This is a genomic window from Variovorax sp. GW823-FHT02B07 (assembly GCF_058797695.1).
Map to the genome: position 1 here is coordinate 257505 of NZ_JBXAJX010000003.1, position 110836 is coordinate 368340.

Genomic DNA, 110836 nt, shown 5'->3' on the forward strand with positions numbered 1-110836 from the left:
ATACTGCGCCGGTCCAATGTAATCGATTACATGAACCCCGCCACGGACCCCGCACGATGAGCATCCAAGCAGTAGCCGCCCAGGCCGGGGTCTCCGTGGCCACGGTCTCGCGCGCCTTCAATTTCCCCGACAAGGTGACGCCGGCCACGCGCGAACTGGTGGAGCGCGTGGCGCGCGAGCTCAACTACCTGCCCAACGCCAGCGCCCGCACCCTGCGCACCCAGCGCAGCCGCACGCTCGGCGTGGTGCTGCCCACGCTGCTGAACCCGACCTTTGCCGAATGCCTGCAGGGCATTGCGCGCGCGGCCGTCGCAGGCGGCTACGCGATCCTGCCGGTCACCACCGGCTACCGGCTCGACGAGGAAGAGCGCGCCGTCCAGCTGCTGCTGGCGGGCAACGTCGACGGGCTGATCCTCGTGGTGTCGAACCCGTCCACCTCGGCCGCGCTGCAGCGCCTGCAGGCCGCCGGCGTGCCCTACGTGCTGGCCTACAACCGGCACGCCGACCATCCCTGCGTGTCGGTCGACAGCGAAGGCGCGGTGGCCGATGCGGTCACGCGCCTCGTGCTGCTGGGCCACCGGCGCATCGCGATGGTCAGCGGCACGCTGGCCGCGTCGGACCGCGCGCAGCAGCGCTACCGCGGCTACCAGCGCGGCATGGCCGAAGCAGGTCTCGATGCGCCGCCGCTCGTCGAAGTGCCCTTTGTCGAGACCGCCGTCGATGCGCTGTGCGCCGAGTTGCGCCCGCACAGCCGCCCCACGGCGCTGGTCTGCTCGAACGACCTGCTCGCCATCCGCAGCATCCGCGCCGCGCATTTGAGCGGCCTCGCGGTGCCCGACGACCTCAGCGTGGTCGGCTTCGACGGCATCGCGCTCGGCGAAGACCTCACGCCCGCGCTCACCACCATCGCGCAGCCCAACAGCGACATCGGCCGCCACAGCGTCGAGCTGCTGGCGCAGGCGATCGCCGGCGGCCGCGCGCTGCAGGCCGACGCGAGCCTGCTGCTGCCCCATGCCTTCCGAGACGGCGAGTCGTGCGCGAATGCGCGCGAAGACAACGACGCCGCACTGTCCTGACCTCACCCCCCCTCCCAGGAGTTCTTCCATGTCCCTTCGCTTTCACCGCCTCGCCCGCCTCGGCGTGCTGGCCGCCGCCCTCGTCGCCGCCGGCGGCGCCATGGCCCAGACCGCCATCTGCTACAACTGCCCGACCGAATGGGCCGACTGGGGCACCCAGCTCAAGGCCATCAAGGCCAAGACCGGCATCACCGTGCCGGCCGACAACAAGAACTCGGGCCAGTCGCTCGCGCAGCTGGTCGCCGAAAAAGCCAGCCCCGTGGCCGACGTCACCTACCTCGGCGTGACCTTCGCGGTGCAGGCCGCGAAAGATGGCGTGGTCGAGCCCTACAAGCCGGCCGCCTGGAAAGACATCCCCGACGGCCTGAAGGACCCGGCCGGCAACTGGTTCACCATCCACTCGGGCACGCTCGGCTTCATGGTCAACGTCGACGCGCTCAAGGGCAAGCCGGTGCCCAAGTCGTGGGCCGACCTGCTCAAGCCCGAGTACAAGGGCCTCATCGGCTACCTTGACCCCGCCTCGGCCTTCGTGGGCTACGTGGGCGCCGTGGCCGTGAACCAGGCGCGCGGCGGCACGCTCGACAACTTCAAGCCGGCCATCGACTACTTCAAGGCGCTGCAGAAGAACGAGCCCATCGTGCCCAAGCAGACCTCGTACGCGCGCGTGCTGTCGGGCGAGATCGCGATCCTGCTCGACTACGACTTCAACGCCTACCGCGCCAAGTACAAGGACAAGGCCAACGTCGCCTTCGTCATCCCCAGCGAAGGCACGCTGGCCGTGCCCTACGTGATGAGCCTGGTCGCCAAGGCGCCGCACGCAGCCGATGCGAAGAAGGTGCTCGACTTCACGCTGTCCGACGAAGGCCAGGCGATCTGGGCCAAGGCCTACCTGCGCCCGGTGCGCGCCAGCGCCATGCCCAAGGAGATCGAAGCGCAGTTCCTGCCCGCCAGCGACTACGCGCGTGCCAAGACCGTCGACTACGCCCGCATGGCCGACGCGCAGCGCGCCTTCTCCGACCAGTACCTGAAGGAAGTGCGCTGATCCGGCGCCACGCGCGATGACACGCAGCACCACCACCTCTAACTCCAACGCATGGAACCCGCGCTGGCGATTGCTGGCCTGCGTCGCGCCGGCGGCCGTCTTCTTCGCGGCCTTCTGGCTGCTGCCGGTGGTGCGCCTGCTGGCGCTGCCGGCCGACAAGGGCGCCGCCACCTACTTCGCGGTGCTGACCGATGCGCGCTACCTGCACAGCATGGCCAACACCGTCGCGCTGTCGGTGGCCGTGACGCTGGCCACGCTGGTGCTGGGCGCGGCGGTGGGCATCTACCTCGCGCGCCATGCCTTCCCGGGCAAGCGCATGCTGCTGTCGCTGCTCACGCTGCCGCTGTCGTTCCCGGGCGTGATCATCGGTTTCTTCGTGATCCTGCTCGGCGGGCGCCAGGGCGTGGTGGCCGACCTGAGCGACGCGCTGGTCGGCGAGCGCATCACCTTCGCCTACGGCCTGCTCGGCCTCTTTTTGGCGTACCTGTATTTCTCGCTGCCGCGCGCCATCGCCACCTACGCCGCGGCGGCCGAGTCGATGAACACGCAGCTCGAAGAAGCGGCGCGTTCGCTCGGCGCCTCGAAGCTGCGCGTGGCGCGCGACGTGTGGATGCCCGAGCTGGCGCCCACCACGCTGGCCTGCGGCGCCATTTTGTTCGCCACCTCGATGGGCGCCTTCGGCACGGCCTTCACGCTGGCCAGCAAGTTCGAGGTGATCCCCATCACCATCTACAACGAGTTCACCAACTACGCCAACTTCGCGCTCGCCGCGTCGCTGTCGATCTCGCTGGGCGTCGTGACCTGGCTGGTGCTCTTCGTGGCGCGCCGCTTCGGCGCCAACCCGGTCGCCCGATGATGAAGACCCCTTCGCAACCCCGCGCCCCTTTCCTGCTCGCCATCACGGTGATCGTGAGCCTCTTCATGATCGCGCCGATGCTGCTGTCGGTGATGGCCGGCCTCGTCAACAACTACAGCGCGGGCCTCAAGAGCGGCCTCACGCTGCGCTGGCTCGGCGAGGTGTGGGAGAACTACGGCGGCACCGTCGGCTGGTCGCTCGCGCTGGCCGTGGCCTGCGTCGTGTGCACCGTGCTGATTGGCGTGCCCTGCGCCTACACGCTGGCGCGCAGCCGCTCGCGCGCGGCGCGCATCTTCGAGGAACTGCTGACCTTGCCGGTCGCGGTGCCGGGCCTGGCGACGGCGCTCGCGCTCATCCTCGCCTACGGCCAGCTCACGGCCTTCCGACAGAGCTTCGCCTTCATCCTCGTGGGCCACATCGTCTTCACGCTGCCCTTCATGGTGCGCACCGTGAGCTCGGCCTTCCAGCGCGACGACCTGCTCGCGCTCGAAGAGGCCGCGCGCTCGCTGGGCGCGAACTTCCGCCAGCGCTTCATGGGCATCCTCGTGCCCGCCGTGTTCCCCGCCATCGTGGCCGGCAGCCTGATGGTGTTCACGCTGTCGGTGGGCGAGTTCAACCTCACCTGGATGCTGCACACGCCGCTCACGCGCACGCTGCCCGTGGGCCTGGCCGACAGCTACGCCTCGATGCGCATCGAGATCGGATCGGCCTACACGCTGGTCTTTTTCGCAGTGATCCTTCCCGTCCTGTGGGGCCTGCAGTACCTTGCCAACCTGATGCAGAAACGCCATGGAACTTGAACGCATCCCCGTCGACATCTCGAACTGCGCGAAGACCTATGCCGACGGCACGCGCGGCCTGCAGCCCACCAACCTCAAGGTGGAAGCTGGCGAGGTGCTCGCGCTGCTCGGCCCCTCGGGCTGCGGCAAGACCACGCTGCTGCGCCTCATCGCCGGGCTGGAAGCGCCCGACGACGGCAGCCGCATCGTCTTCGGCGACCAGGACGTCACGCAGCGCCCGGTCGAGCACCGCGGCGTGGGCATGGTGTTCCAGAGCTACGCCCTCTTTCCGCAGATGACGGTGGCGGCCAACATCGGCTACGGCCTGCGCATCCGCAGCGTGTCGCCCGAGGAAGAGAAACGCGCCGTGGGCGAGCTGGTCGACCTCGTGCGCCTGGGCGGCCTGGAGAACAAACGCCCTGCCGAACTCTCGGGCGGCCAGCGCCAGCGCGTGGCCCTGGCGCGCGCCGTGGCCGTGCGTCCGCGCGTGCTGCTGCTCGACGAGCCGCTGGCCGCGCTCGACGCCAAGCTCAAGGAATCGCTGCGCGACGAACTGGCCGAGCTGCTGCGCCGCCTGCACATCACGGCCATCCACGTCACGCACGACCAACAGGAGGCGCTGGCCATCGCCGACCGGCTCGCGGTGATGCGCGCCGGGCGCATCGTGCAGGTGGGGCGCGGCGAAGACCTGTACCGCGCGCCCGCGCACCCCTTCGTGGCCGAGTTCCTGGGCCGGGTCAACCGGCTGGAGCGCGCGGCCGACGCCATCGCTCAGGGCGTTGTCCGACTCGGAGGGTCGTCGCTGCCCTGCCCCGCGCCCTGGCAGCAGCATGCGACGCTGCTGGTGCGGCCCGAAGACATCGAGGTCGGCGCGCCCCCGCCCGGCGAGGCGCCCGGCTGGGGCCGCGCCACGGTCGAACGCCGCACCTTCCTCGGCGACCGCGTGCAGTTGCACCTGCGCCTGCAGGACCAGCCCGTGCTGGTGGCCGACGTGGGGCGCGACAACCCCTTCGGACCGGGCGACGCGGTGGGCCTGCGCATCCCGGCCGACCGCCTGATGACCTCGCAGGAAACCCGCGCATGACCACGACCACGACGACGAATCCCAACACCTTCCTGGTCCAGCTGACCGACCTGCACATCCGCGAGCCCGGCCGGCTGGCCTACGGTCGCATCGACACGGCGCCGTACCTCGCGCGCGCCGTACAGTCGGTGCTCGCGCTGCGCCAGCCGCCCGACGCGGTGGTGATCACCGGCGACCTGACCGACTTCGGCCGCGCCGCCGAGTACGAGCACCTGACCGCCCTGCTCGCGCCGCTGACGATGCCCGTCTACCTGCTGCCCGGCAACCACGACGACCGCGACCAGTTGCGCCGCAGCTTCCCGGGCCACGCCTACCTGGGCACGGGCGCCGACACGCACGGCTTCGTGCAGTACTCGGTGCGTGTGGGCGACCTGCGGCTGCTCACGCTCGACACCTGCGTGCCCGGCGCCAGCCACGGCACGCTGTGCGAGCGGCGCCTGGCCTGGCTCGAAGCCCAGCTCGACGCCTGCCGCCACGAGCCCGTGGTGGTCGCCATGCACCACCCGCCCTTCGAGACGCTGATCGGCCACATGGACGAGATCGGCCTGCTCGAAGGCGCCGACGCGCTCGAGGCCCTGCTGCGCCGCTACACGAACGTCGAGCGCGTGATCTGCGGCCACCTGCACCGCGCCATCGACGTGCGCTTCGGCGGCACCATCGCCTCGACCTCGCCGGCGCAGGCGCACCAGGTCTGCCTCGACCTGGCGCCCGACGCTGCCTCGGCCTGGACGCTGGAGCCGCCTTCGTTCCGGGTGCACGCCTGGTCCGCGGCCGGGCGCCGGCTCGTCACCCACCTGGCGGCCTCCGGCAGCTTCGAAGGGCCTTATCCTTTCCACGACAACGGAGCCCTGATCGACTGAAGCGTCTACTTGTGGAAAATGGGGCTGAAACGAATCAAAACGAAAACAAGAGAAAGGTCAGACCCCGCCCTCCATGAAGCACCTTCTGAATCTGCTTGCGGCCGTCGCCCTGCTGGTGTGGGGCACGCACCTCGTGCGCACCGGCGTGCTGCGCGTCTTCGGCGCCAACCTGCGCAAGATCCTCGTGCAGAGCATGCGCAACCGCTTCACGGCCGCGCTCTCGGGCATCGGCGTCACGGCGCTCGTGCAGTCGAGCACGGCCACCTCGCTCATGACCTCCTCGTTCGTGGGGCAGGGCCTGGTCACGCTGCCGGCCGCGCTGGCGGTGATGCGGGGCGCCGACGTGGGCACGGCGCTGATCTCGGTGCTGTTCTCGGCCGACCTCTCGTGGCTCTCGCCGATGTTCATCTTCGTGGGGGTGGTGTTGTTCATCACGCGCTCGGCCACCGTGGCGGGGCGCGTGGGGCGGGTGCTGATCGGGCTGGGGCTGATGCTGCTGGCGCTGCAGCTGGTGGTGGCGGCCACCGAGCCGCTGTTCTCGTCGCCGGCCGTGCGGGCGCTGCTGGCGTCCATCACCAGCGATGTGCTGCTGGAGATCACGCTCGGCGCCGCGCTGGCCATCGTGGCGTACTCGAGCCTGGCGGTGGTGCTGCTGGTGGCGGCCATGGCGAGCTCGAACGTGGTGCCGCTCGACGTGGCCCTGGGCCTGGTGCTCGGCGCCAACCTGGGCAGCGGCCTGCTGGCGGTGCTGACCACGGCGCGCTCGGCCGTGTCGGTGCGGCAGGTGACGGTGGGCAACCTGCTGTTCAAGGCGCTGGGCGTGGCGCTGGTCACGCCGTTCGTGGGGCTGTGGGTGCGCTACGTGCAGCCCCAGCTGCCGAACCAGACGCACGGCGTGGTGCTGTTCCACCTGGCGTTCAACATCGTGATCAGCGTCGGCTTCATCGGTCTCACGCAGTGGGTCGCCAAGCTGGTGACGCGCATGCTGCCCGTGCCGCCACAGCCGGTGGGCACGAGCCGGCCGCATCACCTCGATCCTTCGGCGCTGTCGACGCCTTCACTGGCCATTTCGAACGCGGCGCGCGAGGCGCTGCACCAGGCGGACATCGTGGAGACGATGCTCATCGGCACGCTCGACGTGATCCGCAACAACGACCTGCGGCTGGCGCAGGAGCTGCGGCAACTCGATGACACGGTGGACGAGCTGTACTCGGCGATCAAGTACTACATGACGCGCATTTCGCGCGAGGCGCTGGGCGAAGAGGAAAGCCGGCGATGGACGGACATCATCAGCTTCACGATCAACATGGAGCAGATCGGGGACATCATCGAGCGGGTGATCATCGATATCGAGGACAAGAAGATCAAGCCGCAGCGCAACTTTTCAGCTGCGGGGATGGCGGAGATCGTGGAGCTGCATGAGCGGTTGATTGCGAATCTGCGATTGAGCATGAGTGTGTTCTTGAACGGCAATGTTCGCGACGCGCAGAAGCTTCTTGAAGAGAAGGCGCGGTTTCGGGATCTGGAGCGGGCCTACGCCACTACCCATCTGGATCGGTTGTCGGATCGGACTACTTTGAGCATCGAGACGAGTTCTCTGCACATTGATCTGATCAGTGATTTGAAGCGGATCAATTCGCATATCTGTTCGATTGCTTATCCGATTCTTGAATCGGCTGGGGCTTTGGCGCCTAGCCGGCTTCGGGAGTCTCGGTTGGGGAAGATCGAGGGCTAGTCGTTTTGCTTCCCGAGGCCGGGTCTCGCCCCGGCGGGCGACTCACTTTCTTTGCTTCGCCAAAGAAAGTAAGCAAAGAAAGGCGACCCTGCTGTCTGCGTCCCTCCGCTTCGCTGCGGGCAACCTGCGGTGCTCACGTTTCGCGGGGTCTCGCCCAAACTCGCTTCGCTCAAACAAGGGCGAGCCCTGATCCGCGAAACGCTGCGCTCCTCGGCGCATACAGAAGGGGTGGGGAACCTCACAGGCCTTTGCTTCGCTCGGCCTGGGAACACCGCAAGGCTCTGCCTCGTGTACCAGAAGTCTCCTAAAAGGCCGGCAATGCTCGGGGCTTCGAAGGAGTTCGACATGACCATTGTTCTGCCGCAAAGCGCGGTCGCCGCGTCGCTCGGGGTGCAGCAGCTCGCCACCGCGTTCAGTCCGGCGTTTTCGCATCTGCGCATTCTTCGCAACCTCATCATTCCGATGCCTTCCGGTTGCGCGGTGCCCACGGCGCGCATCGATGCGGTGATCGTGTGCGAGACGGGCGTCTACCTGTTCGAGATCAAGGCCTGGCGCAATGCGTTCGTCTATCGCAAGAAATCCGACGAGGCGCCGCCGCGCTGGTTTCTTCGACTGCATGGGTGCACGCGAGCGCGTGAGGTGAAAGACCCGGCCTGGCAAGGCGGGCGCAAGACGACGCAGTTGCGCAGCCTGCTGCCGGACGACCTGCGGCTGCAGTACTTCGTGCTGCTGCCGTGCGAAGGCGTGGAGCTGGAGGGCGTGATGCCGGCGGCCGTGATCACGCAGCAGGACCTGCCGTACATCGCACGCCTGGTGCGCAACAACGGACGCACGGCGCGCACGTATCCGCTGCTCGACGCGCAAGCGGTCGATCGCACGGTGCAGCGGCTGCTGGAGATCCAGGGCGACCTGTCGCTGGAGACGCATGCGCAGAACTGCCGCGAACGGATGGAACGGCCTGCGGTGGCGTGGCCGGCGGTGAACGCGATGGGGTTGCAGTAACGACTGCTCACCCACCGGCCCTGCGCGCGGGAGGGCGTCCCACATTCCTCCGACATTGGTGAAGACCATGCGGTGATGATGATTCCTCCCAAGTCCCTCGCGGCCCTTGCCGCGCTGTGCCTCGCGATGGCAGCCTGCCCGGCACAGGCCGCCGACCCATTCGCCGTGCAGGACATCCGCCTCGAAGGCCTGCAGCGCGTCGAAGCGGGCACGGTGTTCGCGACCCTCGGCCTGAAGGCCGGCGATACCTACAGCGACGACCGCGGCAGCGCGGCGATCCGCGCGCTGTTCGACCTGGGGCTGTTCAAGGACGTGCGCATCGACGTGAACGGCCGGGTGCTCGTGGTCATCGTCGAAGAGCGCCCCACCGTCGCCGAGGTCGACTTTGCCGGCACCAAGGAGTTCGACAAGGCGGCGCTGCAGAAGGCACTGCGCGACATCGGACTGGCCGAAGGCCGTCCGTTCGACAAGGCGCTGGCCGACCGCGCGGAGCAGGAGCTCAAGCGCCAGTACATCGGCCGCAGCCTCTACAACGCGCAGGTGGTCACCACGGTCACGCCACTGGAGCGCAACCGCGTCAACCTCACCTTCAGCGTGACCGAGGGCGAGCCGGCGCGCATCACGCGGGTGCGCGTGGTGGGCCAGCAGGCTTTCGACGAACGCACGCTGCTCGACCTGTTCGACCAGGACAGCGGCGGCTGGCTGGCCTGGTACACGAAGTCGAACCAGTACGCGCGCAGCAAGTTCGACGCCGACCTGGAAACGCTGCGTTCGTTCTACCTGACGCGCGGCTACCTCGAGTTCCGCATCGAGTCGACGCAGGTCGCGATCTCGCCCGACCGGCAGACGCTCGAACTCACGGTGAACATCAGCGAGGGTGAGAAGTTCGCGGTGGCGGGCGTGAAGCTGGCGGGCAACTACCTGGGGCGCGAGGACGAGTTCAAGTCGCTCGTCACCGTGCGCCCCGGCGCGCCCTACAACGGCGAGGACGTGGCGGCCACCACCAAAGCCTTTGCCGACCACTTCGGCACCTTCGGCTACGCCTTCGCGCGCGTGAAGGCCGAGCCCGAGATCGACCGCGCCCGGCGCCGCGTCGTGATGGTACTGAACGCCGAGCCCGGGCGGCGCGCCTATGTGCGGCGGCTGAACATCGGCGGCAATGCGCGCACGCGCGACGAGGTAATCCGGCGCGAGTTCCGCCAGTACGAAGGTGCCTGGTACGACGGCACGAAGATCAAGCTCTCGCGCGACCGCGTCGACCGGCTGGGCTTCTTCACCGAGGTGAACGTCGAGACCGCCGAAGTGCCGGGCAGCAACGACCAGGTCGACCTGAACGTCACCGTGGCCGAGAAGCCCACGGGCTCGCTGCAGCTGGGCGCGGGCTACTCGTCGACCGACAAGGTCTCGCTGAGCTTCGGCATCACGCAGGAGAACGTGTTCGGCTCGGGCAACTACCTGGGGTTGCAGGTCAACACCAGCTCGTACAACCGCTCGGTGTCGCTCACCGCGACCGACCCGTACTTCACGAAGGACGGCATCTCGCGCACCTTCAACCTGTTCCACACCACCACGCGGCCCTACTACGAGGCCGACGGCAACCACAAGCTCGCGAGCGACGGCGGCTCGGTGCGCTTCGGGCTGCCGGTGAACGAGCTGGACACGGTGTACCTGGGCATCGGCGTGGAGCGTTACTCGTTCACGCCGGGCACCAACGGTTCGTACACGCTGGTCAACGGCTCGTATGTCTACACGGCCACGCCGCAGGCCTACCTCGACTACTTCCAGTGCACGGGCACCGCGCCGAGCGTGGTGTGCGCGGGCAGGAACGTGGTGGGCATCCCGGCCACCGTGGGCTGGTCGCGCGACGACCGCGACAGCGCCCTGGTGCCCACGCGCGGGCGCCTGCAGAGCGCCAACCTCGAGCTGGGCGTGGGCAGCGAGTTGCGCTACCTGAAGACCAACTACCAGTACCAGCAGTACGTGCCGCTGTCCAAGCAGTACACGCTGGCCTTCAACGGCCAGCTCGGCTATGCGAAGGCGCTGGGCGGCAGCAGCTTCCCGATCTTCAAGAACTTCTATGCGGGCGGGCTGGGCTCGATCCGCGGCTTCGAGCAGAACTCGCTGGGCCCGACCGACGCGGTCACCGGCGGTTCGCTGGGCGGCACGCGCAAGGCGATCTTCAACATGGAGCTGACCACGCCCTTCCCCGGCGCGGGCAACGACAAGTCGCTGCGCCTGTACACCTTCTTCGATGCGGGCAATGTGTTCGCCGAACGCACGGCCAGCATGACCGACGCGCAGTGGAAGGCGCAGAACCGCCTGCGCGCCTCGGCCGGCCTGGGCATCAGCTGGATCTCGCCGCTGGGGCCGCTGCGCCTGGCGTACGCGGTGCCGATCGTCTACCAGAAGGAGGACACGGCCAACGGCATCGCGGCCGACCGCACGCAGCGCTTCCAGTTCCAGATCGGCACGTCCTTCTGAACCGGCCCGCACGCCCCATGAGCCGCATCCTGCTGGTGGAAGACGGACGCGACATTGCGTCGCTGCTGCTGGGCCCGCTGCAACGCGCGGGCCACGAGGTGGAGCAGTTGGGCGACGGCGCCGCCGCGCTCGATCGCATCCTGCACGCGCCGCCGGCGCTCACGCTGCTCGACGTGGTGCTGCCGCGCATCGACGGGCTGCAGGTGATCGCGCAGGTGCGCGCGCACAGCGACCACCCGATCATCGTGCTGACGGCACGCGCGCACGAGGCCGACCGGCTGCGCGGCTTCGACCTGGGCGCCGACGACTATGTCTGCAAGCCCTTCTCGCCGAGCGAGGTGGTGGCGCGCGTGCACACGGTGCTGCGCCGGCGCGCGCCGCCCGACCTGAGCGTGGGCATGGCCTCGCCGGCGGTGGCCTTCGACAGCGCGATGGGCCATGCATGGCTGGAGGGCCGGGCCCTGGCGCTCACGCGCCGCGAGCTGCTGTTGCTGCGTGCGCTGTCGCGCGAACCGGGCCGCGTGTTCACGCGCGCCAGGCTGCTCGAAGCGGCGTTCCCCGAGGCGCTCGACGTGAACGAGCGCGCGGTCGACGGGCACATCAAGAACCTGCGGCGCAAGCTCGCGGCCGTGTCGCCCTCGCACGGCTGGATCCGTTCGGTCTACGGCGTGGGGTTCAGCTTCGCGCAGCGGCCGGGCTGAGGGCCGGCCCGGCCTTGCATGCGCCGTGGCCGCGCGGCGTGCGGCCTTCGCTGCCCCTTTGCATGATCGGCGCCAGCGTTGCCAGGCGCGAGTTGCGCACCTCGGCCTGCCGGGCCTCCGCGCAGGCGCCGCGTGCCGCGACGCCGATGCCCAGCGCCAGGCTGCACAAGGCCAGGCCGCCCGCGCAGGCGTGGGCCAGCGCGCGCGGCGTAACCCGCCCATCGGCGGGCGCAACGAACGGGAGCGGCATGCGCAGCACCGCTCAGCCTTCCGTGCGCGGCGGCACCAGCGCGCGGATGCGGGCGAGGCCCTCGGGCGTGCGCGGCCGCATCGGCCGCACGCCGCCCGCCGGCATGGGGCCGCTGCCCGGCGGCGGCGGGCGTTCGGTCACCGGGCGTGCGGCGGGGTCGACCACCAGCGTGAGCAGCGCGACGTAGCGCCGGCCCTCCTCGCGCACCGCGCCCAGCACCGTGTCACCGGCCCGCAATGCGATGCCGTCGGCGCTGTTGAGCGTGTCGCGCAGCCGCGCCCGCTGGTAGCTGGAGACCTGCGTGTAGAGGAACTCGCTGAGCGCATCGGGCAGGAAGAACTGCGTCGTGAGCACGGCGCGCTCGCGGTGGTGCACCTTGACGTGGATGTGCGTGGTGCGCCCCGCATACCAGCCCGGGTACAGCGTGGCGAACACGGCCTGGCCGTCGCGGTCGGTGCGCTGGCTGCCGCGCAGGAAAGCCTGGCCCTCGAAGCCGCGCGTGCGGTCGTCACCCTGCCCGCCGAAGCCCGAGTAGTTGCCCTGCGCGTCGCAGTGCCACAGGTCGGTGCGGAAATTCGCGAGGTCCAGGTAGTACGGGCCCTCGGTGGTCTGGGCGGTCAGCGGGAGCTTCTGCGCTGCGGCGGCCTCGGGGGCGGACGCGGCCAGCCCGGCCGCGCCGATCGCAGCCAGCAGGCCCCGGCGCCCGATCGCTTCACCGGCCATGGGCAGCCTCCTTTCTGGCAGGTGCGCGCACGCCGGAGGCCCGCGCCTCGGCCCAGACCACGAGCAGCGTCCACACATGCGCGACGCCCCAGAACAGCGCCGCCAGCAGGAACAGCAGCAGGTCGATGTCGGTGTCGCCCGGGGGCGTGGACGGCGGCGCGGCGTGCCCCGGCGGGGCCCAGGCGAGCGCGGCGGCGGCCAGTGCGCGGAAGGCGGAGGTGGGAAGGGCGCGGTGCGTGTCCGGTGTCATGCCGGGCATCGTGCGATCCGAATCGGGAGAAATGTGGGAGAGAGGTGAGAGAGGGGTGGGAAGGACGCGTCTCCCAGATTCCTCCCCAATCGGGCGCCATGATCGGCGGCTTGCCCATGCCATCCCCGCCCCCGAAACGCATGCCGCAGAATGCGGCCATGCCCCCGCCGCCGAGCCCATGCCGCGCCTGACCCTCTCCCGCAAGATCTTCCTGGCCCTGGCCGCCCTGCTGATCGTGCTGCTGCTGAGCTTCGTGGGCTTCTCGATCGTCGCGCTGCAACGGGGCCTGGGCGCCTACGTGGCCGAGATCGAGATCCGCCGCATGGACTGGCTCTCGCAGCTCCTGCTGAAGCACTACACCGCCAACGGCGACTGGAAGAAACTGCGCGACAACGACGACGCCTGGCACCGCCTGCAGCTGGGCCAGTCGGCGATGGTGATCGACGGCGCCGCCACGCCCGACGACCGGCGGCTGCCGCCCTGGTACGAGCGCCGTGCGCCCGGCACACAGGGCGACGGCGCGCCGCCGGCAGAACCGTCCAGCGGGCTCTCGCCCACCGCCTCGCCCCCGCCGCCGCAGCTCGACCTGCTGCCCCGCCGCTTCCTGATGCCGCCCCCGGGCTTCTTCCCCGGCCTGGCCGGCCCGCCCGACTCGATCTTCCGCCGCCTCGCCGTGCTCGACGCGCACGGCGCGCTCGTGGTCGGCGCGACCATCGACCCGGAGAACGCCGCACGCCGGCCGATCCGCCACGGGCGCACCGTCGTCGGCTACCTCGCGCTCGCGCCGATGCAGGGCCTGGAGAGCGAGGCCGACCGCGCCTTTCTCGCCCGGCAGTCCGGCGTGATCGCGCTCACCGGGCTGTGCGGCCTGGCCTTTGCGCTGGTGCTGTCGTGGCTGCTGGCGCGCCGCTGGTTCCAGCCGATCGACGCGCTCACGCAGGCCGCGCAGGACGTGGCGCGTGGACGGCTCTCGACGCGCGTCGCGGTCCACGGCTCGGACGAGCTCGCGCTGCTGGGCAAGACCTTCAACGACATGGCGCAGCGCCTGGACACCGCCGAGGCCTCGCGCCGCGCCTGGCTGGCCGACGCGGCGCACGAGCTGCGCACGCCGCTGGCCGCCATGCGCGCGGAGATCGAAGCGCTGCAGGACGGCGTGCGCAGCTTCGACGAACGCACCGCGCTGCGCATGCACCGCCAGGTGATCCGCCTCGGCCAGCTGGTCGACGACCTGCGCAGCAGCATGCGCGAGCCCCAGAGCGACCTGCTGAAGGCGCCGGTGTACCCGCTGTCGCTGCTGAAGGAGGCGCTCGACCACACGCGCGACCGCTTCGCGCAGCGCGGCATCGCCCTGGACCGCGACGCCCTCGACCGCATCGCCGCTTCGGCCCAGCCGGTGATCGACGGCGACGCGCACCGGCTGCACCAGGTCTTCATGAACCTGCTGGAGAACACGCTGGCCTACACCGACGCCGGCGGCCAGCTGCGCATCGGCGTGAGCGTCGAAGGCGCGTGGACGGGCCACTGCCTCACGCTCGTGTTCGACGACAGCGCACCGGGCGTGCCCGAGGAAGAGATTCCGCGCCTCTTCGACCGCCTGTTTCGCGGCGAGACCTCGCGCAGCCGCGCGCTGGGCGGCTCGGGCCTGGGCCTGTCGATCTGCCGCGCGACCCTCGAGGCGCACGGCGGCAGCATCGAGGCGGCGCCTTCGCCGCTGGGCGGGCTGCGCATGACGATCACCCTACCCTTGGCAGCTTCCGCATGACACGCATCGTGATCGTCGAGGACGAACTCGACATCGCCTCCGTGGTGCAGGACTACCTGCGCCACGCCGGCTACGACACCGAGCACTTCGCCGACGGGCAGAGCGCGCTCGAACGCATCGTCGCCGCGCCACCCGACCTGACACTGCTCGACATCATGCTGCCGCGCCTCGATGGCATCGAGGTGCTGCGCCGCGCGCGGGAGCACACGGCGCATCCCATCATCATGCTCACCGCGCGCATCGAGGAGGTCGACCGCCTGCTCGGTCTGGAGCTGGGCGCCGACGATTACGTGTGCAAGCCCTTCTCGCCGCGCGAGCTGGTGGCACGCGTGCGCGCTGTGCTGCGCCGCACCGCGCCGGCCGTGGCCGCACAGGGCGCGCCGGACGATGCGCCCGGCCTCGTGCTCGACGACGTGCACTGGCGCGCCTCGCTCGACGGTACGCCGCTGAACCTCACGCGGCGCGAGTTCGGGCTGCTGCAGGTGCTGTCGCGGCACCCGGGCCGCATCTTCTCGCGCGCCCGGCTGCTGGAGCTGGCCTACGACGACACGGTGGACGTGACGGAGCGCGCCATCGACAGCCACGTGAAGAACCTGCGCCGCAAGCTCGGCGCGGTGACGCCCGCGCACGACTGGATTCGGTCGGTGTACGGCGTGGGCTTCGCGTGGGAAGCGCCGCCGCCGGCCTGAGCGGCCAGGCTAGTTTTGTCGAGGGGCTGCCGCGCGAATTTGCGTCGCCGTCTTCGCCCAAGTCTTCTCCAGCATCCGCGAAAGGTAGGACGCCGACTCCCAGCCGACCTGCAACGCGATGGACAGCACCGAGTCCCGCGTGGTCTGCAACAGGTACACGGCCCGTTCGATGCGCTGGCGCTGCAGGAACTCCAGCGGCGAGATGCCGTGCTTCGCGCGAAAGATCCGCTCCACCTGCCGGCGCGACAGCCGGTGCTGTTGCGCGAAGGCGTCGAGCGACAGGGGCTGCGCCAGATCGCGCAGCATCGTTGCGGCCAGCAGCTCGGCGACCCACAACGCCGGCGAGACGTCGCCCTCCGACAACGGGTTGGCGCTCAGGCGCGCGGCCTCCATCACGAGCGCGCCGCACAGCACGTAGTTCTCGCTGTCGCCGGCACGGGTCGATTCGAACATCCGCTGCGACAAGGCGCCCAGCGCGGTGCTGCCCGCGCGCATGCCTTGCGGGGGCCGCACGACGCCCTGCGCCTGCAAGGCCGTGGCCCACAGCGCCGGGTCGACGTAGACCGCGACATGGCTCTGGCCGGCGGTGAGCGTGGTCGTCGAATGCGCGCTGCCCGCGGCAAACCAGACGAAGTGGCCGGGCCCGAGGCGCTGCGCCTCGCCCTGCGCATCGCCCACGCTGAAGCGGCCTGCGATGGGCACGAACAGCATGTCGCAATCGTGCACGTGCGCGTCGGTGGCGTAGTGGTCGCGGGTGTTGGCGACCATCGTCGCCTGGTGAGACAGCCGTTCGACGAACAGCGATTGGCGGGGCGGCGGGTGGCTGGAAGTCAGTGGCATGGCCATTCCTTGTCGCATTCGAAGCCGCGCATGTCGCAATCGGGCGCACGCGTTGGCGCGCGCTCCACAGAATCGGAAGGACCACTCCTGCAAGAAGACCCCATGACTACTCAACCTCTGCGCCGCGCGCTCCTGGGCCTGGCCGCCGCTGGTGCCCTGTACGGGCCGACCGCCTCGTGGTCGGCCTCCGATCCGGCCTACCCGGTGAAGCCGATCACCATCATCGTACCCTTCCCCGCCGGCGGCGGAACGGACGTGATCTTCCGTTCGGTGCAGCTGCGGCTGCAGGCTGCGCTCGGTGTGTCGGTCATCATCGACAACCGCTCGGGCGCGGGCGGCACCGTGGGCACGGGCTTCGGCGCGAAGGCGAACCCCGACGGCTACACGCTGGTGGCCAGCACCACGACCACCATCGTCTCGGCCGATGCGGTGTACCCCAAGCTCCCGTACGACCCCCTCAAGGACCTGGTGCCGATCGGCACCATCGGCACCACGCCTTTCGTGCTGGTGGTCACGCCCGCGCTGGCGGCGCGCACGGTGAAGGACTTCGTCGGCTACGCCAAGGCCAACCCGCAGACGCTCAACTACGGCAGCATCGGCAACGGCAGCCTGAGCCACCTGGCGGGCGAACTCTTCAAGCAGCGCACCGGCATCGAGATGACGCACGTGCCCTACCGCGGTGCCGCGCCCGCGCAGGCCGACCTGATGGCAGGCCAGATCCAGGCACTGTTCGACAACCCGCCCGCGCTGCTGGCGCAGGTACGCGGCGGCCGCATGCGGGCGCTGGCCATCAGTGAACCGTCGGCGGGTTTTGCCGACCTGCCGACCTTCGAGGCAGCCGGCATCAAGGACTTCAAGCCGCAGCTCTGGTATGGCCTGATGGCACCGGCCGCCACGCCGCAGCCGGTGGTGCAGCGCCTGCGCGCCGCGCTCGACACCGCGATGAAAGACCCGGCCCTGCGCACCGACATGCTGGCCAAGGGCGTGACGCCGTGGAGCGTGCGGCCCGAGGTGTTCGAGGAACAGATCCGCAACGACATCAAGCTCTGGGGCGGCATTGCGCGCTCGGTCAACGCGAGGGCTGATTGACGATGGCTGCGATTTTTTCTGCGCCCGGTTGCCGGAACATCCGCGTGTTCGTCGGCCCCGATCCATCCGTCGGCGGCAACCCCGCGCCCGTCTGGCTCGATGCCGACGCGCTCTCCACCGCACAGATGCAAGAGCACACCCGGCTCAGCGGCCATGAGTCCGTCTTCGTGCTGAAGCCGATCACACCGGCGCACCGGCTGCGCATGCGCTACTTCGTGCCCAAGCACGAGATGGAAATGTGCGGCCACGCCACGGTCGGCGCGCTGTGGCTGCTGCACCGGCGCGGCGAATGGGACGGTGCGCCCGTCGCGATCGAAACGCTCAGCGGCACCGTCACGGGCCGGCGCGTCGATGGCACGGTGCAGATCAGCCAGCCGCGTGCCACGGTGGAAGAAGTGACGCAACAGCGGCTGGTCGAAGACATCGCGCAGTGCCTGGGCATCGAGATCAGGCAGATCGTGGGGCCGGTGCTCAACGCCACCACCAGCCGGGTCAAGACACTGGTTCGCCTGGCCGACACCGCGCAGCTGCACGCCTTGCGCGTCGACTTCGCACGCGTCGAATCGCTGTGCGAACGTCTCGGGTCCACCGGGCTGTATCCCTATGCCATGTCACGGGACGAGACCGACACGGTCAGCGCACGGCAATTTCCCAAATCTTCCGGCTACCCGGAAGACGCCGCCACGGGCATCGCCGCCGCCGCGCTGGCCTGGGGCCTGCGCCACCTTGGGCTGGTCGGCCACGAGGCGCTGTCGGTGACCGTGCGGCAGGGCGAAGCGATGGGTTCACCTTCCGCGATCCACGTGGGACTGCCATCGGATGCGAACGCGCAGGAAGGCTGCTGGGTCGGCGGCGAGGCCTGCGATGCGCAGCCCGAAGATTTCTTGCTCGACCAGCTGTGCCCACCTGAAGTGGCGCGGGCCAAGCCATCGGGTACTTACGCCACATTCGCGAGGGCCGGCAGTCTGCTGCACACGAGCGGCGTGGTGGCGCGCGAGAACGGCCAAGTGATCACAGGCCGGCTCGAAGGCCCCGACGATGTGGCGCGCGGCCAGCGGGCCGCAGTGGCGGCTGTCGGCGCCCTGCTGCGCGCGGCACAGGACGAGCTCGGCAGCCTCTCGCGCGTCGTGCGCGTCGTGGCACTGAACGGCTACCTCCAGGCTTGCGGCGACTTCAAGGATCACGCCCAGGTGATGGACGCGGTCTCGGCGGCCCTTCAACGGATCTTCCCCGATGCCCCACTGCCGGTTCGCACCACCGTGGGCGTCGCGTCGCTGCCTCGCGGCGGCGTGGTCGAGGTGTCGATGGTGCTCGAGACGCGCGACTAGGCCCTGCCCTTGCCGGCTTTTTCCGCGCACGGCAGCGCGGCGTGCCCGCTCGTCACCACCGCCGAGGTGGCGGGCCGCCTCAGCCCCAGCGCGCCTTCGAGCATCCGCAGGATGGTCTCGCGGGCCAGGTCGAAGTCGGCCGGCTCCAGCGCCTGCTTGCCGAGCAGCATGCGCATCTGCCAGGCGAAGTCGGCGTAGGTCTGCGTCATGGCCCACAGCGTGAACAGCAGGTGCGGCACGGGCAGCGGCGCCACGTCGCCGTTCGCCATCCAGCGGTTCAGCACGGCGGCTTCGGCGCGGAAGGCGGGCACCAGCTTGGCCTCGATGTCGTCGGCGCATTGCGGCGCCTGCGAAATGATTTCCTGCGCGAACAGCCGCGAGCCCGAAGGGTGGTCGTACGAGAACTGCAGCTTCTGCGTGACGTAGCGCTCCAGCGCGGCATGCGGGTCGAGGTCGGCGTCGGCCAGGCTGTTGAGGTTCGACAGCCACGAGTCGAGCACGTCGTTGAACACGCGGCTGTACAGCGCCTTCTTCGAGGGGAAGTAGTACAGCAGGCTCTGCTTGGAGATGCCCGCGTCGGCCGCGATGTCGTCGACCGACACCCCGCCATAGCCGTGCAGGGCAAAGCGCTCCTGCGCCACCGCAAGGATGGCGCTCTCGAGGTTCTGGCGGCGGGCCTGGCGCTTCACGGCGGGAGGACGCGCCGCAGTTCGCAGGGGTGGCGCAGCGCTCATGGGTTCTTCATCCGCGCCAGGAAGCGCACCAGTCGCTCGTCGCCGCAGTGCGCGACGTTGAAGCGATACCAGGCAAAGGGCTGCGGCATGTCGCCGAAATCGGTCGCGGCCGCGAGCGGCAAGCCCTGCTTGCGCGCCTCCTGCAGCACCGCATCGCTCGATGGACGAGGCTCGCTGCCGGGCGGCCAGCCTGCGCAGAGAAAGGGACCGCCATCGGGCACGCACAGCGCCTGCAGGCCCGCGCCGGTCAACAGCGACAGCGTGCGCTCACCGGCGATCTTCAGCGCGGTGTTGAGCTTCTGCAGGAAGCGGGGATAGCCGGCATCGGTCAGCACCTCGCAGGCCACACGCTCTTCGAACTCGCTCGGCCCGAGCGTGGTGTGCAGACAGCGCAAGGCCGCATCGTCGACCCAGCGCTGCGGCAGCAGCACATGTGCAAGCCGCAGCTTGGCCGAGAGCGTGGTCGACACGCCACCGACCTGCGCCACGCGCTGCAGCCCGTCCATCGCGGCAAGGCTGGGCGCCTGCAGCGGCGAGAGCCCGCGCCAGGTGTCGAGCTCGATCACGCGCAGGTCGTGCCGCTCGGCCGCCTGCAGCGCCTGGTGCGCGCCCTGCGGGCTCATGCACACGCCCAGCGGATTGGAAACTGCCGTCGACAGGAACAGCAGGCGCTGGCGGCTTGCCGCAGGCAACATCGCGGCATGGCTGTCGAGCGCGGCGATGTCGAGGCAGCCGCCGCGCCGTGGCACTTCGAGCATGCGACGGCCCAGCGTGCGGATCAGGCTGCGCAGCTGGCGCGGTGCGGGCGACTCGACCAGCACCGCGTCGCCGGGTTCGGTCCAGGCCTGCAGCAAACACATCGTGGCGCCCAGGCTGCCCGCTGCCGTCATGACCTGCTGCGGGCCCAGTGCGGGCAATTCGGCGCGATGGCGCGCGGCGATCAGTTCGCGCAGGCGCGGCAGGCCGAAACCATGTCGCGTGCCGCTGTCCCATTCGGGGGCCGAGCGGGCCACGCGGCGCATGGCTTCGCGCACCAGGTCGTCGCCCCGGTATTCGGCGGGTGGCGGGCGGTCGTGGGCCGTGGCGGTGTCGGTCATGCGCGGCACCGCATCGGCGTCGTCGGTTGCCACGCGCGAAGGCCGGTGCAGCACGTAGTAGCCGCTGCCCGGCCGCGAGGCCAGCACCGAGCGTGCGCGCAAGGCGCTGTACGACTCGGTGACGGTGAAGGTGCTGATGCCCAGCTTGCCGGCCAGCGCGCGCACCGAAGGCATCTTGGTGCCGGGGGCGAGGCGCCCGTCGATGACGCGCAATTCGACGCCCACCACGAGGCGCTGCGCCAGCCCGAGGCCGGGCGCGGCTTCGTCCATGTCGCCCATCAGGCCCTGCATCCAACCGGCACCGGCCTGCGCCGGCTGGCGCAGCGCCGACGCGTTGCTTGAACTCTGCATCACCGGGTCTCCTTGAGAAACGCATGCGGCCTGTCTGGACAGGGTTTGCCCTGGGCAACTGTGCTGGGGAGTGCACCAAACAGCATGGTCGGCAGCGGCAAACACTTTCTCGTGCGCCGCGCCAACTGTGTATGGGCGGCACCCCTCGTTTGCTGAATCATCGCGACATTCGACCACTTGGTCAAACTTCATGAGGGCTCGATCTCTCATGTCGCACACGGTTACCCCACCACGACCTGGAGCTTGAAAGCCCATGAGCAGCACGATGAATCCCGTCGCGCCCAGCGCGCACATTGCCTCCGATGTGCGCGCCGGCCGTCTCGACCCCGCGCAGTACGCCAAGAATTTCTGCGACGCCCACCCGCCGCTGAATGTAGTGCAGGCCAACATCGAGGCCGAGCGCTGCTACTACTGTTTCGACGCGCCCTGCCAGACGGCCTGCCCCACGGGCATCGACATCCCGACCTTCATCCGCCGCATCGCTGACGGCAACCTGCGCGGCGCCGCACGCACCATCCTCGAAGAGAACCCGCTGGGCGGCATGTGCGCCCGCGTGTGCCCGACCGAGGTGCTGTGCGAGCAGGCCTGCGTGCGCAACAGCAACGAGAGCAAGCCCGTCGAAATCGGCCTGCTGCAGCGCCACGCGACCGACGCCTTCTTCGACGCGCCCGGCGCGCCGCTGTTCGTGCGCGCGGCCGACACCGGCAAGCGCATTGCCGTCGTCGGCGCGGGCCCGGCCGGCCTGGCCTGCGCGCACCGCCTCGCGGTGCTGGGCCACCAGGTGACGCTGTTCGACGCGCGCCCCAAGCTCGGCGGCCTGAACGAATACGGCCTGGCCAGCTACAAGACGGTGGACGGCTTCGCGCAGCGCGAGATCGAATGGCTGCTGTCGGTCGGCGGCATCGAGGTGCGCAACAACCAGGCGCTGGGCCGCGAGCTGCACCTGGATGCGCTCGCCGCCGAATACGACGCCGTGTTCCTGGGCCTGGGCCTGGCCGGCGTGAACACGCTGGGCCTGGGCGAGCAGACCGGCGTGCGCGATGCGGTGGACTTCATCGCCGAGCTGCGCCAGGCCGCCTCGCCGGCCGACGTGGCCATCGGACGCCACGTGGTGGTGATCGGCGGCGGCATGACCGCCGTGGACGCGGCCGTGCAGTCGCGCAAGCTCGGCGCGGAAGACGTGAGCATCGTCTACCGGCGCGGCGCGGAAGCCATGGGCGCCTCGGTCGACGAGCAGAGCTGGGCCAAGGAGAACGGCGTGCGCATCATCCACTGGGCCGCACCCAAGGCCCTGCGCGCCAAGGGCGGCGTGCTGCGCGGCATCGACTTCGCACGCACCGCGCTGGTCGACGGCAAGCTGATCGAGACCGGTGAAGCCCTCGCGCTGCAGGCCGACATGGTGCTGTGCGCCATCGGCCAGAGCTTTGTCGCGACCGCGCTGGAAGACAGCGGCGTGCAGCTGCAGGGCGGGCGCATCAGTACCGATGCGGAATGCCGCAGCTCGCTCCCGAAGGTCTGGGCCGGCGGCGACGCGCGCTTCGGCGGGCGCGACCTCACGGTCGAGGCGGTGGAAGACGGCAAGCAGGCCGCGCTGTCCATCGACCGCCACCTGCGCGCCGCCTGACGCGACAGCGCCCTCCCTTCCCTTCACTCCATTCATCCGTGCGCGCCGCGGCGCGACAGGAGCAATTCACATGGCAGACCTGAGCATCGACTTCGTGGGCATCCGCAGCCCCAACCCCTTCTGGCTGGCCTCGGCGCCGCCGACCGACAAGGAGATCAACGTGGTCCGCGCCTTCGAGGCCGGCTGGGGCGGCGTGGTCTGGAAGACCGTGGGCGAAGACCCGAACGTGGTCAACGTGCACGGCCCGCGCTATGCCGTGTCGTATGCGGCCGACCGCCGCGTGACGGGCTTCAACAACATCGAGCTGATTTCCGACCGCCCGCTGCGCACCAACCTGGAAGAGATGACGCGTGTCAAGCGCAACTGGCCCGACCGCGCGCTGGTGGCCTCGATCATGGTGCCCTGCACCGAAGAGGCCTGGAAGAACATCCTGCCCATGGTCGAGGACACCGGCTGCGACGGCATCGAGCTGAACTTCGGCTGCCCGCACGGCATGAGCGAACGCGGCATGGGCGCGGCCGTGGGCCAGGTGCCCGAGTACATCCAGATGGTGGCCGAATGGTGCAAGCACTACTCGAAGCTGCCGGTGATCGTGAAGCTCACGCCCAACGTGGCGGACATCCGGCCCGCCGCGCGCGCCGCGAAGAAAGGCGGCGCCGACGCGGTGAGCCTCATCAACACCATCAACTCGATCATGGGCGTGGACCTGGACGCGATGGCGATGTTTCCGCACACCGACGGCAAGGGCTCGCACGGCGGCTACTGCGGCCCCGGCGCCAAGCCCATCGCGCTGCACATGGTGGCCGAGATCGCGCGCGACCCGCAGACCGCGGGCCTGCCGATCTCGGGCATCGGCGGCGTCTCGACCTGGCGCGATGCGGCCGAGTTCATCGCGCTGGGCAGCGGCTCGGTGCAGGTGTGCACTGCCGCCATGGTCTACGGCTTCAAGATCGTGCAGGACCTGTGCGACGGCCTCTCCAACTTCATGGACCAGAAGGGCTACGCCAACCTGGAACAACTGCGCGGCCGTGCGGTCGGCAGCATCACCGACTGGCAGCAGCTCAACCTGAACCACGTCGACAAGGCGGTGATCCACCAGGACCTGTGCATCCAGTGCGGCCGCTGCCACGTGGTGTGCGAAGACACCTCGCACCAGGCCATCAGCGCCACGAAAGACGGCATGCGCTTCTTCGAGGTGAAGGAAGAAGAGTGCGTCGGCTGCAACCTGTGCGTGTCGATCTGTCCGGTGCCCGGCGCGCTGTCGATGCGCACGCTGAAGGCCGGCGAGACGGATGCGCGCACCGGCCACCCGGTGGTCGGCCACTACGCCAACTGGACCACGCACCCCAACAACCCGATGCGCACCGGCAGCCCCGCCTGAACGGGATATCGAACAAGCGAGTGAGTGAGCAAGTGAATGACCAAGCCCGGCGCAGACCGGGCGGCGGCGGGAGGGGAACGACCACACGGCCAGAAGCACGACACACGTGCAGGAGAAAACCCACATGACGACCCCACAGCACGGCGGCGCACCCGCCGCAAACCTCTGGAACGAGGACCTGGCGCCCACCACGCTGGCGCAGCGAACGTGGCGCTGGTACCACTTCGCCGCGCTCTGGGTGGGCATGGTGATGTGCATCCCCGCCTACATGCTGGCGGCCAGCCTCATCGAAGGCGGCATGTCGTGGGGGCAGGCGGTGCTGACCGTGTTCCTCGGCAACGCCATCGTGCTGGTGCCGATGCTGCTCATCGGCCACGCGGGCGCGAAGTACGGCATTCCGTATGCGGTGATGGCGCGCGCCTCGTTCGGCACGCGCGGGGCGCGGCTCCCCGCCTTGCTGCGCGCCATCGTGGCCTGCGGCTGGTACGGCATCCAGACCTGGTTCGGCGGCCAGATGATCTACACGCTGGTCGGCGTGCTCATGGGCCAGCCGCTGGGCGGCGACAAGCTGCCGATGCTCGGCATCAATGGCGCGCAGCTGGTGTGCTTCCTGATCTTCTGGGCCATACAGCTGTACTTCGTGGTGCACGGCATCGAGTCGATCCGCCGTCTCGAAACCTACACCGCGCCGCTGAAGATCATCGTGTGCATCGCCCTGCTCTACTGGGCCGTGCAGCGCGCGGGCGGCCTGGGCCCGATCTTCGACCAGCCTTCGCAGTTCGAGGCCGGCGGCAAGAAGGCCGGCATGTTCTGGGCCGTGTTCTGGCCGTCGCTCACGGCCATGGTGGGCTTCTGGGCCACGCTGGCATTGAACATTCCCGACTTCACGCGCTTCTCGCGTTCGCAGCGCGACCAGGTGGTGGGCCAGGTCATCGGCCTGCCCGCGCCCATGGGCTTGCTCGCGATGATGGCCGTGATGGTCACCTCGGCCACCGTGGTCATCTACGGCAAGGCGCTGTGGGACCCGGTGGACCTGGCCAGCCGCATGACCGGCGCCGCGGTGCTGCTCGCGCTCATCATCCTGCTGATCGACACGGTGAGCGTGAACCTGGCGGCCAACCTCGTGGGCCCGGCCTACGACTTCTCGGCGCTGAACCCGAAGAAGATCTCGTACCGCACGGGCGGCTACATCACGGCCGGCATCGCCATCGTGATGATGCCGTGGAAGGTGCTGGAGACCACGCAGGGCTACATCTTCACCTGGCTCATCGGCTACTCGGCGCTGCTGGGGCCGGTGGCGGGCATCCTGATCGCCGACTACTACCTCATCCGCCGCAAGGAGCTGGACGTCGATGCGCTCTACCGCGAGAACGGCGCGTACAGCTACGGCAATGGCTGGAACATGGCGGCCGTCATCGCCTTCGTGGTCGGCGTGCTGCCCAACATCCCGGGCTTTCTGAACGCGGCCTTTCCGTCGGCCGTGCCGTCGATGCCCGAGTTCTTCAAGACGATCTACACCTACGCCTGGTTCGTCGGCGTGGTGCTGTCGGCCGTGGTCTACATGGGGCTGATGAAGGCGCGCGCGCCGCAGCTTCAGGGCCTGGCCCCACCCCTCAAGAACCCCAGCTGAAGCAAGAAAGAAAAGGAACCCACGCCATGACCGTTCTCATTCGCGGTGGCACGGTGGTCAACGCCGATGCCGAGCACCGTGCCGACGTGCTCTGCCAGGGGGACAAGATCCTCCAGGTCGGCACCGACCTGCAGGTGCCGGCGGGCGCCGAAGTCGTCGATGCCGGCGGCGCCTACGTGATGCCCGGCGGCATCGACCCGCACACCCACATGCAGCTGCCCTTCATGGGGACGGTCGCGGCCGACGACTTCTTCAGCGGCACGGCGGCCGGTCTGGCCGGAGGCACCACCAGCATCATCGACTTCGTGATTCCCGACCCGCAGCAGTCGCTGATGGACGCGTTTCGCATGTGGCGCGGCTGGGCCGAGAAATCCGCCGGCGACTACAGCTTTCATGTGGCCGTGACCTGGTGGAACGACAGCGTGCACAAGGACATGGGCACGCTGGTGCAAGAGCACGGCGTGAACAGCTTCAAGCACTTCATGGCCTACAAGAACGCGATCATGGCCGACGACGAGATCCTGGTGAAGAGCTTCCAGCGCTCGCTGGAACTCGGCGCCATGCCCACGGTGCATGCGGAGAACGGCGAGCTGGTCGCGATGCTTCAGCAGCAGTTGCTGGCACAGGGCATTCGCGGCCCCGAGGGGCATCCGCTGTCACGCCCGCCGATGGTCGAGGCCGAGGCCGCCAACCGCGCCATTGCCATCGCCGAGGTGCTGGGCGTGCCGATCTACGTGGTGCACGTGTCGTGCGGCGAAGCGCTCGACGCCATCACCCGCGCCCGCGCGCGCGGCCAGCGCGTGTACGGCGAAGTGCTGGCTGGCCACCTCGTGGTCGACGAGAGCGCCTACCGCGACCCCGACTTTGCGCGCGCTGCCGCCCACGTGATGAGCCCGCCCTTCCGCTCGCGCGAGAACCAGGCCATGCTGTGGCGCGGCCTGCAGGGCGGCAACCTGCACACCACGGCCACCGACCACTGCACCTTCTGCGCCGAGCAGAAGGCGGCCGGCCGCAACGACTTCACGAAGATTCCCAACGGCTGCGGCGGCGTCGAAGAACGCATGGCCGTGCTGTGGGACGCGGGCGTCAACGCCGGCCGGCTCACGCCCTCTGAGTTCGTGCGCGTCACCTCCACCAACGCAGCACAGCTGTTCAACCTGTACCCGCGCAAGGGCGTGATCCAGCCCGGGGCCGACGCCGACATCGTGGTGTGGGACCCGAAGGCGACCAAGACGCTGTCGGTGAAGACGCAGCACTCCAAGAGCGACTTCAACATCTTCGAAGGCCGCCAGGTGACCGGCGTGCCCAGGCACACCGTGAGCGCAGGCCGCTGGGTCTGGCGCGACGGCGACCTGCGCGCCGAGCCAGGCACCGGCCGCTACCTCAAGCGCCCGCCCTTCGCGCCGATGTTCACCGCGCTCGAACGTTTCAAGCAGCAGCACGCGCCCACGGCCGTGGCGCGCTGAACCCCCAAGGAGTCATACATGAATGCAGCAGTGGACACGCAGGTGCTGACGATCAACGGCGAGCGCCTGTGGAACTCGCTGATGGAACTGGCGCGCATCGGCGCCACCCCCAAGGGCGGCGTCAAGCGGCTGGCGCTGACCGACCTCGACAAGCAGGGCCGCGACCTCGTGGTGTTGTGGGGCAAGGAAGCGGGGCTGAGCATCACCGTCGACAAGATCGGCAACGTCTTCATGCGCCGCGAAGGCAGCAACCCCGCGCTGCCGCCCATCGTGTCGGGCAGCCACATCGACACGCAGCCCACCGGCGGCAAGTTCGACGGCAACTACGGCGTGCTGTCGGCGCTGGAGGTGGTGCGCACGCTGAACGACCAGGGCATCCGCACCGAGGCGCCCATCGAGGTCGCGTTCTGGACGAACGAGGAAGGCTCGCGCTTCGTGCCGGTGATGATGGGCTCGGGCGTCTTCTGCGGCGCCTTCAGCCTGGAGCACGCCTACGCCGCGAAAGACACCGAGGGCAAGACGGTGCGCGAAGAGCTGGCGCGCATCGGCTACATCGGCGACCAGACGCCGGGCGACCACCCCATCGGCGCCTACTTCGAGGCGCACATCGAACAGGGGCCGGTGCTGGAAGATGCGGACAAGGTCATCGGCGTGGTGCCGGCGGTGCTCGGCCTCTCGTGGTACGACTGCGTCGTCACCGGCATGGAGGCGCATGCGGGCCCCACGCCGATGCACCTGCGCCGCGACGCACTGCAGGTGGCCACGCGGATCATGCAGGAGGTGGTGGCCATCGGGCTGCGCTACCCGCCCTACGGGCGCGGCACGGTCGGCATGGTGCAGGTGCACCCGAACAGCCGCAACGTGATTCCGGGCGAGGTGAAGTTCTCGATCGACCTGCGCAACGTGAGCGGCGAACTGCTCGACCGCATGCACGGCGAGATCCTCGCCTTCGTCGAACGCACGGGGCGCGAGACCGGGTTGGGCGTGACGATCGAGCGTGTGTCGTACTTTCCACCCTGCCCGTTTCACCCCGATTGCGTGGAGGCGGTGCGCCGCGCGACCGAACGGCTCGGCTACTCGACCATGGACGTGGTGTCGGGCGCGGGCCACGACGCGATCTATGCCGCGCGGCTCGCACCGGCCGGCATGATCTTCGTGCCCTGCAAGGACGGCATCAGCCACAACGAGATCGAGGACGCGCAGCCCGACCATCTGACGGCCGGCTGCAACGTCTTGCTGCACGCGATGCTGGAGCGCGCGAAGCGCGTCGACTGACGCCTTCGCGGCTGCGGCGCTGCCGTTACTGGTACGCCGCCAGCTCCTGCTTCGCGATCGCGTTGCGGTGCACCTCGTCGGGTCCGTCGGCCACGCGCAGGTGGCGCTCGTAGGCGTAGAAGTGCGTGAGCAGCGTGTCCTGGCTCAGGCCCATCGCGCCGAAGGCCTGCATGGCCCAGTCGATCACCTTCACGCAGTTGTTGGGCGTGAGCACCTTGATCATCGCGATTTCCTTCGCGGCGACCTTGTTGCCCACGGTGTCCATGCGGTAGGCCGCATTCAGCACCATCCAGCGCGACTGCTCGATCAGCATGCGCGACTCGGCAATGCGCTCGCGCCACACGCCCTGCTCCGACAGCGGCTTGTGGAAGGCGACACGCGATACCAGGCGCTGGCACATCATCTCCAGCGCGGCTTCGGCCATGCCGATGGCGCGCATGCAGTGGTGGATGCGGCCGGGGCCGAGGCGGCCTTGTGCAATCTCGAAGCCGCGACCCTCGCCCAGCAGGATGTTCTCGACCGGCACGCGCACGTTGTCGAACACGATCTCGGGATGGCCAAAGGGCGGGTCGTACATGCCCAGCAGCTGCATGTCGCGCACGATGGTGATGCCGGGCGTGTTCTTGGGCACGAGCACCATCGACTGCTGCTTGTGGCGGTCGGCGTTGTCGGGGTCCGTCTTGCCCATCAGCACGAAGATCTCGCAGCGCTCGTTCATGGCGCCGGTGATGTACCACTTGCGCCCGTTGATGACGTACTCGTCGCCCTCGCGGCGGATGCTGCAGCGGATGTTGGTGGCGTCGCTCGAGGCCACCTCGGGCTCGGTCATGGCAAACGACGAGCGGATCTCGCCGGCCAGCAACGGCGTGAGCCAGCGTTCCTGCTGCGCCTTCGTGCCGTAGCGCGCCAGCACTTCCATGTTGCCGGTGTCGGGCGCGGAGCAGTTGAAAATTTCCGCGCACCAGTAGCGCCGGCCCATGATCTCGCACAGCGGCGCGTACTCGACGTTGCTCAGGCCCGGGCCGTGTTCCGACTCGGGCAGGAACAGGTTCCACAGGCCGCGCTCGCGCGCCTTGGCCTTGAGGCCGGCCATCATCGGCAGCTCGGCGTAGGGCCGGCCGGCGCGGGCGTTGGCGGCCAGCTCTTCCTCGCGGCGCTTCTCGTTCGGGTAGACGTGCTCGTCCATGAACTTGAGCAGCTCGGCGCGCAGCGCGAGCACCCGGGGCGTGAATTCGAATTGCATGTCGTCTCGTCCTTCTTCCAATGTGCGGTCGAAGATACGTCGCGATGCGGATCGGGACGGTCGTTCGCGCGACAGCACGAACGCCGCCCTGGGCAGGTCAACGTGGCGTGGGCAACGCGGTCGCCAGTGCGGCCAGCGCCGCCACCACCTTCTGCACCGACTGCGCAGCGCGCGCGTCCTTCAGCGCGCCGTCGGCATCGAAGGCCTCGTTCGCGCGCCCGAGCGCGAACTGCTGCGGCGCCACCAGCATGGCGAAGGCCATCTGCAGGTACTGGCGCAGGAAGTTCATCGAGCGCAGCGCGCCCAGCGGGCCGGGCGAGGCCGACAGCAGCGCGGCCGGCTTGTTGGCCGTGGCGGCCAGCCCGCCCGCATGACCCTCGCCAGGCGGAATGCGCGAGAGCCAGCTGAAGGCGTTGATGACCAGCGGCGTGGGAAAGCCGTTGTACTCGGGCGTGACGATCAGCACGCCGTCGCTCGCCGCGATGGCGCTGCGCAGTTCGTGCGCGCCGGCCGGCACGCCCGAGGCGGCCTCGAGGTCGCCGTCGTACACGGGCAGCGCCAGCGCGCGCAGGTCCATCTCCGTCACCTGCAGGCCCGCCGCGCGCGCGGTGGCCGCGGCCACGGCCGCCAGCCGGCGGTTGAGCGAGCCGTCGCGGGCGCTGCCGGGAATGATCAGGATGCGGGGACTGTCCATGCGGGGCTCCTTGCCGTGCGTTGAAATGAGGAAAGCCGCGCCGCAGGTTTCGCGTGCGGCGCGGCGTTCGTCAGTGTCGCATCGGAGATGCGTTCAGGTGGATCAAGCGCGCTGCGAATCCAGCTGCTCGCTGTTCGTCACGACCTCCTGCGCCTTCATGTAGCTCTCGATGAGCAGCTGGTAGGGCGGGAACACGGCGCTGTAGGCCTCGGCCCATTGCGCGGCGTCGTCGCGGTGCCAGGTCTTCTGCACTTCGGAGCACACGCCCGCGGTGTCGATCGGCACCACGCCGGCCTGCACCACGCGCGCCAGCGTGATCTCCTGCGCCATCTTCGAGTAGGTGCCCGAGGCGTCGATCACCGCGAACACGCGGTAGCCCTCGTGCACCGCCGCGATGCTCGGGAAGGCCATGCACACGCTGGTGATGGTGCCGGCGATGATCAGCGTGCCGCGCCCGGTGGCCTTCACTGCCGCCACGAACTCGGGGTTGTCCCAGGCGTTGATCTCGCCCTTGCGCGCCACGTACTGCGCATGCGGCGCGTACTTGTGCACTTCCGGAATCAGCGGCCCGTTGGGACCCTGCGGCACCGAGGCGGTGGTGATGACCGGGATCTTCGCCAACGTCGCGACCTTGGCCAGCGTGGTGACGTTGGAGCGCAGCTCGGTCATCGGCATGTCCTTCACGGTCTGGAACAGCCCGCTCTGGTGGTCGATGAGCAGCATCACGGCGTCGTCGGGGTCGATGACGGGCTTGGCGCCGTTGAAGTTGGCGACGGTGTTCGGTGTGGTCATGGGGTGCTCACTTTCCCTGGGTCAGCTGCGTGTAGCTGGTGATGAGGTTGCGGTAGTCGGGGATGTGGTTGGAGAACAGCGTCCCCAGGCCCTCGATGTCGTTGCGCCAGTCGCGGTGCAGCTCGCAGGCCACGCCGAACCAGGACATCAGCTGCGCGCCGGCGGCCGACATGCGGTCCCACGCGGCCTGGCGCGTCACGTCGTTGAAGGTGCCCGACGCATCGGTGACCACGAACACCTCGAAGCCCTCGGCCAGCGCCGACAGCGCCGGGAAGGCCACGCAGACCTCGGTGACGACGCCGGCGATCAAAAGCTGCTTCTTGCCCGTGGCCTTCACGGCCTTGACGAAGTCCTCGTTGTCCCAGGCGTTGATCTGGCCGGGGCGCGGGATGTAGGGCGCGTCGGGGAACTGGGCCTTCAGCTCGGGCACCAGCGGGCCGTTGGGGCCGTTCTCGAAGCTGGTGGTCAGCACCGTGGGCAGCTTGAAATAGCTGGCGATGTCGGCCAGGGCCAGCACGTTGTTCTTGAACTTGTCGGGGTCGATGTCGCGCACCAGCGAGAGCAGGCCGGTCTGGTGGTCGACCAGCAGCACGGCGACATCGTTCTTGTCGAGACGGGTGTAAGGCTTGGACATGAGAGGCTTCCTTTGCGAGGTTGAATGCCGGGGAAAAATGGCCCCCGATGCATGTCCGTCAGCGTAAAAGCGCACCCGAAAGTCCGGTAGTCGGCGAAATTTGCCTGCAGCGTTCCACCCGATGGACGATGGCAACACCCGTGCGCGCAGGTCGGATGAATTCGCGCCCGCCGGAGCCGATCCGTGGCGGCGGGTAAAATACCCCTACATGTCCCGCTGGTTTGCCGCTACCGTCCTCGCTTTCATGCTGTCCTGCTACGGCTTCGCCGTGCTCGCGCACGGGCTGGTCGGCGGCCACCATGTGACCTCGTCGTCCGGCGAACGCCAGACCGTCGCGACGCTCGCCGCCTCGCTGGCCGATGGCGGCGACAAGGACATCGGCAAGACATCGTCCGAAGACCCGTCCGCCATGGACGAAGCGGGCTCCGAGCACGCCGAACTGGTCGATGCGCGTCCCCACGCGCGCAACCTGCTGGTGCTGTCCGCGCAACCGCCGCGGCTGGGCTCCACCTCGGTGCTCTCGCCGCTGCTCGACCGGCCCAAGCGGCCACCCCGGCCCCACGCCCTCCTCGCCGCCTGAGGCCGCGCGGCGGCGAGCGAACGCCTGAGGACTGTTGCAGTCCGGGCGTTTGCGCTCATCCGATCCGGCCCGTCGCCTGTTTAGCGCGACGCCCCTGCCCCTTCTTTTCAGCCGTTCGACGGCCCCGCCGCACGTGTCATGCGACCCGTCCGGCCCTCTCTCTTTTTTCAGGATTTTTCGATGAACTCCAGCCAATCGGCCTACCCCTCCAGCTTCGGCGCACCGTTGGCCTCGGTCCAGGAACGCAACCGCGTTCTGCGCAACACCTACTGGCTGCTCGCGCTGTCGATGGTGCCCACCGTGCTGGGCGCCTGGCTCGGCGTGGCCACCGGCCTCACGCGCGCCATGTCGCCGGGCATCGGCATCATGGTGTTCCTCGGCGGCGCCTTCGGCTTCATGTACGCCATCGAGAAGACCAAGAACTCCGCCGCCGGCGTGCCCGTGCTGCTGGCCTTCACCTTCTTCATGGGCCTGATGCTGTCGCGCCTGGTCGGCAGCGTGCTCGGCCTGGCCAACGGCGCCAGCCTGGTCATGACCGCCTTCGCCGGCACCGGCGGCATCTTCCTGGGCATGGCCATGCTCTCGACGGTCATCAAGCGCGACATCTCGGCCATGGGCAAGTGGCTCTTCGTGGGCGCCATCGGCCTGCTCGTGGTGGGCATCGCCAACGTCTTCATCCAGTCGAGCGCGCTGATGATGACGCTGTCGGTCGCCGCCATCGGCATCTTCTCGGCCTTCATCCTGCACGACCTGAAGCGCGTGAAGGACGGCCTCGAGACCAACTACATCTCGGCCACGCTGGGCGTGTACCTGAGCCTCTACAACGTGTTCCAGTCGCTGCTGGCCCTGCTGGGCATCGCCGGCGGCCGCGACGAGTAAGCGCACACAGAACGACAAGCAAGGAAGGAAACACCATGCGCCTCACCACCAAGGGCCGCTTCGCGGTCACCGCGATGATCGACATCGCCCTGCACGGCCGCTCGGGCCCCGTCACGCTGGCCTCGATCAGCCTGCGCCAGCAGGTCTCGCTGTCGTACCTGGAACTGCTGTTCGCCAAGCTGCGCCGCAACGGGCTGGTCGAATCCACCCGTGGCCCCGGCGGCGGCTACTCGCTCAGCCGCAAGGCCACGGAGATCACGGTGGCCGACATCGTGCTCACCATCGAAGACCTGGGCGCCAGCAAGATCCGCCCGCGCGCCGCCGGCTCGGCCGACGAACCCGGCCGCTGCGAGATCGACGACCTGTGGGCCTCCGTGAACCTGCGCGCCGTCGAGTTCCTGCGCTCGATCTCGCTGCAGAGCCTGGTCGACGAACAGAAGGCCAAGGGCGTGCAACCCGCCACCAGCGCGGCCGCGCGCCGCACCACGGCCGTGGTCGGCTCGCCGGTGCGCAAGCCCTTCGTGGTCGACGCGCCGAACTCGGTGTTCGCCCTGGGCCGGCGCCACAGCACGAGCAGCTGACGGCGATCGGCGCGGCCGCTGCGCCGCGCCTTGAAAGACCGGGCCCCGCGACCTAGACTTGGCAGTGAGGGCACCCGCGGTGCCGGGGGCCAAGGAGCCTGCCATGTACAAGCGTGTTCTCGTCGCAACCGACGGCTCTTCGCTGTCGGACAAGGCGGTGGCCGCGGCCATCGATCTCGCGTTGCTGACCGGCGCCGAGCTGGTGAGCGTCAACGTCGCGCACATTCAGCCCTATGGCTACTTCGAAGGCTCGATGCTGCTGAACCAGACGGATTTCGAGGCCAACCAGAAACACGTCGAGCAGGCGGCCCAGCGCGTGGCCGATGCGGTGCGCGACACCGCCCTGGCCAAGGGCGTGCGCCGCGCCGACGCGGTGGTCATGAAGTCGAACCAGGTGGCCGAAGCCATCATCCACGCTGCCAAGAACCAGGACTGCGACCTGATCGTGATGGCCTCGCACGGGCGCCGCAGCCTGGCCCGGCTGCTGCTGGGCAGCGAGACGCTGCACGTGCTGACGCATTCGCACATTCCGGTGCTGGTGCTGCGCTGAACTGAACGAATAAGGCACCGCGCGCGCGGTGCGCGGGGGTTATCGTGTGGCGGCCGACTCGACGGTCTCGACGACCGTGCGACCGGCCGGCGGGCACGACGGCCCGGCATCGCGGCCGAAGCAGCGCGCGGCCTGCGTGCGCGCCTGGGCTTCCTGCGCGTGGCGCGCCTGCGCGGCATCGACCTGGTAGTCGAGCAGCCACTTCATGAGCAACAGCATCGCGATCACCAGCCCGAGCGCCACACCCAGCAGGGTCGTGCGCCAGTTGCGCGGTCGCGCCGCCGACGGCGCGCGGGCCGGGGGGCTGCTCTCCATCGCGGTGAAGCCCGCAAGGCTGCGGGACGCACCACCGTCATGGATGCGGCGGCGGGGTGGTTCGGGGGTCGCGGAACGCGCGGACACCGAGGTCTGCGCGCGCTTCACGCGCGGCGCATGGGCAGTGTCCGAAGGCAGGTGGCGGGCAGGCATGACGGGGGCGATTATGAACGCCTTGCGCCCCCGGTCCGTGCGTCAGGCACCGACGCCGAACGCTGCGTGGTACCGCACGTCGCCAACCGGCCACGCGCCGTGGAACGACACGGCCTGAAAGTATTCCGGCGGAACGCCCGGCAACACCAGCCCGGGCCGCACGACGAAGCCGAAGCGGCCATAGAAGGCCGGGTCGCCCAGCAGCACGCAGCCCTGCGCGCCAGCGTCGCGCAGGCCCGCCAGCGCCGCGTCCATCATCAGCCGGCCGATGCCCTGCCCCTGGCGCGCGGGCGCCACCGAGATCGGCCCCAGGCCATGCCAGCCGGCCGTGCCGTCGGAAATTGCCACAGGCGACAGCGCGACATGGCCGACGATCTCGCCGCCGTCTTCGACCACGAGCGACAGCGTGAGCTGGCCGGCCGCGCGCAAAGCGTCGACGATGAGGTGTTCGGTGCCGTCGGCATGCGGTGCCTCGGCAAACGCCGCCACCGTCAGTTGCCGGATCGCGGCCTCGTCGCCCGGTTGCTCAGGGCGCACCGTCGGCCCCGCCTGCGCCCGCCGCGCGGCCTCCACCTTCTTCTGCGTGTCGGCATCCACCAGCGCCCGCATGGCGCGAAACAGCGGCCGGCTGCCGGTGTGCTTCTGGCCGTAGCCGAGGTTGAATTCGTAGTCGAAGTCCGGCGGGTTCGCGCCCTGGTTGTGCTGCAGCAGGGTCTCGAGCTTGTCGAGCGCCTTCACCGCCTGCGCTTCGGGCGTCTCGGCTTTCTCGTACTCGTCCCACAGCGCCAGGATGCCGGCGCGCAGCGGCGCGTCGAGCGTGCGCGTGAGCACCTGCAGGTCTTCGCGCTCCTGCGCGCTCTTGTCGGGATGCGCGCCCTGTTCGATGGCGGGGATGTCGCCATGGATCGCCTCGCCCAGGTCGTGCACCACGCACATCTTCAGCACCTTGAGCAGGTCCAGGTCGGCCAGCTCGTCCTCGAAGGCCATGGCCATGAGGCACAGGCGCCAGCTGTGCTCGGCCGTGCTCTCGGTGCGGCCCGAGGCCGTGTGCGCGCTGCGCAGCACGCTCTTGAGGCGCTCGGCCTCGCGAAGGAAGTCCAGCCTTCCCCTGATCTGATCGATGTCCATCTCGCCGTCTCGTTGGTCCTGAATGAGTTCAGGCCGAGCCTAAGCGATCCGGACACAGGCCGTCGTTACAGCGCCGGCCCCAGCCCGATCGGCGCGGGCACCGCGTTGACGATGCGCGTGAAGAGCGACGCATACACCTCGTCGGGCGCGGGATGGTTGGAGAACAGGTCGCGGTTCTCGCCGAAGGCCGCGTCGAGCTCGCGCCAGTCGTCGGCGCTGAGCACGCGCTCGGCCAGCGGCAGGATCTCGCGTTCCTCGTGCGCCATGTGCTCCAGGTAGAAGCTCACGTACTCGTTCATCGCCTGCTCGAAGGCCAGGCGGCGCGGCTCGCCGAGCATCTCGAAGGCGAGCAGCGCGTGCTCGACATGGCGGATCTTGCGCTCGCCCCAGGCATGGTCGTTGTCCAGCTTGTCCATCAGGTCGCGCGAGATCGGCGTGCACGCGCGCAGCCGGGGAAAGAGCAGCTCGGTCTCCTTCGGGTGGTGGCGCTTCTCGGGAAACTCGTCCACGTAGAACAGCATCGCGCGCAGCGTCGCGAAGTCGGGCATCGTGCCCTTGCGGCGGTGCTGGTCGAGCAGCATCACGATGGAACGCAGCATGGCCGCCAGTGCGGCGTGCTCCTGGCGAATGATCCGGACGGCGGCATGTGTCATGGCGGGGTCTCCTTCTTTCGAAGGCCCCAAGGGTCGCAAGTCCGACGCGGCCCAGGCTTGTTCCAGATCAAGGCCCGTGCACGCAGCCAGGCACAGACTGGCATGGCATCTCCTCTTTCTCATCAACGCACCCTGGAGGTTCCACACCATGTACCAACGCATCCTGGTTCCCGTCGACGGCAGTTCCACCTCCGCCGAAGGCCTGGCCGAAGCCATCCGCCTGGCCCGGCTCACCGGTGGCCGCCTGCGCATCGTCCACATCCTCGATGAGCTCTCGTTCGCGCTCGGCATGGACGTCTACGTCGGCCATTCGGGCGACTGGCTCGGGGCGCTGCGCGCCAACGCCGTGACGCTGCTCGAGAAGGCCCGCGCCCAGGCGCAGGAAGCGGGCGTCGAGGCCGAGGTCGTGCTGCGCGACGGCTTCAAGGCCGGCGCGGTCCACGACCAGGTGGTGACCGAAGCCGTCGATTCGAAGGCCGACCTGATCGTGCTCGGCACGCACGGGCGGCGCGGCCTGAGCCGCTGGGCCATGGGCAGCAGCGCGGAACACATCCTGCGGGTGGCGCCCGTGCCGGTGCTGCTGATCCGCGCGCCCGAAGCCGCGGCGAAGGTGGAGTCCGAGCGCTTCAGCCTGCCGGACGGGCTGGTCGCGAACCAGTAGGCCGGCCGCCCGCCGCCGGTTTGACGGGGCCCGGCACCGCGCCCAGAATGGCCTGCTCCGCTCGCGGCTTCTTTCGCGCAAGAGCCGCCCGCCCGTTCCCCGTTTCAAGGAGCAGCGTCATGAGCTCACCCCAGCACATCCGGCAGTCCATGGACACCCTCGCGAGCCACTTCGCGACGCATCCGCAGGACGCCCTGACCCAGGACAAGCCGGCCACGGCCACGCTGGTGTCGGGCCTGCACTTTCGCGTGACCGGGCCCACGGGGGAATCCATCGTGACCGACATGCCCAAGGCCATCGGAGGCCACGCTGAAGCGCCATCCCCCGGCTGGTTCATGCGCGCCGCCCTGGCCAGTTGCGAAACGACCGTGATCGCCATGCGGGCGGCGCAGCTCGGCATCGCGTTGACGACGCTCGAAGTGGTCGTCGGCAGCCAGTCGGACAGCCGCGGCCTGCTCGGCGATCCGGCCTCCGTGCCCGCCGGCCCCAGCCGCATGCACGTCGCGGTGCGGATCGCCGCGGAGGGCGTGCCGGAGCAGGCGTTGCGCGACCTGGTGCACTGGGCCGAGGTTCACTCCCCGGTGGGCAGCGCGCTGCGCCGGGCCGTGCCGCTCGATGTGGCGGTGCAGGTCGGGCCGGCCTGACGGCACCGGCGAAGGCCGTCCTCAGGCGTAGGAACGCAGTCGCACCGCAAAGGCCGCCAGCGGCGCGATGCCGCTGGCTTCGGCGCGCTCGCACCAGTCCTGCAGCCGCTTCACGAGCTGTTCGCCGGTGGCGCCCGAGCGGCTCCACAGCGCGGTCAGCTCGCGCCGCATGGCGTACATCGTTTCCAGCGCCTGCGAAGCCACCAGCGCTTGCGTGAGCTGCGCATGGCGCGTGGCGTCGAGCGCTTTTTCTTCCTTGCCGAGCCAGGGCCGCGCGGCGCGCAGCGCGCGGGCCTTGTTGGGCGCGAGCGCATGCACCCGCGCCAGCTCCTCGGTGCAGGCCTGCTTCAGCGAGCGCGAGTAGTTCGACAGCACGTCGTAGTGGTGCCGGATCACCGCCTGCACCGTGAGCAGGTCGACGGTGGCGCGCGGCGCCGTGAGGCGCGGCTTCGGCGCGAGGTGCTTCACCTTCGCCAGCCCCAGCGCCTGCAGCGCGCGGATGTAGACCCAGCCGATGTCGAACTCGAACCACTTGTTCGACAGCTTGGCCGAGGTCGGGAACGCGTGGTGGTTGTTGTGCAGCTCCTCGCCGCCGATCAGCAGGCCGATGGGGAAGATGTTCGTGCTCGCGTCCGCCGCGGGCCAGTTGCGGTAGCCCCAGAAGTGGCCGATGCCGTTGACCACGCCGGCGGCCCAGAACGGAATCCACGCGATCTGCACGAGCAGCACCAGCGCGCCCGGCAGCACGCCGAACAGCGCCATGTCGATCAGGCCCATGCAGGTGATGCCCAGCGTCTGGTAGCGCGTGTACAGGCGCCGCTCGAGCCAGTCGTCGGGCGTGCCGTGGCCGTAGCGGCTCAGCGTCTCGGGGTTGCGCGCCTCGGCCACGTACAGCAGCACGCCGCCCCACAGCACGCGCTTCAGGCCCACCACCTGCGGGCTGTGCGGGTCGTCGGGCGTGTCGCACTTGGCGTGGTGCTTGCGGTGCACCGCGGCCCATTGCTTGGTGACCATGCCCGTCGTCATCCAGAGCCAGAAGCGGAAGCAGTGGCTGGCAATGGGATGCAGGTCGAGCGCGCGGTGCGCCTGGTGGCGGTGCAGGAAGATGGTGACCGAGGCGATGGTGACGTGCGTCAGCGCCAGCGCGGCCAGCAGCACGCCCCACCACGGGAGATCGAGCGCGCCCGAGAAAAGAAAAGATGCCATTCGTTCGTACCTTCTGGACCCTGTGGACAACGGGCGCGATTCTCGGAAGCGTCCCGCCCGCGGGCCTTGCGCCAGATCAACGGCGGGCGCTGCCGCTGCCGCTGCCGCGCCTTGCGTGCTACGCTTCCCGGCTCCCTGCGCCCTTCCCCGTGGCGCCGGCGTTTTTTCTCCCAGCCCCCGCATGACTTCTGCCCCCCACATCGCGGTGCTCGACGACGAGGTCGACATCACGCTGCTGCTGGCCAACTACCTCCAGGGCCACGGCTACCGCGTCACCCAGATCCACGACGGCGCGGCGCTGCGCTCGCTCATGGCCGCCGACCCGGCCGACCTCGTGCTGCTGGACCTCGGCCTGCCCGGTGAAGACGGTTTTTCCATCGCCCGCCACATGCGCGAGAACTGGCGCTGCGGCCTCGTGATCGTCACCGGCCGCGGCGACCCGGTGGACAAGGTGGTGGGCCTCGAAGTGGGCGCCGACGACTACGTGACCAAGCCCTTCGACCTGCGCGAGCTGGCGGCGCGCGTCAAGGCCGTGCTGCGGCGCCTGACGCCCGACGCGTCGGCCGCCGCCGCCGCGCCCACGCCGCCCGAGCGCCTGCGCTTCGCCGGCTGGCGCCTGGACACCGCCGCGCGCAGCCTCAGCAACGCGCAGGGCGAGGCCGTGGCGCTGACCACCGGCGAGTTCGACCTGCTGTGCGCCTTCGCGCGGCACCCGGGCCGCGTGCTCTCGCGCGACTTCCTGCTCGAGCAGACGCGCGGTCGCGAAGCCGCCCCCTTCGACCGCACGATCGACGTGCAGGTCGGCCGGCTGCGCAAGAAGATCGAGGCCAACGCCGACGATCCGCAGCTCATCAAGTCGGTGCGCGGCGCGGGCTACATCCTGGTGCCGCCAGTCACCCATGGCTGACGGCAACGCACCCTCGATTCCCGGCCTGCCCTCGGGCGTCGAGGAAGGCAGCGTGTTCCGCTCGCTGTTCGCCGCGTATCCCGATTCGCTGCTGGTGGTCGACCAGTCGGGCCGCATCGTGCTGGCCAACCCCTCGGCCGCCGCCATGCTCGGCTACGCGGCCGACGAGCTCGTGGGCCTGAGCGTGGAAGCGCTGGTGCCCGACAGCATCCGCCCGCGCCACGCGGCGTTCCGCGAAGCCTACGGCCGCGCGCCGCGCCCGCGCCCGATGGGCACCGACATGGAGCTCGTCGCCAAGCGCAAGGACGGCAGCGAGGTGATGGTCGAGATCGCGCTGAGCCCGCTGCAGAACCAGGGCCTGCCCTTCGTGGTGGCCGCGATCCGCGACATCGGCGCCTACCCGCGCGTGAAGCAGGCGCTGCAGCGCGCGCGCTACAGCGAACACCTGGCCCAACTGGGCCGCCTGGCGGTCGACACGCGCGACCTGCAGGTGGTGCTGGCGCAGGTGCCCGAGATCGTCGCGACCGCATTGCAGGTCGAGGTCGCCATGGTGTGGCTGCTCGACGGCAGCCAGCGCGAGTTCCGCCTGGCCAGCGGCGTGGGCCTGGTCGCCGACGAGAGCGTGGGCCTGCGCATCGCCAACCGGCCCGACACGCAGCCCGGCTATGTGCTCTCGCAAGGCTGCCCCGTCGTCGTCACGGACTATCGCGAGGAGCGCCGCTTCACCGTGCCGCCCGCCTACCTCGAGGCCGGACTGGTCAGCGCGCTGGCCGTGCCGCTGTCCGACCGGGGCCGCGTGACCGGCATGCTGTCGGTGCGCGCCACCGCCGCGCGGCGCTTCGGCGACGAGGAGATCCGTTTTCTCGAATCGGTGGCCAGCCTGCTGGCCACCAGCCTGCAGCGCGTGCAGACCGAGGAGGCGCTGAACCACGCGCAGCGCCTGGAGAGCGTGGGCCAGCTCACCGGCGGCATCGCGCACGACTTCAACAACCTGCTGACCATCATCCAGGGCAACCTGCAGGTACTCGAAGAGCTGCCGCAGCTCGCGGCCGACGGCTACGCGCAGCAACTGGTGGCCGCCGCCGCGCGCGCCAGCCGGCGCGGCGCCGAACTCACGGGCAAGCTGCTGGCCTTTTCGCGGCGCCAGATGCTGCAGCCCGACGCGGTCGACGTGCGGCAGATGCTGCACTCGCTCACCGACATGCTGCGCCGCACGCTCGACCAGCGCATCCAGATCGAGATCGATGCCGACGACCCCTGCCCCGCCGTGCGCGCCGACCCGGGCCAGCTCGAATCGGCGCTGCTGAACATCGCCATCAACGCGCGCGACGCCATGCCCGAGGGCGGGCGCCTGCACTTTCGCGCCGAAGCCTGCGACGCCCTGCCCGCCACCGTGCGCCAGGAACTGAGCGACGCCGACGCCGGCCGCCGCTTTGTCGCGCTCTCCATCGCCGACAGCGGCACCGGCATGACCGACGCGGTCATGGAGCACCTCTTCGAGCCCTTCTTCACCACCAAGGAAGCCGGGCGCGGCACCGGCCTGGGCCTGAGCACGGTGTACGGCTTCGTGAAGCAGTCGCGCGGCGCCATCGCCATCGACAGCAAGCTCAACGCCGGCACCACCGTGACGCTCTACCTGCCGCAGGTCGAGGCCGAGGTGGCGAGCGTTGCAACACCTGCCGATGAGGACCCGATAGAAGTTGAAGCCGAGGCCACGCTGGCCCCGGGCCTGCGCGTGATGCTGGTCGAAGACGACGCCGAGGTTCGCCAGGTGGTCCACACCTTCCTGACCACGCTGGGCTGCGAGGTCGCGACCGCCGCCAATGCCGAACAAGCGTTGCCCGCCATGGCGGCCGAGGCCACGCCCTTCGACCTGCTGCTGAGCGACATCGCGCTCGGCCCCGGCATGCGCGGCACGCGGCTGGCCGCCGAGGCGGTGCAACGCCAACCGCGGCTCGCGGTGCTGCTGATGTCGGGCTTCTCGGCCGAGCTGCTCGACGCCGACCGCGAAGCGCCCCCGGCCTGGGAGCTGCTGCGCAAGCCCTACTCGCGCAGCGAACTCGCGCGGGCGATGGCGCGCGCGCTGCTCAACGTCGCTTCTTACTGAAGCATCGCGGGCGCCGGCGCCAGGCAGCGCTGCACGAAGGCCGAGAGCGCGCTCACGTCGGGAATCTGCACCTCGCGCCGCCCCTTGGTGGCAAAGCCGATGACCTTGTCGCGCGCCAGCCGCGAGAGCGCGCGGCTCACGCTTTCGAGCGTCATGCCCAGGTAGTTGCCGATCTCGGCGCGCGTCATGCGCAGCGTGATCTCGTCGGTGCGCATGCCGCGGTCGGCCAGCGACTCGGCCCAGTAGCGCAGGAAGTCGGCCACGCGCGCGTCGGCCGGCAAGGTGCACACCGACATCAGCGAATCGCGGTCGTGCGCGATCTCGCGGCTCATCGCGGCATGCAGCATCTGCAGCAGCGCGGGGTGCGTGGTGCAGGCGGCCAGCAGCGATTCGTAAGGCACGACCCAGACCTCGCCGGTGTCCATGGCCACCGCGTCGCACACGTAGCGCTGGCCCGCGATGCCGTCGAAGCCGAGCCAGTCGCCGCGAAACTTCAGGCCCACCACCTGCTCGCGCCCATCGGCCGAGAGGTTCACGATCTTGAAGAAGCCCGAGTTCAGGATGTAGAGGTTGCCGAAGCGTTCGCCGGCCTGGTAGATCACGTCGCCCGTGTGCACCATGCGGCGCTGCGGTTGCAGCTGCTCGGCCAGCAGGCGCAGGCGCTCGGCCGTGCGGCGGCCCGCGTCTTCCTTCTGTACCGTCGGAAGGGGCCGAAGCGGCAGGATGGGGTTGGGGCGGGCACTCGTGAGCATGGGGATTCCTCGGCGTTCTGTCTGTCTTGTGTGGCGTTGCCTGCGATCAGGCGATGTCTCGATGCTAGGAAGCGCGAGGCCCCGCAGTGACAACGGCCCGCATCGGTGCGTAACGTCGGGTGAATGCTCTGTGTCCGGCGTGTAACAGCGGGGCGCTCCTTGATGTGCGTCAAGGCCGGCGCGGCCTGAGTGGCTAGCCTCCGCGAGACACATGTCGAACCTTGCCATGCACCCTTCCACCGCCGCGCTGTCGCCCCAGAGAGAGGCCAGCCTGCTGGGCCGCGCCCGGCTGCTCCAGCGCGCCGCGCTCGACGGCGCGGCGCCGCCGCGGCTGCTGCGCGGCAAGAACCTCGGCCTGCTCAGCGAGACCGGCGACAGCGCCGCCCTCGCCCTGCTGCGCCAGGCCGCCGAGGAACTGGGCGCGCAGGTCGCGACCATGCGCTCCAGCCTGTCGACCGACACGCCGGTGCAGGAGCTGCAGCACACGGCGCGCATGCTCGGGCGGCTCTACGACGCCGTCGCCTGCGAGGGCATCGATGCCGCGCTGGTGCGGCAGATCGGCCAGCACGCGGGCATTCCGGTGCACGACGGCGCGGCGGCCGACAGCCACCCCACGGCCGCGCTCGCGGGCCTGCTCGGCGAGCGCACGGCGGCGGCGGACAACCGGCGGTTCGTGCTGCAGGCGTTGCTGATCGAGAGCATCGCCTGAGGAGTTAGCGCCTCAGCCGCACCAGTCGGCGATGCGGTGGCTCAGATCCATCCACAGCGCCTGCAGCGCCACCGCCGCCAGCAACACCCCCGCCAGCCGCGCGCCCCAGGCCTGGCGCGTACTGCTGTCGCCCCACCCGCGCAAGCGCTGCCACAGCCACGGCGCGGCGAGCAGCGACACGCTGCTGCCCAGCGCGAACAGCGCCATCGTCGAGGCACCTTGGAGCGGCCCGTTGCCCAGCGCGGCCAGCATGAGCGCCGAATAGAGCAGGCCGCAGGGCATCGCGACCCACAGCGTGCCCGTGGCGAGCACGCCCAGCAGCGAGCCGCCGGCCATCGGCCGCAGGCGCGCTTCGAGCGCACGCCCGGCGCGCTGCGCCCACAACGGCTGGCGGCCCGCGACGGCGAGCACCACGCCCCAGGCGAGCACGAACACATGCAGCATCACCCACAGCGGCCGCCAGGCCGCGACCTCCGCGCTCGCTGCGCCCAGACCGTGCAGGCTCGCGGCGGCGATGGCACCGGCGGCGGCGTAGCTCGCCATGCGGCCGAGGTGGAAGACGACCGGTGCGACGGGATGCATGGCCTGCGAAGGCCCGCCCGCCGGCACGATGCGGATCACCGCGGACGACATCGCGCCGCACATCGCCACGCAATGCGGCCCGCCCGCGAGCCCCATCAGCAATGCGGCGCCGGCGAGTGCGGGGGAACTCATGGCCGTCCTAAACCACGCGCGAGAAGCGCGTGCGCGTCGCGGCGCAGTAGCGGTCGAACACCATCGCCACGGCACGCACGAGGAACCAGCCGGCCTCGGTGACCTCGATGGCGCGCGGCGACAGGCGCACCAGCCCTTGTTCGACCATGGGCGCCAGCGCGGCGCGCTCGGGGGCGAAGTAGTCCGCGAAGGCGATGCCGTGCGCGGCCTCGACGGCGTCGAAGTCCACGCGGCCGCGGCACATCAACGCCATGATGACCTCGCGGCGCAGCAGGTCGTCGTCCGACAGCGCGAGCCCCTTGACCACGGGCAAGCGGCCCTGGTCGAGCAGCGCGTAGTAGTCTTCCAGCGTCTTCGCGTTCTGGCTGTAGGTCGCACCCACGCGGCCGATGGCCGACACGCCGAGCGCGACGAGGTCGCCGTCGGGCTGGGTGCTGTAGCCCTGGAAGTCGCGGTGCAGCCGGCCCTCGCGTTTGGCCACGGCCAACGGGTCGTCGGGCAGCGCGAAGTGGTCCATGCCGATGTAGACATAGCCGGCCTCGGTGAGCGCCGCAATCGCGCGCCCGAGCATGCGCACGCGCATCGGCGCATCGGGCAGCTCGTCGGCCGCGATGCGCCGCTGCGGCTTGAAGCGCTCCGGCAGGTGGGCGTAGGCATACAGCGCGATGCGGTCGGGCCGCAGCTCGCGGATCTGCGCGAGCGTGCGTTCGAACGAGGCATCGTTCTGGCGCGGCAGCCCGTAGATCAGGTCGACGTTGATCGATTTGAAACCCAGCGTGCGCGCCGCGTCCATCAGCGCGAAGACCTGCGCCGCCGGCTGGATGCGGTGCACGGCCTGCTGCACGGCGGGGTCGAAGTCCTGCACGCCGAAGCTCAGGCGGTTGAAGCCGAGCGCGGCCAGCGCCGCGAGGCGCTTCGCGTCGACCGTGCGCGGATCGATCTCGATCGACTGCTCGCCGCCCGGCACGAAGGCGAACGCGCGGCGCAGCAGGGCCACCAGTTCGCCCAGTTCCTCATCGTCCAGGAAGGTCGGCGTGCCGCCGCCCAGGTGCAGCTGGCCGACGGGCGCACCGGGCCCGAGCTGCGCGACCTGCAGCGCCACTTCGCGCGCCAGGTAGTCGAGGTACTGCCGCCCGCGTTCGCGGTGCTTGGTGACGACCTTGTTGCAGGCGCAGTAGTAGCACAGCGATTCGCAGAACGGGATGTGCACGTACAGCGACAGCGGCTCGCCGGCCGTGTCCGCATCGCGCCGCAGGTGCAGCGCCTGCGCGTAGTCGCCGGCATCGAAGGTCTCGACGAAGCGGTCGGCCGTGGGGTACGAGGTGTAGCGCGGGCCGGGCACGTCGAAGCGGCGCAGCAGCTCGACGGGCAGCACGGACGGGGTCTCGGGAACGCTGGCCAGGGGCAAGCTCATGACGCAGTCTCTTTCTCGGACGGCAGCGCCAGCAGCGTGGTGCACGCGCTCGAGGCCGCCGCCATCAGCCAGAACACGAAGAAGGACACGGTGTAGATGCCCTGGCGCGACATGCGCAGCGCATCGGCGCCGCAGTACGAATGGATCGGATCGATCATCGCGAACACCAGCACCTCCATGCCGCAGGCCACGAGAAACGACGGCCACAGGATGCCGGCGATGCGGCGCATGGCACTCACTGCGCGCCCCTCCGGGGCACCGGCACATCGTCCTCGGGCGTGGCCGCGTGGTTGCGCCCGGCCTGCGCCGGCATGCGCTTCTTGTCGGCCAGCGTGCGGTTGATCTCGATGCCTTCGCGGTAGTAGTCCTCCGACACCAGCACCTCGGGGGTGCGCAGCGCCAGCCACACGGTCGCGATGCTCGCCAGCACCACGGCCGCGGGCCCCGCGATCACCAGCCAGACCAGCGGGTAGCGCCACCAGGGACCTGAGGTCGCGGGCGCGTTCATCGGCAGGGCATCGTTCATGGGAAGACCTTTCAGCGCGGCACCAGGAAGACCGCTTTTTCGGAAACCTGCGCCGCGCCATCCGCCTGCCGGATGTCGAAGTGCACCGTGTGCGAACCGGCCGGTGCGGCGCCGTAGGGCACCTGCAGCCGCACCGCCACCCAGCGCGCCTGCGCGGGTTCGACCTCGATGGCCTCGTCGGGCGAGGCCACGCTCAGCCCGTCGATGCCGCGCGCGGCGATGCGGTAGTGCTGCGTGCGTTCGGTCGCGTTCATGATCTGCAGCCGGTAGACGTTCTCCAGCCGCCCGCCCTCGACGATGCGCGCGAGCGAGGCGCGGTCGCGCACCACGTCGACCTTCAGCGGCGTGCGCGCGACCAGGCTGGCGAGCAGGCCCGCCACCAGCAGCGCGAGCAGCGCCGTGTAGACCAGCACGCGCGGGCGCAGCACGCGGCGCCACAGCTGGCGGCGCGACCAGCCGGCCTCCATGCCGTTCTGCGTGTCGTAGCGGATCAGGCGCGGCGCGTAGCCCATCTTGTCCATCACGCTGTCGCAGGCGTCCACGCACAGGCCGCAGCCGATGCACTCATACTGCAGGCCCTGGCGGATGTCGATGCCGGTGGGGCACACCTGCACGCACAGGCTGCAGTCGATGCAGTCGCCCAGTGCGGCGCTGCGCGGGTCGACGTTCTTGCGGCGCGGCGCGCGCGGCTCGCCGCGCCGCGGGTCGTAGCTGACGATGAGCGTGTCGCGGTCGAACATCGCGCTCTGGAAGCGCGCGTAGGGGCACATGTACTTGCACACCTGCTCGCGCATGAAGCCGGCGTTGCCATAGGTGGCAAAGCCGTAGAAGAACACCCAGAACACCTCCCACGAGCCCATCTGCGTCTGCAGGAAGGCCATGCCCAGCTCGCGGATGGGCGTGAAGTAGCCCACGAAGGTGAAGCCCGTCCACAGCGCGATGCCGATCCAGACGAGGTGCTTGAAGGCCTTCTTCACCAGCTTCTCGAGCGAGAACGCGCCGGCGTCGAGCCGGATGCGCGCGCTGCGGTTGCCTTCGATGCGCTGCTCCACCCACAGGAACATCTCGGTGTAGACGGTCTGCGGACAGGCGTAGCCGCACCACAGGCGCCCGGCCACGGCCGTGAAGAGAAAGAGGGAGAGCGCGCTGATCACCAGCAGGCCCGACAGGTAGATCAGGTCCTGCGGGTACAGCACCAGCCCGAAGATGTAGAAGCGCCGCGCGGCCAGGTCGAACAGCACCATCTGCCGCTCGCCCCATTCGACCCAGGGCATGCCGTAGAACACCAGCTGCGTGAGAAAGACCATGGCCCAGCGCCAGCGCGCGAACAGGCCCTGCACGCTGCGCGGGTAGATCTTCTTCGTCGCCTCGTACAGGCCGACCTCCGGCGCGGCGACAGGCGGCGCACTGACGATCGGGATGACCGTCTTTCGCGTCATGGCGTCCCGGTCGCAGGGTTGGACATGCCCCACACGTAGGAGGCCAGCAGCTTGATCTGCGCCTCGGTCAGGCGGCCTTCCTGCGCGGGCATGGCGCTGTGCTTGCCCTCGTTGATGATCTGCACGATGGCGGCCTCGCCGTAGCCGTGCAGCCAGATGCGGTCGTTCAGGCGCGGGGCACCCAGCGCCGGGTTGCCCACGCCACCGATGCCGTGGCAGGCCGCGCAGGCGGCGAACTTGGGCTTTCCCAGGCCCGCGCGCAGCGAGTCGTGCGGCTCGCCCGACAGGCTCAGCACATAGTTGGCGACGTTCTTCACGTCGTCGGGCGTGCCGACCATCGCGGCGGCCGGCGGCATGGTGCCGATGCGGCCCTTGGTGATCGACTCGACGATCTTGTCGGGCGTGCCGCCGTGCAGCCAGTCGGCATCGGTGAGGTTCGGAAAGCCCTTGCTGCCGCGCGCGTCGGAACCGTGGCACTGCGCGCAGTTGTTCATGAACAGGCGCTCGCCGATGGCGCGGGCCTGCGGGTCGCGCGCGACCTCCTCCAGGGGCATGGGCGCGTAGCGCGCGTACACCGGTTCCAGTGCCTGCGTGGCCTTGGCCATGTCCTGCTGGTACTCGGCGCGCGAGCTCCAGTCGTTCGTGCCACGGAAGCTGCCCAGGCCCGGGAACACGGCCAGGTAGCCGAGCGAGAAGACGATGGTCAGCACGAACAGGCCCACCCACCACAGCGGCAGCGGGTTGTTGGCTTCGCGCAGGTCTTCGTCCCACACGTGGCCGGTGGTGTTGTCGGCGTCGGAGGGCACGCGCTTGCGTGCCGTGAGCCACAGCAGCAGCACGCAGCCCAGGATGCTCAGCAGCGAGGCCACGGCCACGTAGCTGGACCAGAAGTTATTGATGAAATCGCTCATCGTGGGGCTCCCTTCAGTCCTGCTCGAACGGCAACCGGGCCGCTTCGGCGAAGCGCTGCGTGTTGCGGCGCGAGCAGGCCCAGGCCACGATGCCGATGAAGACGACGAAGCAGGCGATGGTGGCGGCGATGCGCAGGGTGGTGATGTCGGTCATGGGGCGTTGCCTGTTCTTTCTTCTTACTTGAGCGCCAGGCCCAGCGACTGCAGGTAGGCCACGGTGGCGTCCATGTCGGTCTTGCCGGCGACCTCGTCGGCGGCCTTGGCAATCTCTTCGTCGGTGTAGGGCACGCCCACCGTGCGCAGCGCGCGCATGCGGGTGGCGATGCTGCCGGCGTCGACCAGCCCCTTCTCCAGCCACGGGTAGGCCGGCATGTTCGACTCGGGCACGAGGTCGCGCGGGTTGTTCAGGTGGATGCGGTGCCACTCGTCGCTGTACTTGCCGCCCACGCGGTGCAGGTCGGGGCCGGTGCGCTTGCTGCCCCACTGGAAGGGGTGGTCGTACACGAACTCGCCGGCCACCGAGTAGTGGCCGTAGCGCAGCGTCTCCGAGCGGAAGGGGCGGATCATCTGCGAGTGGCAGTTGTAGCAACCCTCGCGCAGGTACACGTCGCGGCCGGCCAGCTGCAGCGGCGTGAGCGGCTTCACGCCCTCCACCGCCTCGGTGGTCGACTTCTGGAAGAACAGCGGCACGATCTCCACGAGGCCGCCGATGGCCACCACCAGCAGGATCAGCACGATCATCAGCAGGTTGTTGGTCTCGACCTTCTCGTGCGTGAAGCCGGTGGCGGCGGGCGCGGAGTTCTTGTTGTCTGGTGCGTTCATCGTGCGTCCTCAGTGACTTCAGGCGTGGGCGGCGGCAACGGCCGGGATCTCGGCGCGCACCGAGCGCCCGGTGATCACGGTCATCCAGACGTTCCAGGCCATGACCAGCATGCCGCCCAGGTAGAGCACGCCGCCGATCACGCGCACCAGGTAGTAGGGGAAGGTGGCCTTCACGCTTTCGACGAAGGTGTAGGTCAGCGTGCCGTCGGCATTGATCTCGCGCCACATGAGGCCCTGCATCACGCCGGCGATCCACATCGCGGCGATGTACAGCACGATGCCGATGGTGGCCATCCAGAAGTGCACGTCGATGGCGCGCACGCTGTACATGGCGAGGCGGCCGTACATGCGCGGGATCAGGTAGTACAGCGAGCCCATGGTGATGAAGCCCACCCAGCCCAGCGCGCCGGAGTGCACGTGGCCCACGGTCCAGTCGGTGTAGTGGCTCAGGGCGTTGACGGTCTTGATCGACATCAGCGGGCCCTCGAAGGTCGACATGCCGTAGAACGACAGCGCGACGATCAAAAAGCGCAGGATGGGGTCGGTGCGCAGCTTGTGCCAGGCGCCCGAGAGCGTCATCACGCCGTTGATCATGCCGCCCCAGCTGGGCGCAAGAAGGATGAGCGAGAACACCATGCCCAGCGACTGCGTCCAGTCGGGCAGCGCGGTGTAGTGCAGGTGGTGCGGGCCGGCCCACATGTAGGTGAAGATCAGCGCCCAGAAGTGCACGATCGACAGCCGGTACGAGTACACCGGGCGCCCCGCCTGCTTGGGGATGTAGTAGTACATCATTCCCAGGAAGCCGGCCGTGAGGAAGAAGCCCACGGCGTTGTGGCCGTACCACCACTGCACCATCGCGTCCTGCACGCCGGCGTAGGCCGAATAGCTCTTCATCCAGCCGGCCGGAATGGCCGCGCTGTTGACGATGTGCAGCAGCGCCACCGCGATGATGAAGGCGCCGTAGAACCAGTTGGCCACGTAGATGTGGCGCACCTTGCGCAGGCCGATGGTGCCGAAGAACACGATGGCGTAGGCCACCCAGACCACAGCGATCAGGATGTCGATGGGCCATTCGAGCTCGGCGTACTCCTTGCCGCTGGTGTAGCCCAGCGGCAGGCTGATGGCGGCGGCGACGATCACCAGCTGCCAGCCCCAGAACACGAACGAGGCCAGCGCCGGCGCGAACAGCCGCACCTGGCAGGTGCGCTGCACCACGTGGAAGCTCGTGGCCATGAGCGCGCAGCCGCCGAAGGCGAAGATCACCGCGTTGGTGTGCAGCGGACGCAGGCGGCCGTAGCTGAGCCAGGGAATGCCGAGGTTGAGTTCGGGCCAGGTCAGCTGCGAGGCGATGATCACGCCGACCAGCATGCCGACCACCCCCCAGACCACCGACATGAGTGCGAACTGCCGCACGACGGTGTCGTCGTAGATGGCCGCGGGAGGGTGCGTGGTCTGCTGCATCGTGGTGCCCGTGAATGTGATTTGCGGGCAGTGTCTGCCCGCGTAGCCCGGGCAGGCTTGATGCAGATCAAGCCCGCTCCGTTCTCCACTGCGGCTTGTATCGACGGCGGCACACGAGCTCGAACGATGCCGAAGGCCGCGGAGCAGGCCGTGCCAGAACACCCGCGGAACTGGCTATGCCAGGCCGCAGGGTGTGCCCCCTGCAAGGGGGTTGGCGAAGCGACACGAAGTGCGCGTAGCCTGGGGGTTAGTCATTATTCAGGATGCGGTCGCCTTCGACCTCGATGTCTTCGAACTGGCCGCGTTCGATGGCCCACCAGAGCCCGCCCAGGATCGCGAGCACGAGCACCACCGACAGCGGCACGAGCAGGAACAGCACGTCCATCAGGCCACCGCCGCTTTCCCTGGTGCAGCGAGCCGCGCCGCGTTGAGCACCACCAGCAGCGAACTCGCCGCCATGCCCAGCCCGGCGAGCCACGGCGGCAGCCAGCCGGCCACGGCCAGCGGCACGCACACGGCGTTGTAGGCCGCGGCCCAGAACAGGTTCTGGCGCACCACGCGCAGCGTGCGGCGCGCCTGCGCCACGGCCGCGGGAATGGCCTGCAGCGCATCGCCGAGCACCACGAAGTCGGCCCGCGCGCGTGACAGCGGCACGGCGTGGCCGAAGGCGAAGGAGGCGTTGGCGCGCGCCAGGCTCGGGCCGTCGTTCAGGCCGTCGCCGACCATCGCCACCTCGCGCCCGGCCGCTTGCAATTGCCACAGCACCTCGAGCTTGTCTTCGGGTGCGCAGTCGCCCTGCACCGCCGCGATGCCGGCCTGCGCGCCGATGGCACGCGCCGCGTTCTCGCGGTCGCCCGAGAGCAGGCGCACCGACAGCCCCTGCGCCTGCAGCGCCGTCACGGCCTGCGTAGCGTCGGGGCGCAGCTCCTCGGCGAGCACGAAGCTGGCGAGCCAGCCCTCGTCGTCGCTCAGGTGGATCTGCGCCGCATCGACCTGCAGCGGCGGCACCTCGCAGAAGACCGCCGAGCCCAGCCGCACGGGGCGCGCGCCGTGGTCGTCCACCGCATCACGCCGGTGCAACGAAGCCGCCACGCCCTGCCCCACCGTCTCGCGCAGCTGCGTCGCCGACCAGGCCGGCGGCGCGCGGAACTGCGCCTGCCAGGCGTTGACGAGCGCGCGCGCCGCCGGGTGCAGCGACAGCGCCGCGAGCGCCGCGCCGATCTCCAGCGCATCGCCGGGGCGCAGGCCCTGGCGGCAGTACACGCGCTCCAGGCGCGGCGTGTCGCCCGTGAGCGTGCCGGTCTTGTCGAACACCACGGTGTCGACGCCGGCCAGCGCCTCGAGCGCCTGCAGGTTCGACGTGAGCACGCCGCCACGCGCCAGCGCACCGGCGCTCGCCAGCATCGCGGCCGGCGTGGCCAGCGACAACGCGCACGGGCAGGTGACGATCAGCACCGCCACCGCGACCATCAGCGCCTTGCCGGGATCGACCGCCCACCACAGCGCACCCGCGCCGAACGCGCAGGCCAGCACCGCGATGAGAAAGGGCCGCGCCACGCGGTCGGCCAGCCGGGCCAGGCGCGGCTTGTCGAGCGCGGCGTTTTCCATGAGCCGCACGATCTGCGCGAAGCGCGTGCCCTCGCCCACCGAGGCGATGCGCACCAGCACCACGGCCGAGAGGTTGTGGCTGCCCGCGAGCACGCGGTCGCCGCAGGGGCGCGGCACGGGGCGCGACTCGCCGGTGAGCAGCGCCTCGTCGGCGGTGGTGTCGCCGTCGATCACCGTGCCGTCGGCCGGAAAGGCCTCGCCCGGGCGCACGCGCACCACGTCGCCCGCCGCGAGCCGGCGCACCGCCACGCGGGTCCATTCGCCGTCGGGTCCGAGGCGCTCCACGCTGTCGGGCAGCCGGTGCATCAGCGCCTCGAGCGCGCCGGCCGTGCGGTCGCGCAGCCGCGCCTCGAGCCAGCGGCCGGTGAGCAGGAAGAAGACGAACATCGTCAGCGAGTCGAAGTAGACCTCGTGCCCCAGCGGCCCCGCGGGGTCGAAGGTGGCGGCCGTGCTCACCACGAAGGTGATGACCACGCCAAAGGTCACGGGAAGGTCCATGCCGACACGGCCGATGCGCAGGTCGCGCCAGGCGCTGCGAAAGAAGGGCCCGCACGAGAACAGCACCACGGGCAGGCTGAGCACCCACGAGGCCCAGCGCAGCAGCTGGGCCGCATCGGCCGTCATGTCGCCGGGGCGCGCGACGTAGGCCGGGTAGGCGTACATCATCACCTGCATCATGCAAAAGCCCGCGACCAGCCAGCGCCACAGCGCCATGCGCAACTCGCGCGTGCGCGTCTCGCGCGCGCTGCGGCTGCCGGCCGGCAGCAAGGGGTAGCCCGCGCGCGCGCTGGCCTCGAACCAGCGCGAAGGCCGCGTGGCCCCAGCCGACCACACGACGCGCGCGCGCCGGCTCGCGGCATTCACCTGCACCTCGGTCACGCCGGGCACCTGCGCCAGCGCGGCCTCAACGGTGAAGGCGCAGCCCGCGCAGTGCATGCCCTCGACCGCCACCTGCGATTCCCAGCGGCCCGAGCCTGCCTCCAGCGGGCGGCCGAACGCGGCCCACTCGGCGGGGTCGTCGAGCAGCTGCCAGGCGTCGGCGCGGGCGTCACTCCCGGCGGACGATGGAACGGACGGAAACGGCACGAGCGCGGCGGAAGCTTGCATCGGGGCAGGCTAAATGCCTGGCCGATGCAAGCGTTTGATCTGCATCAAGGTTCGTCGCGGCGGCCGGGGCCGCGCAGGACCGTCAGTCAGCCAGTCAAGCGGGCGTCTTCGCGAGCTCCACCGGCGGCGTGCCGGCCTTGAACATGCTCGCCAGCTGCTTGCGCAGTTCGGGCGTGTCGGTGTGGCCGTGAACGGCCACGGCGTGCTGGACGGCGGCATCGAGCAGTTCGCTCTCGCTGTCGGCACAGAGCGCGACGCTGCAGTTCATCGTGCTCGGGTACTCGCGGCAGTCGATGTATTGGCGGGACATGGCGCCTCCTTTGTCCTTACGGACGTGCTTCGAAGATCAGGTTGAAAGGCGTCTCGCTGGCGCGGCGGAAGTGCGAGAAGCCGCCCTGCGAGACGACGTCGCGCAGGCGCGCTTCACCGGCCTGTGCCCCCAGGCACAGGCCCACTTCCTGCGAACGCGAGGCCGGCGTGCAGATGAAGCTGGAGGCCGAATAGAACACGCGCCCCACCGGGTTGATGTTGTCCTCCAGCCGGTCGTTGGCAAAGGGCTCGACGATCATCCACGTGCCCTGCGGCTTGAGGGTGCGCCGCACGTGCGCCGCCGCGCCGACGGGGTCGCCCATGTCGTGCAGGCAGTCGAAGACCGCGACCAGGTCGTAGTCTTCGCCGGGGAAATCCTTGGCGCTGGCGACCTCGAAGCGCAGGCGCTTTTCATCGTCGACGCCGGCCTTGCGCGCGGTTTCGCGCGCACGCTCGATCGACGGCGCGTGGTAGTCGAAGCCGACGAAGCTGGATTGGGGATAGGCCTGCGCCATCAGCAACGTCGAAGCGCCGTGCCCGCAGCCCACGTCGGCCACGCGCGCGCCGCGTTTCAGCAGCGGTTCGATGCCTTCGAGCGCCGGAATCCATTGGCTCACCAGGTTGGCCGCGTAGCCGGGCCGGAAGAAGCGCTCGGTGCCATGGAACAGGGCCACGTCGTGCTCGTGCCAGCCGATGCCCAGGCCCGTGCGCATGGCCTGGACCATCTTGGGAATGATCTTGAACTGCGCCACGGCGATCTGGAACGCGCCGGGCACGAAGGCCGGGCTGCCTTCCTCGGCCAGCGCGAAGGCCTGTTCCTCGGTCAGCGAGAACAGCTCGCCTTTCGGGTCGTACTCGACGTAGCCGCTGGCGGCCTGGGCCGAGAGCCATTCGCGCAGGTAGCGCGGGTCGGTCTCGGTGCGGCGGGCGAGCTGCTCCGCGGTGGCGGGGCCTTCGGCCAGCGCCTTGTACAGGCCGAGCTGGTCGCCGACGACGATGGTCGCCGCGTGCATCACGGCCCCGATGTCGTGGACGAAGTTACCCATGAACGCGTTAAGCCGTGTTTCGTCGATGGCCATGTGTATCCCCTTCGTCGACAAGCGACTGGCGCGCCCGCTGCCTGCCTATACTGAATTCGAGGCAAAGGGCCTGCGAGCATCCTGTCTCTCGATGCGTGCGGGCGCCATACGCAGCAATGCGTATGCACCGTGAAAGGGCATGCCATGACGCACCTGTCGCGCAACGATTGGGCGAGCGCACTTCGCCTGCTGGACAAACTGGAGTCCGGCCATGTGCCCGTGCGGCATCGCAGCGCCGACGCGCATCCCACGCGCACCACCCGCCGCATCGCGAAGGCGCCGGGCCGGCGCGAGTTGCGCCGCGCCGCCCAGCAGGCCGACTACTGCCGGCGCGTGGGGCTGGAGCATGCGATGGCGGTGGCCTTCCTGTACCGGCTGGCCTGCCGCGCTCCGGCGCCGTTGCCCGATGCACAGCCTGCCGGCCTCACGCCGCGCGAAGGCGATGTCATGCACTGGCTCTCGCAGGGCAAGACCGACGCCGAGATCGCCGCCCTGCTGACGATCAGCCCCCGCACCGTGCACAAGCACCTGGAGCATGTCTACGTGAAGCTGGGCGTCGAGACGCGCACGGCCGCCGTGATGCGCGCGCTCGCCATGGGCCGATCTGTCTGAAGAAGAGAGATCGGCTCCTTCCCTCTACTCGATGCGGAAGACGAACTCCTGCGTCGCCAGCACCTCGGCATCGCCCGTGGTCTGGCATTCGTAGCGCATCACCGCGGCGCGCACGGCCGAGTGGTACACGCGCGGCCCCGACAGGAAGCGCACCTCCTGCACATGGCCGCCCTTGATGCGCACCTCGGCCTTGACCACGCCGCCGATGCCTTCGTCCATCGCCTTGCGTGGCATCTCGGGCTTGACCTGCCGCGGGCAGGCCACCGCGATGTCGGTGGTGGTCGCCTTCGGCGGGGCCGGCGGCGCGGGGGGCGCCGGCGGTGCGGCCGGCGGCGGCGGCACGGGCTCGGTGTTCTGCACGGCGGTGATCGCCGGCGCCGACGTGGCGGGCGGTGTCACGGCCGGCGGCGGCACGTAGGCCGGGCGCGGCGGCGGCGGGGCCTTGGGCGTTTCCTGCCGCACGATCTTCTTCGGCGGCGGGGGCGGCGGGGGTGGGGGTGGCGGCGGCTTGATCTCGCTGATGATGGTCGCGTCCATCGGCTTCTTGATCAGCTCGACCGTCTGGCGCGCCAGCCCCGACACGAGCGCGTAGCCCACGCCGACGTGGAACAGCACCATCACGGCGATGCCCACGGGGCCGAAGCGCGATTTCGGGTTGAAGTCCTTGCGGGAGCGCTTCATGGGATGAACTGCTCCGCGCCCACGATGCCCAGCTTGCTCACGCCCGTGCGCTGCGCCGAGGCCATCACGCCGGCCACCACCTCGTACTTGGCGCGCCGGTCGGGGCGCAGGTGCACCTCGGGCTGCACCGCCTGCGCGGCGACCTGCTCGAAGCGCCGTTCCATCTCGCCGCGGTCGGCCAGCGGCTCGCCGTTCCACTGCACGACGCTGAGCGCGTCGATGTCGATGCGCAGCACCTCGGGCTTGAGCTCGCTGGGCGGCGGGTTGCCCGTGGGCATGTTCAGGTTCACCGAATGCAGCTGGATCGGAATGGTGATGATCAGCATGATCAGCAGCACCAGCATCACGTCGATGAGCGGCGTGGTGTTGATGTCCATCATCGGCTCGTCGGAAGGCGTGCTGCTGCGCCGCCCCTGCTTCTGTTTTCTTGGCATGGCTTGCTTGTCTCGCTGTCTGCTCGTCTCAGTTGCGCGCGGGCGGCTCGGTGATGAAGCCCACCTTGGCGATCCCGGCCGCCTGGCAGGCGTAGATGATCCGGCCCACCGGCTCGTAGTCGGAATGCCAGTCGCCGCGGATGTGCACCTCGGGCTGCGGGTTCAGGGCCGCCACCTTGGTGAGCCGCGCCACCAGCGCGGGCGTGTCACGCACCGGCGTGTCGTACCAGTAGGTGCGGCCGGCGGCGTCCACCGAGATCACGACGGTCTCGGGCTTGCTCTCGCGCACCTCGTTGCGCTCCTTCGGCACCGCGACGGGCACCGAGTAATTGACCACCGGGATGGTGATGAGGAAGATGATCAGCAGCACCAGCATCACGTCGACCAGCGGCGTGGTGTTGATGGCCGCGATGGCCTGTTCCTCGTCTCCCCCGGAGGCCGGGATGTTCATCGCCATGGCGCGATCCGCTTGCGTGCGTGCGCGCGCGTCAGGCCGCGGCGCTGCCGGCCAGGATCACGGAGTGCAGCTCGCCGCTGAACTCGCGCACGTCGTCCATCACGGTGATGTTGCGGCGCAGGAGCCAGTTGTAGCCCAGCACGGCAGGCACGGCCACGGCCAGGCCGATGGCGGTCATGATGAGCGCCTCGCCCACCGGGCCCGCCACCTTGTCGATCGAGGCCTGGCCCGCCACGCCGATGGCGGTGAGCGCGTGGTAGATGCCCCAGACGGTGCCGAACAGGCCGACGAAGGGCGCGGTCGAGCCCACGGTGGCCAGCAGCGACATGCCGTTGCCCAGGCGCCGCTGCACGCGCTCGGTGGCGCGGTGGATGCACAGGTCGACGAAGTCGGCGAAGTCGACCTTGCCGCGCAGGCCGTCGTGCTTCTGCGTGGCCTGCATGCCGGCGTCGGCGATGAAGCGGAACGGGCTGCCCTCGGCCAGCCGCGCGGTGCCGGCCTGCACGGTGCCCGCGTTCCAGAACTCGTTGTCGACCGCGCGCGCCTGGCGGCCCATGCGCATCTGCTCGAGCAGCTTGGTGACGATCACGTACCAGCTGCCCATCGACATGATCGCCAGGATGGCGAGCACGGCCTTGGCGACGGCGTCGCTCTGCGACCAGAGCGCGCCCACGCCGTAGGGGTTGTCGACCTTGGGGGTGGCGGCCGGCGCAGCAACCGGGGCGGCGGGCTTCTCGGGCACCGCCACGGGCGCCGGCGTGGCGGCAGCAGCACTGGCCGCGGCCTGCGGTGCGGCCGGCGTCTGGGCGCCTGCGAGTTGCGGCGCGCTGCCCAGGCCGAGGGCCAGAACAAAGGGCGCGGCCACGGCCGTCAGCCGTGCAAGGAATGTCTTCGTCATCGTTGTCTTCTCCAGAAAAATAGATTGGCTTCAGGCGCCGGCCTGCCAGCCGTGCGCCTTGTCCCAGACCGCCTGCACGCCGCTGCCCGCGCCGTCCACCACGTGGTAGCGGTCGTAGGGCGCGGCCGTCATGCAGGCGTGGTGCGGCAGCACGCGCACGCGGGCGCCCAGGGGCAGCGCGCGGAACATGGCCTGTGCGTCGTCATCGCCTTCGCACGCGATCAGCCCGTGCTCCTGGTGCAGCTCGGCCACGCACAGCCCGGGCAGCGGCACCGTGCCGTCGGCCCGGCACACCAGCCCGAAGCCCAGGCCGGCGCGGAACTCGGCCGCCGACTGGTCCTTCGACAGCGCGAGCGCGCCGGCATCGATCAGCACGCGGCGCGAGCGCGGGTTGTGGCCGATCACCGTGGCCAGCACCGACAGCGCGATCTCGTCCACGCCGCAGATGCCGCGCGCCGCCTGGTCCAGGTCGAAGAAGGTGTAGACGCCGGGGCGCATCTCGGTGACGCCCTCGAGCGACTGCGCGCACACGGCCGTGGGCGTGGAGCCCACGCTCACCACCTCGACCGGGATGCCGACCGCGCGCAGCCGTTCGGCCGCATGCACGGCGCCGGCGCGTTCGGCCTCGGCGATGGCGCGGATCGCCGTGCCGCCCTGCACGTGGTAGCTGTGGCCCGCATGCGTGAGCACGCCGGCCAGCGCCAGCGATTCGCTGCGCTGCACCTCGCGCGCGAGCGAGAGCAGGCCGTCGTCGCGCGGACCGATGCCGCCGCGGCCGCCGCCCGTGTCGATCTCCAGCAGCACACGGAAGCTCGCCCCCAGCGCCCGCGCGCGGGCACCGGCCGCCTGCACCGCCTCGACCGAATCGGCCAGCAGCGTCACGCGCGCGCCATGCGTGCGCTGGATGTCGTGCAGCGCTTCGATCTTGTTCGCGTCGATGCCCACGGCGTAGGTCAGGTCGGTGAAGCCGTGGCGCGCGAAGTAGGCGGCCTCGGCCACGGTCGACACCGTGAGCCCGCCGGCCTGCCCGCGCGTGGCGCGCCGCGCCACTTCGGCCGACTTGGCGGTCTTCAGGTGCGGGCGCAGCGCCACGCCGTGGCGCGCCGCGCGCTGCGCCATCGCTTCGCAGTTGCGCTCGAGCACGCCGACGTCGAGCAGCAGCGCGGGCGTGACAAGTTCGGCCAGGGGCGTCATCGGCCGGTTCCGGAGGCGATCTGCGCCATCACGCCGTCGATTTCCTCGGCCACGCGCTGCACCAGCGGCGGCAGCAGCACCAGCGTCATGTGCGCGGCGCCTTCGATGCACGCCAGGCGGCGTTGCGTCGACAGCGCCGCATGCGCTTCCTGGAACTCGGGCCAGCGCTGCTGCACCGCGGCAATGGCCGGGTCGGCACCGGCCGGCAGCGGCTGCTGCTTCGCCCACAGCACGGCCAGCGGACGCGAGCCGAAGTCGGGCGACGCGGCCGCCTGGCGCGCGACGTGCGGCAGGCCGCGCACCTCGGCCACCATGGTGTCGAGCGCTTCGGGCGTGTAGGTCGCCTTCATCTGGCGCAGCACCTGCGGCATGTCGGCGAACAGGGCCTCGATGGGCGCCTGCTCCGGCGGCGGCGGGCCGCCGGCCTGGAAGTCCGCGCGCTTGACGCGCTCGGCCGCGAACTGCGATTCGGGCGGGTGCTCGTACATCGCGAACTGGTCGGGGTGGCTGGCGTCGAGCATCACCACGCCTGCGACCTGTTGCGGGTACAGGCCCGCGTAGACCCGGTTCAGCAGGCCGCCGAGCGAATGGCCGACGAGCACGATCGGGCCCGTCACGCCGGCGGCTGCGAGCAGCGCATGCAGGCGGTGCGCGGTGCGCTCGCCGTCGAAGGGCGCGTCGTCGGCTTCGCTCCAGCCCATGCCGGCGCGGTCGTAGCTGATCACCGGGTGCTTGGCCGCCAGCGCCTGCTGCAGGCGCGCGTAGGTCGGCGAGGCGCAACCGCCGCCGGCCTCGATCACGAGCGTGGGCTGCGCCGCGCTGGCCGCCACGGGGCCGCTGCGCTGCAGGTGCATGGCGCGGCCGTCGATGGTGTAGAGCTCGCCGGGCGCGGCCATGTGGTGCGGGCGACCGGGTTGTTCCACGCGCGGCCAGTAGTCCAGGTCGCGCACGCGGTACGGCAGGTTGGCGAAGTCGGTGCTCAGCGAGGCCGGCGTCGACACGTACAGCACCGACTTGGCCAGGGGCCCGAACTCCGCGTGGAAGTGCTGCGCCGACTTCACGATGACCAGCTTCTTGGCCGCCAGGTCGATGCCCAGGCCCGTGAAGAGGTCGGCGCCGATGACCTGGTTGCGCTTGCTGATGAGCACGATGTCCACGCCGTCGGCGGCCTGCACCCACACGCACGGACCCATGGGCGTGCGCACGCCCGAGAGGCCGCCCTGCGAATGCGCCTCCACCACGTTCATCACCGTCACGTGCAGGTCGATCGGGTCGCCCGAGGCCGGGCCGCACTTGCCGCCCAGGCGCAGCTCGAAGCTCGCGCCCACGCCCGCGTCGCGGCACAGCTGCACCGCGCCCAGGTCCCACACGCCGCCGAAGGCCACGTCGCCGATGCCGCGCTCGACCACGGCGCGCAGCATGAAGGTGCTGTCGCTGGTGGCGCCGCCGCCGGGGTTGTCGGCGGTGTCGGCAATGACCACGGGGCCGCCCTGCACGGCCATGGCCTTGGCGAGCGTCTCCTCGATCGAGAGCGAGGGCACGCCGGTCTCGTGGCGCAGGTCCCAGAAACCGCGGCCGAGTTCTTCGGCCAGCTTGGCGGCCAGCGCGGGGTCGTTGTCGGTCACCACCCACAGCTTGGCGCCCGACTCGGGCACGTCGGCCCAGGGGAAGCCATGGCCCAGCGACACCGAGAGCACGCCTGGCAGCTTCTCGACGTCCTGCATGCGGCGCACGAAGCCGGCCATCGGTTCGCGCGTGGTGTGCCACTTGCCGACCATGCGGCAGTCGTGCACGGCCGTCACGGGCTTCACGCGGCCCTGCGCGGTGTCGACCACGATGCGGATCAGCTCGGTCAGGCGCTCGAACGCATCGGTGTGCGGATATTCCTTGTAGCAAATGATCGCGTCGGCCGTGTTCACCATCTTCTGCGTGAAGTGGCAATGCAGGTCGAGCGAGACGCCGATGGGCACGTTCGGCCCGACGATCTCTCGCACGCGCGTGATCACGTCGCCTTCGCAGTCGTCGTAGCCGTCGGCCACCATCGCGCCGTGCAGCACGAGGATCACGCCGTCGACCGGGCCGGCCTTGCGCAGGTCGTCCAGGATCTCGTCGCGCAGGCGCTCGTACACGCTGCGCACGGTGCGCCCCAGCGGCTGCGCGAAGGCCAGCAGGCTTTCGACCGTTTCATGGCCTTCGGCGGCCAGCTGCCGGCGCACTTCCACGGCATACAGGCCGTAGCCGGTGGCGTCGCGCGTGCTGGCGTCGCCGCGGAAGATGCCGTATTCCTCGTAGCTGCCCAGGCCGGTGGGGGCCGAGACGAAGGTGTTGGTCTCGGTGGCGAACAGGGTGGTGAAGAACTTCATGCGCGGGGCTCCTGGCGGGCAAGGTGGATGTTTCGCGAGCGCGTGGTGGCGAACAGCAGTCCCACGACCCGGCCACCCTTGCGCTCCACGTTGAGAACCGATTTGCCCAGCTGGGCCAGCACCGGGTCGACCGAGGCGAGCGTCGCCACGTCGGCCGACAGCGGCGTCAGCACGCACGCGTGCTGGCCGTGGCGGCCCTGCACCGTGAGCTGCAACCTGCCGTCCACCAGCACCATCCGCGCGGTGGCGTCGAGGTCGGGGCTGGTGTAGTCGCCGCACAGTTCGTCGGCCAGCGACGCGGCATCGGGCGCGGTCTCGGGCAGGCGCTCGAAGCGGCGCGGCTGGCCACCTTCGTGCAGCACGAAGGCATCGGGTGCGCGTTGCGGATCGATGTCGACGGTGTCGATCACGAGGTCGTTCGTCGGCAGGTCCTGCAGGCCCAGCCAGAGCTTGCCGTCGCCCTGGTTCAGGGGCCTGGGCTCGCCGGCCTGCCACGACAGCGCCAGCTTGCCGGCCACGTCCGCAAAGCCCAGCAGGCCGCCGGTGGAGGGGGCGTGGTAGCGCTGGCCGGGCAGCGCGGGGAAGGCGCTGGCCAGCGGGCGCACCTCGGGCGGCGCGAGCGCGTCGCCCAGCAGCAGCTCGATCACCTTGAGGGCCAACGCCGACGGCGACACGGGCGCCCCGTTCACCATGGCGATGATGTCCAGCCCGTGGCTGGGCACGCTGATCATCTGCGACTGCGCCCCGAGCACGGCGCCCGCGTGGTGGACGATCTCGACGCCGCGGTACGGGTGGCGCGCGAGGCCGAAGCCGTAGTTCACCTGGGAGCCCGACGACAGCGTGGTCGGCGCCGACAGCAGGGCCCAGCTCTTCGCGCTGCCCACGATCTTCTCGCTGCCGTGCATGTGCGCGAGCCAGCGCAGCATGTCGTCCGCCGTCGACACCAGCGAGCCGCCGCCGTCGAGTTCGCACGGGTACAGGCCGCGGCGCCAGCCGCCGCCGAGCGCGGGCATGTACAGGCCGGCCATGCCGGGGACCACGTCGAGGTCGGTCACCACCGACGAGGTGTCGGCCATGCCCAGCGGGTCGAACAGGCGCGCCTTCAGGAAGTCGTTGAAGCTCTGGCCGCTCACGCGCTCGACGATCTTGGCCAGCAGGAAGTAGCCGCCGTTGCTGTAGACCATGTGCGTGCCGGGCTCGAAGTTCAGCTCGCTCTGGCGCGCCATGGCGGGCAGGCCCGGGCCGGGCAGCGTGAACGTGAGGCCGTGCGCGATGGCCCACAGCTCGTCGTGGCCGCGCCAGCCACTGGTGTGCGTGAGCAGGTGGCGCAGCGTGGGGCCGTTGGCGCTCAGTTGCGGCAGCTCGGGCAGGTATTTCTGCACCGGGTCTTCCACGTCGAGCAGGCCGTCTTCCGCCAGCAGCAGCACGGCCATCGCCGTGAAGTGCTTGCTGGTGGAGGCGATGCGCATGCGCGTGGTCGGCTTGAGCGCCACGCCCATCTCCAGGCTGGCCATGCCGACGGCGCGGCGGTACAGCAGACGGCCATGCTGCGCGATGGCCAGCACCAGGCCGGGCGCGTCGCTGCGGTTCAGGGGCGCCACCAGCGCGTCGATGGCGGCCAGTGCGGAGGCGGTGTCAGGAAGAGAGGCTGAAGGGTGTGGTTGTGACATGGAGGAACAACGAACGATGAAAGGGGGGAGCGGGATCTCGACGCGGCAGGCTCAGTTCGGCTTCGCTTCGCGCATCAGGCGAACGAACGGGCCTTCGGCGGCGCGCAGCACCATGGCGCCCAGGCTGCCGCCGACCAGCGTGGTCACGACGATGGACACCGCCAGCCCGTTGGGCATCGACTTGAGGGCGTCCGACAACATGCCCACCACCAGCGGCCCCACCACGCCGAAGGGCAGGCTGGCCAGCGTGAGCATGGCGATGGTGCGGGCGCGCAGGTGCGGCGGCGCCGCGTCCTGCAGCACGTTGGGCAGCAGCACCGCACTGCCGATGAGCGGCACCACCAAGAGGCCCAGCAGCGCGAAGTTGTGGTTGGCCGAACTCGTGAACAGCAGCAGCGTCGACATCAGCGCCGCCGAGAGGTTGCCCAGCATGATCAGCCGCAGCGCCGCGGCCGGCCCCATGCGCGGCTGCACGTAGCGCATCGACAGCACGCCCAGCAGGCCGCCGGCCACCGTGCCGCACAGGAAGGCCAGACCCATGCCCTGCCCCATCTGCACCGGCGTGACGCCGTAGGTGCGCGCCGTGAGGATCGGCAGCCAGGTGCCCAGCGAGCTCAGGCCCACGCTGGTCAGGCCCACGCCGACCACCAGGCCCGCGAAGGTGCGCCAGTGCTGACGCAGGTGCTGGCGCAGGGTCGTGGCGCCCGGTGCGTCGGTGGCCGGTGCCCCCGGCGTTGCCTTGGCTTCCAGTGCGCCGCCGCGCGGCGTGCGCCGGATCGACAGCACCAGCAGCGTCACCGGAATGCCGGCGCTGGCCAGCACGAAGAAGGTCAGGCGCCAGGCTTCGAGCTGCTGCATCGCGACCGGCAGCCAGGGCCGCAGGTCGTCGGTGAGGTGCACGATGGTGCCGCCCAGCAGCGCGCCCAGCGCACTGCCGAAGATGGCCGACAGCGCGAACACCGCATTCGCCAGCACCCGCTGCGCCCGCGGGAACAAGTCGGGGATCATGCTGTTGGTGATGGGCGTGAGGCCCGCCTCGCCCACGCCCAGGCCGACGGAGGCGACGAACAGCACGCCGTAGTCCATGGCCGTGCCGCGCATGGCGGTGGCGGCGCTCCACAGCACCACGCAGGCCGCGAGCACCACGCGCCGGTCGTAGCGGTCGCTGAGCCAGCCCAGCGGCAAGGTGGCGATGCCGGTGAACAGCACGATGCCCGCGCCCTGCAGCAGCCCGAGCTGCGTGTCGGACAGCGACAGCGTCTGGCGGATCGGCTCCGTCAGCAGCGTGAGGATGACCTTGTCGATCGAGCCCAGCACCGTCGCGATGATGAGCACCGCCAGCGCATACCAGGCGCTGGTGGGCGCCTTGCGGGTCGTTTCCAGGGCCGCAGGGGCGGCCGCATCCAGCGGCATCGGTGCCGCGAACGGTGGGAGGCCCGACATGTCAGAACGGAACGTTGACGTTCACGCCGATGGTGCGCGCGGGCACGAGCGCCGCAGTCACCAGGTTCGGGTTCGCGTTGAGTCCGGTTTCGATCGACACGATGCCGCGCTTGTTCGTCAGGTTGCGCACGTAGGCCGAGACGCTGAAGCGCTTGAAGTCGATGCCCGCCTGCAGGTCGACCAGCGTGTAGGCCGGCATGTTGATGCTCGGAATGACCGTGCTGCCGCGGTAGCCCGCATCGCGCTTGCCGGTGTAGCGCGCGCTGATGCCGACGTAGGCCGGGTGGTCGGCCAGGCTGAAGTTGCGCGTCACGCCCAGCGTGGCGGCAAAGCGCGGCGTGTGCGGCAGGCGCGCGCCGGCCTTGGCGCCCAGGCCCTTGGCATCCTCAGTCAGGCGCGCATCGACGGCCGCGGCGTTGGCGGTGAAGCGCCATTCCTTGCTGGGCTTCCAGTTGAGCGTGACCTCGCTGCCCTTGATGCGGGCCGCGCCCGCGTTGGTGACGAACACGAAGGCGCCGCTGCGCGTGGGCTGCTGCACGCCGGTCCACTCGATGTCGTACAGCGCCGCCTCCAGCGACAGCGTGCGGTCCAGCAGGTCGGCCTTGTAGCCCAGCTCGTAGCTCCACAGCGAGTCGGAGTTGTACATCGGCTGCACCACGTTGCGGTCGGTGTCGGCCTTGAGCACATTGGGACCGCCGGGGCGGTAGCCGCTGGCCGCGCGGAAGTACATGGTGCTCGTGTCCGACAGCGTGTACTTGGCGGCGGCGAGGTAGGTGGTGGGGCTTTCCGACGAGGTGCCGGCGGCACTGGCGGCGACCGACCCGACGAGCTGGCCGGTCTGGCGGCTGGCGTACTTCTGGTTGTTGCGCGCCAGGCGCACGCCGCCGGTGAGCGAGAACTTGGGCGTCACGTTCCAGGTGACGTCGCCGTAGGCCGCCTCCTCGCGGTAGCGCGAGGACTGCGTCGAGGTCAGCAGGCCGAGGCTGCGGCCCCCGATCAGGTTGGCGTCCATGACGCCGTTGTTGCTGCCGCGTTCGCGGTTCAGGTACAGGCCCGCCAGCCACTCGATGGTGGTGCCCGAGCGCGAGGTCAGGCGGAACTCCTGACTGACGCGGTGCTGCTCCACGGCGCTGTTCACCGGCACCGAGGCCACCGGCAGGCGCAGCGCGCTCAGCATCGGCCCGTAGCGGCCGGTGACGTCGACGGTGTTGTTGATCTTCACGTCCTGCGCGGAGGTGATCGAGTTCAGGCGGGCCCAGCCGAAGTCGTATTCCACGTCCAGCCCGAACAGCTGCGTGAGGTTGCTGTACGACTCGTTGGCCGACAGCTGGCGCGTGCGCTCCCGCGTCCAGGGGCGCAGCGTGCGCTGGTCCATGTCCTCGAAGCCCAGGCCCTTGCGATGCACGTCCTGCACCGTGCCCGTGAGGCGCACCGTGAGTTCGCGCGTGGGTGTGAGCAGCAGCGAGACCCGGCCGCCGTCGGTGTGGCCGCGGTCGATGTTGCGCCCGCGCGCCAGGCCCGTGGCGTCGTAGCTGCCGCCGAACTGGTCGGTGAAGGCGGCGAAGCGGATGGCCGCCACGTCTTCCTTGATCGGCACGTTGAGCACCGCGCCGGTCGTGAAACCGGGGCCGCCGCCCTGCGTCCACGAGGTGCCCAGCTTCACCGAGCCCGCGAACTCCATGGTGTCGGGCTGGTTGGTCACGTACTTGAGTACGCCGCTCATGGCGCCGGCGCCGTACAGCGTGCCCTGCGGGCCGCGCAGCACCTCGATGTGGCTGAGGTCGAGCATGCCCATGTCCAGCGGCGTGTTGCCACCGCTCGCGCCGGCCGAGCTCATGCCGGTGGCCACGTCGTCCACGTACACGCCCACGGTCGCGATGCCCTGCACCGGGCCGGTGGTCAGCCCGCGCATGGTGAGCGTGCCGCCGACGCTGCCGCTGCTGGTGAGGTTCACGCCCGGCTGCTCGGCCACGTAGTCGGCCAGGTTCTTGGCGCCCGCGCGCTCCAGCGCCTGCGCCTTCATCACGTTGACCTGCATCGGGATCTCGCGCACCGGCTCGCGGCGGCGCGTGGCGGTGATGGTGACGCTGTCGAGCGACTGCGGCGCCTCGTCGGCCTGCGGCTTTGCAGCGGCGGCCGTGTAGATCACGATGGCGCCGTCGTCACCGCGGCGCGTCTGCAGCGGCGTGCCTTCGAGCAGCCGCGCCAGCGCGTCCTGCGGCGAGAGCGCGCCCTTCACGCCGCGCGTGGCCACGCCCTTCACGTCGTCGACCTTGTAGAGCAGCTGCACGCCGCCCTGCGCGATGTAGGCGTCCAGTGCGGTCTTGAGATCGCCGCCGCTCACGTCGAAGCCCTGCGGCGGGGCCTGCGTCTGCGCGTGCGCGGCCATGCCGCTGGCCAGCGCCCACGCGCCGCCGATGACCCACGGGCGCAGTGCGCCGTACGTTCGCTTCTTCTGGGGCGGCAGGCCGGTGCGGGGCGCGGTGCGATTCATTGTGTGTGTCTCCAGCGTGGTTATTTGTTTGGGTACCCACTGAGACGAATGCCCCGTCACATTCCGGTAATTTACGGATTCGAAATTCTGATTTCGTTGCCGCTCTCATGCGCGGCAAGGCCGAAGCCCTGCTTCAGAAGCCCCACGAAGCCGCTCATGTTGTTCGCATCGAAGCTGCCGCCGATGCGCACCTGCGCGATGACCGGGTCGGCGATCACCAGCTTGCGCAGGTTGTAGCGGTTGAACTGCGCTGCCGCGTCGCCCAGCGTGGTCTGGTCGAACACGAGCTTGCCTTCGCGCCAGCTGAGTTCGTCGTCGACCTGCTTGGGCGCCTTGGACATCACGAGCACGTTGTCGGCATGCGTGACCGCGGCCTGGTTGCGCGTGAGCACGGTGGGCTCGGCGCTTCGGGCATCGGGCTTGGCCGCGGCGATCTGCACGCGCCCTTCCTCCACCGTCACGTTCACCTGCTCGCCCTGGCGCCGCACGAGGAAGCGCGTGCCCAGCACGGTGATGCGGCGGTCGCCGGCGATGACCACGAAGGGATGGTTCTTGTCGTGCGCGATGTCGAAGTAGGCCTCGCCCGCGTCCAGCCACACCTTGCGCCCGCTGTCGTTCACGGCCGTGCGCACCTGCGTGGCGGTGTTCAGCGTGAGCTTCGAGCCGTCGGACAACGCGACCGACTGGCGCGCACCCACGGCCGTGGCGTAGTGCTGGCCGCGTTCTTCCTGCGTGTACTGCCAGCCGAGCCAGGCGGTGCCGGCCGCGGCCACGAGCACGCCGGCGGCGATGCGTTGCAGCGAGAAGCGCGACAGGCGTTGAGCGGGCCGTGCGGCCTGCGGTGCGGGTGCCGGCGCCGGCGCCGGCGTGGGCAGGGGAATGGGAACCGCCGGCGTGCGCAGCGCGCCCAGCCGGTCGCCGCGCTCCCACGCGCTGGACAGCCGCAGCCACGCCACGCGGTGGGCGATGGAAGCGGCGATCCAGGCGTCCAGCTGCTGCTGGTCGGTGTCGGTCCAGTCGCCGCTGTCGCGGCGGGCCAGCCAGTCGGCGGCCAACGACTCAATGCGCTGCGATTCGCTCATGGTGAGAGCCTCCGCTCGTTCTGCGCTCGCCCGAAGGCCTTGGTGTCCAGTTGCACGCCGCCCGACAGCAAGGCGTCGGCCAGCGCGCGCACGCCGCGCGAGACCTGGCGCTCCACCGTGTCCTCGGTGATGCCCAGTTGCGTGGCGACCTCGCGCTGCGAGAGCCCGTCGATCTTGCGCATCTCGACCACGCGGCGGCACTTGGAGGGCAGCGCGTCGAGCGCGGTCTGCAGCAGCCGCAGCTCGCCGCGGCCGGCGGCGTGGCGTTCGGGCGTGAGCTCGTCGGCCGAGAAATCGAGCGCGTCGAGGTCGGCAATGATCTCGATGGAAACGATCTGCGCGCGCCGGGCGCGGTCGATCAGCAGGTTGCGCGCGGTGGCAAAAACGAAAGGCTTGACCTGGTCGGGCATGGATCTGGAGGCGGACTCGTAAATGCGCACGTAGACGTCCTGCCGCAGGTCGGGCACTTCGGCGTCGTCGCGCCAGTTGCGGCGAAGGAAGCGCGTGAGCGCGGCTTCCATCGGCAGCACCTCGCTGACGAACCAGGCATCCAAGTCACTGAGAACCACGAAGCGCTCCTGGAAATTGAAGGGCCGACACACAAAGCGGCAGGTCGCCGGGATTGGCGACAGACAGTGAGACGAACGGCCCGAAGATTTCCGGTAACGCGCGAAGGCCCGCCGGCGAAATTTCCTTGAATTCCCATGCCCGGCGGCGGACCCGGAAATTCTAGAAGGCCGGGCCCAAGGGCTTTTCCCCCTTGCCCCGTTACCGGAAAGTGCGCTCGAACTCGTCTCACCGGGGGCAGAAGAAAAACCAATTCGCGGAAAACAGACCGACATGATTCGAATCCGGAGGCAGCCCCCCACCTTCCTTGCCCTCTTGCTCACCCGCCCCCGCCTTGCCCTCGTGGCCGCCGCCGGCCTGCTGGCGACGGGGCTGGCCTTTGCCCACGCGCGGGAGTTCGACGTGAAGGGCGGCGAGCTGCGGCCGGCGCTCGACGCCTACATCGCGCAGTCGGGCGTGCAGCTCATCTACAAGATGGAAGACGTCAAGGACCTCTCGACCCGGGGCATCAGGGGAAAGATCGCCGCCGACGCGGCGCTGGAGCGCCTGCTCGACGGCACGCGCCTGCGCGTGCGGCGCGGGCAGGACGGCGCGATGGTGCTCATCGCGCCGGCCCGCTCGCCCGCGGCCGCCCGATCGGAGCCGCCGCCGCGCGTCGAGTAATACGATTGGTTTCCCTCGCGCACCTGCGCAACAGTCCGGCCCCCGGGAACCCCGCGAGATGCACCGCAATGGCGCGCATTTCTCGCACTTTCTGACACACTAGCTGCGCAACGCGCGAAGGGTGTGTGCCGTGCCCCCCTGGCCGGCCCGGCCGGTGGTCCCGGCCGCTTCGCTGCACCGCCTGCACGACGCCCATGAAACTCTTCGCGACCGCGAAACGCCGCATCAGTCTGAACACGCGCCTCAGCGTCGGCGTTGCGGCCGTCGTGCTGGCCACCACCTTCATCATCGCCACGGTGGCGCTGCACCTGGTCAAGAACCGCATGCAGGCCTCGATCGCCAACGAGGAGTTCGCGCGGCTGTCGGCCATCGCGAGCGCGGTGGAGCAGAAGTTCGCCAGCCGGCGCATCCTGCTGAAGACGATCGCCGAGAGCGTGGGCTCGCACGGCATCACGAACGCCGCGCCGCTGCAGGCCTTTCTGGAAAAGCACCAGTCCCTGCGGGCGGCGTTCGACAACGTCGCCTTCCTGGACACGGACGGCGAGCTGGTCGCCAACCTGAACGGCGCGCGACAGATCGGCAAGGTGAACGTGAAGGACCGCGCGTACTTCAAGGACACGGTCGCCGCGCGCACGGGCGTGATCTCCGAGCCTTACCGCAACCGGCTCAACGGCCTGGCGCAGGTCGCCATCACCGAGCCGGTGCTCGATGCGGCCGGCCGGGTGCTGTTCGTGATCTCGGGCTCCATCAACCTGAAGGACCGCAACATCCTGGGCGAGCTGGCCGACGTGCGCTTCGGCCAGACGGGCTACGTGTTCATCACCACCGCGGACGGCATCGTGATCGACCACCCGCTGGCCGACCGCGTGCTCAAGCAGGCCAACATGGCCATGGCCGACGACGCGCCCGACCTGGACCGCGCGATCGGCGGCTTCGAAGGCACCATCGAAGGCGTGAACCATGCGGGCGTGCCCGGCCTGTACGCCTTCAAGCGCATCCGCCAGGCCGACTGGATCATGGGCTCGATGTACCCGCGCCACGAGGCCTTTGCCCGCATCGAAGCCATCGAGCGCACCGCGTGGATCGGCGCCATCGTGCTGGCGCTGCTGGCCGGCGCGCTGGCGCTGGCCGTGGTGCGCCAGCAGCTGCGCCCGCTCACCGGGCTGCACCGCCACATGCTCGACGCCCACGCGGCGCCCGCGCAGGCGGCCGTGGCGCGCACCTACCCGGACGACGAGATCGGCGACCTCTCGCGCACCTTCGACCGGCTCATGCAGCAGCACCAGGCCAGCGAGAAGTTCCTGCGCGACATCACCGACAACCTGCCGGCCATGATCTCGCACGCCGACGCGCAGGGCCGCTATACCTTCGTGAATGCGCGGCTGTGCGAGGAGCTGGGCTACAGCGCCGAGGAGCTGGTGGGCCAGCCCGTGCAGAGCATGAGCGGCCTGCACGACGACCCGACGCTCGAGCACAACCTGCGCCGCGTGCTGGCCGGCGAGGCCGTGTCCTTCGAGCGGCGCGGCGCCGCGCACCGCGACGAGGAAGAGCACTTCTTCCAGACCGACTTCATCCCCGAGCTCGACGCGCAGGGGCGGGTGTGCGGCTACTACGCGATGACCTTCGACATCACGCAGCGCAAGCACATCGAGCTCGAACTGGCGCACAGCGAGGCGCAGATCCGCACCATCGCCGACAACATTCCCGCGCTGGTCTCGCACGTCGACGCCGCGCTGTACTACACCTTCGTCAATGCCAAGGTGCGCACACTGCACCACGGCCAGCCGCTGGTCGGCCAGTGGATGCCGGCGGTGCGGGGCGCGGCCGATTTCGCGGTGGTGCGGCCCCACATGGAGCGCGCGCTGGCGGGCGAGACGGTGATCGTCGAGAAGGCCGGCGACGCGGCGCTGGGCATCGGCGACCGCACCTTCAAGGCCCACTACATCCCCGACCAGGACGCCGAGGGCATGGTGCACGGCGTGTTCGCGATGACCTTCGACATCACCGACGAAGTGAACATCCGCCGCGCCCTCACGCAGCAGGAAAAGCGCCTGCGCGACGTGACCGACAACATCCCCGCGCTGGTCGCCTACTTCGACCGCGACGAGAACTGCCTGTACGGCAACAGCCGCGCGCGGCGCATGGCGGGCCTGGATGAACGCGCGCCGCTCGACGGCGTGACGCTGCGCTCGGCCGTGGGCGAGGCGGTGTACGTGCAGCACACGCCCCATCTGCCCACGGTGCTCGCCGGCAGGGCGACGCAGTACCCGGTGCAGGTGCCGATCGATGACCGGGAGGCGCACTTCCAGGTGAACCTGATTCCCGACAAGGACCTGGCGGGCCACACGGCGGGCTTCTACCTCATGACCTTCAACGTCACGGCGCTGAAGGAGGCCGAGCGCAAGCTCATCGAGCTGGCGCGCATGGACGTGCTGACCGGCCTGCCGAACCGGCTGGCCTTCAACGAGCAGCTGCCCGCGGCGATGTCGCGCGTGCGCCGCGCCGAAGGCGGCATGGCGCTGATGTTCCTGGACATCGACCACTTCAAGGCCATCAACGACACCCTCGGCCATTCCACCGGCGACGGCGTGCTGGCCGAATATGCGCGCCGCCTGCGCGCCAGCGTGCGCGAGACCGACACCGTGGTGCGCCTGGCCGGCGACGAGTTCGTGATCGTTCTGGAGAACGTGCACTCGCAGGACGCGGTGGCGGGCGTGGCGCACAAGATCGTCTCGCAGATCGCGGCGCCGGCGTTCCCCGTGGAAGGCCGGCGGCTGGACGTCACGACCAGCATCGGCATCGTGTTCGTCGAGACGGTCGATGCCAGCGTCGGTGCCGGCGAACTGCTCGCGCGGGCGGACACGGCGCTCTACGCCGCCAAGTCGCAGGGCCGCAACCGTTTCGCGTTTTACCGTTAGCGCCGGCACACCCGCCGCGCCCCTCACCACCATCAGGAGACCCATCCATGGCAGCCACCGAAGTCGTCATGCCCGAACAGCTCGTGCAGGAGCTCGACCTGCAAAGCCGCATGCCGATCGCGCGCATCGGCCAGGCGCTGATGTCGCTGGGCATGGTCACGCAGGCGCAACTCGACGCGGCGCTCCAGCAGCAGCAGCGCGAGCCCACCGTGCCGCTGGGCGAGACGCTGGTGCGCATGGGCGTCGTGAGCCGGGGCCAGCTGCAGACCGCGCTGGTGCGCAAGATGGGCTACCCGCTGGTGAACCTGCATGTGTTTCCGGCCGCGGCCGATGCGCTGCGCAAGGTCGGCCATGAGGCCGCGCGGCGCCTGCAGGTGATGCCGCTCATGCTGCACGGCGGGCGCCTGGTGCTGGCGCTCGACGACCCGGTCAACCGGCACGCGGTGATCGACGAGGTGGAGTTCATCGCGCAGATGAAGGTGCTCCCCGTGCTGGGCCAGTGCCTGGACCTGGACGGCGTGCTGCACAAGGCCTACGAGAAGGTCGGCCAGGTGGCGGCCGAGCGCCCGGTGGTCGACATGAACGACCCGATGCGTCCGCTCGAGTTCGACATGACGGGCACCAGCACGCTGCTGAAGACACTCGAGAAGGAAGAATCGGCCGCCGCGCCCGCCGCCGGCGAGCCGCCCGTGGAGCAGTCGGACAACTCGCTGGTGCGCATGATCAACAGCATGATCCTCGAAGCGCACCGCGAGGGCGCCTCCGACATCCACATCGAGAGCGACCCGGGACAGGAAAAGACGCGCATCCGCTTTCGCCGCGACGGCCGGCTCTACACCTACCTGGAGCTGCCGCCCAGCTACCGCAACGCGGTGGTCGCGCGCGTGAAGATCATGTGCGACCTGGACATCAGCGAAAAGCGCAAGCCGCAGGACGGCAAGATCAACTTCTCGAAGTACTCGCCGCAGCACCGCATCGAGCTGCGCGTGGCCACCATCCCGACCAACAACGGCCTGGAAGACGTGGTGATGCGCATCCTGGCCTCGGCCAAGCCCATCGCGCTCGATGCGCTGGGCCTGTCCGAGCGCAACCTGGCGCAGTTTTCGCAGGCGGTCGACCGGCCCTACGGCATGGTGCTGTGCGTGGGCCCCACGGGCTCGGGCAAGACCACCACGCTGCACTCGGCGCTCATGCGCATCAACACGCCCGAGCGCAAGATCTGGACCGCCGAAGACCCGATCGAGATCACGCAGCCGGGCCTGCGCCAGGTGCAGGTCAACCCGCGCATCGACTGGACCTTTGCCAAGGCGCTGCGCGCCTTCGTGCGCGCCGACCCCGACGTGATCATGGTCGGCGAGATCCGCGACGCCGAGACCGCCAGGACCGCCATCGAGGCCTCGCTCACCGGCCACCTCGTGCTGTCGACGCTGCACACCAACAGTGCGCCCGAAACCGTGACGCGCCTGCTCGACATGGGCATGGACCCGTTCAACTTCGCCGACTCGCTGCTGGCCGTGCTGGCGCAGCGGCTGGTGCGCTGCCTGTGCCCGCAATGCGTGCAAAGCCGCCCGGCGACGAGCGAGGCGGTCGAGGAGCTGCTGGCCGACTACATGCACGCCTTCGGCGCGCAGGACACGCCGGCCGCGCGCGACGCCGTGCGCGCCGAGTGGGTGCAGCGCCACGGGCGCGACGGCCAGCTGCAGACCTACACCAGCACCGGCTGCAAGCACTGCAACGACACCGGCTTCCGGGGCCGCGTGGGTATCCACGAGCTCATGGTGATGTCGAGGGAACTGCGCCGGCTGGTGCAGGGCGGCGCGCGCGCCGAGGAACTGCAGGACGCCGCGATGCGCGAGGGCATGCGCACGCTGCGTCAGGACGGCATCGAGAAGGTGCTGGCCGGCCGGACCACGCTCGAGGAAGTGCGCGCGACCAGCAACGTCTGACCCACAAGGTCAGAGGTCAGGGCAGGCTCAGGCGGCGGCGTCCCACGCCACCGCCGGCAGCGTGGCGATGGCCGGCCGCGCGAACAGGTAGCCCTGGAACAGCTCCACGCCGATCTCGCGCAAGGCGCGCACCTCTTCGGGCGCCTCCACGCCTTCGGCGATCACGCGGATGCGCAGCTCGTCGCAGGTGGCGACGAAGCCGCGCACGATGGTCAGCCGCACCGGGTCGGCATGGATGCCGCGGATCAGGCTCAGGTCGATCTTCACCACGTCGGGCTGGAACGCGGCCAGCAGCTCGAAGCCCGCGTAGGCCGCGCCGAAGTCGTCGATGGCCGAGGTGAAGCCGTGGCGCTTGAAGGCGCGGAAGGTGTCGGCCAGGCCGTGCAGGTCGCGCACGCGCTCGCCCTCGGTGATCTCGAACATCAGCTGGCGCACGGGGAATTTGCAGCGCTTGGCGGCAGCCATGGCGGTGCGGAAGCACTCGGCCTGCCCCGCGACGTCGTTGGGCATGACGTTGAGGCTGAGGCGCGACTTCATGCCCAGGCGCGAGGCGATCTCGATGGCCTTGACGCGGCAGGCTTCGTGGAAGGCGAAGCGGTCGACCGGATCGACGCGCCCGAGCACCTCGGCGGCGCCTTCGCCCGAGAGGCCGCGCACCAGCGCCTCGTGCGCATAGATCTCGTGCCGGCCCAGGTCCACGATGGGCTGGAACGCCATGGTGAACCCCGAGGCGAGGCCAGCAGGCGCGGCATCAGCATGTATTTCGGCGATCACGTTGGATGGACCTCGCGGGCAAGGTTGCAATGGCGTTGGATGGCGACTCCCAAGAGCGTAAATGTAAACGGTTCTATACACCGCACGCACCACCCCCCTGCGACAAGAGGTCGCGCCCCATGAAGACATCCGACCTAGGCCCGGCCCAGGCTGTAGACCGAAATCACTCATGAGCCCTCCCGGCCTCGGAAAAATCTGTAGCAAGCTGTCGACGACAGGGCTGCGTCCTATGTCCCATCGGGGAGAGATTGGTTAGAAAGGGGGCGCCCACTACTGGAAACGGTGGGTGGGTTTTCACTGTCGTTCCTGGGTTTCCAGTCACCGATGAAAGGTCCCGTCCGATGCGCCACCAGCCTCGCTCCCTCCTTCGCACACTGGCCCGTACCGTGCTGCCCGTCGGTGCCTTGTTGACATTGCTGCCCGCGCAGGCGGTCACGACGACCACGACCTTCCAGGTCACGGCCACGGTGCTCAAGGCCTGCCTGATGACCACGCCGGCCACGCTGGCGTTCGGGCCGTACGACCCGGCGTCAGCCACCGCGCTGGCCGGCACCACCAGCCTGAACGTGACCTGCACCTTCGGCACGCCCTACTCGCTCGGCCTGAGCGCGGGCGGCGGCTCGGGCGCGACGATCACGAACCGCCTGATGACCAGCCCCACGGCGGCCGCCGGCAACAACACGCTGGGCTACGGTCTCTTCAAGGACAGCGCGCACCAGACCAACTGGGACAACAGCGTCGCCGGCACCGGCTACGTCGGCAACGGGACGCCCCAGACGCAGACGATCTACGGCCTGATTCCCACGGGGCAGTACACCGCGGCGCCGGCCATCGACTACACGGACACGATCACGGTCTCGCTGACCTATTGAGGGCGCCGTTGACCGCCTTCACCGCAGGCCGCCACGGCATGCGTCGCGCCCTGCTGCCAGTCGCATGGGGGGCCGGCCTGCTGCTGGCCGCCCTCGCTCCCGCTCCCGCCGCGGCCACCAGCCTCAGCGTGGCGCCGCTGCGCATCGTGCTGACGCCGCAGCGCCCGGTCGCCTCGCTCACCATGGGCAACGCCGAGGACACCGAGGTCGCCGTGCAGGCCGAGGTGGTGGCGTGGTCGCAGCAGGACGGGCGCGATGCCTACGAACCCACGCGCGACGTGCTGGTCAACCCGGCCATCTTCCGCCTGCCGCCGGGCGGGCGGCAGATCGTGCGCCTCGGGTTGCAGGTGCCGGCCGACGCCGGCGAGCGCAGCTACCGCATCTTCCTGCGCCAGCTGCCGCGCGACCAGGCCCTGCCGGCGGACGGCACCGAGGGCGCGAAGGTGCAGACGCTGCTGCGCATCGGCGTGCCGATCTTCGTGCCGCCGCTGCAGCTGCGCCGCGCGCTGCAATGGTCGCTGCAGCCTTCGGGGCGCGCCACCGGCACGGCAGGCACGGCCTGGCGGCTGGTGTTCGACAACCAGGGCAGCGAGCACATCCAGGTCACGCAGCTCGTGGTGCGCCGCGAGGACGGCACCGAGCTGCTGCGCAAGAGCCTGTCGCAGTACGCGCTGGCCGGGCAGTCGGCCGGCATCGACATCGAACTGCCCGCCCTGCCGCCCGACACCCGGCTGCAGGTCGAGGCCGCCACCGATGCCCCCGAGGCGTCGTCCAGCGCCACCGTGCGCGTGCCCCGTGCGCCCGCCACGCCACGCTAGCTTGTGGGTCTGCTGCGGCTGGCTGGGCCTGCGCGTGGCCTGCGCACAGACGTCACCCGCTGACATGGCGGGCGAGGTGCAGCCCGCGATCCTCGACGTGCGCATCAACGGCCTGAGCCAGCCCGCGCCGCGACCGCTCTTGCGGCGCGGCGCCCAGCTGCTGGCATCGGCGCCCGACTTCGCGGCCTGGCGGCTGGTGCGGCCCGCCACCGCGGCGTTGCAGCGCGACGGCACCGACTACTACGACCTGCGCGCACTGCCGGGCGCGCAATTGCAGCTCGACGAAGGCGCGCAGAGCGTGGACCTGAGCGTGCCCGCCGAGGCGTTCACGCTGGGCACCGTCCATGCGCACGCGGGCGACCGCCCGCCGCTGTCGGCCTCGGCCTTCGGGGCCTTTCTCAACTACGACCTGGCCTTGCAGCACGACCGCGAAGGCACGCGCGCCTCGGGCTATTTCGATGCGGCGGCCTCGGCCGACTGGGGCCTGGTGGGCACGAGCCTCGTCGCCGGGCAGTCCGCATTCGGCGGACGCGGCACGACGCGGCTGGACAGCTACTTTCGCCGCGACGACCCCGCGAGGCTCACGCGCCTCACGGTGGGCGACACCATCACGCAGGCCGCCGCATGGTCCACGCCCTTTCGCTTCGGCGGCGTGCAGTTCGGCACCCGCTTCGGCTTGCAGCCCGGCTTCATCAGCTACCCGATGCCGACCCTGCGCGGCGGCGCGGCCGTGCCCTCGGCGGTGGAGGTGTACGTGAACGACACGCTGCGCTACCAGCGCCGTGTCGATGCCGGCCCGTTCGCACTCAGCGACGTGCCGGTGCTCACCGGCGCGGGCGAGATGCGCTTCGCCGTCACCGACGCGCTCGGCGTGCAGCGCACCGTGACCACGCCCTACTACGTGAGCTCGAACCTGCTGCGCGCGGGCCTGTCCGACTACTCGCTCGAAGCCGGCTGGACGCGCCTGCGCTACGGCGAGCGCAGCTTCGACTACGGCCCGCCCTTCGTCGCCGGCACCTGGCGCCACGGCGTGAACGACGGCGTGACCGTCGAGGCGCGCGGCGAGGCCAGTGCGCGCAGCCAGACCGCGGGCGCCGGCGTGACCTGGGTCTGGGGCACGCTCGGCGAACTCTCGCTGCACGGCGCCGCCAGCCGCAGCAAGGATGGCGACAGCGGCCGCCTCTGGCGCGCCGCCTACACGCGCACCAGCGACGAATGGAACTTCTCCGTGAGCCGCCAGGTGGCGAGCCGCGGCTTCACGCAGATCGCCTGGCACGACAGCCCCGTGCACACCGACGCACAGACGCAACTCTTCGCAGGCCGCTCGCTGGGCCGCTACGGCACGCTGGGCGCGAGCCACACGCGGCTGCGCTACAACACCGGCGAGCACATCGGCGTGACCACCGCCAGCTGGTCGATCAGCCTGGGCGGCAACGCCTGGCTCGGCACCTCGGTGGCCCACACGCGCCAGGACGGCAAGCGCTCCGTCACCTCGGTGAACGTCAGCCTCAGCTTCACGCTCGGCGAACGCCAGCACGCCACGCTCTCGGTGCAGCATCAGAAGCCGGGCGGCCACTCGGCCGTGGCCGAGTGGGTGCAGCAGCCGCCCAACGACACGGGCTGGGGCTACCGGCTGCGCGCCGCCGATGGCGAGAACGCGCGCAGCGAAGCCGCGGTCGATTGGCGTGGTCGCTACGGCATGCTGACGGCCGAAGCCGCGCGCGCCCAGGGCCAGACCGCGGTGCGCCTGCGCGCCAGCGGCGCCGTGGGTTTCGCGGGCGGCGTGGGCTTTGCCACCCGCCAGTCGGACGACGCCTTCGCGCTCGTGACCGTGCCCGGCGCCGCCGGCGTGAAGGTCTACCGCGAGAACCAGCCCTGGACCACCACCGACAGCGAAGGCCGCGCCGTCGTCTCGGGCCTGCGCGCCTACGAGCCCAACCACATCAGCATCGACAACGGCGACCTGCCGATCGAGGCGCAGGTGCGCAGCGACGTGCTGCGCGTGGTGCCGCGCTACAAGGGCGTGGCGCAGGCCAGCTTCGACATCGCGCGCGACGCGATCGCGAACGTCACGGTGCTGCTGCCCGACGGCAGCCCGCTGCCTCCGGGCATCGACGTCATGCGACCGGCGCGTGGCACCTCGCTGCTGTCGGGCTTCAACGGGCTGGTGTCGGTCGACGACCCGCAGCCGAACGAACGCTTCGAGGCGCGATGGAAGCGCGGGCATTGCCGCTTCACGCTGGGCGAACCCGACCGCGCCGCCGGCGCACTGCCCTCGATGGGACCTTACCGATGCGAACCCGTGTCGTCATCTCCGCGCTGACCGCCGCGCTGGCGCTGGCGGGGCTGCTGGCCCCGGGCGCGTCGCTGGCCGCGTGCTCGGGCGTGGGCGTGTTCAGCTGCAGCGCCACCGTCAGCGCGACAGCGCTGGCCTTCGGCAACTACGACCCGGCCGTCGCGACGCCCAAGGACAACACCTCGACCGTGACCGTCGCCGGCACGGTCACGGGCCTGGGCATCCTCGTGACGCTGTCGTTCACGATCAGCCTCGACGCGGGCTCGGCCGGCAACATCACCAGCCGGCAGATGGTGGGCCCGGTCGGTGCCACGCCGCTGGGCTACAACCTCTACACCACCAACGCGCGCAGCACCGTCTGGGGCCTCAACAGCGTCAGCGACAGCTACAGCGCGCTGGCGAACCTCGGTGGCGTCACCACGCTGCGCCCCCACACCGTCTACGGCCGCATTCCGGCCGCTCAGTACGTGGCGCCGGGCGCCTACAGCAGCACCATCACGGTGACGGTGACGTACTGAAAGCTCAGCCCCTCAGCATGCCCGCCAGGCGCTTGGCGATGAGTTCATCGGCCTGCGCCATGATGCGGTCGATGAGCTCCGCGCAGCTGGGTACGTCGTGGATCAGCCCGGCCACCATGCCGCAGCTCCAGGCGCCGGCGTCCATGTGGCCCTCGGTCATCACCTTCGGGTAGATGCCGGCGACCTGGTCCATGATGTCGTCGATCTTCAGCGCGTCGCCCTTGGCGCGCTCGATCTCCATGAGGCGCTCCACGCCCGCGTTGTTGATCACGCGCTCGGTGTTGCGCAGTGACCGCATGATCAGGCGCGTGTCGAGTTCGGAGGCGTTGACGATGGCCTGCTTCACGTTGGCGTGCACCGGCGCTTCCTTGGTCGCGATGAAGCGCGTGCCCATGTTCATGCCCTCGGCGCCCAGCGCGAGCGCGGCCACGAGGCTGCGGCCGTCGGCCATGCCGCCCGAGGCGACGAACGGGATCTTCAGTTCCTCGGCCGCGCGCGGCAGCAGGATCATGTTGGGCACGTCGTCCTCGCCGGGGTGGCCACCGCACTCGAAGCCGTCGACGCTCACGGCGTCGCAGCCGATGCGCTCGGCCTTGAGCGCGTGGCGCACCGAGGTGCACTTGTGGATCACCTTGATGCCCGCGGCCTTCAGCGCCGGCATGTAGGCCTCGGGGCTGCGGCCCGCGGTTTCCACGGCCTTGATGCCGCCTTCGACGATGGCCGCGATGTACTCGGGGTACGGCGGCGAAGCAAAGGTCGGCAGGAAGGTGAGGTTCACGCCGAAGGGCTTGTCGGTCATCTCGTGGCAGCGCGCGATCTCGCGCGCCAGCAGCTCGGGCGTCTTCTGCGTGAGGCCCGTGATGATGCCCAGGCCACCGGCGTTGGAGACGGCCGCGGCCAGCTCGGCGAAGCCGACGTAGTGCATGCCGCCCTGGATGATCGGGTGGCGGATGCCGAAGAGTTCGGTGATGCGGGTTTTCAAGGGAACGTCCTTTGGTCGGGGTTGCTGGGAAGGAAAGAGAGAAAGAAAAAATCAGGGCGGCGAGATGACGCGCAACACATCGCGCGCCATCGCCTTCATCCAGGCCGTGTCGCTCTTCAGCGCGGGCTCGGCAAAGGTCTTGGCGAAGGTGGGCCGTGCCATCTTTGCGTAGTTCAGCGTGCCGAAGATGAGCGTGAGCACCACCACGGCCGACAGGTCGTCGCGCACGAGGCCGGCCGCCTGCGCCGCGGCCACCAGGCCCAGGCTGGCTTGCAGGAAGCCTTCGAGCGGCCGGGTCTGCGCATGCTGGATGCGCTCGGCGTTGTCGAGCAGTTCGCGCGTGACGAGCTTGAAGCCCGTGGGCCGCGCGTGCATCCACTCGACCTGCAGCGCGACGAACGCCTGCAGCCGCGCAGGCAGGTCGGGCGCCGCCTCGACGCGCTTGCAGATGCGCGCCGTCAGGTCCTCGGCCTGCTTCTCGAGCACGGCGCGGTACAGCACCTCCTTGCTCGCGAAGTGGTGCAGCAGCCCCGGGTTGCCGACCTCGCAGTCGCGCGCAATCGCCGACAGCGATGCGCCCTGGAAGCCATGGTCGGCAAAGTGCTGCTCGGCGCGCGCGAGGATCGTTTCTTTACGGGAAGGGGCAAGGGTGGCCATCGGGCGGTTCTGGAAGGCGTCACGCCTGGCGCATGCCGCGAAGACGCGACCGGCGATCAGACGCGACGCGCGCCATTCTTTCTTGTGTCTTGGGGTCTGGTTGTTGCACGCGCGACACCCTCGCGCGTCAGCGTGCGGCCGGCATCGCCGCCACCTGCTGCGCGAGCTGCGCGTGGAAGCGCGGCGCGCTGTACTCGAAGGTGCCGAAGCTGAGCGCGTCGTTCGCGCCCGACGCCAGCCCGGCCTGGATCGACTCGGCCAGCGCGTAGTCTTCCGCGAGCGTGCGCCGGTACAGCGCGACGTTCGCGTCCCAGTGCGCGGTCGCCTTCTCCGAGGCCGGTGCCTCGGGGATCAGCGTGAGCTCGTGCACGCGCGTGCGCGTGGCGCCCAGCGGCTCCAGCATGCTGAGCTGCGCATGGTCGGGCTGTACGAGGATGGTCGTGTTGGGAAAGAAGAAGTAGGTCAGGTTGCCGTAGCGACGCGGATCGAAACCGGCCGCATCGGGCTGGTGCTCCTGGAACTTCGACTTGAGCAGGTACAGGCGCCGGTTCAGGTCGAACTCGTCGATGACCTGCAGGTTGTGCAGGAACATGTGGGCGATGGTCTCGCGGTGCGCCACCTTGAAGTGGTAGGCCTCGAAGGAACCGTCGACCAGCAGCTTCCAGTTGGCCTGGACCTCGTACGTGCGCGGCGCATAGGCCACGGGCGCGCGCAACCCGGCCAGCGACTCGAGGTTGTCCATGAGCGCGCCCAGGTGCGCTCCGGGGTCGCTGTCCGCCTGCGACGGATCGCACACGACCCAGACCACGCCCGCGCGCTCGACCGTGGCCAGCCGGCGCAGGCCCGACTCGTCCTGCTTCAGGCAGGGAAAGCCGAAGGACTCGGGCACGCCGCGCAAGGCGCCGTCGGGCTTGTAGGTCCATGCGTGGTACGGGCAGACGAAGGCACGCGCCTCGCTGCCGCTGCCCTCTGGCACCACGCGCGCGCCGCGGTGGCGGCACACATTGAGAAACGCCTGCACCTGCCCGCTCTCCTGGCGCACCAGCAGCAGCGGCACGCCCGTGTGGGTGAGCGACAGCCAGGCGCCCGGCGACGCGAGCGAGGCGCTGGCGGCCACCGGCTGCGGATGCCGCTGCAGCAAGCGCCGCTCGTCGCGTGCGATGGCTTCGTCGGTGTACTGGCCGACCGGCACGCGCTCGCCCTCCCCTTGCGCGTCGGCGCGCCCGGCCTGCAGGGCCGTGGTCGCTCGGCGATGGAGTTCGGCTGCGAAGTTCTCGCTCATCGGGGGGCTTTCTGTGCGATGCGATGCAGCCCGGTGAGCTGCGCGATCGGCCCAGTCTACCGACTGACCAGTCGGTACGTCAACCGCCCCCCGGAAAGCGGTGGAAGCGGTATCAGGCCGGCTTGCGCAGGAAGCCCTGCTGCGCGCCATTGCGGTTGGGCGCAAAGCCGTTGGCCTGCAGCGTCTCTTCGGTGGTCTCGTAGAACACGCCGATCTGCATGATCTCGCGCGCCTGCTGCGCGGTGGCGATGGGGCGGCCGAACTCGGTCGCGATGCGCACGAGCTGTTTGATCTGCTCGACCGAGCTCATCTTGCCGGTGCGGGTCTGGTTCCACAGCACGTCCTCGATGCCGCAGCGCACGTGCAGGCCCAGGGCGATGCCGATCATGTTCACGGGCAGCACGTTGAGCACCGAGCTCTCGACCGTGACCACCGCACCGTCGGGTGCGGCGCGCAAAAAGTTGGCCAGGTTGTAGATGTTCGCCTGGTCCATGCCGCCGCTGATGGCCACCCAGTTCATCACCAGCGGGCCCTTGTAGACGCCGCGCCGGATCATGCGTTCGATGGTCTCGAAGCTGTTGATGTTGTAGCACTGGAACTCGCTCTGGATGCCCGCGGCCGTGAGGCGGCGGATGTGCTCTTCCACCCAGCTGGGGTTCGAGGGCACGATCATGTCCCGGTACGTCGAGTACAGCCGCGGGTCGCCGCGCGACAGGCCCTTGAAGTCGTCCAGCCCCGCGTGCTCGGTCACGTTCATCTGCGTGGTGTTGACGGTCACCGTGACCTGGTCGGGCCTGGGCGTGAGCTCGGCCAGCATGTGGCGCGTGTCGTCGCTGAGCCACTTGGCGGCGGCGCCGTCGTCCTCGGGCGCGAAGCTGATGGAGCCGCCCACCTGGATCACCATCTCGGGCACGCGCGCACGCACGCCGGCGATCAGCTCGTTGAACATCGACAGGCGCTTGCTGCCCTTGCCGTTGGCCTCGCGCACATGCAGGTGCAGCACGGTGGCGCCGGCCTCGTAGCAGTCGACCGCCTTCTGGATCTGCTCTTCCATCGTGACCGGAATGTCTTCCGGAAAGTCGGCGGGAATCCACCCCGGCGCATAGGGCGCGGCCGTGATGATCAGGGGCTGCTGGTTCTCGGGATACAGGTGGCCGTCGAGGAAGTTCATGGGGTTGTCTCCGGTGAAAAGGTTGCGCTTGCAGCCAAAGTTTCTGGCGCAGCTGCGAAAACTTCTTGCTCATCCGGGGCGCGGTTTTGTCTTTCTGGGGCATTGGAACGGCGCGTGCAAAGACAGGTGTCGCTGTCGCGATTGGGCAAGTGGCCGACGCGTGGCGCCAAGCATTCAAAGGAGGTGGCGCCACAGAATCCGCACGCCTTTGTCTCTTCCACCTGAGGACGAACCATGTGTCTGCATCTGCTGCGAGCCTCCCTTCTCTTCCTGGCCGCGCTGTGCTGCGGCACGGCCTCGGCCCAGGCCTGGCCCGACAAGCCCATTCGGCTGATCGTGCCCGCGCCGCCGGGCGGCATCTCCGACGCGGCGGCGCGGCTGCTCGCCGAACAGCTGCGCACGAACCTCGGCCAGACCGTGCTGGTGGACAACAAGCCGGGCGGCTCCGCCGTCATCGCCGAGCGCGCGCTGATGGCCGCGCCGGCCGACGGCTACACGCTGATGGTCGGGCCGTCGAGCGTGCTGTCCGACATTCCGCTCACGGTGAAGACGCCCTTCGACCCGCTCAAGACCTTCACCTACGTCGGCGAGGTGACGGGCATGTTCCATGTGCTGGTGGCCAACGCCAGCTTCCCGCCGAACACGGTGAACGACCTGCTGGCACATGCCAAGACTCACCCGCGCTCGGTCAGCGTGGCCAACCTGAGCACGGGCACGCGCTCCAACCTGCTGGGCGAGATGTTGCGCGCGCGCAGCGGCAACGACATCCTCGTGGTGCCGTACAAGGGCTCGGCACCGGCGCTGGTCGACCTCATGGGCAACCAGGTGCAGCTGACCTTCGAGGTGGTGAGCAACGTCACCTCGCTGATCCGCAGCGGCAAGATCAAGGCGCTGGCCGTGGCCTCATCGAAGCGCTCGCGCTTCCTGCCCGACGTGCCCACCTTCGGCGAGCTGGGCCTGCCCGACTTCGTGATGCCCGATGCGAGCGTGGGCGTGTTCGTGCTCAGCAGCATGCCGCCGGCGCTGCAGGAGAAAATCCGCGCCGAGGTGGCCCGGGCCGTGCAGGCGCCGAAGTTCCGCGAGGCGCTGCTCGCGCAGAATTACGATCCGCCGCGCGAGGCGACGCTGGTGCAGCTGCGCCAGACGCTGGACGCCACGACCGCCCACAATCGGGCCATCATCGAGAAACTGCAACTCAAGATCAGCCCCGAGTGAACATCACGGGGCCCTTCCCACAGCCACCATGAAGCACCTCGGTCGACTGATGCGCAGCGCGAGCCTCAGCGGCTACGTGGAGCTGGTGCAGTCGCTCGGCCGCGACCCGCATGCCTTCATGCGCACCGTGGGGCTGAAGGCGCAACTGCTCGAGCACCCCGAGACGCTGATCCCCGGCGACGCGGTGCGCGAACTGCTCGAGATCACCGCGCGCGCCACGCGCACCGAAGATTTCGCGCTGCGGCTGGCGGCGCAGCGCAAGCTCTCGGCGCTAGGGCCCATCAGCGTCGTGCTGAAGGAAGAGCCCACGCCGCGCGACGCGCTCGACACGCTGGGCCGCTACCTGAAGCTGGTGAACGCCTCGCTGAGCTTTCGCCTGGAGGACACGGGCGACATGGTCATCATCCAGGAAGACCTGCTGCCCAGCCCCGGGCTGCCGATGCGCCAGTCGATGGAGCTGGCCGTGGGCATCATGTTCCGCATCCTCGGCGAACTCATCGATCCGCAGTGGCGCCCGCAGCAGGTGTGCTTCACGCACCGCCCGCCGGCGGACATGGCGGCGCACCGCGCCTTCTTCGGTCGCAACGTCAAGTTCAACCAGGATTTCAACGGCCTCGTGTGCCTGGCGGCCGACCTGCGCAAGCCGCGCGAATCGGGCGACCAGGGCGTGGCGCGTTTCGCGCGCGAGTACCTCGAGGCCGCGCTGAAAGACCGCGGCGAGAGCACGCGCGAAGCCTGCCGCGAACTCATCCTGGCGCTGATGCCCGGCGGCGGCTGCACGGCGCAGGAAGTGGCGCGGCACCTGCGCGTGGACCGCCGCACGCTGCACCGCCGGCTCGAGGCCGAAGGCCTCACCTTCAGCCGCCTGCTCGACGACGTGCGCTCCGACCTCGTGAAACGCCACCTGCGCGACAGCGACCTGCCGCTGAGCGAGGTGGCCGAGCTGCTGGGGTTTTCGGGGCCCAGCAGCTTCAGCCACTGGTTCCGCCACCACTTCGGCTGCAGCGCCTCGCAGTGGAGCAAGCAGACGGCCGGCGCGGTGGCTCAGGGCGCGGTGCGCGCGTTCTGAACCAGGTCTTCGTGGCGCAGGGCATGCGCGATGCCCTCCAGCAGGCGCCAGGCGGCGTGCGTGAAACGCCTCGTCATCGCCATCGTCCTTCTCAGGCCGCCTTGCGCAGGAAGCCCTGGTTGCCTCCGTTGCGGTTCGGCGCGAAGCCGTTGGCCGCGAGCGACTCTTCGGCCGTCTCGTAGAACACGCCGATCTTCGAGATCTCGCGCGCCTGCTGCGCCGTGGCGATGGGGCGGCCGAACTGGCGCGAGATGGCGACCAGCTGCTCGATCTGCGCCACGGTGCCGATCTTGGCGGTGCGCGTCTGGTTCCACAGCACGTCCTCGGTGCCGCAGCGCACGTGCAGGCCCATGGCAATGCCCATCATGTTCACGGGCAGCACGTTGCGCACCGAGCTTTCCACCGTGAGCACGGCGCCGTCGGGCACGGCGCGCACGAAGTTGGCGAGGTTGTAGATGTTCGGCGCGTCCATGCCGCCGCTGATCGCCACCCAGTTCATCACCAGCGGGCCCTTGTAGACGCCGCGCCGCATGAGCCGTTCGACCGACTCGAAGCTGTTGATGTTGTAGCACTGGAAGGCGCTCTGGATGCCCGCCTTCGTGAGGCGGCGGATGTGCTCCTCGACCCAGCCCGGCTGCGCCGGCACCGTCATCTCCTTGTAGGCCTCGAAGATGGCCGGGATTTCGCGCGAGGTGCCTTTGAAGTCGGCCAGCTCGGCGTGCTCCGTGACGTTCATCTGCGAGGTGTTGACCGTCACCGTCACCTGGTCGGGCGTGGGCTCCAGTTCGGCCAGCATGTGGCGCGTGTCGTCGCTGAGCCACTTGGCGGCGGCGCCTTCGCTCTCGGGCGCGAAGCTGATCGAGCCGCCCACCTGGATGATCATTTCGGGCACCGCCTTGCGCACGCCGGCGATCAGCTCGTTGAACTTGGACAGCCGCTTGCTGCCCTTGCCGTCGAGCTCGCGCACATGCAGGTGCAGCACGGTGGCGCCGGCGTTGTAGCAGTCGACCGCCTTCTGGATCTGCTCTTCCATCGTGACCGGGATCTCGCCCGGGAAGTCGGAAGGAAGCCAGCCCGGTGCATAGGGCGCGGCGGTGATGATCAGCGGCTGCTGGTTTTCGGGAAAGAGATGGCCGTCGAGGAAGTTCATGGCGTGCGTCTGTCAGGTGGCGAGGCAGGGGGCGGATGCGGGGGCGATGTTCAGTACGGCACGTCGCCGACGATGCCGGCGCGTTCCATCTTTCGTGGCGCGGGCCAGTAGTCGTTCAGCGCGTAGTGCTGCGTGCTGCGGTTGTCCCAGACGACCACGTCGCCCGGCCGCCACGACCAGCGCACCTGGTACTCGGGAATGGTGGCGCGGCTGAGCAGGTAGTTCAGCAGCAGCGCCGCGCCCGGTGTCTTGTCGATGCCGTGGCGCACGTTCTCGGGGGTGCTGTAGTTCACGAAGTGCGTGGTGAAGCTGCCCACGTAGAGCACCTTCTCGCCGGTCTCGGGGTGCGTGCGCACCACGGGGTGCTCCACGGGCGGATGGTCCTGGCCCAGCTTGAGGCGCGCTTCCATCGGCATCACGGCGCCGAAGGAATGCTCGATGCTGGCCTTGGCGCGCAGCTTGCCGATCTTGTGCTTGATCTCGTCGGGCAGCTCGTCGTGCGCCTGCACCATGTTCACCCAGATGGTGTCGCCGCCGACCTCGGGGCATTCGATGCAGCGCAGCACCGCGCCCATCGCGGGGCTCTGGCGCCACAGGCCGTCGCAGTGGTAGGTGTTCTCGTAGCTGTGCTTGTTGTCGCTGCGGTAGATGCGCACGAGGCCCGGGTGCTCGGGGTCGCTGCCGACCACGGGGTGGTCTTCCAGTTCGCCGAAGCAGCGTGCGAAGGCGACGTGCTCGGCGCGCTCGATGTCCTGGCCGCGAAAGAAAAGCACCTTGTGCTTGAGCAGCGCGGCGCGGATCGACGCGAAGCACTCGGGGTCGCGCGAGGCCTCGCCCAGGTGGACGTCCGAGATTTCGGCGCCGATGGACGGCGTGAGGGGTCTGATCTTCATGAGAGGTCTCCGATGGAATGGCGCGTGCCGCTCAGTTCGCCTGGATGCGGTACTTCTTGACGATGGCCGCGTTGCGCTCGGACAGCGCCTTCGTCTCGGCGATGAGCGCGGGCGTGTCGACGCTGAGCTCGGGCTCCAGGCCCACGTCGAGCAGCTTCTGCTGCACGGCGGGCGCCTGGCCGGCCTTCTCGATCGCGGCATGCAGCCTGGCCATCACGTCGGCCGGCAGCTTGGCGGAACCGATGAAGCCGACCCAGCCGCGGAACTGCAGGTCGGGGTAGCCCAGCTCGGTGGTGGTGGGCAAGTCGGGCAGGAAGCGCGAGCGGGTCTTGCCGGTGAAGGCATAGGGGCGCAGCTTGCCGGCCTTGATGAGCGGCATCGAGGTGAGCATGCCGTCGAACATCAGGTCGACCTGGCCGCCCAGCAGGTCCTGCAGCGCGGGCGGCGAGCCGGGGTAGCCGATGTGCTGCAGGTCGAGCCCGGCGCGGTCGCTGAGGATGAGGCCCGCGTACTGCGACACGGTGCCGGGGCTGTAGCTGGCGAAGCTGGCCTTGCCCTTGCGCGCCTTCAGTTCGGCGACGAGGCCCTGGAAGTCCTTGGCCGGGAAGTTCGCGGCCGTGACGAGCACCACGCCCGAGCGCGCGACCGAGCCGATGGGCACCACGTCCTTGAGCGGATCGAAGGGCATCTTCACGACCTGCGGCGTCTCGGCCAGCACGTTGCTGGCGGCCATCACGATGGTGTTGCCGTCGGCCGGCGCCTGCAGCATGGCCTGCAGGCCGATGGAGCCGCCCGCGCCGGGGCGGTTCTCGACGATCACGGGGCGGCCGATGTCCAGCGCCATCTGCTGCCCGACGACGCGGGCGACGATGTCCATCGTGCCGCCCGGCGGCGCGGGAACGATGAGCTTGACGGGCTTGTCGCCCAGCGCCCAGGCCCCGAGGGCCATCGAGCATCCGACCAGCGCCACGGCGGCGGCGCGTGCAAATTGCAGCAGTTTCATGGGGTGTCTCCGGTTGTTGTCTCGCAGGCCTCGGTGGGCCGATGCCGCCAGTATCCGGCGCACCCCGCCCGCATTTCTTGCTTTATTGGGGCATCGATTTGCCAATTTGGGACATCGCCAAGACCACGCTTCCCGCCGCCGCCACGCGCCGCAAGAATCCGTTCCATCCAGCCCCCGTACACCCCAGGAGACGCACCATGAACCAGGCCATCCGCTTCCACGAAACCGGCAGCGCCGACGTGCTCAAGCTCGAACACGTCGAGGTCGGTGAACCCGGCCCGGGGCAGGCGCGCGTGCGCCACAGCCTCATCGCCGTCAACTTCATCGACATCTATTTCCGCACCGGGCGCTATCCGCTCGCACTGCCCAACGGGCTCGGTTCCGACGCCGTGGGCGTGGTCGAGGCCGTGGGGTCGGGCGTGACCGACATCCGTGTGGGCGATCGCGTGGGCTATCTCATCGGGCCGCAAGGGGCGTACTCGCAAGTGCGCGTGATGCCCGCTGATGTGTTGATCCCTTTGCCGGATGGCATCTCGGACCGCACCGCCGCCACGTTGATGATGAAGGGCATGACGGCGCAGTACCTATTCCGCCAGGTCTATCCACTCAAGGGCGGCGAGACCATCCTGTACCACGCAGCCGCCGGCGGCGTGGGCCTCATCGCCTGCCAGTGGGCGCGTGCGATGGGCGTGACGATGATCGGCACCGTCAGTACTGACGAAAAGGCCGCCGTCGCCAAAGCCAACGGCTGCACCCACACCATCGTGACCTCGCGCGAGAACATCGCCCAGCGCGTGCGCGAGATCACCGAGGGCAAGGGCGTGCCCGTGGTGTACGACTCGGTAGGCAAGGACACGCTGGAGGCTTCGCTCGATTGCCTGCAGCCACGCGGCACGCTCGTGAGCAACGGCACGTCGTCGGGCGCCGTGGTCCTCGACACCAAGCTGTTGGCGGCGAAGGGCTCGATCTGGCTCACGCGGCCCGCGATGGTTCACTACATCCACCCGCGCCCGCACATGCTGTCGATGGCCGACGAACTCTTCGGCCACGTGCTGGCCGGTCGCATCGTGAGCGAGCCGCAGCAGAGCTTCGCACTGGCCGACGCCGCCGAAGCGCACCGCGCGCTCGAAGGCCGCAAGACCACCGGCGCCACCGTGCTCGTGCCCTGAGAGCTACCACGTGCGGACTTGCGATGTCCTCCCTGGTCCGCGCGGCAAGCCTCACCCACTACAGCGAGGTCGCCCGCGCCAGCGGCCTGGACCCGGTGCGCATGCTCCTGGACGCCGGCCTGAACCCCCGCGTGCTGGACGAGCCCGACCTGATGATTCCGGTCGACCGCGTCGCCGCACTGCTGCAGGCCTCGGCCGAGCGTTCGGGCAACGACAGCTTCGGGCTGTGCATGGCCGAGGGCCGGCGGCTGTCGAACCTCGGGGCCGTCGGCCTGCTGGTGCGCGAGCAGCCGACGCTGCGCGATTCGCTCGACGTGCTGATGCGCTACCAGCCGCTGCTCAACGGCTCGCTGTCGCTGATGGTCGAGGCCTTCGGCCAGGTGGTGGTCATCCGCGAGGAAGTGCAGCCCGGCAAGGCGCACCGCGCCACGCGCCAGCGCATCGAACTGGCGCTGGGCGTGATGCTGCGCCTGCTGCGCCAGTTCCTCGGCGCCGACTGGCAGCCCCGGCGCGTGTGCCTGGCGCACCCCGCGCCGCGCGACCTGCGCACGCACCATCGCGTGCTGGGCCCGGCCGTCGCCTTCGACCAGGACTTCCACGGCATCGTCTGCGCGCGCGACGACCTGGACGCGCCCAACCCCTCGGCCGACCCGGCCATGGCGCGCTATGCGCGGCAGCTGCTCGACGCGGCGGCGCCTGCGCCCGGCGACGCGCTGCCGGGCGACGTGCGGCGCGCGGTGCTGCTGCTCCTGCCCAGCGGGCGCTGCAGCATCGCGCAGGTGTCGGCGCACGTGGGCGTGGAATGCCGCACGATCCAGCGCCGGCTCGCGGACGACGGGCAGAGCTTCTCGGCCATCGTCAACGACGTGCGCAAGGAACTCGCCGTGCGCCATGTGCTGGAGGGCGACCGCCCGCTGGCCGAGGTCGCGGGCCTGCTCGGCTTCTGCGCGCCCAGCGGGCTCTCGCGCTGGTTCCATGCGCAGTACGGCTGCAGCGCGAAGGCCAGCCGCGCGCGGCGGGGGGCGCCGCGCCGCGCTTCGGCCTCGCGCGATTGACGTGGAGAATCGGGCCCGTTCTTCCCTCCACGAGCACGAACGAGCCTTGGCCACTTTCCCGCCCCCCGATGCGAGCGGCGCCCCGCGCGACCTGCTGCTCAAGGTGACGCCGCCCCGTGTCCCGCGTCACCTGGTCTCGCGCGCGCGGCTCCTGTCGAGCGCCGACGCGCTGCGCGACCACGCGGTGTTCGTGGTGCAGGCGCCGTCGGGCTTCGGCAAGACCTCGCTGCTGGCGCAGTGGCGGCTGGAGTACCTGGGCCTGGGCGTGCCGGTCGGCTGGGTCTCGGCGCAGAGCCAGGACGACCCGGGCCGGCTGGTGCAGAGCCTGGCGCTGGCGCTGCGCGTCGCCATGGGTCGCCCCGCGTTCGGGCGCAGCCTGTTCCAGGACGACCGGCCCGGCACGCTCGGCAGCATCACCGCGCTGCTGGCTGAGCTGGCGCAGGCGGCCTTGAACGTGGTGCTGGTCATCGACGAGGCCGACCGCCTGCCGCCGGCCTCGCGCGAGGCGCTGGCCTACTTGCTGCGCAACGCGCCGCCCAACGTGCGCACGCTCATTGCCACGCGCCCCGACGGCCGGCTCGACATCGAGGACCTCGTGGCCTACGGGCAGTGCGTGGAGATCGGCCCGGCGCTGCTGAAGTTCAGCCTCGACGAGACACTGCAGCTGGTGCAGGCGCGCTTCGGCGCGCGCGTCGACCGCAACACCGCCGCCCGGCTGCACGAGCTGACCGAAGGCTGGCCGCTGGGCCTGCAGCTGGCCACGACCATCATCGCGCGCGGGGCCGACGCGCACGCCGCGCACACGGTGCTGGGCGACATGACGGCCGCCGCCGGCGAGCTGCAGGGCGAGCTGGTGCGGCTGCTGCTGGTCAACCTCGACCCCGACGACCGCGACTTCCTGGCCCGCATCGCCGTGCTCGACCTGCTGCACCCCGAGCTGTGCCGCGCCGTCTCCGGCGTCGACGACGCCGCGGCGCGGCTGGCGCGGTTGAGCAACGACACGCCGGTGTTCGCCGCCGCCGAAGGGGGCGAGTGGCTGCGCATGCATGCGCTGGCGCGCGACGTGCTGCGCCAACGCTTCGCCGCGCTCGACGCCGCCGAGCAGGTGGCGGCGCATGCGCGCGCCGCGCAGTGGCTGGCCGCGCACGAGCTGCTCGACGAGGCCGCCCACCACGCGCTGAGCGCGGGCCAGCACCAGACCGCCTACGAGCTCGCGGAGCGCAGCCTGTACGAATCGCTCATGCGGCGCGGCCGGCAGGCCACGGTGCTCGAATGGATGGCGCAGATGCCGGCCGACGAACTCGACCGCCGCCCGCGCCTGCTGCTGGCCGCGGCATGGACGCTCGCATCGAGCGAGCGGCATGAAGAAGCCGGCCGCTTCGTGGCGCGCATCCTGGCGCAGCCCGATGTGAGCGATGCGTTGCGCTGCGAATGCGCGCTGATCCTCGGCGGCGCGGCCGTGTTCGCGGACGACCCCGACCGCTTCGTCGAACTGCACGCGCCCTGGACCGAGGCCGTGCCGCTGACCGACCCGCTGCTGCTGCAGTCGCACGCCAACCGCATGGCCTACCGCGCGCTGCTCGAGGGCGAGCCGGCGCTCGCGCGCCTGCGCCAGCAGCAGGCCCTGCGCGGGCACCCGGGCCACGGCGTCGACTACATCCGGCGCTGGAGCGAACTGGTCATCGGCCTGAGCTATGCGTGGGAAGGCCAGGTGCTGCTGGCCGAGCAGCTGCTGCGCCCCGCCGTGGCCGGCGCCGAGGCCGAGATGGGCCGGCGCCACCGCTTCAGCTGCAACCTGGCCGCGCTGCTCGCGTCGGTGGCCTGGGAGCGCGACCTGCCCGGCGACGCCGCCACGCTGCTGGCCGACCGCCTCGACGTGCTGGAGCACAGCGGCCTGCCCGAATCGCTGCTGCAGGCCTACCGCACGGCGGCGCGCATCGCGGCAGCCGAAGGCGCCGAGCACCGCGCGCTGGAACTGCTGGACGCGCTCGACGCGGCAGGCGTCGCGCGGCGCCTGCCGCGGCTGCGCATCGCCAGCCTGGCCGAGCAGGTGCGCCTGCATGCACAGCGCCACCGCGCCCAGACCTGCCGCGAGCTGTGCGAACGCATCGACGCGCAACTGGCCGACCCCACGCTGCCGCAGGGCCCGCTGTGGCGGCGCAGCGTGGAGGCACTGCGCGACGTGGCGCGCGCCCATGCGGCCATCGCCGCGCGCGACTGGCCCGACGCCCTCGCGAAGCTGGCGCGTGCCGACGAACAGGCGCGCCAGCGCAAGCAGGGCGGCCTGCACATCGAGCTGCTGGGCCTGCGCGCGCTGGCGCTGGAGCGCTGCGGCCAGCCGGCGCAGGCGCTGCTGCGCGAGGCCATGGACCTGGCGCGCGCCTACGGACTGCAGCGCGTGTTCTCCGACGCGCACCCCGAGCTGGGCGCCTGGGTCGGCACGCTCGCGGCCGAGGGCGCGCAGGCCGAGATCGCGGTCGCGCCGCTCGCGCCCGCCGTGCTGCCTGCGCCCGCGTCGGCAACACCGGCGTCGCCTGGCGCCGTGCTCACGCCCAAGGAGGGCGAGGTGCTGGTGCTGCTGGCGCGCAACCTGTCGAACAAGGAAATCGGGCGCGCCATGCAGGTGGGCGAGACCACCGTCAAGTGGCATGTGAAGAACCTGTTCGCCAAGCTCGACGCCGGCACCCGCACGCAGGTGGTGCAGCGCGCGCGCATCCTGGGGCTGCTCGCCGCGGGGCACTGAGGGCTCGCCGCCGGGCACCGAGGGTTTCTCCCTCCCCTCCAGGGCCGCCTCCCCCTCCTGCGAGGAGGGGGCGCGCGCAGGGGCCCCGACCTATTCTTGCTTCCAGCACGGTCACCGCCGCAAAGACACAGCGGCACTCCCCGACCGGCACAGGAGACAAGACACATGGGTTCCACGATCCAGCCAGGCCTCTCGAACGGGGCCCCCGCCGTGCACACGCGCGGCCTCCAGGTCCACCCCGTGACCTGCGCCATCGGCGCAGAGCTGCGCCACGTGTCGCTGGCCGAGGCCTCGCGCGACGCCGGCCTGGCGGTCGAGATCCGCGCGCTGCTGGTGCAGCACAAGGTGCTGTTCTTCCGCCAGCAGGAACTCACGCGCGCCGAGCACGTCACGTTTGCCCGCCACTTCGGCGAGCTGGAAGACCACCCCGTGGTCGGCAGCGACCCCGAGCACCCGGGCCTGGTGCGCATCTACAAGAACCCCGAGACGCCGGTCGACCGCTACGAGAACAGCTGGCACACCGACGCCACCTGGCGCGAGAAGCCGCCCTTCGGCTGCGTGCTGCGCTGCGTCGAGTGCCCGCCGGTGGGCGGCGACACCATGTGGGCCAACATGGCGCTGGCCTTCGAGAAGCTGCCCGCGCACATCCAGCAGCAGATCTCCGGGCTGCGCGCGCGCCACAGCATCGAGGCCACCTTCGGCGCCGCGATGCCGATCGAGAAGCGCCTGGCGCTGAAGGCCCAGTTTCCCGACGCCGAGCACCCGGTGGTGCGCACGCACCCCGACACGGGCGAGAAGATCTTGTTCGTCAACGGCTTCACGACCCACTTCACCAACTTCCACACGCCGGCCAACGTGCGCTACGGGCAGGACTACCAGCCCGGCGCCGCGCTGCTGCTGGCCTACCTCGTGAGCCAGGTGCAGATCCCCGAATACCAGGTGCGCTGGCGCTGGCAGCCGGGCGACGTGGCCATGTGGGACAACCGTTCGACCCAGCACTACGCGGTCATGGACTACCCGCCCTGCCATCGAAAGATGGAGCGCGCCGGCATCGTCGGCGACGCGGTCTTCTGAGCGGGCACGTCCTGCGCCCTCTCCCTTCCTTCTTCCTTTCTCCCGAGGTCCTGCCATGAACTTTCTCGACGGCCATCTGTTCCCCGAAAACCAGCAGCCGCTGGTCATCACCGCCGCGCCCTACGCACCGTCGTGGGTGCCCGCCGACTTTCCGGAAGACATTCCCGTCACGATGGCGCAGCAGATCCAGAAGGCGGTCGATTGCTACAACGCCGGCGCCACGGTGCTGCACCTGCACGTGCGCGAGCTCGACGGCAAGGGCAGCAAGCGGCTGTCGAAGTTCAACGAGCTGATCGCCGGCGTGCGCAAGGCCGTGCCCGAAATGATCATCCAGGTGGGCGGCTCGATCAGCTTCGCGCCCGAGAGCGAAGGCGCCGCCGCCAAGTGGCTGAGCGACGACACGCGCCACATGCTGGCCGAACTGGAGCCCACGCCCGACCAGGTGACGGTGACCATCAACACCTCGCAGATGAACGTGGTCGAGCACTGGGACGACGCCGACACCCGGGGCACCTCGATGGAAGACCCCGAGGTCTACCGCGCCTACAAGGAAATGACCGTGCCCGCGCAGCCGGGCTGGGCCGAAGAACACATCCGCCGCCTCACCAAGGCCGGCATCCAGAGCGCCTTCCAGTGCTACAACATCAACAGCTTCGACTCGGTCGAGCGGCTGATGCGCCGCGGCGTCTACAAGGGCCCGCTGGTGATGAACTGGGTGGCCATCGGCGGCGGCATGGACGTGCCCAACATCTACAGCCTGGCCAACTTCGTGCGTGCCGTGCCCGACGGTGCGGTGCTCACGGTGGAAAGCTCCATGCGCAACGTGCTGCCCGTGAACATGATGGGCATTGCCATGGGCCTGCACGTGCGCTGCGGCATCGAGGACAACCTCTGGAACCAGTCGCGCTCCGCCAAGATGGGCACGGTGGCGCAGGTCGAGCAGCTGGTGGCCATCTCGCGCCAGTTCGGCCGCCCCATCGCCACCGCGAAGCAGGCGCGCGAGATTTCGAAGATCGGCGTGTTCTACGACACCGTCGAGGAATCGCTGGCGGCCAACGGCTTCGCGCCGAACCGCAACGGCGCGCAGCAGGGCTTCCTGCGCAAGGCGGCCTGAGCCCCCCCACCACTGGCACCACCGGCACCAGAACACCTGGAGACATCGCGATGAAAAAAACCCACAACATCCTTCGCCGCCTGAAGCCCTGGGCAGCCGCTCTGGCCGCCGCGCCCCTGCTCGCCCATGCCTGGACCACCAAGCCGGTGCGGATCGTGGTGCCGGCGCCCGCGGGCGGCACCATGGACGTCGTGGCCCGCGTGTTGTCCGACGCGATCTCGGCCGAGATCGGGCAGCCGGTGATCGTCGACAACAAGCCGGGCGCCGGTGGCGCCATCGGGGTGCAGGCGCTCAACAGCGCGCCGCCCGACGGGCAGACCATCATGTTCATGGTCAGCAACATCCTGACCGAGATTCCCCTGGTGATGAAGACCAGCTTCGACCCGGTCAAGGACGTGAAGCCGGTGACCATGGTGGCCCGCTCGGCGATGGTGCTGGTGAGCGCGCCGTCGGTGCCGGCCAACGACCTGAAAGGCCTCATCGCCTACCTGAAGACCGGCAAGGGCAGCCCGGGCAGCTACGCCTCGTACTCCGCGGGCACCAGCTCGCACTACGCCGGCGCCATCTTTGCCCGGAAGGCGGGGCTGGACCTGCAGCACGTGCCGTTCCCGGGCTCGCCGCCGGCGCTGCAGAACCTGATGGGCAGCCAGGTCGACATCCTGTTCGACGGCATCGTCACGTCGCTGCCGCTGATCAAGGCCGGCAAGGTGAAGGTCTTCGGGGTCGGGGCCAAGACCCGGCTGGCCCAGCTGCCGGAGGTGCCCACGATGGCCGAGCAGGGCTTCGACGAGATCGACTTCTCGAACTGGGCCGGCGCCATCGTGTCGGCCAGGATGCCCGACGACCTCGTCAGGCGGATCAATGCGGTCCTCACGAAGGCCGCCTCCTCGCCGAAGGTGCGGGAGCGGCTCATCGCGCAGAACTTCGTGCCGATGACCAGCGAGAGCCCCGAGCAGCTCGCGAAGATCACGCATGACGAGTACGAGCGCAACGCGCGGATCGTCAAGACCTACAACATCCAGCTCAACCAGTGAGGGCGCAAGCCGACATGACCGCCCCCACCGTCCTCATCGTTCCGGGCCTGCGCGACGCCGTCGCCAGCCACTGGCAGACCCTGCTGGCCGCACGCCTGCCGCGCGTGCGCGCGGTGCCGCCCATGGGCCGCGACGACCTCGACTGCGCCGCGCGCGTGGCGGCCATCGAGCGCGAGGCGCAGGCGGTCGAGGGGCCGCTGGTCGTCGTGGCGCACAGCGGCGGCGTGGTGATGCTGGCGCACTGGGCGCAGCGCACGCGCCGGCCGGTGCGCGGCGCCCTGCTGGCCACGCCGCCCGACTTCGAGCGGCCGATGCCCGAGGGCTACCCCACCGTCGAGGCCCTGCGCGCCGGCGGCTGGCTGCCGGTGCCGACCGGGCCGCTGCCGTTCCCGAGCATCGTGGCAGCGAGCCGCAACGACCCGCTGGCGCCGTTCGATCGCGTGGTGCAGATGGCGCAGGGCTGGGGCAGCCGCCTGGTCGACCTCGGCGAGGTCGGCCACCTCAACCCCGCCTCGGGCTACGGCGAATGGCCGGGCGCGCAGGCCTTCATCGACGAACTCTCGGCGGGCTGAATCCTTTCTACCTGCCCGCCCTTCCTACCGAAAGAAACTCCCCATGGTCCAAGCCATCCGCTTCCACGAGACCGGCAGCGCCGACGTGCTCAAGCTCGAACATGTCGAGGTCGGCGAGCCCGGCCCGGGGCAAGCGCGCGTGCGCCACAGCCTCATCGCCGTCAACTTCATCGACATCTATTTCCGTACCGGGCGCTATCCGCTCGCACTGCCCAACGGCCTCGGTTCCGATGCCGTGGGCGTGGTCGAGGCCGTGGGGCCGGGCGTGACCGACATCCGTGTGGGCGATCGCGTGGGCTATCTCATCGGGCCGCAAGGGGCGTATTCGCAGGTGCGTGTGATGCCGGCCGATGTGTTGATCCCGCTGCCCGATGGCATCTCGGACCGCACCGCCGCCACGTTGATGATGAAGGGCATGACGGCGCAGTACCTGTTCCGCCAGGTCTATCCGCTCAAGGGCGGCGAGACCATCCTGTACCACGCAGCCGCTGGTGGCGTGGGCCTCATCGCCTGCCAGTGGGCACGTGCGATGGGCGTCACCATGATCGGCACCGTCAGCACCGACGAGAAGGCGTCCGTTGCCAAAGCCAACGGTTGCACCCACACCATCGTGACCTCGCGCGAGAACATCGCCCAGCGCGTGCGCGAGATCACGGAGGGCAAGGGCGTGCCGGTCGTGTACGACTCTGTGGGCAAGGACACGCTGGAGGCTTCGCTCGACTGCCTGCAGCCGCGCGGCACGCTCGTGAGCAACGGCACGTCTTCTGGCGCCGTGGTCGTCGATTCGCAGGTGCTGGCCGCCAAGGGCTCGATCTGGCTCACGCGGCCGGCGATGGTGCACTACATCCACCCGCGCCCGCACATGCTGTCGATGGCCGACGAGTTGTTCGGCCACGTGCTGGCCGGCCGCATCGTGAGCGAACCCCAGCAGAGCTTCGCACTGGCCGACGCGGCCGAAGCGCACCGCGCGCTCGAAGGCCGCAAGACCACCGGCGCCACCGTGCTCGTGCCCTGAGGTTTTCATGACCGCTCTGTCTGTCGCCGCATGGCCGGCGCGCGGCCGCCTGCTCTTTCCGGGCGTGCTCGCCTGCGCGGTGGTCGCCGCCGCGTCCACCTTCCTGTCGCAGCACTACGGTGCGCCGGTGATGCTGTTCGCGCTCATCCTCGGCATGGCGATGAACTTTCTTTCGGCCGAGGGCCCGTGCAAGCCCGGCATCGAGTTCACCGCGCGCCACGTGCTGCGCTGGGGCGTGGCGCTGCTGGGGCTGCGCATCACGGCCGCGCAGGTGGTGGCGCTGGGCTGGCACCCGGTGCTGCTGGTGGCGGTGTCGCTGGTGCTGACCATCGGCGTGTCGATGGTCGTGGCGCGGCTGATGGGCTTCAACGTGCTGTTCGGCCTGCTCAGCGGCGGCGCCACCGCGATCTGCGGCGCCTCGGCCGCACTGGCGCTGGCCGCGGCACTGCCGCCGCATCCGCTGAAGGAACGCGCCACGCTGTTCACGGTGGTGGGCGTGTCGGCGCTGTCGACGCTCACGATGATCGCCTACCCCCTGATCGCGCGCGCCCTGGGCATGGACGCGCACACGGCCGGCGTGTTTCTGGGCGCCACCATCCACGACGTGGCGCAGGTGGTGGGCGCGGGCTACGGCATGTCGCAGGCCACGGGCGACACGGCCACGCTGGTCAAGCTGATGCGCGTGGCGGCGCTGCTGCCGGTCATCCTGTTCGCCGTGATGTTCACGCGCGCCACCGGCAAGGCCGTGGGCGGCCAGCGCCCGCCGCTGCTGCCGTGGTTCGCGGTGGCCTTCGCCGCGCTGGTGGCACTCAACAGCACCGGCTGGCTGCCGCCCCCGCTCGCCACCGCGGGCAGCGACCTGTCGCGCTGGTTCCTGGTGGCGGCCATGGCCGGCATCGGCATGAAGACGCAACTGCGCGAGCTGGTCGACGTGGGCCTCAAGCCGGTGGTGCTGATGGTCGGCGAGACCGTCTTCATCGCCGCGCTGGTGCTCGCGCTGCTGCGCTGGGCGCCCTGACGCACAGCCCCCACAACGACAGAGACGACAACACACACAACAACCAGGAGACAAGACCATGAAGAAGAAGACCCTCATCGCCGCCGCGGCCACGACCCTTGCTGCCGGCAGCGCCCTCGCCCAGTCCTCGCTCACGCTGTTCGGCGTGATGGACGCGGGCGTGAGCCACTACCGCACCACCAGCAGTTCGTACAACCCGCTGCGCCCGGCCGAGCTGCGCCAGAGCCAGACCGTGCTGTCGCCCTCGGGCAATGCGTCCAGCCGCATCGGCTTTCGCGGCACCGAGGACCTGGGCGGCGGGCTGGCCGCGAGCTTCTGGCTGGAGGCGCCGCTGAGCAACGACACGGGCAGCGGCATCACCAACTTCGGACGCCGCTCCACGCTCAGCCTCAGCGGGCCCTTCGGTGAAGTGCGCCTGGGCCGCGACTACACGGCCTCGTTCTGGAACGACGCGGTGTTCGACCCCTTCAGCGTCAACGGCGTGGGCACCAACCTGATCGCGGTGGTCAACAGCAACATCGCGGCCTCGCGCGCGCTGGCCACGGGCGGCCTGCTGAACGGCGGGCTCTCTGCCGGCACCGACAGCTACCTGCGCACGAGCAACGCCATCAGCTACTTCCTGCCGCCGAACCTGGGCGGCTTCTACGGCCAGGTGCAGTACGCGCTGCACGAAAACACCAAGGTCAGCAACACGCCCGACAGCCCTTCGCAGCGCGGGCGCTACGTGGGCGGTCGCATCGGCTGGGCCAGCGGTTCGGCCGACGTGGCGCTGGGCTACGGCGAGAGCACGCTGGCCAGCGCCGCCGCACAGAGCGAGAAGATCAAGAGCCTGAACCTCGGCGCTTCCTACGACTTCGGCGTGGTGAAGGTGTTCGGCGAATGGTCGCGTGTGCGTGACGTTCGCCACAGCGCCACGCCCTTCGCCAACGGCGCGCTGCATCTGAGCGACCGCTACGACGGCCTCATGGCCGGCGTGAACGTGCCGCTGGGCGCGGGCGTGGTGCGCGCCTCGTATGCACGCGTGCGCTTCGTCAACGGCTTGGGCCTGCCCGACGGCAATTCGTCGGTCAACAAGCTGGCGCTGGGCTACGTGCACAACCTCTCCAAGCGCACGGCGCTGTATGCCTCGGTGGCGCGCATCCACATCGCCAACGGCCGCAACAACCCGACCGTGATGGGCGTGACGCCGCTGGTGCTGAGCCTGCCGGCGATCTTCCCGCAGCCGGCCTACGCGACCACCAACGGCATGCAGCCGCATCGGGCGCTGGGCTACGACGTTGGCATTCGCATGGCCTTCTGACGGCCTGAAAACAGCGGCGGCGCCCCGCGCCGTCGCCTCGGTGTGGCACGATCCACGGATGCTTCAACCGTCCCGCCGCATCCCGTACCGCACTTGGCCGGGCGCGCTCGCGATCCTCCTGGCCATTGCCGCGTACGTCGGCGGCCTGACCTTCTGGAACAACCACACGCCCGGCAGCCGGCCGCTGCCCGCGGGCGAGACGGTGTCGGTCGCCCACGCACGCTTCGAGCCCGCGCCGGGCTGGCAGATGGACGTGTCGCGCTCCAAGGCTGGCCAGTCGCTCATGCTCTTCAAGGGCGGCCACAAGTTCCTCGTGACCACGCGCCTGTGGATGGGCGGGCCCGACGGCCCGATGGTGCGCCAGCAGCGGCTCATGGAGCGCGGCCAGGGCCTGACCGTCGAAGGCGACGTGTCCGACTTCGTCACCGGCTGGGGCCTGCAGGGCAAGACCTTCGCCTACTACGGCGCCAAGCTCGCCGGCCGCTTCTGGCAGGTGGTCGACACGCCGCGCCGCTCGCTGGTGCAGATCGACGTGTACGGCCCCACCGACGGCTTCAACGAAGCGCTGGCCGACGCCCGCAGGATGCTGGACTCGATGGACCTGGAGGCACCGCTGTGAGCACGACCACCGAAGCCACCGTTGCCACGCAGGAAGACGCCGACTGGCCGATCGGCACCGACTCGTTCTTCCAGCCGCAGCGCGCCGCGTTCTGGCTGCTGGCGGCGCTGATCCTCAACGGCCTGTTCTACACGGTGTCGATGTTCTCGCTGGGCTTTCGCGTGGTGCCCGTCACCGCGCTGCTGGGCCTGCTGGTGTGGGGCGGCTACACGGCGGCCTTCGTGCTGTTTTTCCGCACGCTCGACCTGCTGGAGCAGCACCCGCCCGAAGCCTACGTGCTGGCCTTTGCGTGGGGCGGTCTGGGTGCGGTGTACTTCGCGGCGCCGGCCAACATCGCCATCCAGAGCCTGTGCGCCAAGCTGGTGTCGCCGGAGTTCGTGGCGGCGTGGGGGCCAGCCATCGCGGGGCCGATCACCGAAGAATTCCTGAAGCTCGCGGGCGTGATCCTGCTGGTGCTGATCGCGCGCAACCAGTTCGAAACGTATCTGTCGGTGCTGATCGTCGGCGCCATGGCCGGTCTGGGCTTCCAGGTGATCGAGAACCTGAGCTACACGGTGAACAGCGCCGTGAACTTTCCGCTCGAGAACCAGGTGTACCCGGTGCTCTACCACCTGCTGATGCGCGGGCTGCTCAGCGGGCTGTGGAGCCACGCGGCCTACACCACCATCGCCTCGTTCGGCGTGGCGTGGTTCCTGCTGAACCCGCAGCGCTCGATGGCGGCGCGCATCGGCTGCGCCCTCTTCTACTTCGCGCTCGCGTGGGCCATGCACTTCATCTGGAACTCGCCGCTGCTCGAAGATCGCTTCGACGACGGCTTTGTCGGCATCGCGCTGCTGCTGATCGTCAAGGGCATCCCGGTGGTGATCGCCGCCGCCTTCGTCTGGCGCGCCGCCGCGCGCGAGAACGGCACCTACCTGCACGCGCTGGCGGCTTACTTCGTGCCCGAGCGCGAGCTGATCCGCGACGACGAATGGGTGCGCCTGGGCGCGCCGCTGCTGCGCTACCGCGTGCGCCGCGACATGGGCAAGGAATTCGGCAAGCGCGCCCGGCGCCTGAAGGCACAGCTGCAGCGCGAGCAGCTGCGGCTCATCCTGAAAGCCGGCACGCACGGGCGCGGGCCGCAGACGCGGCGCCATGAAGTGGCGGTGCGCCGCCTGCGGGCCGAGCTCGACCTGCTCACCCGGCCGCAGGGCTGAGGGGCCGTTGCGCTTACTTCGCCGGCAGGTACAGCCGCGGATCGACGGCCTTGCCGCGGTAGCGGATCTCGAAGTGCAGCTTGGCGCGGCCGCCTTCCGCTGGGCCGATCTCGGCGAGCTTCTGGCCGCGCTGCACGCGCTGGCCCTGCTTCACGCCCACGGTGCCCACGTTGGTGTAGATCGACATGTAGGAGCCGCCGTGGTCGACCATGATCACGCTGCCGTAGCCACGCATCGTCTCCGTCGCGGCCACCGAGCCGGCGCCGATCGCGTGCACGGGCTCGCCGCTGCTGCCGCCGATATCGAGGCCCTTGTTGCTGTTGCCGTTGAAGCCGGCGATGACCGCGCCCTGCGTCGGCCAGCCCCAGTCGCTGCGCCGCGAGGCGGGCGGCACCACGGGGTCGCGCTCGCGGGGCGTGGGCGCGGGCTTGGCTTTTTCTGCACTGCTGCTGCCGCCGCTGCTGCGCGGCGGGGGCGTGGCAGCCCCGGTCGTGGCGCCGCCGGGCGGCACCACGCGCAACACCTGCCCGGCTTCGAGCTGGTCGGGGTCCTTGATCTGGTTCCAGCGGGCGATCTCGGCCGTCGTCCGGCCGTGCCGCTGCGCGATGCGGTACAGCGTGTCACCCGTCTGCACGACGTACTCGCCAGGGCCCGCCACCGGCGTGCTGGGCGTGGTGGAGCATGCGCCCACCAGCAATGCCGCCGTCAACGCGGCGCACGCGCCCCATCTTCTCCCTGTCACAACCACGCGCTGAGTCCTTTCTGATTCATCCGGATCGCGCGACCTCGCGGGGCGAGGCGCGCCTGAACAATCCGGCAAGGCTACCAGCAGTCGTTGCGCGGACATTGCGTCCGCGGGAGCGCCCCTATTTCTTCGGCTGCAGCAGCTGCTGCAGGTTGGCCATGTTCTCGTTCAGGCGGTCCTGCACCACCTTCCAGCTGTTGTTGCGCGCCTGCGCTTCCAGCTGCGCCAGTTCGCGGAAGTTGTCGACGGCCTGCTGCACGCCGCGCTGCGCGACCTCGGCCTGTTTGGAGATGGCGTCCTTGCCCGTGGCGTCCTTCAGTGCGTCCTGCCACTGGGCCAGCGTGTCGCGCAGGATCTCGCCACGCCGCTGCGCCAGCGACTGGATGCCCTCGTAGGCCTGCCGGTTGGCCTCGGCCAGCGCCTCCATGTCCTTGCGCTGCCACTCCACGAGCGCGCCGACGTCCACGCCGGGCAGCTTGAGCTGCTCGATCAGCTTGCTGAAATCTTCCATCGACGGCAGCGCCGTGGGAAAGAGCGGGTTGGCGTTGGCTGCGTTCTTGCTGGTTGCCATGGATCGAATCTCCTTGTGTGAATGAAATAGCGGGTAACAAAAAAATCAGGCCGGCGCGAACTGCGTGCGCCCGGCGGCGGCGGGCCGCATCACGCGCAGCAGCACCACGCCGGACAGCAGCCACAGCCCGATCGCCAGGAACATGCTGTTGTCCGAACTGCCGGTGGCCGTGGTGATCCACGCGGTGATCACCGGCATCACGGCGGGCCCGAGGTTGCCCAGGCTGCTGATCAGCGCGATGCCGCCGGCCGCCGACTTGCGCGGCAGGTACTCGCTGATGGCCGCGAAGAAGATCGGCGTGTTGGCCGACTGGCCGATGCTCATCACCGCGAGGCCCGCCAGCGCCAGCACCAGGTTGCCGCCGCTGAAGACGGCCACCAACAGGCCCGCCGAGGCCAGCGCCACGCAGAAGAAGAAGTGCTTGCGCCGCTCCAGGTGCTTGTCGGAGCTGCGGCCCACGAACACCATGCCGATGGCGCCGAAGACCGCCGGGATGGCCGACAGCAGGCCGACCATGAACACGTCGCCCACGCCCCAGTTCTTGATGAGCGTGGGCACCAGGAACACCAGCGTGTAGTTGGCGCCCAGGAACAGGAAGTACACGAAGGCCATCGTGAACACCTTGGGGTCGCGCAGCAGCGCCCAGAACGAACCGTGCGAGGCGGTCTCCACCGCATGCGGCTCGTTGTCCAGGTGGTTGCGCAGCGCGAGCTTCTCGGAAGGCGTGAGCCAGTTGGCCTGCTCGGGCTTGTCCTTCAGGTAGAAGAACGCGACGATGCCCAGCACCGAGGCCGGCAGCCCCTGCACCACGAACAGCCACTGCCAGCCGTGGTGGCCGCCCAGGCCGTTCATGTACTTCATGATCCAGCCCGAGAGCGGGCCGGCCAGCAGGTAGCCGATGGCCGTGGCCGTCATGAAGATCGAGATCACCTTGCAGCGCCGCGCCGAGGGGTACCAGTAGGTGAGGTACAGGATGATCCCCGGGAAGAAGCCCGCCTCGAACGCGCCCAGCAGGAAGCGCAGCACGTAGAACTGCGTCGTGGTCTCCACGAACATCATGGCCGAGGCCACGAGCCCCCAGCAGAACATGATGCGCAGCAGCGTCTTGCGCGCGCCGATCTTCTCGAGCATCAGGTTGCTGGGCACCTCGAAGAGAAAGTAGCCGATGAAGAAGATGCCCGCGCCCAGCGCATAGGCCTCGTTGCTGAAGTCCAGCGTCTGCTTCATCTGCAGCTGCGCGAAGCCGATGTTGATGCGGTCGATGAAGGCGACGATGTAGCAGAGGATCAACAGCGGCAGCAGGTGCCAGCTGACCTTCGAAAACAAAGCCTCGTCCGCCGCGTTGTACGGCGCGCGGGCGGGGGCCTGCGCAGAAGTGGGGGTCATGGTCTTGCTTTCCTTTGGGGTCGGTCGGTGAAGGAATCGGCGGGAAGGCTAGGCAGCAGAGGCCGCTGCTGCGGCGCGCTTGCCCTTGGCAGGCGCGGCCGGCTTGCGCGGCGCGCGGGGCTTCTTGCTGGCGGGTGCGGCAGCAGTGGCAGCCGCACGCGGCTTGGCGGCGGCCGGCGCCTTCGCGCGGCGCGGAGCCTTGGCGGGCACGGCCTCGGTTGGCGCCTCTTTCGCGACCGCCGGCTTGGCCGCGCTCTCGACGCTGGGCAGCCGCTCGATCTGCCGCAGCGCTGCGCGCAGGTGGCCGATCAGCTCGTACGACTCTTCCTGCGACAGGATGCGGCGGCAGGCCGTGAGGCCGAAGTCGAGCGAGCCCGCGTAGCTCTGCACCGTGATGTTCAGCGCGCTGCCGTGGTACGGAATCGACACCGGGTAGAAGTGCATCATCCGCGCGCCCGCCACATAGAGCGTGGCGCCCGGCCCCGGCACGTTCGAGATCAGCACGTTGGCCGCGGGCGGCACGCGGCGCGCGAGGTTGGAGCGGCCGTACAGCGACGCCAGGCTGGTCATGAGCCAGGGCGAGCCGGTGATCGGCATGTCCACGCCGAGCACGGGCTTGAGCTCGCGCACCACGGCCTTGGCCGCCTCCGACGAGGCATGGATCGCCTTGAAGCGCTCGGCCGCGTCGCCGATGTCGGTCGCCAGGTCGACGCGCACCATCGACACCTGGTTGTTCATCGAGTCGTCGCCCTCCGCGCGCAGGCTCACGGGCACGCCGGCGATCAGCGCTTCCTTCGGCAGCAGGTTGCGCTCCTTCAGGAAGCGCGCCAGCGCCTCGCTGCACATCGCCATCACGATGGTGTTGACGGTGCCGCCCACGCGCTTGCCCAGCGCCTTGAGTTCATCGAAGGGCAGCGACATCGTGCTGTACGAGCGCTGGTTGGTGATGGCGTCGTTGAACATGCTCTTGGGCGCCATGCCCAGGCTCAGGCGGCGCTCGCCCTTGCCGGTCTGCTGGCTCGCCAGCACGCTGCCGGCCGCCGTGAGCGCGCGCGCGGCCGCCGGCAGCAGCTCGGCGAGCTTGCGGTACTGGCGCGCCGAGTTCGACACCGCCGCCTGCAGCAGCTCGGCCACGCCGAGCTGGTAGTGGCTGCCGCTGCCGCGCTTGCGGCGCGCGGGCGGCACCTCGCGCATCTGCGCCGTGGTGTCGTAGAGCACCTTGGCCAGCTCGGTGCCGGCCTTGCCGTCGACGCCGCTGTGGTGGGCCTTGGTGTAGAAGGCCACCTGGCCGTTCTCCAGGCCTTCGATGACGTACATCTCCCACAGCGGGCGGCTGCGGTCGAGCAGGCTGGAATGCAGGCGCGCCACGAGGTGGTGCAGCTGCTCCATGGTGCCGGGGCGGCGCAGCGTGAGGCTGCGCACGTGGTAGTCCAGGTCGATGTCGTCGTCGTCGATCCACACCGGCTCGGCCAGCTCGAAGGGCATCTGCGCGAGCTTGCGCGTGAGCACCGACGCCAGGTGCAGCCGCTTGCCCAGCATGCCCTTCACGTCTTCGTAGTAATCGCCCCGGTAGCCCTCGGGCAGGTCCAGGAGCATGAGGCTGCCGACGTGCATCGGCGTCTCGGGGGTTTCAAGGTGCAGGAACGACGCGTCCATGCTGCTCAGGTGGTCCATGGCGTGGCCTCTTTCGTCGGTGGGATTGGTGGGAATTCGGGAAGGGGTGCGCTCAAGCGGTGGCCGCGGCGACGGCCTGCTTGCGCAGCTCTTCGTCCACGAGGTCTTTCTTGGAGAGCTTGCCCACTGCCGTCTTGGGCAGCGCGGCGCGGATCTCCAGGGCCTGCACCATCTCGTGCTTGCCCACGCGCTCCTTGAGAAAGGTTTGCAGGGCTTTGATGTCGAAGGCCTCGGCGCCGGGTTTGAGCGTGACGAAGGCCTTGGGCGACTGGCCGCGGTATTCGTCGGGCACGCCGATCACCGCCACCTCATGCACGGCCGGGTGCTGGTAGATGGCCTCTTCGAGCACGCGCGGATAGACGTTGTAGCCGCTGCACAGCAGCATGTCCTTGCAACGGTCGACGATGAAGACGAAGCCGTCCTCGTCCATGTAGCCCACGTCGCCGGTGCGAAAGAAGCCGTCGAAGGTGGTGCTGTCGGCCGTGGCCTCGGGCTTGTTCCAGTAGCCCTTCATCACGTTGGGGCCCTGGATGCACATCTCGCCCTTCTCGCCCAACGGCACGTAGCGCGCGGGGTCCTCGAGGTCGAGCATCTTGATGACCACGCCCGGGTGCGGAATGCCGCACGAGCCCGCCTTGCGCTGGCCGTGCGCGGGCGAGAAGGTGCCGGTGGGCGATGTTTCCGTCATGCCCCAGCCTTCGGCCAGCCAGGTGCCGGTGATGGCGCGGAAGCGCTCGCCCACCTCCATCGGCAGCGGCGCGCCGCCCGAGTTGCACAGCTTGAGCGAGTGCAGGTCGTACTGCGGCGTGTCGGGGTCGCCGATCACCGCGGTGAACATGGTGGGCACGCCGCAGAAGGTGGTGAGCTTCTTCTCGGCGATGTCGCGCAGCGCGGCCTTGGGGTCGAAGCGCAGGTGCTGCACGATCTCGGCCGCCAGGCGCACGCCCAGCAGCAGGTTGACCGTGAGCGCGTAGATGTGAAACGGCGGCAGCACCGCGAGCAGCCGCTCGGTGCCCATCTGCAGCACGGGCGGCGTGCCCGACTGCGTGATCACCACCTGCTCGCAGGCCGACGACAGGTTGGCGTGCGTGAGCATCGCGCCCTTGGGCAGGCCGGTCGTGCCGCCCGTGTACTGCAGGATGGCCAGCGCCTCGCGCGGATCGCCGATGGGGTGCGGCGTGTAGCGGCCGTCGTTGTCGAGCAGTTCGGAAAAACGCAGGTGGTGCTCGTCTCCGGAAATCTCGACCGTTTCGTTCTTCGCCTTCATCTGCGCGGCCACCTGCTCGGGCGCGCCCGTCATCTCGGCGAGGTTGCCGACGATAAGCTTCTTCAGCCGTGTCTTGCCGAGCATGGCGGCCATCTGCGGGTAGAGCGCCGCCAGGTCGAGCGTGATGAGGAAGTCGGTCTGGCTGTCCTCGATCTTGTGCTCGAGCACCTTCGCCGCATCGAGCGGCGAGTAGTTGACCACCGTGCCGCCCGCCTGCAGCACGCCGAACAACGCGACCAGGTAGTGCGGCGTGTTGGGCAGGAACAGGCCCACGTGCACGCCGGGGCGCACGCCCAGGGCCTGCAAGCCCTTGGCGGCGCGATCGACCAGCGCGCCGAGCTCGCGGTAGTTCAGCCGCTTGCCCATGAAGTCGATGGCCGGCCGGTCGGGAAAGCCGGCCACGGCGTCGGTCAATATCTGCTGGACCGAGGTGGGCTTGATCTCGTGGTCCCACGCCACGCCTTCGGGGTAGGAAGCCAGCCAGGGCTTGCTGTTCATGTGCGTCTCCAGGAAGTGAACGGGTGGGTGATGCGGCGCATCAGGCGGCCTTGCGCACGTCGCGGTGCGGATCGAGGTACAGCAGGCGGCGCAGGCCTTCGCGGCGGAACGGCTTCCACTGGCCCTCGGGCTGCGCGAGCCGGTCGGCAATGGCGTAGAGCACCACGGGGTTGTGGCCGAGGCCGCAGTGGCTGCCCTCGACCTCGATGTTTTCCGAGGTCGCGGTCTCGCGTTCGCGGCAGCCCTGCCAGGCCACGATGCCGTCGGTGCGGCTGTAGATGGCGCTGGCCGGCACGGGCGGCGGCGTGCGCATGCGCTCGCGCTCGGGCCAGTCCTCGACCTTGCGCTCGCTCACCATCTCGTACAGCCGCCACGCGTTGCTCGCGCGCGGCTCGCCGGCGAACGGGCTGCCCAGCGTGATGACGCTGCGCACCTGCGAGGGCGCGCGCCGCGCCAGCTCGCGTGCGAACACGCCGCCCAGGCTCCAGCCGACGATGCTCACCTTGCGCTGGTAGCGCTCGTGCAGCTCGGCCAGGCGCTCCCGCATCTGGTCTTCCACGCCGGGGCGCGGGCCGAAGTTGGGGCCGAGCTTCCATCCGTGCGCGCGGTAGCCGCGGTCGCGCAGGAAGGCGCGCAGCGGCTGCGTCGAAGCATCACTCGCCGAGAGGCCGGGCAGCACGAGCACGGGATGCCCGTCGCCCGCGGGCGCCATGCGCAGCATCGGGGCCATGGTGAAGAACGCGGACAGCTCCGCCACGGCGCGCCACTCGAGCATCAGCAGGCGGCGGGACGGCGGGGCCATCGAAGAAGATTCGGTCATGGTCATCTCGGGAGTGGAGGGAAAGGGAAAGAGAAAAAAAAGAGAGGCGAAGAAAAAGCCCGACGTGCAGACGCGATGCACACGGCTACCCGGTCGGGCGGTCGTTCGAGAGAGGATCGAGATCGGGGAAAAGGGTTGAAGGCGCCGCGCAGCGGCGGCGCCCGGCCTGTGCGGCGGCACGCATGCATGGTGTGAACCCGCCGCGTACGTCCAGTCCGTGCCGGGCATGCCGGCACGCGCGAGGTGCATCCATGTTGTTGTCTCCTGTCGGCCTCGTCCGGGCCTTCAGCGAGGCTCGGATCGGGCACTTTGTTGTCGTTGCTCTGGGCGCCATCTTTTCGCGGCGAGGTCGACAAGAAAAGGTGCGATGCGACCACTTCGCGGTGATTTCGGGACGCGCATTTGAACGCCGCGCAGGCGCGACTCACAACTGCGAACAGATGTGTGGATCGACGGCCACGCGAACGCCGCACGAAGGCGCGCGCATGCGAATCAGCGGTGGTTCACGATGCCCGATGCGGCATCGCGCAGGCGCGGCTCAGGCCTTCGCCGCGCGGTAGTCCTGCGGGCTGCGGCCGGTCCAGCGCACGAAGGCGTGGCGGAAGTTCGAGGCGTCGCTGTAGCCCAGCCGCTCGGCGATTTCCTCGGTGGTCATGCGCGTGGTGCGCAGGTACTCGATGGCCAGCACGCGGCGCACGTCGGCCAGGATGCCGCGGTAGGTCGTGCCTTCGGTCTCGAGGCGTCGGCGCAAGGTGCGCGGATGGATCGACAGCTCCGAAGCCATCGGCTCGATGGTCGGAAAGCGCCACGGCATGTGGTCGATCAGCGTGCGCCGCACCACCGACGACACACCGCCCGAGCGCGGCAGATCGGCCAGCACCTGCTGGCACATCTCGCTCACCATCGCATGCGTGACCGAGTCGGGCAATCGCGAGGGATGGCCCACCCACGGCGAGCCCACATGCAGTTCGTCGCGCGGCTGGCCGAACGCCACGGGGCAGCAGAACAGGGTGCGGTAGGCGCTCAAATCTTCGGGCTCGGCAAAGCGCACATGCAATGCAGAGAGCCCGAACGACGGACCGAAAAGATCGCGCCCCAGCCGCAGGTGCACCGCAAAGGCGAACTCGAGCGCGAAGCGGTACAGCGGGTCTTGCGGATCGG

General features: G+C 69.8%; 104 protein-coding genes and 1 pseudogene (1 of these 105 running past the window's edge). 50 read left to right on the forward strand and 55 right to left on the reverse strand.

The window, feature by feature from the left end:
* Positions 1 to 56: 56 nt before the first annotated feature.
* The 10 genes from AC1RGU_RS18960 (at position 57) to AC1RGU_RS19005 (ending at position 11616) form a co-directional block, all read left to right on the forward strand.
* On the forward strand, positions 57 to 1076 hold the full coding sequence (locus tag AC1RGU_RS18960; protein ID WP_492697350.1) for a LacI family DNA-binding transcriptional regulator: 1020 nt from the start codon (positions 57 to 59) through the stop codon (positions 1074 to 1076).
* Between the two features lie 28 nt (positions 1077 to 1104).
* Positions 1105 to 2118 (forward strand): ABC transporter substrate-binding protein, encoded by a 1014-nt coding sequence (locus AC1RGU_RS18965; RefSeq protein WP_095746558.1) that lies wholly within the window; start codon positions 1105 to 1107, stop codon positions 2116 to 2118.
* A gap of 16 nt (positions 2119 to 2134) precedes the next feature.
* On the forward strand, positions 2135 to 2974 hold the full coding sequence (locus AC1RGU_RS18970; RefSeq protein WP_307694918.1) for an ABC transporter permease: 840 nt from the start codon (positions 2135 to 2137) through the stop codon (positions 2972 to 2974).
* The gene (locus AC1RGU_RS18975) at positions 2974 to 3774 is read left to right on the forward strand and encodes an ABC transporter permease (protein ID WP_062480906.1); all 801 of its coding nucleotides are present in this window, start codon (positions 2974 to 2976) and stop codon (positions 3772 to 3774) included. The genes AC1RGU_RS18970 and AC1RGU_RS18975 overlap by 1 nt, the downstream gene beginning before the upstream one ends.
* Complete coding sequence (locus AC1RGU_RS18980) at positions 3764 to 4837, forward strand: ABC transporter ATP-binding protein (RefSeq protein WP_492697353.1); 1074 nt, start codon at positions 3764 to 3766, stop codon at positions 4835 to 4837. The genes AC1RGU_RS18975 and AC1RGU_RS18980 overlap by 11 nt, the downstream gene beginning before the upstream one ends.
* The gene (locus tag AC1RGU_RS18985) at positions 4834 to 5697 is read left to right on the forward strand and encodes a phosphodiesterase (RefSeq protein WP_492697355.1); all 864 of its coding nucleotides are present in this window, start codon (positions 4834 to 4836) and stop codon (positions 5695 to 5697) included. Before AC1RGU_RS18980 ends, AC1RGU_RS18985 begins: the two co-directional genes overlap by 4 nt.
* 73 nt (positions 5698 to 5770) lie before the next feature.
* Entirely contained in the window at positions 5771 to 7432 is a 1662-nt protein-coding gene (locus AC1RGU_RS18990) for a Na/Pi cotransporter family protein (RefSeq protein WP_489057835.1), read from the forward strand.
* A 345-nt stretch (positions 7433 to 7777) separates the two neighbouring features.
* Positions 7778 to 8434 carry a nuclease-related domain-containing protein gene (locus tag AC1RGU_RS18995; RefSeq protein ID WP_492697357.1) on the forward strand — a complete coding sequence of 219 codons (657 nt, stop codon included), beginning with the start codon at positions 7778 to 7780 and terminating at the stop codon, positions 8432 to 8434.
* Positions 8435 to 8509: 75 nt separating this feature from the next.
* Positions 8510 to 10915 (forward strand): outer membrane protein assembly factor BamA, encoded by a 2406-nt coding sequence (bamA, locus tag AC1RGU_RS19000; RefSeq protein WP_492697359.1) that lies wholly within the window; start codon positions 8510 to 8512, stop codon positions 10913 to 10915.
* Between the two features lie 17 nt (positions 10916 to 10932).
* Positions 10933 to 11616, forward strand: coding sequence for a response regulator (locus AC1RGU_RS19005; protein ID WP_492697361.1), 684 nt, complete (start codon positions 10933 to 10935; stop codon positions 11614 to 11616).
* Here AC1RGU_RS19005 and AC1RGU_RS19010 read toward each other — a convergent pair.
* Genes AC1RGU_RS19010 through AC1RGU_RS19020 form a run of 3 tightly spaced genes read right to left on the reverse strand, consistent with a single transcriptional unit; the run spans position 11591 to position 12839 of the window.
* Positions 11591 to 11866 carry a hypothetical protein gene (locus AC1RGU_RS19010; RefSeq protein ID WP_492697363.1) on the reverse strand — a complete coding sequence of 92 codons (276 nt, stop codon included), beginning with the start codon at positions 11864 to 11866 and terminating at the stop codon, positions 11591 to 11593. The two genes, AC1RGU_RS19005 and AC1RGU_RS19010, sit on opposite strands and share 26 nt — an antisense overlap.
* Positions 11867 to 11878: 12 nt before the next feature.
* A complete protein-coding gene (locus AC1RGU_RS19015; RefSeq protein ID WP_492697365.1) occupies positions 11879 to 12589 on the reverse strand; it encodes a peptidase associated/transthyretin-like domain-containing protein in 711 nt (236 codons plus the stop codon).
* Positions 12579 to 12839 (reverse strand): hypothetical protein, encoded by a 261-nt coding sequence (locus tag AC1RGU_RS19020; protein WP_492697367.1) that lies wholly within the window; start codon positions 12837 to 12839, stop codon positions 12579 to 12581. The genes AC1RGU_RS19015 and AC1RGU_RS19020 overlap by 11 nt, the downstream gene beginning before the upstream one ends.
* 178 nt (positions 12840 to 13017) lie before the next feature.
* Here AC1RGU_RS19020 and AC1RGU_RS19025 point away from each other — a divergent pair, with 178 nt between their 5' ends.
* A complete protein-coding gene (locus tag AC1RGU_RS19025; RefSeq protein ID WP_492697369.1) occupies positions 13018 to 14601 on the forward strand; it encodes an ATP-binding protein in 1584 nt (527 codons plus the stop codon).
* Entirely contained in the window at positions 14598 to 15290 is a 693-nt protein-coding gene (locus tag AC1RGU_RS19030) for a response regulator (protein ID WP_139702570.1), read from the forward strand. Before AC1RGU_RS19025 ends, AC1RGU_RS19030 begins: the two co-directional genes overlap by 4 nt.
* A gap of 9 nt (positions 15291 to 15299) precedes the next feature.
* Here AC1RGU_RS19030 and AC1RGU_RS19035 read toward each other — a convergent pair whose 3' ends face one another.
* Positions 15300 to 16130 carry a helix-turn-helix domain-containing protein gene (locus tag AC1RGU_RS19035; protein WP_492697371.1) on the reverse strand — a complete coding sequence of 277 codons (831 nt, stop codon included), beginning with the start codon at positions 16128 to 16130 and terminating at the stop codon, positions 15300 to 15302.
* Between the two features lie 102 nt (positions 16131 to 16232).
* Between AC1RGU_RS19035 and AC1RGU_RS19040 the strand changes: the two genes are divergently transcribed.
* Together AC1RGU_RS19040 and AC1RGU_RS19045 are read left to right on the forward strand one after the other, a co-directional pair.
* On the forward strand, positions 16233 to 17219 hold the full coding sequence (locus AC1RGU_RS19040; RefSeq protein ID WP_492697373.1) for a Bug family tripartite tricarboxylate transporter substrate binding protein: 987 nt from the start codon (positions 16233 to 16235) through the stop codon (positions 17217 to 17219).
* Between the two features lie 2 nt (positions 17220 to 17221).
* Positions 17222 to 18547: a PhzF family phenazine biosynthesis isomerase gene (locus AC1RGU_RS19045; RefSeq protein ID WP_492697375.1), complete on the forward strand. Its 1326-nt coding sequence runs from the start codon at positions 17222 to 17224 to the stop codon at positions 18545 to 18547.
* On the opposite strand, the gene AC1RGU_RS19050 is transcribed toward AC1RGU_RS19045, so the two are convergent.
* Positions 18544 to 19281, reverse strand: a complete 738-nt coding sequence (locus AC1RGU_RS19050; RefSeq protein WP_492697377.1) for a TetR family transcriptional regulator C-terminal domain-containing protein — start codon at positions 19279 to 19281, stop codon at positions 18544 to 18546. The genes AC1RGU_RS19045 and AC1RGU_RS19050 overlap by 4 nt on opposite strands.
* A complete protein-coding gene (locus tag AC1RGU_RS19055; RefSeq protein ID WP_492697378.1) occupies positions 19278 to 20729 on the reverse strand; it encodes an aminotransferase-like domain-containing protein in 1452 nt (483 codons plus the stop codon). Before AC1RGU_RS19055 ends, AC1RGU_RS19050 begins: the two co-directional genes overlap by 4 nt.
* Positions 20730 to 20982: 253 nt before the next feature.
* On the opposite strand from AC1RGU_RS19055, the gene AC1RGU_RS19060 reads away from it, so the two are divergent.
* From AC1RGU_RS19060 to AC1RGU_RS19080, 5 genes are all read left to right on the forward strand, one after another.
* On the forward strand, positions 20983 to 22353 hold the full coding sequence (locus tag AC1RGU_RS19060) for an NAD(P)-dependent oxidoreductase (RefSeq protein ID WP_492697380.1): 1371 nt from the start codon (positions 20983 to 20985) through the stop codon (positions 22351 to 22353).
* A 70-nt stretch (positions 22354 to 22423) separates the two neighbouring features.
* A complete protein-coding gene (gene preA / locus AC1RGU_RS19065; RefSeq protein ID WP_062479945.1) occupies positions 22424 to 23734 on the forward strand; it encodes an NAD-dependent dihydropyrimidine dehydrogenase subunit PreA in 1311 nt (436 codons plus the stop codon).
* 124 nt (positions 23735 to 23858) lie between these two features.
* Positions 23859 to 25364: an NCS1 family nucleobase:cation symporter-1 gene (locus AC1RGU_RS19070; RefSeq protein WP_492697382.1), complete on the forward strand. Its 1506-nt coding sequence runs from the start codon at positions 23859 to 23861 to the stop codon at positions 25362 to 25364.
* 26 nt (positions 25365 to 25390) lie between these two features.
* Positions 25391 to 26830 (forward strand): dihydropyrimidinase, encoded by a 1440-nt coding sequence (gene hydA, locus AC1RGU_RS19075; RefSeq protein ID WP_492697384.1) that lies wholly within the window; start codon positions 25391 to 25393, stop codon positions 26828 to 26830.
* An 18-nt stretch (positions 26831 to 26848) separates the two neighbouring features.
* Positions 26849 to 28105 (forward strand): Zn-dependent hydrolase, encoded by a 1257-nt coding sequence (locus AC1RGU_RS19080; protein WP_492697386.1) that lies wholly within the window; start codon positions 26849 to 26851, stop codon positions 28103 to 28105.
* A gap of 25 nt (positions 28106 to 28130) precedes the next feature.
* On the opposite strand, the gene AC1RGU_RS19085 is transcribed toward AC1RGU_RS19080, so the two are convergent.
* From AC1RGU_RS19085 to ycaC, 4 genes are all read right to left on the reverse strand, one after another.
* Positions 28131 to 29348, reverse strand: coding sequence for an acyl-CoA dehydrogenase family protein (locus AC1RGU_RS19085; RefSeq protein WP_070062107.1), 1218 nt, complete (start codon positions 29346 to 29348; stop codon positions 28131 to 28133).
* 97 nt (positions 29349 to 29445) lie between these two features.
* Positions 29446 to 30042: an NADPH-dependent FMN reductase gene (locus tag AC1RGU_RS19090; RefSeq protein WP_492684730.1), complete on the reverse strand. Its 597-nt coding sequence runs from the start codon at positions 30040 to 30042 to the stop codon at positions 29446 to 29448.
* A gap of 102 nt (positions 30043 to 30144) precedes the next feature.
* The gene (locus AC1RGU_RS19095; RefSeq protein WP_062479955.1) at positions 30145 to 30834 is read right to left on the reverse strand and encodes an isochorismatase family protein; all 690 of its coding nucleotides are present in this window, start codon (positions 30832 to 30834) and stop codon (positions 30145 to 30147) included.
* Between the two features lie 7 nt (positions 30835 to 30841).
* Positions 30842 to 31468: an isochorismate family cysteine hydrolase YcaC gene (gene ycaC, locus AC1RGU_RS19100; protein WP_492697387.1), complete on the reverse strand. Its 627-nt coding sequence runs from the start codon at positions 31466 to 31468 to the stop codon at positions 30842 to 30844.
* 244 nt (positions 31469 to 31712) lie between these two features.
* Here ycaC and AC1RGU_RS19105 point away from each other — a divergent pair, with 244 nt between their 5' ends.
* The 4 genes from AC1RGU_RS19105 to AC1RGU_RS19120 all read left to right on the forward strand — a co-directional run bounded on the left by AC1RGU_RS19105 (position 31713) and on the right by AC1RGU_RS19120 (position 34058).
* Positions 31713 to 32048, forward strand: coding sequence for a hypothetical protein (locus AC1RGU_RS19105; RefSeq protein ID WP_062479977.1), 336 nt, complete (start codon positions 31713 to 31715; stop codon positions 32046 to 32048).
* Positions 32049 to 32228: 180 nt separating this feature from the next.
* On the forward strand, positions 32229 to 32927 hold the full coding sequence (locus AC1RGU_RS19110; protein ID WP_153282342.1) for a Bax inhibitor-1/YccA family protein: 699 nt from the start codon (positions 32229 to 32231) through the stop codon (positions 32925 to 32927).
* A 35-nt stretch (positions 32928 to 32962) separates the two neighbouring features.
* Complete coding sequence (locus AC1RGU_RS19115) at positions 32963 to 33508, forward strand: Rrf2 family transcriptional regulator (protein WP_307694935.1); 546 nt, start codon at positions 32963 to 32965, stop codon at positions 33506 to 33508.
* A gap of 103 nt (positions 33509 to 33611) precedes the next feature.
* On the forward strand, positions 33612 to 34058 hold the full coding sequence (locus tag AC1RGU_RS19120) for a universal stress protein (RefSeq protein WP_062479963.1): 447 nt from the start codon (positions 33612 to 33614) through the stop codon (positions 34056 to 34058).
* 39 nt (positions 34059 to 34097) lie between these two features.
* Here AC1RGU_RS19120 and AC1RGU_RS19125 read toward each other — a convergent pair whose 3' ends face one another.
* From AC1RGU_RS19125 to AC1RGU_RS19140, 4 genes and pseudogenes are all read right to left on the reverse strand, one after another.
* Positions 34098 to 34526 (reverse strand): hypothetical protein, encoded by a 429-nt coding sequence (locus AC1RGU_RS19125; protein ID WP_070062104.1) that lies wholly within the window; start codon positions 34524 to 34526, stop codon positions 34098 to 34100.
* Between the two features lie 42 nt (positions 34527 to 34568).
* Positions 34569 to 35063, reverse strand: coding sequence for a GNAT family N-acetyltransferase (locus AC1RGU_RS19130; RefSeq protein ID WP_492697736.1), 495 nt, complete (start codon positions 35061 to 35063; stop codon positions 34569 to 34571).
* Between the two features lie 24 nt (positions 35064 to 35087).
* A pseudogene (locus tag AC1RGU_RS19135) lies at positions 35088 to 35654 on the reverse strand (HD domain-containing protein); the annotation flags it as partial.
* A 65-nt stretch (positions 35655 to 35719) separates the two neighbouring features.
* Positions 35720 to 36307: a hemerythrin domain-containing protein gene (locus AC1RGU_RS19140; RefSeq protein ID WP_159273080.1), complete on the reverse strand. Its 588-nt coding sequence runs from the start codon at positions 36305 to 36307 to the stop codon at positions 35720 to 35722.
* Positions 36308 to 36455: 148 nt separating this feature from the next.
* Here AC1RGU_RS19140 and AC1RGU_RS19145 point away from each other — a divergent pair, with 148 nt between their 5' ends.
* Together AC1RGU_RS19145 and AC1RGU_RS19150 are read left to right on the forward strand one after the other, a co-directional pair.
* Positions 36456 to 36968, forward strand: a complete 513-nt coding sequence (locus tag AC1RGU_RS19145) for a universal stress protein (protein WP_070062102.1) — start codon at positions 36456 to 36458, stop codon at positions 36966 to 36968.
* 119 nt (positions 36969 to 37087) lie between these two features.
* Positions 37088 to 37612, forward strand: a complete 525-nt coding sequence (locus AC1RGU_RS19150) for an OsmC family protein (RefSeq protein ID WP_492697389.1) — start codon at positions 37088 to 37090, stop codon at positions 37610 to 37612.
* Positions 37613 to 37633: 21 nt separating this feature from the next.
* Here AC1RGU_RS19150 and AC1RGU_RS19155 read toward each other — a convergent pair whose 3' ends face one another.
* Positions 37634 to 38818 carry a DesA family fatty acid desaturase gene (locus tag AC1RGU_RS19155; protein WP_492697390.1) on the reverse strand — a complete coding sequence of 395 codons (1185 nt, stop codon included), beginning with the start codon at positions 38816 to 38818 and terminating at the stop codon, positions 37634 to 37636.
* 181 nt (positions 38819 to 38999) lie between these two features.
* On the opposite strand from AC1RGU_RS19155, the gene AC1RGU_RS19160 reads away from it, so the two are divergent.
* Together AC1RGU_RS19160 and AC1RGU_RS19165 are read left to right on the forward strand one after the other, a co-directional pair.
* Positions 39000 to 39725: a winged helix-turn-helix domain-containing protein gene (locus AC1RGU_RS19160; protein WP_070062099.1), complete on the forward strand. Its 726-nt coding sequence runs from the start codon at positions 39000 to 39002 to the stop codon at positions 39723 to 39725.
* Positions 39718 to 41832, forward strand: coding sequence for a PAS domain S-box protein (locus AC1RGU_RS19165; protein ID WP_492697392.1), 2115 nt, complete (start codon positions 39718 to 39720; stop codon positions 41830 to 41832). Before AC1RGU_RS19160 ends, AC1RGU_RS19165 begins: the two co-directional genes overlap by 8 nt.
* On the opposite strand, the gene AC1RGU_RS19170 is transcribed toward AC1RGU_RS19165, so the two are convergent.
* Positions 41826 to 42584, reverse strand: a complete 759-nt coding sequence (locus AC1RGU_RS19170; RefSeq protein ID WP_260685050.1) for a Crp/Fnr family transcriptional regulator — start codon at positions 42582 to 42584, stop codon at positions 41826 to 41828. The two genes, AC1RGU_RS19165 and AC1RGU_RS19170, sit on opposite strands and share 7 nt — an antisense overlap.
* Before the next feature lie 226 nt (positions 42585 to 42810).
* Between AC1RGU_RS19170 and AC1RGU_RS19175 the strand changes: the two genes are divergently transcribed.
* On the forward strand, positions 42811 to 43293 hold the full coding sequence (locus tag AC1RGU_RS19175; protein WP_223301389.1) for a Rossmann-fold NAD(P)-binding domain-containing protein: 483 nt from the start codon (positions 42811 to 42813) through the stop codon (positions 43291 to 43293).
* A 12-nt stretch (positions 43294 to 43305) separates the two neighbouring features.
* On the opposite strand, the gene AC1RGU_RS19180 is transcribed toward AC1RGU_RS19175, so the two are convergent.
* The 13 genes from AC1RGU_RS19180 to AC1RGU_RS19240 form a co-directional block, all read right to left on the reverse strand.
* Positions 43306 to 44007, reverse strand: a complete 702-nt coding sequence (locus AC1RGU_RS19180) for a sulfite exporter TauE/SafE family protein (RefSeq protein ID WP_492697393.1) — start codon at positions 44005 to 44007, stop codon at positions 43306 to 43308.
* 7 nt (positions 44008 to 44014) lie between these two features.
* Positions 44015 to 45421: an oxygen-independent coproporphyrinogen III oxidase gene (hemN, locus tag AC1RGU_RS19185; protein ID WP_492697395.1), complete on the reverse strand. Its 1407-nt coding sequence runs from the start codon at positions 45419 to 45421 to the stop codon at positions 44015 to 44017.
* Entirely contained in the window at positions 45418 to 45651 is a 234-nt protein-coding gene (locus tag AC1RGU_RS19190; protein ID WP_223301390.1) for a hypothetical protein, read from the reverse strand. The genes hemN and AC1RGU_RS19190 overlap by 4 nt, the downstream gene beginning before the upstream one ends.
* Before the next feature lie 5 nt (positions 45652 to 45656).
* Positions 45657 to 45947, reverse strand: coding sequence for a FixH family protein (locus AC1RGU_RS19195; RefSeq protein WP_070062094.1), 291 nt, complete (start codon positions 45945 to 45947; stop codon positions 45657 to 45659).
* 11 nt (positions 45948 to 45958) lie between these two features.
* On the reverse strand, positions 45959 to 47386 hold the full coding sequence (gene ccoG / locus AC1RGU_RS19200; protein ID WP_492697397.1) for a cytochrome c oxidase accessory protein CcoG: 1428 nt from the start codon (positions 47384 to 47386) through the stop codon (positions 45959 to 45961).
* Complete coding sequence (gene ccoP / locus AC1RGU_RS19205) at positions 47383 to 48297, reverse strand: cytochrome-c oxidase, cbb3-type subunit III (RefSeq protein WP_369645971.1); 915 nt, start codon at positions 48295 to 48297, stop codon at positions 47383 to 47385. The genes ccoG and ccoP overlap by 4 nt, the downstream gene beginning before the upstream one ends.
* A 13-nt stretch (positions 48298 to 48310) precedes the next feature.
* A complete protein-coding gene (locus AC1RGU_RS19210; protein WP_062481697.1) occupies positions 48311 to 48451 on the reverse strand; it encodes a cbb3-type cytochrome oxidase subunit 3 in 141 nt (46 codons plus the stop codon).
* 23 nt (positions 48452 to 48474) lie between these two features.
* Positions 48475 to 49119 carry a cytochrome-c oxidase, cbb3-type subunit II gene (gene ccoO / locus AC1RGU_RS19215; RefSeq protein ID WP_070062091.1) on the reverse strand — a complete coding sequence of 215 codons (645 nt, stop codon included), beginning with the start codon at positions 49117 to 49119 and terminating at the stop codon, positions 48475 to 48477.
* Positions 49120 to 49137: 18 nt separating this feature from the next.
* Positions 49138 to 50580 (reverse strand): cytochrome-c oxidase, cbb3-type subunit I, encoded by a 1443-nt coding sequence (gene ccoN / locus AC1RGU_RS19220; protein WP_139702545.1) that lies wholly within the window; start codon positions 50578 to 50580, stop codon positions 49138 to 49140.
* Positions 50581 to 50827: 247 nt separating this feature from the next.
* Entirely contained in the window at positions 50828 to 50965 is a 138-nt protein-coding gene (gene ccoS, locus AC1RGU_RS19225) for a cbb3-type cytochrome oxidase assembly protein CcoS (protein ID WP_062481719.1), read from the reverse strand.
* Entirely contained in the window at positions 50965 to 53295 is a 2331-nt protein-coding gene (locus AC1RGU_RS19230) for a heavy metal translocating P-type ATPase (RefSeq protein WP_492697399.1), read from the reverse strand. Before AC1RGU_RS19230 ends, ccoS begins: the two co-directional genes overlap by 1 nt.
* Before the next feature lie 94 nt (positions 53296 to 53389).
* Positions 53390 to 53605: a DUF1059 domain-containing protein gene (locus tag AC1RGU_RS19235; protein ID WP_492697401.1), complete on the reverse strand. Its 216-nt coding sequence runs from the start codon at positions 53603 to 53605 to the stop codon at positions 53390 to 53392.
* Between the two features lie 16 nt (positions 53606 to 53621).
* Entirely contained in the window at positions 53622 to 54683 is a 1062-nt protein-coding gene (locus AC1RGU_RS19240) for a class I SAM-dependent methyltransferase (RefSeq protein WP_095746594.1), read from the reverse strand.
* Between the two features lie 144 nt (positions 54684 to 54827).
* Between AC1RGU_RS19240 and AC1RGU_RS19245 the strand changes: the two genes are divergently transcribed.
* Complete coding sequence (locus AC1RGU_RS19245; protein WP_159273067.1) at positions 54828 to 55295, forward strand: helix-turn-helix transcriptional regulator; 468 nt, start codon at positions 54828 to 54830, stop codon at positions 55293 to 55295.
* A 24-nt stretch (positions 55296 to 55319) separates the two neighbouring features.
* Here the strand turns inward: AC1RGU_RS19245 and AC1RGU_RS19250 are convergent, their stop codons facing one another.
* The 11 genes from AC1RGU_RS19250 to AC1RGU_RS19300 all read right to left on the reverse strand — a co-directional run bounded on the left by AC1RGU_RS19250 (position 55320) and on the right by AC1RGU_RS19300 (position 68580).
* Positions 55320 to 55976 carry an energy transducer TonB gene (locus AC1RGU_RS19250; RefSeq protein WP_070062086.1) on the reverse strand — a complete coding sequence of 219 codons (657 nt, stop codon included), beginning with the start codon at positions 55974 to 55976 and terminating at the stop codon, positions 55320 to 55322.
* Positions 55973 to 56410, reverse strand: coding sequence for an ExbD/TolR family protein (locus tag AC1RGU_RS19255; protein WP_139702542.1), 438 nt, complete (start codon positions 56408 to 56410; stop codon positions 55973 to 55975). Before AC1RGU_RS19255 ends, AC1RGU_RS19250 begins: the two co-directional genes overlap by 4 nt.
* Positions 56411 to 56438: 28 nt before the next feature.
* Complete coding sequence (locus AC1RGU_RS19260; protein WP_095948763.1) at positions 56439 to 56867, reverse strand: ExbD/TolR family protein; 429 nt, start codon at positions 56865 to 56867, stop codon at positions 56439 to 56441.
* 31 nt (positions 56868 to 56898) lie between these two features.
* A complete protein-coding gene (locus tag AC1RGU_RS19265) occupies positions 56899 to 57765 on the reverse strand; it encodes a MotA/TolQ/ExbB proton channel family protein (protein ID WP_492697404.1) in 867 nt (288 codons plus the stop codon).
* Positions 57766 to 57795: 30 nt separating this feature from the next.
* The gene (locus tag AC1RGU_RS19270) at positions 57796 to 58959 is read right to left on the reverse strand and encodes an alanine racemase (RefSeq protein WP_492697406.1); all 1164 of its coding nucleotides are present in this window, start codon (positions 58957 to 58959) and stop codon (positions 57796 to 57798) included.
* Positions 58956 to 61322: an alpha/beta fold hydrolase gene (locus AC1RGU_RS19275; protein ID WP_492697408.1), complete on the reverse strand. Its 2367-nt coding sequence runs from the start codon at positions 61320 to 61322 to the stop codon at positions 58956 to 58958. Before AC1RGU_RS19275 ends, AC1RGU_RS19270 begins: the two co-directional genes overlap by 4 nt.
* Entirely contained in the window at positions 61319 to 62992 is a 1674-nt protein-coding gene (locus AC1RGU_RS19280; protein WP_492697410.1) for a serine hydrolase domain-containing protein, read from the reverse strand. The genes AC1RGU_RS19275 and AC1RGU_RS19280 overlap by 4 nt, the downstream gene beginning before the upstream one ends.
* A 51-nt stretch (positions 62993 to 63043) precedes the next feature.
* Positions 63044 to 64435, reverse strand: a complete 1392-nt coding sequence (locus AC1RGU_RS19285; RefSeq protein ID WP_492697412.1) for an MFS transporter — start codon at positions 64433 to 64435, stop codon at positions 63044 to 63046.
* Between the two features lies 1 nt (position 64436).
* Positions 64437 to 66929, reverse strand: a complete 2493-nt coding sequence (locus AC1RGU_RS19290; protein WP_492697414.1) for a TonB-dependent receptor — start codon at positions 66927 to 66929, stop codon at positions 64437 to 64439.
* Between the two features lie 71 nt (positions 66930 to 67000).
* Entirely contained in the window at positions 67001 to 68011 is a 1011-nt protein-coding gene (locus AC1RGU_RS19295; protein ID WP_492697415.1) for a FecR family protein, read from the reverse strand.
* A complete protein-coding gene (locus AC1RGU_RS19300; protein ID WP_223301388.1) occupies positions 68008 to 68580 on the reverse strand; it encodes an RNA polymerase sigma factor in 573 nt (190 codons plus the stop codon). The genes AC1RGU_RS19295 and AC1RGU_RS19300 overlap by 4 nt, the downstream gene beginning before the upstream one ends.
* Positions 68581 to 68893: 313 nt before the next feature.
* Between AC1RGU_RS19300 and AC1RGU_RS19305 the strand changes: the two genes are divergently transcribed.
* The 3 genes from AC1RGU_RS19305 to AC1RGU_RS19315 all read left to right on the forward strand — a co-directional run bounded on the left by AC1RGU_RS19305 (position 68894) and on the right by AC1RGU_RS19315 (position 74105).
* Positions 68894 to 69241, forward strand: a complete 348-nt coding sequence (locus tag AC1RGU_RS19305) for an STN domain-containing protein (protein WP_139702534.1) — start codon at positions 68894 to 68896, stop codon at positions 69239 to 69241.
* Positions 69242 to 69435: 194 nt separating this feature from the next.
* Entirely contained in the window at positions 69436 to 72159 is a 2724-nt protein-coding gene (locus AC1RGU_RS19310; RefSeq protein ID WP_492697417.1) for a sensor domain-containing diguanylate cyclase, read from the forward strand.
* 47 nt (positions 72160 to 72206) lie between these two features.
* Complete coding sequence (locus AC1RGU_RS19315) at positions 72207 to 74105, forward strand: GspE/PulE family protein (RefSeq protein WP_369629934.1); 1899 nt, start codon at positions 72207 to 72209, stop codon at positions 74103 to 74105.
* A gap of 27 nt (positions 74106 to 74132) precedes the next feature.
* Here AC1RGU_RS19315 and AC1RGU_RS19320 read toward each other — a convergent pair whose 3' ends face one another.
* Positions 74133 to 74822, reverse strand: coding sequence for an EAL domain-containing protein (locus tag AC1RGU_RS19320; protein WP_062477265.1), 690 nt, complete (start codon positions 74820 to 74822; stop codon positions 74133 to 74135).
* A 398-nt stretch (positions 74823 to 75220) separates the two neighbouring features.
* Between AC1RGU_RS19320 and AC1RGU_RS19325 the strand changes: the two genes are divergently transcribed.
* Genes AC1RGU_RS19325 through AC1RGU_RS19340 form a run of 4 tightly spaced genes read left to right on the forward strand, consistent with a single transcriptional unit; the run spans position 75221 to position 79383 of the window.
* On the forward strand, positions 75221 to 75751 hold the full coding sequence (locus AC1RGU_RS19325) for a Csu type fimbrial protein (protein WP_070062075.1): 531 nt from the start codon (positions 75221 to 75223) through the stop codon (positions 75749 to 75751).
* Positions 75752 to 75759: 8 nt separating this feature from the next.
* A complete protein-coding gene (locus tag AC1RGU_RS19330; RefSeq protein WP_492684748.1) occupies positions 75760 to 76569 on the forward strand; it encodes a fimbrial biogenesis chaperone in 810 nt (269 codons plus the stop codon).
* A gap of 1 nt (position 76570) precedes the next feature.
* Positions 76571 to 78892 carry a fimbria/pilus outer membrane usher protein gene (locus AC1RGU_RS19335; protein WP_492697419.1) on the forward strand — a complete coding sequence of 774 codons (2322 nt, stop codon included), beginning with the start codon at positions 76571 to 76573 and terminating at the stop codon, positions 78890 to 78892.
* Positions 78862 to 79383 (forward strand): Csu type fimbrial protein, encoded by a 522-nt coding sequence (locus tag AC1RGU_RS19340; protein WP_492697421.1) that lies wholly within the window; start codon positions 78862 to 78864, stop codon positions 79381 to 79383. The genes AC1RGU_RS19335 and AC1RGU_RS19340 overlap by 31 nt, the downstream gene beginning before the upstream one ends.
* Positions 79384 to 79387: 4 nt before the next feature.
* Here the strand turns inward: AC1RGU_RS19340 and AC1RGU_RS19345 are convergent, their stop codons facing one another.
* From AC1RGU_RS19345 to AC1RGU_RS19360, 4 genes are all read right to left on the reverse strand, one after another.
* Positions 79388 to 80365, reverse strand: a complete 978-nt coding sequence (locus tag AC1RGU_RS19345) for an NAD(P)H-dependent flavin oxidoreductase (RefSeq protein ID WP_062477251.1) — start codon at positions 80363 to 80365, stop codon at positions 79388 to 79390.
* Positions 80366 to 80416: 51 nt separating this feature from the next.
* Positions 80417 to 81022: a TetR/AcrR family transcriptional regulator gene (locus AC1RGU_RS19350; protein ID WP_062477248.1), complete on the reverse strand. Its 606-nt coding sequence runs from the start codon at positions 81020 to 81022 to the stop codon at positions 80417 to 80419.
* A 127-nt stretch (positions 81023 to 81149) separates the two neighbouring features.
* On the reverse strand, positions 81150 to 82304 hold the full coding sequence (locus tag AC1RGU_RS19355; RefSeq protein ID WP_492697423.1) for an aromatic ring-hydroxylating oxygenase subunit alpha: 1155 nt from the start codon (positions 82302 to 82304) through the stop codon (positions 81150 to 81152).
* Between the two features lie 112 nt (positions 82305 to 82416).
* Positions 82417 to 83475, reverse strand: a complete 1059-nt coding sequence (locus AC1RGU_RS19360) for a beta-keto acid cleavage family enzyme (RefSeq protein ID WP_070062069.1) — start codon at positions 83473 to 83475, stop codon at positions 82417 to 82419.
* 234 nt (positions 83476 to 83709) lie between these two features.
* Here AC1RGU_RS19360 and AC1RGU_RS19365 point away from each other — a divergent pair, with 234 nt between their 5' ends.
* Positions 83710 to 84690: a Bug family tripartite tricarboxylate transporter substrate binding protein gene (locus AC1RGU_RS19365; protein WP_492697425.1), complete on the forward strand. Its 981-nt coding sequence runs from the start codon at positions 83710 to 83712 to the stop codon at positions 84688 to 84690.
* Between the two features lie 28 nt (positions 84691 to 84718).
* Positions 84719 to 85759, forward strand: a complete 1041-nt coding sequence (locus AC1RGU_RS19370; protein WP_062477242.1) for an AraC family transcriptional regulator — start codon at positions 84719 to 84721, stop codon at positions 85757 to 85759.
* A 91-nt stretch (positions 85760 to 85850) separates the two neighbouring features.
* On the opposite strand, the gene AC1RGU_RS19375 is transcribed toward AC1RGU_RS19370, so the two are convergent.
* The 3 genes from AC1RGU_RS19375 to AC1RGU_RS19385 are packed head-to-tail and all read right to left on the reverse strand — an operon-like array spanning position 85851 to position 88805.
* Positions 85851 to 86909 (reverse strand): beta-keto acid cleavage family enzyme, encoded by a 1059-nt coding sequence (locus tag AC1RGU_RS19375; RefSeq protein ID WP_447746792.1) that lies wholly within the window; start codon positions 86907 to 86909, stop codon positions 85851 to 85853.
* Between the two features lie 50 nt (positions 86910 to 86959).
* Complete coding sequence (locus AC1RGU_RS19380) at positions 86960 to 87802, reverse strand: TauD/TfdA dioxygenase family protein (RefSeq protein ID WP_492697427.1); 843 nt, start codon at positions 87800 to 87802, stop codon at positions 86960 to 86962.
* A 31-nt stretch (positions 87803 to 87833) separates the two neighbouring features.
* A complete protein-coding gene (locus tag AC1RGU_RS19385; RefSeq protein WP_492697429.1) occupies positions 87834 to 88805 on the reverse strand; it encodes a Bug family tripartite tricarboxylate transporter substrate binding protein in 972 nt (323 codons plus the stop codon).
* A gap of 197 nt (positions 88806 to 89002) precedes the next feature.
* Here AC1RGU_RS19385 and AC1RGU_RS19390 point away from each other — a divergent pair, with 197 nt between their 5' ends.
* The 12 genes from AC1RGU_RS19390 (at position 89003) to AC1RGU_RS19445 (ending at position 102714) form a co-directional block, all read left to right on the forward strand.
* The gene (locus AC1RGU_RS19390) at positions 89003 to 89974 is read left to right on the forward strand and encodes a quinone oxidoreductase family protein (protein ID WP_492697431.1); all 972 of its coding nucleotides are present in this window, start codon (positions 89003 to 89005) and stop codon (positions 89972 to 89974) included.
* Positions 89975 to 89997: 23 nt separating this feature from the next.
* Positions 89998 to 91029, forward strand: coding sequence for an AraC family transcriptional regulator (locus AC1RGU_RS19395; protein WP_492697432.1), 1032 nt, complete (start codon positions 89998 to 90000; stop codon positions 91027 to 91029).
* A 46-nt stretch (positions 91030 to 91075) separates the two neighbouring features.
* The gene (locus AC1RGU_RS19400; RefSeq protein ID WP_492697434.1) at positions 91076 to 93772 is read left to right on the forward strand and encodes a winged helix-turn-helix domain-containing protein; all 2697 of its coding nucleotides are present in this window, start codon (positions 91076 to 91078) and stop codon (positions 93770 to 93772) included.
* A gap of 165 nt (positions 93773 to 93937) precedes the next feature.
* The gene (locus tag AC1RGU_RS19405; RefSeq protein WP_492697435.1) at positions 93938 to 94846 is read left to right on the forward strand and encodes a TauD/TfdA dioxygenase family protein; all 909 of its coding nucleotides are present in this window, start codon (positions 93938 to 93940) and stop codon (positions 94844 to 94846) included.
* Between the two features lie 55 nt (positions 94847 to 94901).
* Positions 94902 to 95960: a beta-keto acid cleavage family enzyme gene (locus tag AC1RGU_RS19410; protein ID WP_095948786.1), complete on the forward strand. Its 1059-nt coding sequence runs from the start codon at positions 94902 to 94904 to the stop codon at positions 95958 to 95960.
* A 50-nt stretch (positions 95961 to 96010) separates the two neighbouring features.
* A complete protein-coding gene (locus AC1RGU_RS19415; RefSeq protein ID WP_492697436.1) occupies positions 96011 to 96994 on the forward strand; it encodes a tripartite tricarboxylate transporter substrate binding protein in 984 nt (327 codons plus the stop codon).
* A 14-nt stretch (positions 96995 to 97008) separates the two neighbouring features.
* Positions 97009 to 97566: an RBBP9/YdeN family alpha/beta hydrolase gene (locus tag AC1RGU_RS19420; protein WP_492697437.1), complete on the forward strand. Its 558-nt coding sequence runs from the start codon at positions 97009 to 97011 to the stop codon at positions 97564 to 97566.
* A 43-nt stretch (positions 97567 to 97609) separates the two neighbouring features.
* On the forward strand, positions 97610 to 98581 hold the full coding sequence (locus AC1RGU_RS19425) for a quinone oxidoreductase family protein (protein WP_492697439.1): 972 nt from the start codon (positions 97610 to 97612) through the stop codon (positions 98579 to 98581).
* Positions 98582 to 98588: 7 nt separating this feature from the next.
* Complete coding sequence (locus tag AC1RGU_RS19430) at positions 98589 to 99599, forward strand: YeiH family protein (protein ID WP_447746808.1); 1011 nt, start codon at positions 98589 to 98591, stop codon at positions 99597 to 99599.
* A gap of 58 nt (positions 99600 to 99657) precedes the next feature.
* Positions 99658 to 100899: a porin gene (locus tag AC1RGU_RS19435; RefSeq protein ID WP_492697440.1), complete on the forward strand. Its 1242-nt coding sequence runs from the start codon at positions 99658 to 99660 to the stop codon at positions 100897 to 100899.
* A 58-nt stretch (positions 100900 to 100957) separates the two neighbouring features.
* Positions 100958 to 101518 carry a hypothetical protein gene (locus AC1RGU_RS19440; protein ID WP_062482400.1) on the forward strand — a complete coding sequence of 187 codons (561 nt, stop codon included), beginning with the start codon at positions 100958 to 100960 and terminating at the stop codon, positions 101516 to 101518.
* Complete coding sequence (locus AC1RGU_RS19445) at positions 101515 to 102714, forward strand: PrsW family intramembrane metalloprotease (protein WP_369645934.1); 1200 nt, start codon at positions 101515 to 101517, stop codon at positions 102712 to 102714. Before AC1RGU_RS19440 ends, AC1RGU_RS19445 begins: the two co-directional genes overlap by 4 nt.
* 13 nt (positions 102715 to 102727) lie before the next feature.
* Here the strand turns inward: AC1RGU_RS19445 and AC1RGU_RS19450 are convergent, their stop codons facing one another.
* The 7 genes from AC1RGU_RS19450 to AC1RGU_RS19480 all read right to left on the reverse strand — a co-directional run.
* Positions 102728 to 103405 (reverse strand): peptidoglycan DD-metalloendopeptidase family protein, encoded by a 678-nt coding sequence (locus AC1RGU_RS19450; protein ID WP_492697441.1) that lies wholly within the window; start codon positions 103403 to 103405, stop codon positions 102728 to 102730.
* A gap of 175 nt (positions 103406 to 103580) precedes the next feature.
* The gene (gene phaP, locus AC1RGU_RS19455) at positions 103581 to 104030 is read right to left on the reverse strand and encodes a TIGR01841 family phasin (protein WP_095948792.1); all 450 of its coding nucleotides are present in this window, start codon (positions 104028 to 104030) and stop codon (positions 103581 to 103583) included.
* A gap of 45 nt (positions 104031 to 104075) precedes the next feature.
* A complete protein-coding gene (locus AC1RGU_RS19460) occupies positions 104076 to 105416 on the reverse strand; it encodes an MFS transporter (protein ID WP_492697443.1) in 1341 nt (446 codons plus the stop codon).
* A gap of 48 nt (positions 105417 to 105464) precedes the next feature.
* Complete coding sequence (locus AC1RGU_RS19465; RefSeq protein WP_492697445.1) at positions 105465 to 107090, reverse strand: wax ester/triacylglycerol synthase family O-acyltransferase; 1626 nt, start codon at positions 107088 to 107090, stop codon at positions 105465 to 105467.
* 52 nt (positions 107091 to 107142) lie between these two features.
* The gene (locus tag AC1RGU_RS19470) at positions 107143 to 108855 is read right to left on the reverse strand and encodes a long-chain-fatty-acid--CoA ligase (protein WP_492697447.1); all 1713 of its coding nucleotides are present in this window, start codon (positions 108853 to 108855) and stop codon (positions 107143 to 107145) included.
* Positions 108856 to 108895: 40 nt separating this feature from the next.
* Positions 108896 to 109675 (reverse strand): esterase/lipase family protein, encoded by a 780-nt coding sequence (locus AC1RGU_RS19475; RefSeq protein WP_492697449.1) that lies wholly within the window; start codon positions 109673 to 109675, stop codon positions 108896 to 108898.
* A gap of 538 nt (positions 109676 to 110213) precedes the next feature.
* Positions 110214 to 110836 carry the 3' portion of an AraC family transcriptional regulator gene (locus tag AC1RGU_RS19480; protein WP_159275467.1) on the reverse strand. The gene runs 418 nt beyond the window's last position, so only the last 623 of its 1041 coding nucleotides appear in the window; its start codon lies off the right edge, out of view; it ends in the stop codon at positions 110214 to 110216.

Excerpts from the sequence above, each read along its gene's own strand:
- AC1RGU_RS18960 (WP_492697350.1), top strand. The coding sequence starts at position 57 with ATGAGCATCCAAGCAGTAGCCGCCCAGGCCGGGGTCTCCGTGGCCACG.
- AC1RGU_RS18965 (WP_095746558.1), top strand. The coding sequence starts at position 1,105 with ATGTCCCTTCGCTTTCACCGCCTCGCCCGCCTCGGCGTGCTGGCCGCC.
- AC1RGU_RS18970 (WP_307694918.1), top strand. The coding sequence starts at position 2,135 with ATGACACGCAGCACCACCACCTCTAACTCCAACGCATGGAACCCGCGC.
- AC1RGU_RS18975 (WP_062480906.1), top strand. The coding sequence starts at position 2,974 with ATGAAGACCCCTTCGCAACCCCGCGCCCCTTTCCTGCTCGCCATCACG.
- AC1RGU_RS18980 (WP_492697353.1), top strand. The coding sequence starts at position 3,764 with ATGGAACTTGAACGCATCCCCGTCGACATCTCGAACTGCGCGAAGACC.
- AC1RGU_RS18985 (WP_492697355.1), top strand. The coding sequence starts at position 4,834 with ATGACCACGACCACGACGACGAATCCCAACACCTTCCTGGTCCAGCTG.
- AC1RGU_RS18990 (WP_489057835.1), top strand. The coding sequence starts at position 5,771 with ATGAAGCACCTTCTGAATCTGCTTGCGGCCGTCGCCCTGCTGGTGTGG.
- AC1RGU_RS18995 (WP_492697357.1), top strand. The coding sequence starts at position 7,778 with ATGACCATTGTTCTGCCGCAAAGCGCGGTCGCCGCGTCGCTCGGGGTG.
- bamA (WP_492697359.1), top strand. The coding sequence starts at position 8,510 with ATGATGATTCCTCCCAAGTCCCTCGCGGCCCTTGCCGCGCTGTGCCTC.
- AC1RGU_RS19005 (WP_492697361.1), top strand. The coding sequence starts at position 10,933 with ATGAGCCGCATCCTGCTGGTGGAAGACGGACGCGACATTGCGTCGCTG.
- AC1RGU_RS19010 (WP_492697363.1), bottom strand. The coding sequence starts at position 11,866 with ATGCCGCTCCCGTTCGTTGCGCCCGCCGATGGGCGGGTTACGCCGCGC.
- AC1RGU_RS19015 (WP_492697365.1), bottom strand. The coding sequence starts at position 12,589 with ATGGCCGGTGAAGCGATCGGGCGCCGGGGCCTGCTGGCTGCGATCGGC.
- AC1RGU_RS19020 (WP_492697367.1), bottom strand. The coding sequence starts at position 12,839 with ATGACACCGGACACGCACCGCGCCCTTCCCACCTCCGCCTTCCGCGCA.
- AC1RGU_RS19025 (WP_492697369.1), top strand. The coding sequence starts at position 13,018 with ATGCCGCGCCTGACCCTCTCCCGCAAGATCTTCCTGGCCCTGGCCGCC.
- AC1RGU_RS19030 (WP_139702570.1), top strand. The coding sequence starts at position 14,598 with ATGACACGCATCGTGATCGTCGAGGACGAACTCGACATCGCCTCCGTG.
- AC1RGU_RS19035 (WP_492697371.1), bottom strand. The coding sequence starts at position 16,130 with ATGCCACTGACTTCCAGCCACCCGCCGCCCCGCCAATCGCTGTTCGTC.
- AC1RGU_RS19040 (WP_492697373.1), top strand. The coding sequence starts at position 16,233 with ATGACTACTCAACCTCTGCGCCGCGCGCTCCTGGGCCTGGCCGCCGCT.
- AC1RGU_RS19045 (WP_492697375.1), top strand. The coding sequence starts at position 17,222 with ATGGCTGCGATTTTTTCTGCGCCCGGTTGCCGGAACATCCGCGTGTTC.
- AC1RGU_RS19050 (WP_492697377.1), bottom strand. The coding sequence starts at position 19,281 with ATGAGCGCTGCGCCACCCCTGCGAACTGCGGCGCGTCCTCCCGCCGTG.
- AC1RGU_RS19055 (WP_492697378.1), bottom strand. The coding sequence starts at position 20,729 with ATGCAGAGTTCAAGCAACGCGTCGGCGCTGCGCCAGCCGGCGCAGGCC.
- AC1RGU_RS19060 (WP_492697380.1), top strand. The coding sequence starts at position 20,983 with ATGAGCAGCACGATGAATCCCGTCGCGCCCAGCGCGCACATTGCCTCC.
- preA (WP_062479945.1), top strand. The coding sequence starts at position 22,424 with ATGGCAGACCTGAGCATCGACTTCGTGGGCATCCGCAGCCCCAACCCC.
- AC1RGU_RS19070 (WP_492697382.1), top strand. The coding sequence starts at position 23,859 with ATGACGACCCCACAGCACGGCGGCGCACCCGCCGCAAACCTCTGGAAC.
- hydA (WP_492697384.1), top strand. The coding sequence starts at position 25,391 with ATGACCGTTCTCATTCGCGGTGGCACGGTGGTCAACGCCGATGCCGAG.
- AC1RGU_RS19080 (WP_492697386.1), top strand. The coding sequence starts at position 26,849 with ATGAATGCAGCAGTGGACACGCAGGTGCTGACGATCAACGGCGAGCGC.
- AC1RGU_RS19085 (WP_070062107.1), bottom strand. The coding sequence starts at position 29,348 with ATGCAATTCGAATTCACGCCCCGGGTGCTCGCGCTGCGCGCCGAGCTG.
- AC1RGU_RS19090 (WP_492684730.1), bottom strand. The coding sequence starts at position 30,042 with ATGGACAGTCCCCGCATCCTGATCATTCCCGGCAGCGCCCGCGACGGC.
- AC1RGU_RS19095 (WP_062479955.1), bottom strand. The coding sequence starts at position 30,834 with ATGACCACACCGAACACCGTCGCCAACTTCAACGGCGCCAAGCCCGTC.
- ycaC (WP_492697387.1), bottom strand. The coding sequence starts at position 31,468 with ATGTCCAAGCCTTACACCCGTCTCGACAAGAACGATGTCGCCGTGCTG.
- AC1RGU_RS19105 (WP_062479977.1), top strand. The coding sequence starts at position 31,713 with ATGCTGTCCTGCTACGGCTTCGCCGTGCTCGCGCACGGGCTGGTCGGC.
- AC1RGU_RS19110 (WP_153282342.1), top strand. The coding sequence starts at position 32,229 with ATGAACTCCAGCCAATCGGCCTACCCCTCCAGCTTCGGCGCACCGTTG.
- AC1RGU_RS19115 (WP_307694935.1), top strand. The coding sequence starts at position 32,963 with ATGCGCCTCACCACCAAGGGCCGCTTCGCGGTCACCGCGATGATCGAC.
- AC1RGU_RS19120 (WP_062479963.1), top strand. The coding sequence starts at position 33,612 with ATGTACAAGCGTGTTCTCGTCGCAACCGACGGCTCTTCGCTGTCGGAC.
- AC1RGU_RS19125 (WP_070062104.1), bottom strand. The coding sequence starts at position 34,526 with ATGCCTGCCCGCCACCTGCCTTCGGACACTGCCCATGCGCCGCGCGTG.
- AC1RGU_RS19140 (WP_159273080.1), bottom strand. The coding sequence starts at position 36,307 with ATGACACATGCCGCCGTCCGGATCATTCGCCAGGAGCACGCCGCACTG.
- AC1RGU_RS19145 (WP_070062102.1), top strand. The coding sequence starts at position 36,456 with ATGTACCAACGCATCCTGGTTCCCGTCGACGGCAGTTCCACCTCCGCC.
- AC1RGU_RS19150 (WP_492697389.1), top strand. The coding sequence starts at position 37,088 with ATGAGCTCACCCCAGCACATCCGGCAGTCCATGGACACCCTCGCGAGC.
- AC1RGU_RS19155 (WP_492697390.1), bottom strand. The coding sequence starts at position 38,818 with ATGGCATCTTTTCTTTTCTCGGGCGCGCTCGATCTCCCGTGGTGGGGC.
- AC1RGU_RS19160 (WP_070062099.1), top strand. The coding sequence starts at position 39,000 with ATGACTTCTGCCCCCCACATCGCGGTGCTCGACGACGAGGTCGACATC.
- AC1RGU_RS19165 (WP_492697392.1), top strand. The coding sequence starts at position 39,718 with ATGGCTGACGGCAACGCACCCTCGATTCCCGGCCTGCCCTCGGGCGTC.
- AC1RGU_RS19170 (WP_260685050.1), bottom strand. The coding sequence starts at position 42,584 with ATGCTCACGAGTGCCCGCCCCAACCCCATCCTGCCGCTTCGGCCCCTT.
- AC1RGU_RS19175 (WP_223301389.1), top strand. The coding sequence starts at position 42,811 with ATGCACCCTTCCACCGCCGCGCTGTCGCCCCAGAGAGAGGCCAGCCTG.
- AC1RGU_RS19180 (WP_492697393.1), bottom strand. The coding sequence starts at position 44,007 with ATGAGTTCCCCCGCACTCGCCGGCGCCGCATTGCTGATGGGGCTCGCG.
- hemN (WP_492697395.1), bottom strand. The coding sequence starts at position 45,421 with ATGAGCTTGCCCCTGGCCAGCGTTCCCGAGACCCCGTCCGTGCTGCCC.
- AC1RGU_RS19190 (WP_223301390.1), bottom strand. The coding sequence starts at position 45,651 with ATGCGCCGCATCGCCGGCATCCTGTGGCCGTCGTTTCTCGTGGCCTGC.
- AC1RGU_RS19195 (WP_070062094.1), bottom strand. The coding sequence starts at position 45,947 with ATGAACGATGCCCTGCCGATGAACGCGCCCGCGACCTCAGGTCCCTGG.
- ccoG (WP_492697397.1), bottom strand. The coding sequence starts at position 47,386 with ATGACGCGAAAGACGGTCATCCCGATCGTCAGTGCGCCGCCTGTCGCC.
- ccoP (WP_369645971.1), bottom strand. The coding sequence starts at position 48,297 with ATGAGCGATTTCATCAATAACTTCTGGTCCAGCTACGTGGCCGTGGCC.
- AC1RGU_RS19210 (WP_062481697.1), bottom strand. The coding sequence starts at position 48,451 with ATGACCGACATCACCACCCTGCGCATCGCCGCCACCATCGCCTGCTTC.
- ccoO (WP_070062091.1), bottom strand. The coding sequence starts at position 49,119 with ATGAACGCACCAGACAACAAGAACTCCGCGCCCGCCGCCACCGGCTTC.
- ccoN (WP_139702545.1), bottom strand. The coding sequence starts at position 50,580 with ATGCAGCAGACCACGCACCCTCCCGCGGCCATCTACGACGACACCGTC.
- ccoS (WP_062481719.1), bottom strand. The coding sequence starts at position 50,965 with ATGGACGTGCTGTTCCTGCTCGTGCCGCTGTCGGTGGTGCTCGTGCTC.
- AC1RGU_RS19230 (WP_492697399.1), bottom strand. The coding sequence starts at position 53,295 with ATGCAAGCTTCCGCCGCGCTCGTGCCGTTTCCGTCCGTTCCATCGTCC.
- AC1RGU_RS19235 (WP_492697401.1), bottom strand. The coding sequence starts at position 53,605 with ATGTCCCGCCAATACATCGACTGCCGCGAGTACCCGAGCACGATGAAC.
- AC1RGU_RS19240 (WP_095746594.1), bottom strand. The coding sequence starts at position 54,683 with ATGGCCATCGACGAAACACGGCTTAACGCGTTCATGGGTAACTTCGTC.
- AC1RGU_RS19245 (WP_159273067.1), top strand. The coding sequence starts at position 54,828 with ATGACGCACCTGTCGCGCAACGATTGGGCGAGCGCACTTCGCCTGCTG.
- AC1RGU_RS19250 (WP_070062086.1), bottom strand. The coding sequence starts at position 55,976 with ATGAAGCGCTCCCGCAAGGACTTCAACCCGAAATCGCGCTTCGGCCCC.
- AC1RGU_RS19255 (WP_139702542.1), bottom strand. The coding sequence starts at position 56,410 with ATGCCAAGAAAACAGAAGCAGGGGCGGCGCAGCAGCACGCCTTCCGAC.
- AC1RGU_RS19260 (WP_095948763.1), bottom strand. The coding sequence starts at position 56,867 with ATGGCGATGAACATCCCGGCCTCCGGGGGAGACGAGGAACAGGCCATC.
- AC1RGU_RS19265 (WP_492697404.1), bottom strand. The coding sequence starts at position 57,765 with ATGACGAAGACATTCCTTGCACGGCTGACGGCCGTGGCCGCGCCCTTT.
- AC1RGU_RS19270 (WP_492697406.1), bottom strand. The coding sequence starts at position 58,959 with ATGACGCCCCTGGCCGAACTTGTCACGCCCGCGCTGCTGCTCGACGTC.
- AC1RGU_RS19275 (WP_492697408.1), bottom strand. The coding sequence starts at position 61,322 with ATGAAGTTCTTCACCACCCTGTTCGCCACCGAGACCAACACCTTCGTC.
- AC1RGU_RS19280 (WP_492697410.1), bottom strand. The coding sequence starts at position 62,992 with ATGTCACAACCACACCCTTCAGCCTCTCTTCCTGACACCGCCTCCGCA.
- AC1RGU_RS19285 (WP_492697412.1), bottom strand. The coding sequence starts at position 64,435 with ATGTCGGGCCTCCCACCGTTCGCGGCACCGATGCCGCTGGATGCGGCC.
- AC1RGU_RS19290 (WP_492697414.1), bottom strand. The coding sequence starts at position 66,929 with ATGAATCGCACCGCGCCCCGCACCGGCCTGCCGCCCCAGAAGAAGCGA.
- AC1RGU_RS19295 (WP_492697415.1), bottom strand. The coding sequence starts at position 68,011 with ATGAGCGAATCGCAGCGCATTGAGTCGTTGGCCGCCGACTGGCTGGCC.
- AC1RGU_RS19310 (WP_492697417.1), top strand. The coding sequence starts at position 69,436 with ATGAAACTCTTCGCGACCGCGAAACGCCGCATCAGTCTGAACACGCGC.
- AC1RGU_RS19315 (WP_369629934.1), top strand. The coding sequence starts at position 72,207 with ATGGCAGCCACCGAAGTCGTCATGCCCGAACAGCTCGTGCAGGAGCTC.
- AC1RGU_RS19320 (WP_062477265.1), bottom strand. The coding sequence starts at position 74,822 with ATGGCGTTCCAGCCCATCGTGGACCTGGGCCGGCACGAGATCTATGCG.
- AC1RGU_RS19325 (WP_070062075.1), top strand. The coding sequence starts at position 75,221 with ATGCGCCACCAGCCTCGCTCCCTCCTTCGCACACTGGCCCGTACCGTG.
- AC1RGU_RS19340 (WP_492697421.1), top strand. The coding sequence starts at position 78,862 with ATGCGAACCCGTGTCGTCATCTCCGCGCTGACCGCCGCGCTGGCGCTG.
- AC1RGU_RS19350 (WP_062477248.1), bottom strand. The coding sequence starts at position 81,022 with ATGGCCACCCTTGCCCCTTCCCGTAAAGAAACGATCCTCGCGCGCGCC.
- AC1RGU_RS19355 (WP_492697423.1), bottom strand. The coding sequence starts at position 82,304 with ATGAGCGAGAACTTCGCAGCCGAACTCCATCGCCGAGCGACCACGGCC.
- AC1RGU_RS19360 (WP_070062069.1), bottom strand. The coding sequence starts at position 83,475 with ATGAACTTCCTCGACGGCCACCTGTATCCCGAGAACCAGCAGCCCCTG.
- AC1RGU_RS19365 (WP_492697425.1), top strand. The coding sequence starts at position 83,710 with ATGTGTCTGCATCTGCTGCGAGCCTCCCTTCTCTTCCTGGCCGCGCTG.
- AC1RGU_RS19370 (WP_062477242.1), top strand. The coding sequence starts at position 84,719 with ATGAAGCACCTCGGTCGACTGATGCGCAGCGCGAGCCTCAGCGGCTAC.
- AC1RGU_RS19375 (WP_447746792.1), bottom strand. The coding sequence starts at position 86,909 with ATGAACTTCCTCGACGGCCATCTCTTTCCCGAAAACCAGCAGCCGCTG.
- AC1RGU_RS19380 (WP_492697427.1), bottom strand. The coding sequence starts at position 87,802 with ATGAAGATCAGACCCCTCACGCCGTCCATCGGCGCCGAAATCTCGGAC.
- AC1RGU_RS19385 (WP_492697429.1), bottom strand. The coding sequence starts at position 88,805 with ATGAAACTGCTGCAATTTGCACGCGCCGCCGCCGTGGCGCTGGTCGGA.
- AC1RGU_RS19390 (WP_492697431.1), top strand. The coding sequence starts at position 89,003 with ATGAACCAGGCCATCCGCTTCCACGAAACCGGCAGCGCCGACGTGCTC.
- AC1RGU_RS19395 (WP_492697432.1), top strand. The coding sequence starts at position 89,998 with ATGTCCTCCCTGGTCCGCGCGGCAAGCCTCACCCACTACAGCGAGGTC.
- AC1RGU_RS19405 (WP_492697435.1), top strand. The coding sequence starts at position 93,938 with ATGGGTTCCACGATCCAGCCAGGCCTCTCGAACGGGGCCCCCGCCGTG.
- AC1RGU_RS19410 (WP_095948786.1), top strand. The coding sequence starts at position 94,902 with ATGAACTTTCTCGACGGCCATCTGTTCCCCGAAAACCAGCAGCCGCTG.
- AC1RGU_RS19415 (WP_492697436.1), top strand. The coding sequence starts at position 96,011 with ATGAAAAAAACCCACAACATCCTTCGCCGCCTGAAGCCCTGGGCAGCC.
- AC1RGU_RS19420 (WP_492697437.1), top strand. The coding sequence starts at position 97,009 with ATGACCGCCCCCACCGTCCTCATCGTTCCGGGCCTGCGCGACGCCGTC.
- AC1RGU_RS19425 (WP_492697439.1), top strand. The coding sequence starts at position 97,610 with ATGGTCCAAGCCATCCGCTTCCACGAGACCGGCAGCGCCGACGTGCTC.
- AC1RGU_RS19430 (WP_447746808.1), top strand. The coding sequence starts at position 98,589 with ATGACCGCTCTGTCTGTCGCCGCATGGCCGGCGCGCGGCCGCCTGCTC.
- AC1RGU_RS19435 (WP_492697440.1), top strand. The coding sequence starts at position 99,658 with ATGAAGAAGAAGACCCTCATCGCCGCCGCGGCCACGACCCTTGCTGCC.
- AC1RGU_RS19440 (WP_062482400.1), top strand. The coding sequence starts at position 100,958 with ATGCTTCAACCGTCCCGCCGCATCCCGTACCGCACTTGGCCGGGCGCG.
- phaP (WP_095948792.1), bottom strand. The coding sequence starts at position 104,030 with ATGGCAACCAGCAAGAACGCAGCCAACGCCAACCCGCTCTTTCCCACG.
- AC1RGU_RS19460 (WP_492697443.1), bottom strand. The coding sequence starts at position 105,416 with ATGACCCCCACTTCTGCGCAGGCCCCCGCCCGCGCGCCGTACAACGCG.
- AC1RGU_RS19465 (WP_492697445.1), bottom strand. The coding sequence starts at position 107,090 with ATGGACCACCTGAGCAGCATGGACGCGTCGTTCCTGCACCTTGAAACC.
- AC1RGU_RS19470 (WP_492697447.1), bottom strand. The coding sequence starts at position 108,855 with ATGAACAGCAAGCCCTGGCTGGCTTCCTACCCCGAAGGCGTGGCGTGG.
- AC1RGU_RS19475 (WP_492697449.1), bottom strand. The coding sequence starts at position 109,675 with ATGACCGAATCTTCTTCGATGGCCCCGCCGTCCCGCCGCCTGCTGATG.